The sequence below is a fragment of the Chloracidobacterium sp. genome (assembly GCA_025057975.1).
Classification (GTDB): Bacteria; Acidobacteriota; Blastocatellia; order Chloracidobacteriales; family Chloracidobacteriaceae; genus Chloracidobacterium.
The window spans coordinates 1-115343 of sequence record JANWUV010000010.1 but is presented as its reverse complement, the minus strand read 5'-3'; the positions used below and the strand labels follow the sequence as shown (position 1 = coordinate 115343).

Here is a 115343-nt window from a genome sequence, read left to right as displayed (position 1 = left end):
GACAACCAAGTTGTAGAGCACTTTGTCGCGGACGGACTCTCGGAATGTGTTGAGCGCCACGACGAAAATCTGTTTCATGGCCGTCCCCCACAGGTTGATCGCCCGTGGCCAAAGCGTTTACTTGCGCCAGATTATTCCTGCAACCGAAGCCACCGCAAGCTGATGCAGTCCGCCGCCATCGCCGCCTGTTCCCTTGCTGCACGTCAATCGTTTGTTTGGAAATGCGCCGGACATACGCTGGCGTTGGGCACTGCAACGCGCGTTATGGGCATTCTCAATGTGACGCCGGATTCATTTTCGGACGGTGGGCGGTACACAACGATTGAAGCCGCCGTCGCGCACGGAAGGCGCTTGGTTGAAGAAGGCGCCGACATTGTGGATGTCGGCGGCGAATCCACTCGTCCGGGCGCACAAACCGTGGAAGCGTCCGAAGAAATGGCGCGGGTGCTGCCGGTGATTGAAGCGCTGGCGGGGACGGTCAGCGTCCCAATTTCGATTGACACCTACAAAGCTTCCGTCGCCGAGGCAGCGCTCAAGGCCGGGGCGGCGATTGTCAATGACATTTCCGGCTTTCGGTTTGACGCCCGGATGCCGGAGGTGGTCGCGCGCTATGGCGCAGGCGTGGTGCTGATGCACAGTCGTGGCCGACCCGGAGCGCTCCACGGGCTTTCCCCAACGGCGGACATTCTGGCGGAGGTTGAAGCGAGCTTTCACCGCAGCCTCTTCGTGGCGCGAACCGCCGGCATTGACCCGGACTGTGTGGTGCTAGATCCGGGTCTCGGCTTCGGTAAAACTGTAGAGGACAACTTACTGCTGCTGGGCGTCCTGCCGCGCCTGGCCGCATTGGGCCGACCGCTGCTGGTTGGGCCGTCACGCAAGTCGTTCATCGGCATGGTGACCGGGAAACCAAATCCGGCCGACCGCCTGTTGGGTACAGCGGCAAGTGTGACCGTGGCGATCGTAGGCGGGGCGCACATTGTACGGGTTCACGATGTCGCGGCAATGCGGGAGTGCATTGCCATGGCGGACGCTGTTCGGCGGGCCGTATTGGAGCGTTTTTCTACACCATAAGCGCTTGAGTCCGCGCTCTGGGCTGTCGCACGTCCTGCTGAAAACGGCGTTAGTACCAAATCTGTGGAAAGCCTCTAGCTTTGCTGTGGACGGTTTCGCCTATGACGGCGACTTCTCCCCAGCCCGGATGGCTACCGGCAGATGGTTTTCTGGCGGCGGCAAGGGGCAACTGTACTCGCCGCCGTATGCGCAGTAGGGGTTAAACGCCTGGTTGAAGTCGAGGACGTACTCCGCGTCCGCGCCGCGTCGCTTGAGCTGCAAGTAGCGTCCAGCGGCGTAGGTTTCCCGTCCCGAAGTAGCGTCACGAAATGGAATAAACAAGTCGGTTGCCGCATCGGGAACACCGATGTCCGGCGTCAGCGCCAACAACGAACAGGCGACGCCGTCCACTGTGAACCGAAACACGCCCGCACAGCGGTAGCGGCGCGCGTCGTCCGCGCGCGTCGTCGCCGTCTCAATCACATCCGCTTTCGGACATGGCTCAAGCTTGACGACAAAACGATACCGGGCGTCGAAAGGGAAATAATTCAGCCCCTGAAAGGCGGCGCGGCGATTGGCCGGCAGCGGCGAGTCCTTGCCCACCTTGAAGGCCTGATCTTTGATTTGGCGCTGGGCTTGGACGGCGCGCTCTACGACCTCCACTGGAGCGCGTGGATCATCCAGCGGATTGGTCGGCGTACCACCTGCCCCGGCCTCCGCCGTGGCAGGCGGCGGTAACCTCGGCGGCATGGGACGCGGCGCATCCGGCGCGCAACCGGAAACAACCGCCAACATGCCGACGGCGCACAGACGCCCCACCCTGCTACCGGTTGTGTGCCGCCGCCCCGCCGTTGAGCCGAGCACACCCATACCTTTCTGTCTAGACCGTGCCGTAAGGCCGTTTCCATCCCACCGATGGGACAACCGTGACAACGTCGCCGTTCTCAAGGCGAGTGTTAATGTCCTCAAGGGTATTGATGTCACGGCTGTTGACATAAATGCTGACGGTCGGCTGCCGCAACCCGCGCCCGTTGTAAATCTCTTTGCTGAGCTTGGCGTACTTGTCAGTCAGCTTCCGTAACGCTTCGCCGACCGTGCTCGCTTCAACCGACACAGTGCGCGTGTTGTCCGTCAGGGGAAGATACACCGAAGAGAGTTCGATGGTGACAGCCATAGGTCGAAAGACTCCGCAGGCAACGCAAGTATTGAGGACGCAGCGCCCGCCGGAGTGAGGCCCGGCGTAATTCCTTCTTACGTCAAGGCTTGCCACGACTCAAGTCCGCGCTCGACCCTTTTCTTTCCACCGCCACGCCTTCCGCAAAGCGAGCGACTGAAAGCGAGCGACTGCAAGTTAGCAGGCGGCTTGCCTGTCGTCGCCGAAGGTTTTGTCTCGAAAGATACATTTTTACGCTTTGACTTGCGCCGCGTTGAAAGTAGGTTGGTACTAGGTGAGCTGAATCCCCCAGCCAAGGCGAGTGCATATGTCATCCCCAACCGTCCCATCTTTGTCCCTACTTGGCGCGATTCGATTGGGTCTGCTCAATGTGACGATCGGCATGAATGCCCTGCTCGTCTTCGGCGTGCTCAATCGCGTCATGATTAGCGAGTGGCAAATCAATGCGGCGTTGGTGGGTGTCTTTGTTTGCGCGCACTACGTTGTATGTCCGATGCGGACGCTGGCTGGCTACGCTTCAGACACCAAGCCGCTGTGGGGCTACCGGCGGACACCGTACATCATCGGCGGCATGCTGGTTGCCTTCGGGTCATTGCTCCTGATTCTTCACGCCGCGCAGTGGATGCGCACCCAGCCGGTATGGGGCGGCGTCGCCTGTGGTCTCGCCTTTGCGCTCTGGGGGTTGGGACTCAATACGGCGTCCGTGCCGTATCTGGCACTGATGAGCGACCTTTCGGGAACACAGCGGGCGCGGACGATTTCCGTCGCGTGGTTCATGATGGTGGCGTTTGGGATTGTGGCGACCGGCATCGTCATCGCCAAGTTTTTTGATCTGAATCTGTCGAAGCTCTCCACGGATGTCACCGCACTGGACGCCGCTGCGCTCGACCAAGTGCTCCGGCGGTTGTTCTACACCGTTGTTGGGCTGTCCGTGATCTTAGTAGCCGCCGCCGTCATCGGTATGGAGCCGCGCCATCAAGCCTCGGCGACGGAAGACGACAAGCCGCCGACGTTGCGCGAAACCATCGCCGTTATGACCGCCGACCGAGATTCAAAGATTTTCTTCGCCGTCATCGCGCTCGGCATCTTCGGCGTCAATGCGCAGGATGTGCTGCTGGAGCCGTACGGCGCACAGGTGCTTCAGATGTCGCTGGCCGACACAACACGCCTGCAACCGACGTGGGGCAGCGCGACGCTGATTTCGATGCTGTTTGCTGGCTTTGTCCTAGCCCGGCGGCTTTCGCGGAAACAGATGGCGCTGATGGGCGCGACTTTGAGTACGTTGGGATTGGGGCTGGTGATTGCAGCCGGCGACCTAGGGGCGGACACCCTGCGGATCGGCGTGTTTACGTTGGGCATGGGGAATGGGATTTTCGCCGTCGGGGCCTTGTCCATGATGATGGACATGACTCGTCCGGGACAAGCCGCCACCTACCTAGGCGTGTGGGGCATTGCCCAGGCGCTGGCGCAGGGCGTCGCCGGTTTGACGGCCGGGGTCGGACGCGCCGGGCTGGAGGTCGTCACGGGACGCCTCAGCCTCGCCTACCAAGGCGTGTTTGCGCTGGAAGCCTTGGCGTTGATCGCCACCGTCTGTTTGTTGCTGCTGATGGGGCGGACGACGCCGCAACCGGAGCAGCGGGACGAACGCCGAGGTGTCGAGCGACTAGCCGACGCCGTGAGCGCCGGCTCATAGCGTTGGCGCGGATTTGACAACGAGATGAAGTCCGTACCGTTGTGGCCGGCGTCACCGGTACGGCCAAGTTTGCAGGGAGGAGCGTGTCCTTGTTGAGTGGGGACGCAGCAAGCAGACGCTTCCTTCCCTGCAAATTGATTGACGGAAATAAGCCGCGCTTCGTGGGGAAGTGCGGCAAGGTTTGCAGGGAGGAGCGTGTCCTTGTTGAGTGGGGACGCAGCAAGCAGACGCTTCCTTCCCTGCAAATTGAATCTTTACTGGGGTGGGGGAAGCCGCGTGTCCTTGTTGAGCGGGGATGGTTGGAGCTACGTTGCGCTTTTTGGTGGGTTTTCTCTGTAGCGTTACACACGTTGCGCCAAAACGCGGCTTGGTTTTGCCGAAGAAAAAACGATGCTTGGCCTGCCCGGTCAACATCGGACCTGTCGTGTGGGAGGGTTGAAGTCTATGCGGGTAATTGTCTGCGGCGGCGGGCCGGGCGGGTCTACGGCGGCGGCTACACTGGCGCGTGCCGGTGTAGAAACGGTGCTCATTGAGAAAAGTTTTTCGCGCATCAAGCCCTGTGGCGGCGCAATTCCGCCGGTGCTGGTGCGGGATTTCGACATTCCCGAACGGCTGATTCAGCGCCGCGTCTCGGCGGTCGCTGTGTACGCGCCGTCGGGACGCGCCGTTACGATGACCATCCAGAACGGCTATGTTGGTATGGTGTGCCGCGAGGCATTCGACGCCTTTCTGCGCCAACGCGCCGGCGACCTTGGGGCGCTTGTCATTGAGGGGCGGGTCGAGGGCGTGGATGCCACCGAACGCGGCGCCACCGTCACCTACACCACCACGCACGGGGCGCGTCAAACGTTGGTCGCTGACGCCATCATCGGAGCCGACGGCGCTAATTCCCTTGTCGCCCGCACGTTCGGCTTACACAAAGGCGGTTTGGTCGCTGCGGCCATTCAGGAGCGATTTGCGCTCCATACCGAAACCGCGCGGCGACTCAATGAACGCTGCGCGATTTACTACGATGGACGCTACTCGCCTGACTTCTACGGGTGGGTTTTTCCCAAAGCCGACCATGTCGCGATTGGCACTGGGACGGCAATTCGCAACGCCAACCTCAAGGCCCATCTGGAGGCGTTCAAGCGCCACCTTGGTATTGAGGAGCGCCCAACCCTGCGCGAAGGTGCGCCTATTCCACTGCGTCCTTACGACCGATGGGTGGCGCATCGCGTCGCTTTGGTCGGCGACGCCGCCGGGCTGGTGGCGTCCAGTTCAGGGGAAGGCATCTTTTATGCGATGAAGAGCGGCGAAATGGCCGCGCAAGCGCTGCTGGAATGCCGTCATGACCTGCGCGCAGAAAAGCTCTATCGCGCCTATCAAAAGGCTTTTCTGAAAAAGTACGGCGCGACGTTCCGTTTCCTAGAGCTGATGCAAAACTTGTACTACAAGAATGACGCGCGGCGGGAAGCGTTCGTGGCGATTTGCCGCGACCGGGGGGTGCAGGACTTAACATTTCAGTCCTACATGTACAAAACCTTGGTCCGCATGCCGCTGCTCGATGGCGTTCGCATTATGAGTAAAAACTTTTACCACCTCACGCGAGCGCTGCTGGGGCTGTATCGTCCATCGCAACTTCACACCGCGCCCGTGTAGCCTATGTGCGACGTTGTGCCGCCTGAAGCGCCGTCAGCGCGATGGCGTCCACGATGTCATCCGCATCACAGCCGCGCGACAAGTCGTTTGCGGGTTTGGCCAATCCCTGCAAAATCGGCCCAATCGCCGTCGCGTTGCCTAGCCGCTCAACCAACTTGTAGCTAATGTTGGCGGCCTCCAAGCTCGGAAAGATTAAAACGTTTGCCTGACCAGCAACGGGGCTGCCCGGCGCTTTACGCGCGCCCACCACGGGCACCAGCGCAGCGTCCGCCTGCATCTCCCCATCCACTAGCAAGTCCGGCTGGCGCGCAGCGACCAGCCGGACCGCCTCCGCCACCTTGTCAACGAGCGGGTGGTCAGCGCTGCGCCGCGTGGAAAACGACAGCAGCGCCACCTTTGGCTCAACGCCTAGGAACGTCCGGCAGCTGTCGGCCGCCGCCAGCGCAATGTCGGCCAACTCGGTAGGCGATGGCTCAATCACAATCGCGCAATCCGCAAAGAGAAGGCTGCCGTCCGCGCCAAAGGTTCGGTCCTGAACCGTCACCAACATAAAGCTGGACACGATGTTGAAGCCCGCCGCCAACCCAATGACTTGGAGCGCGGCGCGGACGGTTTTGGCCGTAGAGTGTGTCGCGCCAGCTACAGAACCGTCAGCCTGTCCGGTGTGGACAAGCATGTTGCCAAAGTAGAGCGGATCGCGCATCGCTTCTCGCGCCTGCTCTAGCGTCAACCCCTTCGCTTTGCGTCGCTCATAGAAAGCCTGCGCAAACGCTTCATAGTCGGGATGGCGAGCAGGCTCGATAATGGGAAAGCGATCCGGGTCTATACCGAGTTCACGGGCGCGCGTACGAATGAGCGCAGCGTCCCCTAGCAACGTAACGCGGGCAATGCCCTGCTCCAGACACATTGCCGCCGCCCGCAGCGTTCGTGGGTCGTCGCCTTCCGGCAATACAATGTGTTTAGCGAGCTCCGCTGCTCGCCGACGAAGACTTTCCAGCAACGTCATAACCGCGACTCCTTGTGAGCAAGTTAGTCATCCAAGTGCAGCCGACGAGCAAGGATTTTTTCATCCGGGAACAACTGCAACCGGGTTGGTTCATCAAATCCAGCCGCTGCTTCGGCCGTTGGTATAAGACCGACCAGTTCCGCCCGCCCGACCTTAACCCCACAGCGTTCAGCGGCGGCGGCAATGGCGTAGAAAGCGTCTGCCGGACGTGTTTGACGGACATCGGTCAAATTCATCGAAACCTGCACCGTGCCGCGTGACGCCAAGCGCAGACCCAACGCCTTGACGCCCGGTAAGCCACCGTTGGCGGCGCGGAGGCAGCGTGCAATCGCCTGCGCTGTTTCGAGGGCGTCGGTTTCAAGTTCGACGTTGAAGGCGATGAGATAGTCGCGTGCGCCGACGGCGACTGCGCCGGCCGTCGGATGCGGCCGCGCCGGCCCAAAATCCGGCGTTGGAAAGGTTGTGGACGTGCGTAGCATCCGCCGGAGGGCAGCCAAATCACGATACGTTGCCTGGCGCGCCGCTTCGCCGTAACAAAACACGGGAACGCCGCACTGCGCCGCTGCACGTGCGCCGACGCGGTGCGCCAACGCCACGCAGTCTGCCATGGTCACACCGCGTACGGGGACAAACGGCACAACATCCGCCACACCAATGCGCGGATGGACGCCCTCGTGCGCCGAAAGGTCAAGACGCGCGACGGCCTCAGCGATACCTGCGACAGCGGCGGCTTCCACAGCTTCCGGGACGCCGGCGAAGGTAATGACGGCGCGGTGGTGGTCAACGTCGCAGTGGACATCGAGCACCGGGTGGCCAAGCGCCCGCTCCATCGCCTGCACAAGGGCCGCGACAACCTCCGGCCGCCGCCCTTCGCTGAAGTTGGGCACACACTCGACCAGCGGCGCTTCCGTCGCTGCAGCGTTTAGCGCTGGGCTTGCAAGTGGGCTTCGAGAAACCACAGCCGCTTATCAATCGCGCGGGAAATGCCAGTGTACAGGTCAGCCGTATCAGCATCGCCCAGTTCGTCCGTTTCGCTAATGGCGGCGCGGACATGCTTGGCGAAGGGGGCGTAGCGGTCAGCCAGCGCCCGAACGTGATCCAAACCGTCCTGAATGTCGGTTGGGTACTCCGGCAGTGTAGAGGTGGCAGCAGCGATCCGGGCTGTCCCTAGCGCCGTCCCGCCCAGCGCCGTCACCCGTTCGGCGAGTTCATCCACAAAGCCGTCAAGCTCGCCGGCCATCTCATCAAACAAGGCATGGAGCGCCGCAAATTGCGGTCCCTTGACATTCCAGTGGGCCTGTTTGACCTGTGTTTTGAGGTCGAGCGCCGTCGCCAGCGATTGATTCAACAACCGCACAACGGCGACCCGGATTTCTTCGGGAAGATCAATCCGCGTCGCGTGAAGTTGTTCACCCATAACGTTCCTCCTGTGGAAAAAGCTGTGAAAATGTGGAAGGTCTGTGTAGCCTCCACTGTGGAGCAGGCTTTGTGCGCGAGCGACGGCGCAGCGGTTTGTTTCATGGGGTGCCGGCGTAGTACCCGGCCCGGTGGCGCACCTTCCAGTCCGGCCGCCGTGGAATCTCGATGCGAATAGCCCGAAAGGACGCGGATTCGTTTGTCGGCGTGTAGGCCAGCACAAAACACTGCCGCAAATCCCTCTCGATTTGCTCAAAGGCCGTGAAGAACTCGCGGTCGAGACGCGGAAAGAAGGCTTGCCCGCCGGTTGATGTACACAGGCGTTCAAGTTCGGCGCGGTTGACCATCCGGTCAGCGTCGGCGGCCGTCAGATCGGGAGCGCTGATGCCAAGGGCGTAAATACTGACGCCTGCCCGCCAGGCGTGCTCAATCACCTCGCCGAGACGCGCGACCCCTTCGCTGTCGAAGCCGTCGCTGACGACTACGACAACGCGCCGCCGGTCATCGTCGCTCCCCTCCATCAGCAGCATGTCAATCGCGGCGTAAACAGCAGCATAGAGTGCCGTTCCGGGCGGGATAGCTTTTGACGGCTCGAAGGGAGGCGTTCGACCAAGCGGCGTCGGCAGTCGCTCATCGAGGTCGGCAAGGGCTTGTCGTAATGCCGCCGCGTCGCCGGTCAGAGGATGGGCTGGGAAAATATCTTGCTGGCAAGCAAGCAACGCCGCCCGATCTTGCGGCCCACGTAAAAGGCGATCAAGAAAATTGCCGGTTGCCCGCTTCGCCAACGCCAGACGACGCGCCATGCTTCCACTACAGTCAAGAACGATGACCACCGTTGTCGGTAGGGCGGAAGCCGGGCGAAGCGAGACAATTTCCTGTTCAACGCCGTCTTCAAAGAGCTTGACTTCCTCGGCGGTAAGGTCGGCGACCGGACGATTCAGGCGATCCGCTACCGTAAACGGCACAATGACCTGCTGGGCGCGCAGCGTCACCAGCGTATCGTCCGGTAGGGCTGGACGCTCCTGAGCGTCGGCGTGAAGCGGCCACAACACCGCTCCACACCAGAGCGCCACCCACAAGCCGTATGTCACTGTCCACCTGACCATCACAGCGCTACGGTTTGAGGTGTTCAGACGGCCCGCGCGGGCTGTGTCCATTCATTTTAGCCAGTTCATTGACGGCGGCGCGCAGTTCATACTTTTCCACCGCCGGAATCAACAGCCGCCGCAGGCGTTCAAGGCGCTCGCCTGTATCCGTCAGCTCCATCAGCACCATCTTTTGTTCGTCGCTCATTTGCAACAGCGAGGCTACGAGGAAGGACAGCGCTCGTGGATCTTCAGGCAGTTCGTCGGGGAAGTTGTCGTCTTCGCGGCTCATGGCGCGAATCGCTCTGATGGTGCGCCGGAACATGGAGCGTACGGCATCGGCGACCTCCGTGAGGTCCTCGTGTGCTGGCTGATCGTCAAAGAACGTCACGAGACCCTCCAGATACGGCTTATCTTGAAAGTACTCCAGCGCGTGGTAGCGCATCAGGCCAGTGGTCAGGATGTTCATCCGCCCTTCTTCAAGGGGAATGGTGGCGACGATGAAGGCGACGCAACCAACCCGGCCGACCGGTGGGGGAAAGCCTTCCCGCCCCATTACGAATGTCACGCCGAAAATTTTTTCTCCGGCTAGACAGTCGCGCACCATGGCCTTATACCGCTCCTCAAAGATGTGCAGCGGCAGCATCGTTCCGGGGAATAGCGCCACCGGAAGCGGGAAGATCGGAATCCGCTTCGTACCCTTAAGGATAGGGAATGGTTGATTCATAGGGGATTATCACCGTACGCAAATCATCCTGCGTATGATTTCACAACCGACGCCGCTTTGTCGAAGTTACGCGCCAGTTATGGGGCAGCATCGGTGGATCGCTTTCCAAAGAGGTTGGTGAGAAAGCCCTTGATTTGGCGTAGGCGGAACACCGCCGCACGCCAAACTGCTATGTGGCTCACGCCGGGTATCGTCCGCTTCACAGAAACTGCTCTAAAACCGCACTGTATAGCGGACGACCACGTTGCGCCCCGGTGCGTCTACGCCGGACGAAATCGTGCGGTAATTTTGGTCAAGGATGTTATCAAAAGCGATGAACAGCTCATGTCGCTCGCCGAGCTGATACCCGCCACGCAGGTTGAGCGTCACCCAACCCGGCAACGCCGGAAACATTGGCGCACTGGTCGCCGTCCCCAGTACGCGCGCCTGGATTTGCGCCAACGTTTCGCCGGTGAGGCGGAGACGGTCATCCGCCGTCCCAAAGCGCCCGTCGGGACCGGCTTCCACAAAACCCCGGACGGTCGCGCCGCGCCGGAAAAAGTTCTGAATTTGCGTCCGCGTCCGCGTCGCGCCAATCCGACGGTCATCGAGGTTGAGCGACGACAGGCGCGTTTGCCGATGTGCGGCGGCGACGACGCCTTCAACCCACCAGTTCCGGCGCGACGGCTGATAGCGCAGCCGAAGAAGCCCCTGCGGCGGCGGCGTCCCGCCCTCGACATTCGGCGGCTGGCCTGTGGCGCGGTCTTCAGCGTGCAGCCAAGTGAAGTTCCCACCTAGCGACCAGTTTTCCGTCAGCCTGACGCCCAGCGAGCTTTCAACGCCGTAAATCCGCGCGTTGGAGAAGTTCGCCCGCACCCGCACTGGACTCACCGCCGGCGCGACAAACACCGCCCCCGTCGGAAGCTGCGCAATGATGATTTCCGTACCAATGCGCGTCCCAACTGCGCCCGGCGGCAAGATGAGTGTTTGCGTTGTCAGCAGGTCATTGATGTTGGTCACAAAGCCGGTCGCGTCAGCATCCACCCAGCCATTTCGATAACGAAGGCTGACCTCGTAGCTCAGACTGCTTTCGGGGATGACCTGCTTGACGGGCAGCCCCGTTGAAACGGCTGTGGCGTCGGCCGTTGTGCCGATGAAGGCGTTGCGCCCGGCGACGGACGGCGCAGCGACTTCATACACGCCGTTACCCTGTAGGCCGAGCGAACCCAAATCCGTCATGTTTGGCGGACGAAAGCCGCGCGCCACATTCGCGGCCAGCGCGAAGCCGCGCCCAATCTGCCATGCTCCCCCAATGCGGAACGTCCATGCGGTGGTGCGTACGGCGTCGTCTTCTACGACAGCCCGCCCGCCGACCGGTGCGTTGTCGCGCGCCCGCGCTCGATAAGACGCCACACCATAGCGTGCGCTTGCCGACAGCCGTAGCCGGTTCGGTACGGCGTCCCACATGTCCTGCACGAAAAAGCCGTAGTTGTTGAAGTACGCCCCGTTGGGCACGCGCGGACGGGCGGCGGCAGCCGCGCCCGTCGTCGGGTTGGCGTCGAAGGCGCGGGCGCGCATGACATCACGGTAGAAATCTGCGCCGCTCAGCAGGGTATGTCCGCCCGGCAGCGCCTTTGAGCCGAAGAGCGACGCGCCGACCGCCCGCGTCCGCTCGTACTGCGCATTGATGAGCGTCGCCGGATTGCCCTGTCCGCCCTGATTGATGCGCTCCTCGCGCTGGACGTTGAAGCTGCCCGTGACCGTCAGGCTGTCAAACCAACCAAGACGTTGGGCGTCATAGCGCAGGTAGCCGAAGTCGAGCATCAAGTTGCCGAGCTTGGCGACGAGGTTGCCGTCGCCGCCCAGTAGTTGATCCGACCGCTTGCCGCCGTCCTGCTGGCCGCGCTGGTAGTGAAACACCAACTGCTGCCCCAACGCCGGCGTCACTACGGCTTTGAGGCTTCCGGCGTATTCGGTGAAAGCCGTGTCCGGCTGACGTTCGCCGTAGAAGCGGTTCGACGGCAGATCAAAGAAGCGTGCGACGGCCGCCCGCGAATCAATCCCGCCGCCCGCCCGCAGCGTATTGATGCGGCGTCCAGCTAAGTTGACGACCGCCCCGAATCGCGGCGTACCGAAAGCGAAGCGCGTCGCGCTCCCAAAACCGGCGACGGCGCTCGCCCCAAAGACGGCGCTTTCACCGTGAAACTCAAAACCGGACGCCGTCAGGGGTGCAGTCGCTGTAAGTAACTGGACGCTGCCGCCCAAGCTGTCACTCCCATACTGTGCGCCGTGCGGCCCGTGCAGCACTTCAACGCTGCGCAGGCCACTCGGTTCAAGTAGGTTGAAAAACGTGCTGATGCCGCCGCGCTGCGCGCCGGTTGTGTAGCGGACGCCATCCACAAAGACCGACACGCGGCTAGCGACGAGGCCGCGAATGAACACACCACCCAGCGTCGGACTGGTCTGCTGTACCGAAAGGCCGGCTTCCCCAGCGAAAGCCTCCGCCAGCCCACCGATGACGCGCTCGCGCAGGCGCGCTTGCGGAATGACCGTCACCGTTTGCCCAAGCTCGTCCTTGTCTTGGACAAGCCCAACTTCAGCCGTCACCGTTACGGTCTCAGCAATCGGCGACAGGGCGACCACAACATCGCGGGTAGCCTCGACCCCGGCGGCAAGCGACACCGCCAGCCGCGCCGTCAGCCCATCGGCGGCGGTGACTGAAAGTTCGTACGTGCCCGGCGCAACGTCGTCAAACCGATAGCCGCCGTCGGTTGCGCTGGTTGTCACAGCGGCGACTGTTTGCCGTGCTGTAAGTAGCGTTAGACGAGCGTCAGCGACTGGCGCACCTGACACACTCCGCACGCGACCAGTCAACACAGCTGATTCCGCCGCCGCGCCCGAACTTGTGGCGCACCACAAAAGAAGCAAGAAGACACCAAAGGATTTCCTCATGATGGTACGGTAAGACTCCTAAACAAGCGCACCAAAGGCAAGCGTACCAAAAGACCTAACCTTTGCTAGGACGGAGGTAGGAGCAGGTTTTGCCACAACACTAGGGGTTGTGCGCGAGCGATTGGATGACTTGCTCAAGAGCTGCTCGGCGGCTTCGCCGAACCCTCACCCACAAACAGTGGACACCATCAGCTAAGCCGACAAAAGCCTGCGGCGTTTCTTTCACTGGACGGGTAACCTTGGTTAGGCAACGACGCAAACTAGTACTGGCGGTTACTAGCGGAGTAACGTACGCGAACAGCCTTTTCAAGACGGTGGCTGGCAAATATGGGGGAGGGTCACCCCCGAAAGTGGCGGAGAAGGAGGGATTCGAACCCTCGGTACGCTTTCGCGTACACCGGTTTAGCAAACCAGCGCACTAGGCCACTATGCGACTTCTCCGCACAACCGTTGGGCTGGAGTAAGTATTGGGCGCTTGGTTGTTTCTGTCAAGAGATGATTTTGGGGACGCAGTCATTGCGGCCGTTTGTCCTAGGCGCGCTTTCCGCCGCGCCGGCTTAGCGCGCGCTTCAGCGCCAGATCCGAGCCGCCTCGCACGTGTAGAAGCCAGCAACACTAGGGACATTCCCACCCCCGTGGGGTGGGACGCCAAGCCGGACGCTGAAGTTTGCTCGCCCTTCCCCCGTCCGTGGAGGTGTAAAAAGGATGGGGAAGCCGCAGTCTGTCGGCGGACCAGGCTTTAGTGAGTAGCGCGTCTCGGTGGTACAGCGGCGGCGGCGCTCTGCTGCTTTTTCCTTGCTCTTTTCCCTTGCTCTTGTCGCCGCCGCCGGACACAGAAACTTAGCGGCGGGCGCTTTCGGCGCAGCACACCGCCCTACCAAAACGCCTACGCGGTTTTTTCGTGGGAGCAGCGCTGCGCCGAAGCGAAGAATAAGCGGTAAGTCCCAGCTAAGTTATGTAGACTAGTTGTCGTCACCGAACAGTCCGCTAATGCCCGTCCCAGACGTGGCGCGGGGCAGAGTTGCGCTAATCCGTCCCACAAGCCGACTGAAAGGCAGTGTTTGGAGTAGGACGTAGCCCGGTCCCGTCAGCGACGCCAGGAACAGCCCCTCGCCGCCGAACAAGGCGTTTTTGAAGCCGCCGACGAACTGAATGTCGAATTGTACTGACGGCTGAAAAGCGACAACGCAGCCGGTGTCCACCCGCAGCGTCTCGCCCGGCCGCAGGGTATGGGCAATGACAGCACCACCGGCGTGAATAAACGCCATGCCATCCCCCCGCAGTCGCTGAAGAATAAAGCCCTCGCCGCCGAAAAAGCCCGCGCCGAGCCGCTGTTGAAAACCAACGCTGATGTCCGTCCCACGGGCGGCGCAGAGAAATGAATCTTTCTGGCACAACACTTCGCCGCCGTATTTGGCCAGATCAATCGGGATGATTTTACCCGGATAGGGGGCGGCAAACGCGACATCCGCGCGGGTGTGACCGTAGTTGGTGAACGTTGTAATGAAAAAGCCCGCGCCGGAAAACACACGCCCGACGGCTTTGGCCAGATTGCCGAAGAAACCCTTCGAGCTATCCGTGGCCATCGTCGTCTGCATCTGAATGCCGTCGGTCATGTACAACATGACGCCGGCTTCGGCTAGAACCTGTTCATTGGGGTCAAGCGTGATGATGACGCCCTGCAAATCATCGCCGACGATGCGGTAATCAATAACATCCGACTGCGGCATTGGCATTTTCTCCAAAAGACTGAAGTGCGCCGTGAGGGGCTGTCAGTTCGTAGCACAGGCGAAGGCGAAAGCACAAAGGCCCATGCGCTCATGCGCGTCCTAACTCACGCAGCACTTGGGCGCGGAGCTTATACTTTTCAACCTTATTGGTGAGTGTGCGCGGCAGTTCAGCGACCAGCCGAATATACTGCGGCTGCATGAACTTCGGCAGATGTCGCTCCGCCCACGCCGCCACGGATGCTTCCGTCAGGTTCGTGTCAGGCTTAGGCACAATGAACGCCACAATGTCGTCTTCATCGCCTTCCGCCGCCGGAATAGGGAAAACGGCGCAGAGCGCAATGTCCGGGTGCTGATACAGAAGGTCTTCAACAACGTAACTGGAGAAGTTCTCGCCGCGCCGCCGCAGTCGGTCCCCCAATCGGTCAACAAAAAAGTAGTCACCGTTTTCGTCTACGTAGGCCGCGTCGCCTGTATGAAACCAGAGATGGCGGAATGCCTTGAGTGTGGCTTCCGGTTTGCCCAGGTAGCCGTCGAACAACAGTCCCGGAATCTTTGGCCGAAAGCAGAGTTCGCCGATCTCCCCTGGCTTACAGGGATAGCCCCGTTCGTTCAGAACGGCGACTTCGTGGAACGGCATTGGACGCCCCATCGCGCCTTTGGTCGTGACGGACTCACCGCGAACCACGGGAACCCCAAACTGCGCCGCCGTTTGGCGAATATGGTCGCGCGTCGCACCTTTCCAGAATTCGGGCGGCGTCCCCTCGCCGTCCGGCGTTTCCTCAATCACAAGACATAGTCCCAGACCGGATTCCGTTTGTCCGAAACCGGTCGTGACAATATCGAACCCGAAGCGGCGCGCGATTTCCTGATGGTTCAACGGCAGCGGCTGCAAATGCACCTTGGAAAGCGTGTTCCGACGATCCTGTTCACTCGGCGGAGCCTTCATCAACCACGGCGTCATTACGTCAAGTAAAATGGCGGTTGTCGCGCCGCGTTTGGCGATGCGCGCCCAGAAATCATGTGGGCTGAAGCGATTCCAAACAGCGACCTCACAGCCAACCCACGCCGCCCGCGCCACAAGCGCAAACGCACCGGCGATGTGATACATCGGCAAGTCGCAGTAGATGACGTCGTCGCGGGTCAGCAGTTTGCGCGCCAGGAAGCAGTATTGGTTCAGGCAGCGAAACGACAGAACGACGCCCTTTGACGGCCCGGTTGTGCCAGAGGTGTACACGATGCTTGCCGGATCGCTGAACGTCGCCGTGAAGTTGGGGCGCGGCGCCGGCGCAAGCAATTCCTGCCAGTCAAGCGGCCGAAAAGCGGCAAACGACGCTTCTTCTGATGCATCCACGGCCTCAGGCGCGTCTTCCGGCGCGTTATAAACAACGGCGCGCGGCACAGGCGTCAGGTCGCCGGCGATTTCCACCAAACGCGGGATCATTCGGCGCTCGGTCAACAGCAACGCCGGTTGCGTATCGTTGAGCGTATAAGCCAGCAACTTACCGGTGAACGTGTGGTTGATGGGACAAAATACGCCGCCCGCTTTCCAAATCCCGAACATCGCCAGCGCCGTGATGAACGAATTCTGCATCAACACGGAAACCCGCTGCCCGCGTTCAATCCCGAAGTGGGCCAGCCGGCCAGCGATCGTATCGGTCAACGCCGCCACATGCCCAAAGGTGAACGCCTGATCGCCTTCACCATCGTAGAGGTACACTGCCTCAGGCGACGCCTGCGCCCAAGCATCAAGGCGTTCAAAAACGATCTCCTCGCGTTCAAATTCAGTCAGTAAATCGTGCATGTTCCAAGCCATTGGTCGCCGACGCGGCCAGGCCCGATGCCTGCTCGTCCTAGTGTGAACTGGTCGCGTCAGCACAGCAGTGACGCGCCGGGCGATAGAGGCCAGCCGCAACCCATAGGGAAAGATTGAAAGCCGTTGTCCGGGTCAGTGTAGTCCCTAACGGTGAACTAGTCCAACCGTCATGCTTGTCCTTTTCGCTTACCCAAGGAAGGCTTGCGGCGCGGCTTTGTCAACCAGTGCGGACATCCAAAAGTCAGCTTTCAGTCCGGCGCGTCAGGCATCCGTCTCGTCAGGCGCGACCAACCGCAGAAACACTTCTTCTAGAAAGGTCGCGCCGGTTTGGCGGCGAAGTTCATCCAACGTACCGACAGCGACCAGTCGTCCCGCATGAATGACGCCGATGCGGTCGCACAGTCGTTCGGCTTCGCTCATAATGTGCGTCGAAAAAACCACCGTCCGCCCTTCGTCCCGACAGCGCCGGATGAACTTGACAATCGTACGCGAGGTCATCACGTCAAGGCCTGTCGTCGGCTCGTCGAAGATCATCACCGGCGGTTCGTGAATGATGGAGCGGGCAATTGAGGTGCGCTGCTTTTGCCCAGTCGAAAGGGTGTCGCAGCGCGCCTTGGCGAACCCGTGCATGTCGAGCGTCGTGAAGATGTCGTCAATGCGCGTCCGCAGCGTGGCTTCATCAAGACCGTGCAGCCGCCCGAAGTATTCCACCATTTCACGAACGGTCAGACGGCCATAAAGCGCGGTGGTTGTCGAGAGAAAGCCGATATTGGCGCGCACCTTTTCCGGCTCCAGCCGCACGTCAAAACCCGCCACGTACGCTGTGCCGTCGGTCGGTTGCAGCAGCGTCCCCAGCATTCGCAGCGTTGTGGTCTTGCCTGCGCCGTTTGCGCCGAGTAGTCCGAAGATTTCACCAGCGTGAACTGTGAAACTCACACCATCCACGGCGCGCACTTCGCCGCGCTTACGGTCGCGGTACACTTTGACAAGGTGCTCGGCGACAATCATCGGCGGCAGTGTGCCGAAATCAGTGTGGGCGGCCAAGCCGCCGGCGACGGTGACACCGCCGGGTTGCGCGCCGGCCGAACATCGCGTAAGGCATGGCGCAAACAACAAGGCTTTCTGCCATCGCTTCATGCCAAGGAGAAACCCATGACGCACTTTCGACGACGGTCGTCCTGCTGCGGCGGGCGGGCGGGCGTCCTATCACTCACCACCTGCCTGATTTCGCTGACGCTGACGCCGTTGGCGGCGCAACCGACGCCGCTGGCTCGCCAAACGGCCGCCAAGCGACTGACCTTGGAATTGCTCTTTGATCCGGTTCAGCGGGTGAACTTTACTGGGAACCTTCCGCGTCTTGTCTGGCTGCCCGACGGTAAGCGTTATCTGGCGTTTGAAACCAACGCGCAGACGCGCCGGTACGAGGTCACACAGGTTGATGTCCAAACCGGCAAGCGCACTCCTTTCCACGATCCGGTGCAAATACGGCAGGCGCTTGAAGCCGTCGGTCTGTCGCCCGACGCCAGCCAAGCGGCCGCCGACCTCCGTACCGCCGTCTTTGACGCGGCTTTTCGCTGCGCGCTCGTGAACGCCGACAACGACCTCTATCTTTACAACTTCGCCGCCAACCGCGCCCGGCGATTGACCACCTCGCCCGACAACGCCGAAGAGGAATATGACTTCAGCCCTGATGGAAAGCGCGTCAGTTTTGTTCGGAACAACGACCTGTTTCTGCTCGACCTTGAGACGGAGCCGCCAACTGAACGGCGTCTGACGCAGGACGGCTCAACGAGCATCTTCAACGGCATTCTTGACTGGGTTTACGAAGAAGAAGTTTACGGGCGTGGAAAGCGACGCGGCTACTGGTGGAATGCGTCGGGTACGTTGCTCGCCTACCTGCGGCTGGACGATACGGCAGTGCCGATTCACGTCCTCACCGACGACGTACCCTTCCGGCAGCGCGTCGAGCGGACGCACTACCCACAGGCCGGCGATCCAAACCCTCTGGCGTCGCTGCATGTCGTGACCTGCGACGGCGAGCGGGCGGAAGTGAGCCTGCAAGCGTATCCGCCCGACGACCGCATCATCGTCCGCGTCGGCTGGCATCCGCGCGACGCCAATCGGCTGTTGTTTGAGGTGCAGAATCGGCGGCAGACGCTGCTCGACCTCAATACGACGACGGTGCGCATGTTGGAAAGCTTGCCGCCTGTGCCGCGTCCCGACGCGCCAGAGCGCCTGTTGCGCGAGGAAAGCGCAACCGCCTGGGTGGAGATAGTGGAGCTGCCAACGTTTCTACCTGACGGTTCGTTCCTTTGGCAAAGTGACCGAACAGGCTTTCGGCACTTATATCACTACGCCGCCGACGGCAGGCTGCTTCGCGCCGTGACGCAGGGCGACTGGGATGTACGCGAGCTGTATGGCGTCGCCGACGGCATGGCGTACTTCGCTGCCGCCGCCCATTCACCCATCGCAAACCATATCTATCGCGTCAAGCTGGACGGAACAGGGTTGACCCGCCTGAGCCGAACGGAAGGAACACACGCGGCGGATTTCAACGCCGATTGCACGGCGTACTTTGACACGTCGAGTACGGCCGCCGTCCCGCCGCAGATCAGCCTGCATCGCGCGGATGGGACGTTGGTGCGCACCGTGGCGGACAATGCGGAGGCGCGCGCCTTAGCGGCTGAGTACGGCGTGGCGCCGCCGGCGTTCCAGCAGGTCAAAACTCGCGACGGCTTCGTGATGGAGGCGATGTTGTTGCGTCCGCCGGATTTCGACCCGCAGCGGAAGTACCCGGTGTGGTGTTACACGTACGGCGGCCCCGGCGCACAGTCGGTTGTGGATCGGTGGGGCGGGCAGCGTATGTTGTGGCACCAACTGCTGGCGCAGCAGGGCTATCTGGTGTGGGTGTGTGACAACCGTTCGGCGAGCGGCAAGGGGATGCGCTCGATGGCGCCGATTTACGGCAAGTTGGGCGAACTGGAGCTGCGCGACTTGGAGGACGGTGTGGCGTACCTAAAAACTCTGCCCTACGTGGACGGTGACCGGATTGGTCTGTGGGGCTGGAGCTACGGCGGCTACATGACGGCCTACGCGCTAACGCATAGTACAGTGTTCAAGTGCGGCATTGCGGGTGCACCGGTGACGGATTGGCGCAACTACGACTCCATCTACACGGAGCGGTACATGAAGCTGCCGCAAGACAATCCGGAGGGCTACGAGCGGAGTTCGGTTGTGGCGGCGGCGAAGCAGTTGCATGGGCCGCTCTTACTGATTCACGGTCTGATGGACGACAACGTGCACTTGCGCAACTCCGTGCAACTCATTGACGCCTTGCAGAAGGCGGATCGGCCGTTTGAGTTTCTGGCATATCCGCAGTCGCGGCACGGCGTGGTAACACCCTACCGCGTCAAGCACCTCTATGGGCGCATGCTGGCGTTTATCGAGCGGCACCTGTAAAACGCGCTGCAAAAGAGGCCTCCGTTGTTAGGCACGGCTTCGAACGTACAATGCACGCTGTGTACCATGGCCGATGTGAATCTAAGTGCGCGCTGCCTTCACCGGCCTTGCCGGCGCAGCCCAAAGCGCCGGTATGGGTTGCCATCACTTCCCAAGATCGCCCTAACTTACCAAGAAAGACAACATGACGAGCCGCAGGATCAGGCATTTTTGATTTGTGGAGACCTTACCTACACTCGTAAGGATATAGTTTCTCTGACGAGCTAGAGCGCCGTACACTGGTTACGGTCGGCGGCGACCACCTTCCGTCCATTCAAGCGGGTTGACAGTCAACGGCCCAGCACGAAGCCGGGTTTACCTTAGAACAACGCGCACACAGCCTGACTCAAAAGAGAACCTTAGTGGCAAGCGCCGGGAGGGCTGCTCGATGTCGGCTGAAGCACCTTCAGGGTACAACTCGCCTTACGCCGACTCAAGAACTGTGATCTGCCCGAATTGCGACGCTCGACTGTCTCCCCAGTGGAAGTTCTGCATCCGCTGCGGGCTACGCTACGACCCGGCGGCCTTTGCACGGCTAGCGGCGCTGGACGCCGAGCGACGAGCCATCCTGACACAGCTTCTGCCGTCTCATAAACGAAACGCCCTACCGCCGACGCCGAATCCAGCCCAGCCCACCGACATTGCGCCTGCCGCCGAACTGAAAACGGCCGACGCCAAACCGCCATCCGCACCACCACAGCCGCCTTTCCAACCTAATAGAGAAACCGCAGCCGACCTTAGGGTGTCCACTACTTGGTTGCTCAAAACCATGGTGTACAGCGGCGGACTGCTGATGGTCGTCGGCGCGCTGATTTATTTACGACAAGTCATTCTGGAACATCCCACGCTTCAGCTTGGATTGCTGACCGCCTTCACGGTCGGGGTGTCGGTTTTAGGCGTCCGGGGCGTCGGCCGCCGGCCGGATGATCTCGTCGCCCGTGGCGGACTGTGGGTAGGCGCATTGTTGCTGCCTGCGACACTGTGGCTCGGCGTCCACCACGGCCGACTTCCGGCAGGCGGCCGCTGGGTGTACGGCTTGACCTGCGGCTTAGCGTACTGGCTGGCGGCGGTTCGGCTGAACGACCCGCTGCTGCCACACATGGCTGTCCCTTCACTGTTGCTAGCCGCTATGTGGCTGGGGCTTGATCTCTTCTCAACGCCGGCAGTCGCCGTCTCATCGGTCGCAGCCGCCGCCGTCGGCTGCGCCTTTTGGTCGGCGTTGCATCCGGCGCATATCATAGCCATAGCAAGCTGGTGGTGGGGCGGGGCGGCCGTCACTCTGTGTGCGCTCTGCTCGCTGGTGTTGAGCCAAGCGTGGGTCGGCGGCGTAGTCGGCGTCGCTTGCTTCAGTTTGGGCTGTCTAGTCGTCGCGCCAGCGGCTGTCTGGGGGTGGTCTGTCGGCGGCCTCGGCTTGCTGACCCTCAGCTACAGCCGATGGCTCAACACACTCGAACTGCCGCCGGCATGGCAAGTGGTTGGTTGGTGCGGCTGGCTGTGGGCTGCCGCTGCTGGACGCGCAGTGGCCGTCCACCGAGAAACCTTGCGCCAACCACCTCGGCGAATACTGCCACCGTCCCTGTTCTTGAGTGGTCTGGAACAATTCACGGCCGGTGTAGTGGCGCTCTGGCTGACGGTGGTCATCCTACCGAAGGTCTGCTTTCCTACGACTACAGTGCGCTTATCGTCGGCGGAAACGGCGTCCTACTGGACGGGGCTTGCTTTGTTGGCGGCATGGAGCGTCCGGCGGTTGCAGGCAGGGTTGACTTGGTTTCCGCTTCTCACCCTAACGCTGGCCGTCCTTGCGATCAGCGGTACGCCGGCTCTCTTGGGTTCCTCTCACCCGTTAGTCATCTTGACGCCGCCGATGGTCGCTTGTGTGACGCGCTTGGGCGTAGAACTGCTCGGCGTCCGCTTTGGACAGGGTTATAGCACGGAAGTGGATACGAGCTTCGGTCTCGACTTCGGTCTCCCCAACCATCCAGCGATTGTCCCATCGCGCGTGGCGCTGGATGTCGTTATGTTGGGCTGCCTGCTGGGGCTTTTGGCGGCGGCAGCGCAGAATTGGCGGGTTGTGCAGACGCTTGGATTTGGCGTCGTGGTTGGATACGGCGGGTTGTGCTGGCTGACCACCGGCGTCCGCTGGATGCAGCAGGCGTACGCACTGGCGATGTGGACGGTGACGTACCTTGGCGTGCTGGCGACCGCCTGCGGTACCGGTCAGTCCGACCTGTTCACCGTTATGCCATGGATCGTCGTGTCGGCGGCGGCAGTGGTGGTCGGCGTCGCCCGGCCGGTCGCGGATGAGTGGATGCTGCGGTGGGCGCTCCGGCAGGTTTCACTGGGCGTCCTCGTTTTTGGCGCGTTAGTCGCGCTGACAGGCATCGTTGCGTCACGGGGACAGGCGGGCGGACACGGTTTGACATTGACAGCGGCGGCCGTCGCCGGTTGGGTGGTCGCGTGGCGGCGTCAGGAAGCGCCAGCCGCGCTGGCCGCTACGGTATGCGGCGGGTTGGCGGTTCTCCAAGCGGCGCGGCTCATAGGGTGTCCGACGGCGGCCCTCTCGATGCCGGGGGTGGCGTATGGCTACGGCGTGACGTGGTTGGGTTGGCGTTGGCGACGCGGCACGACGGAACGAGCGGCGCTCTGGTCGGCGCTGGCCATCGGCGGGCAGGGATGGCTTTGGTTGGCGGCCGGCGGCGGCTTGGCAGCTGCCCTGCTGGACAACAGCCTAGCGGCCGGCAGCGGCTTGGTTTGCTCCGCTGTCGCCTTGGCCGTCATGAGCCTGATAGCCGCCGACGCCGCAGCGCACGATGTGTATGCGGTGGGCGGCTTAGTCTGGGGCGGTGCAGCCTACGTGTGGTGGTTGCGTTACCTTGGCTGGCCGGCGTTCGCATGGATCGCCAGCGTCACGCTTCCCTATGGTCTGATCGTGGGCGCAACGGGGTGGCTCAAACAACGCTTCCAGCGGGGCAGTCCGACTTTGTCGGAGGCGCTGGTCTGGCTGGGAAGTCTGACGTTCTGTTTTCCAGTTGTCTTGCAGGCGCTCCATCGTCGTCTGACCGGCGACGTAGCTCTGTTTTACGACATCCTCGCAGATACAACGGCGCTGACGGCGCTGTTGGTCGGTCTGGCCGGACGTTTACGCGCGCCGTTGACGCTCGGCGGTACGGCGCTTGGTTTTCACCTCTTGGCGGTTGTCGTTTTAAGCGTCCCATGGGGCGACATTCCCTATGGCGTCTATTTGGCTGTGACCGGCCTTCTACTCTTTGTGACTGGAACTTGGCTGTGGCGGCGGCGGTCAGCGGTCGGTTGACGATTAGGGTCATCCCAGCGAACGGGGGCAAAAAGGGCGGCAGTGGTTGAATTGACACCATGAAAGAAACTTTGTTAGCCTGTTCGTACCTTCTCGAAGAGTCTCCTGAACGCTTTCAAAGTCGTTTTTCCTGTTTCTAGAAAGCCTTATGCCGCTTGTTGGCGATCTGACCGACCTCGCACTAGTGGACATCATTCAAATCAACTGTGTCGGCCGCAACACAGCGCGACTGACGGTTCACTACCCGATTGGCGATGGGGTCTTCTACTTTGCCGACGGCGAGGTGGTGGATGCGCGCCTTGGGAATCTGGTTGGAGTGGAAGCGGTATACAAAGCGTTGGAATACGACCAGGGAGCGTTTCGGATTGACACTGGGATTCCGGCGCCGACCCGAACCATTTTTGAGCCATGGGCCAACATCATCATGGAGGGTCTGCGCCTGCTGGATGAAGCGCGCGCGAAACGTGGTGAAGGTGGCGGCGAAGGCGTCCAAAGCGACGCTGCAACGCCGACAGCGGCTTCCACTACTCGAACGCCAACAACAACCAGCGGTGCGGCGCGCGTCATCAACATCTACCAGTCGTTGGTCAATGACCTGACCAAAGTCAAGGGCGTGGATTCAGCGCTGGCTGTATCGCGCGACGGCACAGTGCAGGCGGCCAGCAAGGTGAAATCGGCGGAAAAGCTGGGGATGATGGTGGCGCTGTTGGTGCACTTGGGCCGTCTCATCAGCGTACCGGCGCGCGTCGGAGCGTTGTCGCGCATGACAATCAGCGTCGGCCCTAAAAAGGTGATGGTTTTCGACCTTGAAAACTACTTGGCTCTGATTGAGTTCAGTGCCGCCGTTCGGTTTGAAACGATGAGTCCGCACATTGACCGCATCTTTCGGAAGATGCAGGCGCGCATCAACGGCGCAACGGATAGGGTTTCGACCGGCTTGCTGGGCGGTACTGGTGTGCTGACGCCGCCCGGCCCGTACCCCGGACCGCTGACGATGTAGCCCACCTCACGGCGTAGCTTGGGTTGGGACCGTACAGTTGACCATGATTGTTCCGCGTGGAAAGCCGGTTCACGAAAACCTCAGCACGTCCTACGTCAACGTCGCTGCCCTGCTGGCCGATTTGCAGGTCAATGAGTTTACGGGCTATGTCTGCGTCGAGTTTTGGGGCTACACCGGCTACGTCTTTCTGTCACGTGGGCAAATCATCAATGCCTACGAAGTAACCGATCACGCGGTTCAGCGCGAACACGAAGCGCTTGACGGCTTGCTGTCGCGCGCGCAGGCGCGCAACGGTAAGGTTGGTTTCTTTCAGCATCCCGAAGAGGTCATCCAAGCAATTACCGGCGTCATCACCGGCGAACCCGTTCACCGCGACCTATCCTCCGACTTTACCAACCTTGAAAAGTTGGTTGAGAGACTCATCAAAAGCGGCGGGGTTTGGTACATCGAGGTTCTCTTTGAACAGGAACGGGGCGGTGGCATTATTTACATCCTTGATAATCACGCTGAAGCAGTCGTTTCCACTGCTACGGCTGGCGCTGAGGTGTACGAAACAGCACTGGGCGTGGAAGGACTAAAGCTTATCTATGAACGTGTCCCTGGTGGGGCTGTCTTCAATGTCTACCGTGGGACGAGTGCGCCTCCGACGGCCCTTGCGCCGCTCAAATCTCCAACGACTGCACCGTCGCGTGTGGAGGCCGCTGCGGCTGGCGCCGGAGTCGTGCGGAACGGCCCGTCCCGCCTCACCACCGAGGAGCCGCCCCCGACCATTCGCGTCCCGCAGGCGCAAGGACCGCCGCTAGTTACGCCAGTGGTGGACACCGTCTTGGTGGGCGACACCGAAGATGACGATTCGCCGCTCGAACTCGACGACGAAAGCATCCGTCCACTGACCCGCGAGCAATATGCAGAGTTGGTCAGGCTGATGGGGGAAATTGTCCGCGCCGTTGAAGTCGGCGTCGCTGACGCCCTCCGTCGGACAGATTCTTTTTTGCCCTCTTTCCGCGAAGCCCTAATCAACATTGCGACCCGCTACCCTTTCCTAGACCCATTCGCTGCTGAGTTTGAGTATGCCGGCGGAGTAGCGACCTTCCGCGGCAAAGCGCGCCCGGCAGACTTTGTGTTCGGTCTGGCCCAAGCGTTGCGACTGACGGTAGCCGACTTGGATCGTCGCTCGCCTGAAACCTACGTCCGCCGCCACATCGAAGAGGCATTGCGGTCGCTGCAGCAGCGACGCCAAGCCGAGTTCGAGCGCTATGGATTGGAGATTGCAACAAATGAAATCTTAGCGCCCTCGGCCGGATAGACGGCGTTCTGGTTTCGGCAAGGCGTCAGTGTTCCAAGGAGCCGCCATGTCAAAAGCGCACGAAGTTTTTCTGCAAGACCTGATGCGCCTGCCGGGCGTCAAGAGTGCCCTGCTGGTCAATAATCGTGGTGAAGTGTTGTTGAGCGCTGGACAGTTTGCGCTCAACTCGCAGGCGACGGTGCAAATGGGCGTCCTGCTGGCGCAACTTTCCGCCGTCGCTGAACTGCAATACGACAAAGTCGAGGAAATCTCGATAGTGTTCGCTGATGGGCGCGTGACGACCTTCACGAACCTTGACTTGATGATTGAGACCACTTACGGTACGCAGGAAGTTTTTCTTATACTCGTCAGTGCGCCCACCGCAAACCTGCCCACCATGCGTATGGCTGTCAAGGTGGCAGCCGACAAGCTGAAGAAAGACCGTGCCGTGGCTGGCTTGCGGGTCAGCGTCAGCGTGTTGCGTCGTAATCTTCTCACGCGCGACCGACTCGATGCGACGAGTTGGGAACTGCTTGAAGCCATGAATCGCGCCCAGTAGCGTTGGGCTCGTGTGGTTGGCGGCGATGCTTTTGCGCGCCCCAAACCTCTTCGGCTCAGCCGGTGCGACCGACGGACACTTTCTTCGCCTTGGGGACGCACGCCATGTCAAATGCATTCAGTGGCAATCTGGCGCAACTCAAACTCATGGATGTCCTCCGTCTACTCCACGCCAGCAATCGAACCGGCGTCTTGGAGTTGGTTCATGACGACGGACGGCAGGGTGAAGTGTACTTCGACAACGGGCAAATCGTACACGCCGTCTACGAGGATGCCGTTGGAGAAGACGCCGTATACGGATTGTTCTCTTGGGGCAGCGGTAAGTTCAGCTTCACGGCGACGGACACGCCGACCGATGAGCGGACAACCTACCTCCAGACGGAAGAGATTTTGCTGGAGTGCGTCACCTATGCGACGGAATGGGAAAGCGTCCGCCGGGTCGTGCCATCCGCCCGCGCGGTATTTCGGCTTTCCTCCCGCTCGATGAAGGAATTTTCCTTGCGCGCGGAAGATTGGTCGGTCATCCAAAACCTCGACGGTGTTCGTACCGTCGGCGAAATCGGCGACATTACGCAGCTCAATGAACTAATGGCCTCGAAGGTCATTGTTCGCCTGTATGACTTGGGCTTGGTGGAGTACGTTGGCGAGCGTCAGGAGGAAGATACGGTGGTGGACGCCGTGTCGGAAGACATTCTCCACCAGACGGAACGAGAGCTGACGCGCGCCATCGGGCCGATGGCCCCGATTGTCCTTGAGGACTGCGCCGAGGCGCTTGGCTTCAAACTGCGGCAACTACCCAAGGATATGATGCCGTCGCTGGCCGAGCGCCTGGCTGAAGAAATTCCAGACAACGAACGGCGGGTCAAGTTTCAAGAGGCGATGCTGGAGATTATGCAACACCTATACGCCTGATTCGTGGTTCGGCGAAGCGGCGGCGCGTCGCAAATTCCTGCCACCTGACGCTGTCCTAACCCCATGAGCTTCGAATCGGCCAAGAAGCTCCGTTAGGATGGACACGAAGATGTACGTTGCGATTCATCAGACATCCTTTTGCTTTCCCCCATGAAACTTAACATTCGGAACAAGCTCGCCATTTTTGCGGCGCTGTTGATTTTTGCGCCATTGGCTTTGTCGGCGTTGGCGTTTGTCGTCATTGTCAGCGGCACGATTGACGGCAATGCGCGGCGCGACATTGAGAAAGACGCCCGTTTGGCCGACCGGATTCTTCGTTCACGGCAACAAGCTCTGCGTGAAGTGGCGCAGGCGACAGCGCAGACCGTCGCGGCAGAAAATTTGATTGACTCGGCGGCTCCGCCGACCGGCGCTTCTAGCGCCTCCGGCAATCCAACCCAAGTTGCGCAGCAGAGTCAGGCCGGCGGGCAGCAGAAGCTGCTTCAACTCATCCGGCAGCGCGTCGAGTCCTCCGGCGTGGACTTTATCGCCATCCTCAACACCAAGGGGCAAGTGCTGGTGCGCAATGCCGGCGGCGGCGAGGCTTCCTTCGGCGACAACCCCTTGTTCATCAAAGCCAAAAACGCCGCTGAAAGTAATCAGCCGGACGCCCTGCTACGCGCTCAGGTCGCCGGGGCTGTCAATGAGCCGCCCGACCTGCTCAAAAGCTTTGGGCTTGCGGAGCAATTCAATCGGAATCCGGCGTCGCCGGTTGGGTTGACAATTGAAGCCATGGCGCCGGTGGTCTCCGGCAACCGGGCGCTGGGCTATGTCGTCGTTGGACAACTCATCAACAATGCTCCGCAGGATGAGAATCGTCCGTTGACGGCATTGACGCGCGAAGTCAAGCAAACGCTCTACCGCGACTTACAAGACGTTGCTGTGGCGTTGGTTTTGGCGAAGGACAGAAAGGTGATTTCGTCCAGCGACCCACGCGCCTTGGGCGTCGCCCTCCAAAGCGAACTGGCCGCCGATAAACCCACAGCCGTCAACAACAATCTGCTGGGCGGCGCCTACAAAACGGCGTTTGCGCCAATCAAAGCGCCGGATGACGTGACCATCCTTGGGTACGTTGGGGTCGGCGTCCGCGAGAGCTACTTCAGTCAGGTTTTTAACACCACCCTGCTGATTATCGCTGTGGTCACTGGCATATCGCTGGTGTTGGGTATCGGCGTGGCGTTTGTTTTGTCGCAGCGTCTCACGCAGCCCATCTTGAAACTCACCGAAGCCGCCAACCGCATCAGCCTTGGCGAATTAGACGAACCCATCGCCGTCAACACAGGCGATGAAATCGGTGAGCTTGGCGAATCGCTTGAACGGATGCGCATCAGCTTGAAGCAGGCCATCGAACGGCTACGCAGCCGCCGGTAAGACGAAAACGATGAAAATCCATGAATATCAAGCCAAACGTTTATTAGCGAAGTTCGGCGTTCCAGTGCCGCGCCATCATGTCGCCCTCAACCCGATGGACGCCTGTATGGCGGCCGAGGCGCTGGGAACATTTCCGGTCGTTTTGAAAGCGCAGATTCATGCCGGCGGACGCGGCAAGGGCGGCGGTGTCAAGCTGGCGCATTCCCTTGAAGAAGTTGAGTCCATTGCTCTGCGTATGCTGGGCCACAAGCTGGTGACGCCTCAGACCGGCCCTGAAGGACGAACGGTTCACCGGCTCATCGTTGAAGAAGGTCTCCACATTGACCGCGAGCTATACCTCAGCTTGTTGATCGACCGCACCGCCGCTTCGCCCCTCATCATGGCGAGCCAAGCGGGCGGCATGGAAATTGAGGAAGTGGCGGCGGAAACACCGGAAAAAATTTTGCGCGAGGTGATTGATCCGGCGCTGGGCTTGCAGCCCTATCAGGCGCGCAAAATCGCTTTTGGGTTGGGCTTTACCGGTGCGCAGGCGGCCCGGGTGGTGAAGATTCTACTGGCGCTTTACCGAGCGTTTGTCGAAAGCGACGCTTCGCTGATCGAAATCAATCCGTTTCTGTTGACGAAGGAAGGGGACTTCTACGCGCTTGACGCCAAGGTGATACTGGATGACAACGCGCTGTATCGGCATCCCGACTATGTGGAACTGCGCGACACCCGCGAAGAAGACCCACTGGAGACTGAAGCGTCCAAGTATGACCTCAACTACGTCAAGTTGGACGGCACGATTGGCTGCATGGTCAACGGTGCGGGGTTGGCGATGGCGACTATGGACATCATCAAGCTGGCTGGTGGGAATCCGGCCAACTTTCTGGATGTCGGCGGCGGCGCGTCGCAGGAGCGGGTTGAGCAAGCGTTTCGCATCCTACTCTCTGATCCGAACGTACGAGCGGTGCTCATCAACATCTTTGGGGGCATTGTCCGGTGCGATATGGTGGCGGCGGGCGTGATCGCCGCCGCACGCAACCTTGGCGCCAAGTTGCCGATTGTGGTGCGTTTGGAAGGGACAAACGTTGAACAAGGACGCGCCCTGTTGGAAAGCTCCGGGTTGAACTTCACCACCGCCGACGGGATGAAGGATGCGGCGGAAAAGGTGGTCAAGCTTGCCGCGTAACCGTATCGCCTTTTGAGACACGAAAGCGGGGCTACGCTGCTGGCGTAGCTTTTCATGGATGGCTGCATGACCGCCCTCCACCCCAACGAACCGGTCAGTTTGGTGTTGACAGCTGGTGGGGCGCGCGGCGTCGCGCACGTCGGCGTCCTTGAAGCCTTGGTCAACCACGGTTTCCACATTCAGGAGATTGTCGGTTCGAGCGTCGGCGCGTTGATTGCAGCTTACTACGCTGGCGTCGGTTTATCGCTGGACGAGATGCGGACGCTAGGGCTAGGACTGTCGTCGCGGCATTTGTTGGCTTGGGCGGCGGCGCGGCGCGCGCCGCGCTTTGCACAAGCCTACTTCCGTCGCCGAGCCGGAATCGTCCCGGCATACCTTGAGCGCCTTGAGCGGACTTCCCCACGACAACTGCACCACGGTGTTGAACGAATCGGCTTGCTGGCCTTTGATGCGGCTTCGGGACGCGACATGCTGTTCCACAGCGAGATGCCTGATTTTCCCCTAGCCGACGCCATGCGCGGCGCTGTGGCGATTCCGTTAGTCTATCCGCCCCGGACGCTGCGCTACGGCGGGCGGACACTGCGACTTCGCGACGCCGGCGGTCGAAACCGGCTGCCGATTGAGTACCTATTTGAAGCGCCCTTTGCGCCGCGTCAGATCATTGTCAGCGACATCGCCAATCGCCTGACGCACCGCCGGGAAAACGCCGCCAAAGTCGCCGTCTTTCGCGCTCGGTATCCGCACATTCCAATCTACATTGTCACTCCCGACGCGCTTGGACGCGGAATGCTGCTGTATCGGCAATCCGACTTGGCGGCTCTCGTAGCTTCAGGCCGCGCCGTGACGGAGGCCCTGCTTCGGTCGGTCATGCCGGCGGGGGCGCAGGCTTGAGGCACGACGGCTTGACGCTCAGCACCGTCTCACTGAGCGGCGGCGCGTCAAGCGTCCAGCAGCCGGTGATGTCGCGCCAAGCGTTGACACCGGACAGTGCGCAGGCTGGCGTGCCCTGCCCCGGAAAGACCGTGTCGCCTACAAGCCAGAAGTTTGGTAGTCCTACATCACGCGCCCCGATGCCAAAAAGGTTGCTGTTCCAGAGCGTTGTCCGCAGACCGCCGACCATCCCGCGCGCGCGGCCCGTGTAGCGCGCAAACGTCACCGGCGTCCCTGGCAACACGCATTCAATACCGTCGCGGATGTTAGGAAAAACGCGCTCAACCGCCGTCAACAGACGTTCCGCAAGCGCCGTACGTCGGGCGGCGTAGGTTTCAGGGGCGGCGCTCCACCACTCGTCAACCTCGGTATGTGTTGAGACATTGAGCGTCCGGCGGCCTGGCGGCGCGCTCGCTCGGTCGTCGGGCTCGCTCAGGCTCAAGAACGCACTGTTGCCGTCCTTGAATGGCTCGTCGTAGCGCAAAAGCACTTGGTGATTGAGCGGCGCATCGTCGGGAATGACCTCCGCCCGCACCCCCAAGTAGAGGGTGAACGCGCCCCAGCCCGTTCCGGCTTTTGCCAGCGGACGCGCCAGCCGCGCCGACAGGTCCGCCGCAACTAATCCCGGCAGATTCCAGATTGGTAGGTTAGCAATAATGCGCGGCGCACAAACGGTTAGACCACGGTCAGTTTCAACAACATAGCCGCCCCTGCGCTGCGGCGTGATGCGCGTTACACGCTGGCGCAGTTTCAACACGCCGCCCAACGCTCGAAACGCTTCCACATGCGCCTTGATGAACGCCTTCATGCCGCCGCGCGCACGCCGAATACCGTGCCGGTAAATGTCCAGTCCAGCTGCGCCGTTGAGAAACGGCGCGCGGTCGGCGGTTTCCTGCGCGGTGATCAGCAGCAGTCCGTCTAGAAACGCCCGCAGCGGCGCGTTGTCCCACAACCGATACCGCTGCAAAACATCGCCGACGGTTGAAAAAAGATAGGGCGTGATGCCTAAAAAACCGGGGGAAACAAGGCGTAGGTTCGCCGCCAAGTCGCGCCAACTGCGCAACGGGAGCGCCGGCAACTTCGCCGTCGCCGTCCACATGGCGTCCGCCGTACGGTCAACCAGTTGCCAGAAAGCGCGCAACCGTTCGGCTTCGGCAGCGTCGCGGGCGAAACGTTCGACGCGCTCGCGCGTCCACGCCGTCTGATCGTGGTCAATGTTCACCGTCCGGTCGGGTAGGTGGACCGGGACGCGCCGAATCAGCGTGCTTTCAGGCGGGGATACGCCCAACCGCGCTAGCACCTGCGTATGCAAGCCGCCAGCATCCAACCCCATCAAGACGGTCGCTCCGGCGTCGAAAGTGTAACCTTTGTGGGAAAAATAACCGGCGCAGCCGCCCGCTTTGTCATGCGCTTCAAGCAGCAGCGTGCGGTAGCCGTCGCGTTGCAGCAGCGCGGCCGCCGTTAGACCCGCCACACCGGCGCCGACAACCACTACATCAAAGACCGATTCTGAAACGGCTTCCGCGACGTTTTGAGGACGCATACCGTGACTATACGAGGCGGTTTCATCACGCGGAAGGGGTGTGCGCCGGATTGGTCGCCGGACGCCGCAGCGCCGCAATGACCTGCGCCTGCACGGCGGGATCGCCGCCGAAACCGTAAAACCATTCAGCTGTTGGTTCGCGTCGCCACCATGAAAGCTGCCGTTTAGCGTAGCGCCGCGTGTCGATTTTCATTTGTTCAACAGCCGACTCATAGGAGCGTTCACCCCGCAAATATTCAATAAACCGCCGGTAGCCATGCGCTTGAAACGCCTCGGCGTCCGGTGGGACGCCCGCCGCCAGCAAGTCACGGATTTCATCAAGCAGTCCAGCGGCAACCATGGCTTCGACGCGCGCATTGATACGGGCGTAAAGCGCCGCGCGCGGTGGCGATAGGACAATAATCCGCATCCGCGCCGCAAAAGCCGGCGGCGGCGGCAGCGCGCGTTGACGTTCGGAGAGGGGTTGTTTGGATTGAAAGAACACTTCGAGCGCACGCATCGTCCGCGACCAGTCGTTGGGACGCAAGCGCGCAGCCGTCGCCGGATCAAGTCGCGTCAGCATCCGGTGCAGCCAAGGTGCGCCATGCCGGTCGCGGATGGCCTTGAGTCGTGCGCGCAGGCGTAAATCGGTCGGGGCGTCCTCGGTGAACAGGCGACCGCGCAAGGCGTCGAGATACAGTCCCGTCCCCCCGACGAAAACAGCCATCCGACCGCGCGCCTCAATCTCCAACAAACAGGCCGCCGCTTCACGGGCGTACCGGCCGGCGGTGTAGTGTTCGGTCGGCGACGCGACATCAATCAGGTGGTGTGGAACTTCGGCGCGGATGGACGGCGGAACCTTCGCCGTGGCGACGTTGAGGCCGCGGTACACCTGAATGGAGTCCAAGTTGATGATTTCACCGTCCAGCGCGCGGGCAATCGCTACGCCGAGATCACTTTTCCCAGAACAGGTCGGGCCGACAACAACTGGGATGACACGCTCCGTCATCCGCGCCAACGGCGCACGTCGCTGCGCCGAACCTCAGCAATTTCGTTGTCAAAGCTACGTCGGCGTTCGCCACGCTGCTCATCCACCTCACTGACTCCGGTTGCCCGCCGGAGCAACCGGACGGCGCGGTCACGGGTTTTCTTGATTTCCCGCCGACCGTCCTCCCATTGGATTTCAATCGCCCCCTCTGGGCCGGGCGTCACAATCCGCACGACTTCGCCATACTGCATCCCACGCCCGGCGGCAAAGGATACTTCGTCGCCAACCTGATATTCGAAATGACGTCGGTCACCCTGAGCCATGGTACAGTTCCTTTCAACAACCTTTGGAAACTCACTCACCCTGACGGCTTCCAAGCCAAACGTTCCACAGCCGATTGTAGCGCAACACCGACGATCCAACCTTGTCGGCGTACGGTCGGCGGGCTATAGTTTTTCAGTCCTTTGCGGAGGGTTGGCAGAACGGCTAATGCACCGGTCTTGAAAACCGGCGTCCGAAAGGACATGTGGGTTCGAATCCCATGCCCTCCGCCACTCTTTTCACCGCCAATGCAGCCGCCGCCAGATCCAGAAAATGATGCGGCTTTGCGTACGCGGATGCTAACAGCCGCCGGCTTGGCCCTAAGCCTGCCAATGACGCTGGTTGGGTCGTTTTTTGTGGGTTATTGGCTTGACCGGTGGCTGCAAACCGCGCCGCTATGGTTTACATTGCTCGGTTTAGCCGGGCTGATTAGCGGCGGGCGATTGCTCTATCGCCTGTGGTTACAGTTTCGCTAGCGCCTTCCGCGATATGAGACAAGCCGCTTTTGTAGAGCGGCGTCAAGCGTTTGGCGTGCAGCCGGGTTCCGCCGCTTTATGAAGCCATGACAGCGGGCGTTCCGCACAAAAAACGCCCTGAACTGCGCCGTGCAAACAAGGAGTTACCAGAGCAACGCATGAAACGTAGCGCAGCGTGATGGCGGCGCATACCGGCACTGCCTATCCTGTATCGCCCCCTTTGCGAAAAGGGCGGCACACTTCGTCCTGGTAGACGCAGCGAAGCGTCACCTAAACCATCGCCACAGCAGCCATAGCAAGGTGAGCAAGCTGACCAGCGCGACGGCGACTAGTATCGCGTCGAGCCACCGCTCCTGCCGCGCCGCACGCGCGCGCGCTTCTGCGTACGGAATCCGCGTAAACGACACCATCGTGTACAGCGGCAGAAAGCGGTCGCCCAACACACGGGAGAGCGCGTACTCTAACCGCCGCCGCAGCAAGAACCACGGGGACGCCACTTTAGCGCGCATCTCAAGGTAGTTTTCGTACGCCAACTCAGCCAGCGCGTCTGTGTTGATTTTGCGCCGCTGTTGATAGTCGAGAAACGCCGCCTGTGTATCGCCGTTGTGCCGCCGGAGACACTCATCGAGGATGAAGCAATCTTCAAATGAGGCGTTCATCCCCTGACCGTAAAATGGAACGACGGCATGCGCCGCGTCCCCCACCAAGACGACCCGCCCAGCGTACTGCCACGGAAAACACCGAATCGTCACCATCGAACCGGTCGGGTTGTGTTTGAAATCCTCCAGCAAGGTCGGCATCAGCGGCGTGACGTCAGGGAAATGCCGATCAAAGAACCGGCGAACGGCGTCATCGTCGGTCAGTTGCGCGAAGCTTTCCGCGCCTTCGTAAGCGAGAAACAACGTGCAGGTAAACGACCCATCCAGATTCGGCAGGGCAATGAGCATAAAGTCCTGCCGCGGCCAGATGTGGAGGTAGTTTTTGGCAAGCGCGTGCGAACCGTCAGGCAATGCCGGAATCGTCAATTCCTTGTAGCCGTGCGGTAAAAACGTCTGCGCGTAGTCGTAGCGTTCAGTACGCTGAAGCGCCTGACGCACAGCCGAGAACGCCCCGTCCGCGCCAATGACAGTTTGCGGACGAACTTGGCGTACGGTTCGTGTCTGTGCGTCTTCAATGTCTAGCGTCATAGTCGCCAAGTTCAGCCCGACGCAGCGCGTCGCAAAATGAATCTCTAGGTTCGGCCAAGCGGCTGTCGCGTCGAGCAAGGCGCAGGTTAGTCGGTGGCGGGAGATGGAAAAAATCGTTTCTTCAGGCGTACGCCCGTAGGGCTGGAAGGTCAATTCTCCCGTTGGGCTGTGGATCATCCGCCCACGCATAGGAATTGCCAGCGGGCGGATCACTGCGGCCAGTCCGACGGCCTCCAAGGCATGCAGACCGCGCGTGGAGAGCGCCAGATTGATGGAGCGTCCACGCGGCACAGGCGACGTACGCAGGTCAGGGTTCCGCTCATACAGAGTAACGCGGTACCCTTGTCGCGCTAGGTACAAAGCCGCCAGTGTCCCGGCTGGTCCCGCTCCGCAAACCGTAAAGCTCCGTGCAAGCATGAGGTCGTTTGGCATGGCGCGCTCCGGTTTCGATGCGGGCGTTTGACAACACCGGCATAGTTTTCCAACAATCCGTATGTTAGCTAAGCTGATGGCCCTTCAGCACGCCAACGGCGGTCTGGTCGAGCGGATGACGGCGCACCACAATGAAGCAATGTCCAGCCTGCGGGCGAGAATATGACGAGGATGTGACCTTTTGCCCGGTTGACGGCAACGGCCTCATACCGACGCTCATTGACGGCAAGTATCGCATTGAGAAAAAAATCGGCGAGGGCGGCATGGGGCAGGTCTACCGCGCCGTTCACGTCGAGATTGGGACGCCTTTTGCCGTCAAAGTCCTGCACGCTCAATTCGGCGAGGACGAAAAGGCCGTGGCGCGCTTCCGCCGCGAAGCGCAGGCGGCGGCCCAGATTCGCCATCCAAACGCCGTCAGCGTCACTGACTTCGGCGTGACGAAGGACTCCAACTTGGTGTACTTCGTCATGGAGTACCTCGAAGGGATGTCGCTAGGCGATTGGCTGCGGGAACACCGCCAGTTGCCGTATGAAGACATTCACTTCATTTACTCTGGTGTCTGCTCGGCGCTGCACGCTGCCCACAGCAAGGGCATCGTTCACCGGGATGTCAAGCCGGACAACATCTTTCTGTTGCTTGACGAAGAGAAAAACATCAAGGGTGTCAAGGTGCTTGACTTTGGCATCGCTAAGCTCAAACGCCAAGACAAGAACACCTTGACGGCTTCTGGGACAGTCGTTGGGACGCCTGACTACATGTCGCCGGAGCAGTGTCAGGGCCTTGAGCTTGATGCTCGGTCGGACATTTACAGCCTAGGCGTCATCCTTTACGAACTGTTCACCGGCAAAGTCCCGTTTCAAAACAGCAATTCCATGGCGACACTGCTCGCCCACGTTTCACAAGCGCCGCCGCCGCCAATTGAGGTCAATCCGGCGATACCGCTGTCCATTAATCACTTGATCTTGCGGACGCTGGCGAAAAACCCCAACGATCGGCCAGCAACAGCGCTGCATCTGCTAGAAGAGCTTGACCAAGCCCTGCGGGAAGCAGGAGTCCCATTGGCGACCAATCCCCTTCCCAACTGGTACAAAACACAGCGACGAGCGGAGCGCAGTGTCACCGGTGACGAGCAGCTGCCAACCACCAAGTCCCGCGAAGAACCCCTCCTAACCAACCGGACGTTGGCGTTGTCAACGACAGAGACACTGGCCGACCGACCCACGCAAGCGCGCCAGCATTCACTTGGAACGAGCCGCCATGGGAGAGCTGATTCTGGGGGCGAGACCAGAGCCTACGTGACGGTGGATAAAGCAGCTGCGCCGACGTCCAAGAATCGGCTGCCACTTGTTGCGGGGGTTGGGTTGGCCATCATCCTGATTACCGGTGGTGGGTGGTACATATCTCGGCGGGCGTTCCAGCGTGCAGCCGCTACGAAGACGCCGGCCACTGTGACCGTCCCCCAGACGCCAACGCCGCCGCCCGGCATGGTGTACATTCCCGGCGGCGTGTTCATTATGGGCAACAACGCCAGCCCGGATGACTTCGAGAAACCAGAGCATGAACGGCAGGTGGCGCCGTTCTTTATGGACAAGACGGAAGTCACCAATGAGCAGTACGCCAAATTTGTTCAGGAAACGGGGCATCCGCCGCCGCTGAACTGGAAGGGGCAAAAAACCTTTCCGCCGGGAACCGCCAAGCTGCCGGTGGCGGAAGTCAGCTGGGACGACGCGCAGGCGTTCGCCAAGTGGGCCGGTAAGCGGTTGCCAACCGAAGTCGAATGGGAGTATGCCGCGCGTGGAACTGATCGCCGCCTCTATCCGTGGGGCAACGAGTTCGACCCGTCGAAGCTCAACGCGGGGCGCGACATTAGCCGAATCAAGGACCAACGTCGCCAGGTCGGTAGCTTCAATGGCGAAAGCCCCTTTGGACTGCTGGATATGGCCGGGAATGTCTCGGAGTGGACCGACAGCGGTTATGACCTCTATCCCGGCAGCCAAGCGGTCATTAAACCGGAGTTCCAATCGCTCAAGATTATCCGCGGCGGCTGCTTCGCCGACGACGCGCGCCGAACCATGGTGACGCGCCGGCTGATGAACGAACGAACGTTCCGTGATCTTTCAACCGGCTTCCGCTGCGCTAAGGACGCGCCACCTGCGGCAACGCCGTCGCCGTAGCCGCCAACCGACGGCAGCGCCTTGGCTTACTCCGGCTTCCCGTTGCCCGCCGGAGCCGCGTCTGGGATGACTGCCTTAGCGTACGGCGCGAGGGGAATAATCTCCGCCCGCCGTCGGGCTGTTTCCAGCCACTGTTGTTGTTCACGCGCCGCCCGTTCCCGCGACAAGATTTCCACAATCAATGCCCGTTGTTCGTCGTTGGGCGTTTCCGGCGCAACTGTGCCTGCCGCCGCCAACGCGGGACGCACCTTGGTTGCGTAGTACGTCAGTACGTCATCGTCTGTGACCAGGACAAAAGTCTGGAATCGAAAGTTGATGTATTTCTCAACCTGCAGTCGTTCACGGATGATCCGGTCAAAGTTCTCCGCATCCAACCCGACGGATTCCAAACGCTCCCGAAAGACGGCTTCCGAGGCGAATTGCTTGATGAGACGTTGTTTGGCGGCGGCGACTTCATCCGCCGTCAGCGTCGCCGGAGGGAAGCGGGCTGCCTCCTGCGACAACAACAGCAGGTCTATTTTCGCCGTCAGCACGCGCCGCAGGTCCTGTTCCGAGATGGACGCGAGGTTGACGCCGGGATCAAACGCCAGCAACCAGATGAGATCGCTCTGGGTAATCACGTCGCCGTTGACCGTCGCCACAAGGCGGTCGGTGAGCGTTCCCCGTGCGGCGACGGTCGGCGGCGATTGCCCGAAGATATCCGGCGCGCATGCCCCCCAAAGCACCAAACTCAAGGCGAAGCCGACCAGCCCGTGCGTGACGATTCGCCGTCCACTTGGGCGCGACCGGCTCAAACGCCCGACTGTGGTTGCCACCGTCTGCTCATGGGGTTTCAACTGGCGTCTCAACAATGTCTGCGCCAATCGCCTGCAATTTGCCGATCAAGTCGGCGTAACCGCGTTGGACAAATTCCGTACCGTAGATTCGGCTTTCACCTGTCGCCATTAGCGCCGCCATCACATAAGCGAACCCGGCGCGCAGGTCTGGGATATGAAGCCGACCGCCGCGCAAGGGCGTCGGCCCGGCAATCAAGGCGCTGTGCAGGTGATTCTTATTCGTAAAGCGACATTCCCGGCTGCCGAGGCAGTCGTTGGTGAGTTGGATGTGCGCGCCCATTGAAACCAACGCCTCAACGTAGCCGAAACGACTTTCATAAACCGTTTCGTGAACGACCGAAATACCTTCGGACTGCGTTAGCAGCACTACGAACGGCGGCTGCCAGTCCGTCATAAAACCAGGATGGACATCAGTTTCCAGATTGACCGGGCGCAGGCGTCCCTGACGGTAAAACCGAATGCCGTTGGGATAAACGTCAAATTCGCCGCCTACTTTGCGCAGCCAGTCGAGAAACGTCACCATATCGCGCTGTACCGCGCCTTCAACAAAGACCTCTCCACCAGTGGCGACAGCGCAGGCAGCGAATGAGGCTGCCTCAATGCGGTCGTTCATGACCTCATATTCAACCGCACGGAACCGCGACGTGCCCTCAACGATCCACGTTCGGTTCACGTCCTGATAGACGACGGCGCCCATAGCCTGCAGCAGGCCGGCCAAGTTTAGAATTTCCGGCTCAATGGCGGCGTTGCGGATGACGGTTCGGCCGCGCGCGCCGACGGCTGCCATCAGCAGGTTTTCTGTCGCTCCAACGCTGGGGTATTCGAGCGTGATGATGTTGCCCTGAAGCTGGTCGGCGTAAAACCGATAGGCTGTCCGAGAGACTTCTTCTACGGTGACGCCTAACTGCCGCAAGCCGGCAATGTGGTAGTTGATCGGCCGCGGCCCAATCGAGCATCCCCCGATGGTCGTTAACTCCGCCCGGCCAAGGCGGTGCAGCAGCGGCGATACAAACAGAATCGGCGTTCGAGTTGAGCCACTGTACTTGAGTGGGATGACGGGATTGCTGACCCGCCGGGCATCAACGGCGACTGTCGTCTCATCGCGCCAGACATAGCTTGCGCCAAGTTCTTCGCACAGTTTGAGCGTGATTTCGACATCCGTAATGCGCGGCACGTTGTACAGCGTTGTCACACCCTCGGCAATAAGTGCCGCAACAATCATTTTGAGCGCGGCGTTTTTCGCGCCGGAGACGCGCACCGTGCCATGCAAGGGTCGGCCACCTACGATGTCGTAACGGGTCGGCATAAACGACTTCCGTTTTTGAGTGCTTTACGGCCTTTTCGAAAAGTGATGTACACCGGCCGCCAATGGTGGCGTAAATTGTCAATCAGACGCAACTGACTTGGTACAGGCGGCGGACGCCAGCGGCCTGTACGGTTCTTGTTCCTTGACGTGGTCTGGGCGATAATTAGGCGCATTCGCACGTCCGAAAAAATGGCTTTGAAAGCGCACCGAGGCCGCTTCAGAGCGGGGAGGTGGTCATGGTCAAAACCCAAGTCAGCGGCATTATGAACTACCACGACGCCGCGCTCGCTCTGGACGCTGGAGCGGATGCGTTGGCTTTCGATCTCAACCCACGTAGTGAGTATCACATTGCACCAGCGGCCGTACGTGAGATTGCCGACCGGCTGCCGCCCTTCGTTCCGATCATTGGCGTTTTTCACAATGAGTTCAATTTCGAGGCGTTGCGCTCGATGGTCGAGGCGGCCAAGGTTTCCGTCATTCAACTTGACGGCAACGAAAGCGCCGATTATTGCCGCCAACTTGGTGCGTGGCGTTTGGTCAAGAAGTTGCGCGTCGGCGAGGACTTTGACGTGACGCGGGTCAAAACCTACCCCGTCGCGGCTGTGCTTCTCGAGGGCGAATCAACGGAAGGACAGGGCGGGCGGCTTTTTGACTGGCGTTTGGCGGCGGCAGCCAAACAATATGCTCGGGTTATTTTGTCTGGCGGTTTGACGAGCGAAAACGTCGCTGCCGCCATCCGCACGGTCAAACCCTACGCTGTCAACGTGCGTGAAGGCGTTGAGTCCACGCCGGGCCGCAAAGACCGCATCAAGTTGCAGACCTTCATGCTCGAAGTCGAACGAGGCAAACAGGAGGCGGCCAAATCCACGACGGGACGCCTGCCGCGCCTTGTCTAGGCGATTTTTTGCAGGTTTCGAGCTGCTGCTTTGTCTCCCTGCTTAGGCGACTTGACAACAGCGCGGCTGATGACTATACGCATTAGTTGCTTCGCTGTAGCGCTTTGGGTGGGCGCTAGCGCACAATATGCGGATGTGGCGGAATTGGCAGACGCGCATGGCTCAGGACCATGTGGGCTTCGGCCCTTGAAGGTTCAAGTCCTTTCATCCGCACCACCATGCACCCGTAGCTCAGTTGGATAGAGCGTCTGACTACGAATCAGAAGGTCATAGGTTCGAATCCTGTCGGGTGCACCACCCACCTTCTTCCACCAAAGTTTCCATTCTAGGGCGGGGGCGGCAACGCCTCCGTTCCGTGTTTTTGTGCCTTCTCCGCGAAGTAGCAGCCCGTAGGCCTCCTCTTTGCGTTTGGTCGGCACGCATTGCATAGTGCGGCGTCTGATCTCCGAAAGTGAAAAAAATGGAAATCGGTTATGCACGTTGTCTTCATCTTGACGCTTTCGCCGGTGTCAGCGGCGACATGATCATCGGCGCACTGCTTGACGCCGGCGCGTCGTTTGAAACATTGTGCGCTGATCTGCACAAGCTCCGACTTGACGGATACAGGTTGGAGCTGCGGCGCGTCCGGCGGGCTGGGATTGACTGCGCCAAGTTTGACGTTCATCTCACGGACGCTGATCATCACCACCATCAGGCGCACGCGGCCGACGACCATCACCACCACGGGCGTGGTCTGGGCGAGATCACGGACATCATCGCGGCGGCTCCATTGAGTGAGCGCGTCAAAACACAGGCCGTCGCCGTCTTCCGGCGACTGGCCGAAGTTGAAGGGCGCGTCCACGGAATTGCCCCCGAAGCGGTTCACTTTCACGAAGTCGGCGCGGTGGACGCCATCATTGATGTCGTCGGCGCATGTCTGTGCCTTGAACAGCTCGGCGTCGAGCGCCTAACGTCATCCCCCCTGCGGGTCGGCTTTGGGCTGGTTGCGTGCGCGCACGGACGTTACCCGATTCCGGCACCCGGTACGGCGGAACTGCTCAAAGGCGTTCCCTTTTACGCAGGTGACATCGAGGGCGAATTCACGACGCCCACCGGCGCGGCGCTTGTCACCACGCTCTGCGAAGCCTATGCGCGCACGCCGGATTTCACCGTGACGCACACCGGCTATGGAGCGGGAACGCGCGACATTTTCGGTTTTCCCAATGCGCTGCGTGTGTTTCTCGGCACGGCGTCCAAGGCGGCTGCTTCGCCGAATGGGGGCGCGCTTGCCGATGAAACCATCGCCATCCTCGAAGCCAACTTAGACGACCAAGCGCCGCACCAGCTGGGCTACGTGATGGAACGGCTCTTGGCGGACGGCGCGCTCGATGTGTTCTTTACCCCGATCCAGATGAAAAAACAGCGCCCGGCTGTGACGCTGACTGTCCTCTGCCGCCCGGAAGATGAGTCGCGCTTGGCTACCCTCGTCTTTCGAGAAACCACGACACTCGGTGTTCGGCGGCGACTGTCCAACCGCTACACGTTGCCCCGGCGGGAAGTTCGCGTCACAACCAAGGACGGCATGGTGCGCCTCAAGGTCGCCGCGCTACCCGACGGGACGGAAACCGCAACGCCCGAATATGATGACTGCCGGGCGCTGGCGGCGACGACAAACAAACCTTTGCGGGTGGTTTACGCCGAAGCTCTGCAAGCGTACGAAAAGCAACGAAGCGGGAATGCAGAATAAGCACAACTCCGCGTGCAAGCCGCTGGTTCTGTGATGGGAGAAGTCTCGGCGTCCCGTGTGCTGGGCGGCGGGTTGATGCGCTTGGGGTGATGTTTCACGAAATGGGTACACGTACGCTATGGATCAAACTCTGGAAGCCGCTCTGTGGAAGATGATGCGGACGCTGTTTAAGGCGCATCCGTGGCATGGCGTCTCAATCGGCGAACACTCGCCCGTCCAAGTCACGGCCTACATCGAAATCGTGCCGACCGACGCCGTCAAGTACGAACTGGACAAGACGACCGGACATTTGAAAGTTGACCGCCCACAGAAGTATTCCAACCACTGCCCGACGCTGTACGGTTTGATTCCACAAACCTACTGCGGTGCGCGGGTAGGCGCGTTTTGTGCAGAACGGACGGGACGCGCGGCCCTAATCGGCGACGGAGATCCACTTGACATCTGCGTGCTGACAGAGAAGCCGATTCACCACAGCGACATTCTCGTGCAGGCTGTCCCAATTGGCGGTCTGCGGATGATTGACGGCAATGAAGCCGACGACAAAATCATCGCCGTCCTGCGCGGCGACGAGGTGTACGGCGCATGGCGCGACATCAGCGAATGTCCGCCAAACCTGGTCGAGCGCCTGCGGCACTACTTTTTGACCTACAAGGAAATTCCGGGAGCGACCGAGCGCCGGACGGAAATTACCCACGTCTATGACGCGGCGGAAGCCCACCATGTCATCCGGTTGAGTCGGGAAGACTATCTGGAGGCGTACGGCGAGTTTGAAACGCTGCTCAATCGGGCGCTGGGGACAGCGGCCGGCGCACAGGCTATGCACGCCTAACGTTCAGCCCAACGTGCACGGCCTCGGTCCTGGCTTGCCGATGTACTACTGAGTGGCGTAAGTCAGCATAATGTTGGTCCGTTTGGTTTCGCTGTTGGGGTTGATCGTCAGCGTCACCAGTTCACCAGACTTACGACGGGCGCTGATGGAGCGGGCTTCGCCCGAAGCGACGGTCGTCGGCGTGAAACCGTTATTCTTGAGCTGCTTTTCGTAGAACTGTACAACGGCGGCGGGCGCATCCCCCGTCGTCATTATGATCCGGCCGGCGACTTTGCCGTCGCGGTCAGCTTTTATGTTCGTTGTAACCTCTGCGCCAGCGTATAGCGCCACCCACGACGGCAAATCCTCCGGCTTGGCTTCCTTGACATTCGGCTGGAGCTTCTGAGGCTCTTTAGCGAGTTCTTTGGCACGCGCTTGCTCGCGTTCAGCTAATTGCTTGTAAAACGCTTCCATCGAGACGGTTTCGGTCTTGCCAGTTTTTTTGTCGCGGAAGGTGATGGTTTTCTTCTTCTTGTCGGTGGACAGGATTTGGAAGTCGGGATCATTGTCCGGCGCAGCCGCATCAGCTGGCGACGGCGTGGTGTTGGTGGTCGTCGTGGCTGGCGCAGCTGGCTGGTTGTCTGACTTGGGTGGTTCCTTGGTTTTGCATCCGGCAAGCATAAACGCCAGCACGCTGAAACCGGCCATCAGTAGGCTACGTCGCAGGTCGGATTGAAGCACAGAATGATGTAAAGCAGTCAAAAACAACACGATAGCTGGTCCTTTCTAAAAAAGGGTATAAGAGCATAAGATTTTTCAACCAAGGTCTCTGGCGTAAGGAAGCAACGCATGATAGGTCGGCGGAAAAGCGCCTCCTGACACGGCAGGCGACAGATACCCAAAGTTAGTTAGTACTATGACTCGTGCTTCCCAAGCCCAGACTTTTGTGGGGGCGAGTATGATGCAAATGTCGGGTTTGGGCAATGCCGCCGTTCACCCTTCTACATTGGACGTGTGCGCGATGGGCACGATGCTCCTGCGGCGCGTTGTTTTACCGCCGGCCGCACGACCGTACAGCGCCAGCGCCTTCGCCCGTTGACGGCTATGATCCACAATGGGTGCAGGGTAATCGTCTCCAATCACACACCGGAAGGCACGCTGTACGTCCGGCGGCATCCGAGACGGCTCGTGAATCCAGCGATCCGGCACGGTGCGGAGTTCGGGAACGTAGCGGCGGATGTACGCCCCAGTCGGATCGAATTTTTTCCCCTGCGCCGTCGGGTTGAAAATGCGAAAGTACGGCTGGGCGTCTGTCCCTGTCGAGGCGGCCCACTGCCACCCTCCGTTGTTGGCGGCTAGGTCCCCGTCCACCAGATGCTGCATAAAGTGGCACTCACCCCACCGCCAGTCAATGAGCAAATCTTTCGTCAGAAACGAGGCGACAATCATCCGTGCGCGGTTGTGCATCCAGCCTGTCGTCAGCAACTGCCGCATCGCGGCGTCCACAATTGGGAAGCCTGTGCGCCCAGTGCGCCAGCGGTCAAACCACTCCTCGTTGTTTTCCCAATCGAGTTCGCCATAGTCTCGCTTGAACGCGCCGGTCTCAACATAAGGAAAGTGGAAGAGAATCTGCCGGTAAAAATCGCGCCAGATGAGTTCGGCAATCCAAACCTCCGCACCGGCTGCGCCTTGAGGAAAAGCGTCGCGCGCCGCCCAGTAGGCGCGGCGCGGTGAAAGACAGCCAAAACGCAAATAAGGCGACAGCCCGGATGTACCGTTCGCCGCCAACTGGTCACGTTCTGCTGCGTAGCGGTGCAGGCTTGTATGGATGAACTCCCTCAACCGCGTTTGCGCCGCTCCTTCGCCGCCTGGCGGTAAGGTGACTGTAGTTGTAAAACCGAGTTCTACAAGCGTTGGGAGCGGCAATCCGCCGATGTCGGCCGGCGTCTTGAGGATGGCTGGAGCCGGGCGCGGACGCGGAATGGTTTGGTTCAGGACAGCGTTTTTGTACGGCGTAAACACGGTGTAGGGCGCTCCGGCCTTAGTTTTGATGGCGTTTGGCGCGGTCAAGCCACCGTCTTCAAAGCCTTCCACCGCGCACAGCCCTGCCAGTCGGGCCTTGACCCGCGCATCCCGCGCCAGTGCAAATGGTTCAACGTCTTGGTTGAAGTAAACGGCGACGGCCCCAGTTTCCACAACCAGCCGCGCCAGTTCGTCCTCCGGCCGACCGCGCCGGATAATCAGCCTCCCGCCGCGCGCACGCAGATCGGCGTCAAGCGCACGCAGGCTGTCCAGCAGGAACGCAACGCGGTTAGCCCCGGTGTCGGGACGACGCAGGATGGCGTCGTCAAAAATGAAAACGGGAACAACAGCGTCGGTTGCAGCGTAAGCGGCAAGCAAAGCCGTGTTATCGTCAAGACGCAGGTCGCGCCGAAACCAATGAATGATGCGTTTCGTCATGGCCCTCAGTTGAAAGGCCGTCACGTTGACGCAGATTGCCGATCCTGTGCCGTAACTTGCAAAACACTGGTTTTGAACCCCGCGGAGACACCTACAGGAGCGATTTATTTGGCATGGCTGATGTTGGCGCACCAAATGAAACGCCTTTCAGTGAGACCGCCGCGCCCGTAACTTCAACAGTTTGGCGACGCCTGACGGGAGTTTTTTTCTCACCCGGCATCGTGTTTGCGACGCTTCGTCACAAACCAGATTTCCTTGCGCCAATGCTGGCGCTGGCGATTTTGACAGCCGGTTTCTCGCTCTTTTTCAGCTTTTGGGTCAAAGCCGATCCCAGAGAAATTGCCCGGCGCGGGTTCGAGCGCCAACTCGAACTTCAAGGCAAGCGTTGGACCGATCTGTCTAACGCTGAACAGCGCCAATTTGAGCAAGGCATTGAGTTGGGTGCCGGCTTTCAGCGTTTTGCGCCGGCGCTAGGTGTCGTTTTCGGCGTTGTGTATACGCTGGCGCTGGCCGGGCTACACTATATCGGGGTACTGTTGATGCGTGGGCAGGCTGGTTTCAAACAGGTTCTGTCGGTGACGGCCTACGCTCTCTACGCTACAGAGGGCGTCAAATACGTCTTGAACATCGTGGTTGTTTTCCTGCGTCCGCCGGAGATTGAACAAATTCTCAGAGCGCGCGGGAGTTTTGTGATCAGCAACCCGGCTCCGCTGCTCCCGGAATCGCTGCCGGCGTGGGTGTTGGCAGCCGTCAGTTGGCTGGACGCCTTCTCCGTATGGTTTATCGCGTTGATGGCGATTGGGCTGGCGGCCGTCGCTTACAGGAAAACCCCAAAGCAAATGGTTGTGATTCCCATCAGTCTGTGGCTGCTTGGTGCTTTAGGATCGGTCGTTTTTGCGCTTGTGACCGGCACGAAGTAAACGGCTTGCCGCCAACCGTTGCGCCGGTTACGATTGCTTGCTCAAGCGTGGGACTTTAGCTCAACGGTTAGAGCAGCGGACTCATAATCCGTTGGTTGTAGGTTCGAATCCTACAAGTCCCACCATACTGCTTCATATGGCATCGCTCTGGGACAAAACGCTGCTAGGCGATACCGGTCTTCAGGTCAGCCGCATTGGTCTTGGGTCAAGTTATGGGATTGGCGCGCGTGAAGTTGAGGCCGCCTACGAACGCGGCATCAACTACCTCTACTGGGGTTCCATCCAGCGCCCGGATTTCGGCAAGGCCATTCGCCGGTTGGCGGCGCGCAACCGGGAACGGCTGGTGATTGTCGTCCAGACCTACACCCGCGTTGGCTTTTTGATGAAGCCAGCGTTGGAGTCCGCCCTGCGCGAGCTTGATACAGACTACACCGACATCCTGCTTCTGGGGTGGTGGAACGACATGCCCCCGCGCCGTATTCTTGACGCAGCAGTGCGCCTCAAGCAGACCGGGCGGGCGCGTTTCATCATGATTTCGTGCCACGAACGGAAAATGTTCAAGGCCTTCATCGGCGAGCCGGTCTTCGATGCGATTATGGTGCGCTACAACGCGGCGCATCCGGGGGCTGAAACGGAGGTTTTCCCTCACTTGCGCCACCGGCGCGTCGGCGTCGTCGCCTACACGGCGACGCGGTGGGGATCACTGCTCAATCCGCGCTTGACACCCAACGGTGAACGAACGCCAAGCGCCGCCGATTGCTATCGCTTTGTCCTTACCAATCCGCACGTAGATGTCTGTCTGGCCGGACCAAAAGACGCCGAGGAGCTTGAAGCCGCCTTCGCCGCCCTTGACCGCGGGCCGATGTCGGCCGACGAACTGGCTTGGATGAAGCGTGTCGGCGCAGCGGTGCGCGAACACCACCGGCAACCTTGGTTGGCGCGTCTCGTCGCCGACCTGCGTCCTTGAGAGACGGCAGTCGCCACTCTTCCCCCACGCTTCAGCCGGTTGCTTTACCGCGCTTTTTGCTTTCCCGGAAGCCACTGTTTGGAATGGCGCTTACAATCACCTTTCCAAACCGCGCGGATTGTCCGATCCGTGGGATTGTTCCAGTAAAGTACGCCCGCTGTCCGGGAACAAGAAACTCGCCGCCGGCCATTGTGCGACCGCTGCCGATAGGGACATTGTATTTGTCCACCACCATAAACAGCAGGGACGGATTGTAACGCCGTACGCCATCGTTGCCGGTGTGTACCACTTCACCGCTGATGTTGATGTCACCGTTTTCGGCGACTTCAGCCGTACAACTTTCAATCCGCAGCGGGTCATTGATGGGGTTTTCGATTTGAACGTTGATGGGAAAGGACATACACGCTTCGCCTACGGAACTGGAAAAGGTGGCGGGGACGCCGTTCGTCCGTGGAACGTAATTGTAACGTACATCGCCTCACAACCTGCTGATAAGGCCGAAAACACCTAGCGTTCGTTACGGCGCTCCCATCACAACCACCAGCGCCCACTGCGCCGGGTGGCGCGTCAGATGCGCCGACTGCGCCCGCTGCAGCGCGACCGCCGGGCTCAATCCCTCTCCCAGCGCCGCATAGAACGCGCAAACCAAATCCCGCATAAAACGATCCTCCACCCGTCCAAGCGTTGCTACAACGCTCGCTGCGCCCGCCGCCAAGAACGCTTGTCCCAGCCCCGTCAGACCTTCGCCGCGCAGCGGCGCGCCAAGAGCAGCGTCGCAGGCCGAGAGCGTCACGAGTCGGAGTTGAGGAAAATCCCGTGCATAAACCTCCGCCGCCGTCAGCCGTCCGTCGTCAGCATCGGTGGGCGTCAGGTGGAGCGTCGCCTGCAACGGTTCTTCACCGTTCGACGTGCCATGCACGGCGAGATGGGCGAGGCGTACGCCTTGCAGCGCCTCCAGAACCCGCGCCTTAGTCGCCTGTTCCCCAGCCAGCGTCAGCGACGGGCCGAGAAGCGACGAAAGGCAGGCGATCTCATCGCGTGCGCCGGTCAGCGGCGGCAGGTCTTCCGTTTCGGCGTCGGAGGTTGGGTTGGGATCGGCAACGATCAGTGCGGGGGCGCGACGTGGATGCTCGGTCTGCGCCTGCGACTTGAGCGCCTGCACCAAAGCCGCAACGCTCGGACAGACGGCGAACGGCGTTCGCTCCGCCAACCACCGGCCTCGCTCATCACACAGCGCCCCCCACGGCAGGCCGTGGAGCAATCCGTCAGGGACAATCGCTAAACGAGTCGCTTCATTGAGGACGACCCCCAGCGGCGACAATAGTTCAGCTTCCAACGCCTGTCCGGCTTGGCGCAATGGCGCGATTTGGTCGGTTGGGTCGGAAAGACACCGGAGGAGCGCCTCGGTCATCCGGGTGAGTCGCTCGCGTGTGATGGGAAGCGTCCGCCGGCGCAATGTCCGGCGGTCAAGGACGAAGCCTTCTACACCGTGATCGTCAACGGCATAGGCGACGACCACAAGGTTGTCCGGCAAACTCCGCTGCAGAGCGCGTACGGCGCACGCTGTCCCTTCCTGCGTTCGGCGGCGGTCGAGCAGCGTCCGGGCGCGCGCCCGTTCAAACCAGTCCAACGCTTCATACGTTCGCCCGCGCCGCAGGTGCAGGCGCGCCATCTGCTCATAGAGATCGGCATGCCGATGAAAGAAACGCTGCCGATCCGGTGTTTGCGCCAACTTTTGGCGCAGTCCTTCCAAGCGACGGATGCCTTCAGACAGAGCGGCTTCGGCGGCTTGGTCGTCACCGAGCGCCAAGTAGGCCGCGCCGCGCACCGAATCCACCAGCGGCCGGTAGGCGTCGTGCCGACCGATGCGAAGGCTCTTTGCGGCGGCGGCGCACAGGCGCAATGCAGCAGTCGGCTCACCCAGTTCCATCCGGCACCAGGCCGCCGTCGGGAGAAAATCAAGCGCCAGCACCGCCCGGAGGCGCGGGTCGGTAACACCAGCGAAGATGGCTTCAGCGCGCGCCAGCGCCGCCGCCGCTTCCGTCCGCCGTCCCAGCCGCACGCCCAAAACCGCCAACAGGGTTTCAGCGTCGAGTTGAAAGGCCGGAAAGGCCTGCCCTTCCGCCATCACCCGCGCTTCTTCGGCAAACACAAGACCCAGTTCAAAAGCGCCGGCGGCGGCGCAGGTTCGCGCTGCAAAAGCACAGGCTTGCGAACGTCGGCGCAGGTTCGTCCCATGCTGCAAGCCGGTCTGGAGCAGATCGCGCAACGCCGCCAAAGCCGCCGCTGACCGTCCCTGACGCTCATAGGCGTCGCTTAGAATCAGCAGCGTTCGCTGGTACTCCTCCCAGTCGGCGAGTGTCTGGAATCGCGCCAGCGCTGCCCGGCACTGGGCAACAGCCGACGGCGCATCGGCTTGGCGCAGCGCTAGCTGCGCTCGTACGCGCAACACCTGCCCCTCCAGCCGAACGTAGCGTCGCGCCTGCGCCGCCGCCAACAGCCTGCTGCTGCGGCGATCAAGCAGCTCAATGTCAGGCATCTGGACGGCGCAATAAACCAGTCCCAGTTCAGCTTCCGCCGCGCTCGCCGAATCCCCCAACGCCAGAAACGTCCGGTGAGCTTGTGCGTACAGCGGTTCGGCCGCCGTCGGCTTTCCTTCAATCGGATAGAGCCGGCGGGCTTGCAGCAACACGTGGTAAGCCGTCAGCCATTCCGTCGCACGACCGTTCAACCGAATCGCCGTCAGTGATTCGACGAGATCGCCAACCCAATGTTCCTCGCCGCGCCGCCGCGCCGCATCCGCAACCTGTCGCAGCCGCGCCAAGTGTTGTTCGTCGCCGGAAACCAAGAAGTTTTGGGCGGCTTCGCTTAGCCCATCGCCGATGAGGCGACCGAGGTGATCGGCGAGAAACCGCTCCATTTCAGCCGATTCGGAGCGTGCGGCAAGCCTGTCGAATGTCGTCCAGAGCGCGACGGCATCCGGCGGCTGCCGCGACAGATCAGCCAGATGGCGTTGCGCCGTCGCCGCCCAAGCGTCCGTCGGCGCATCCGCAAGGTAACGTCTCCACTCGGTTTCAGCGCGGGCGGACAAGCCAAGACGCTGAAACAAAAGCGCTCGGTTGAAGCGCGCCGTGTCGGACAGCGCGGCGTCGCGCAGCGCTTCACCAAACGACCGGAGCGCCGCTTCAAAGCTTTCCGGTCGCCCGGAATGCAGCGCCCACTCCGCGTAAGCCGCCGCCCGGTCATTCACCCAAGCCGAGTCGGCGTTGGGAACGGCGGTGAGGAGACGCCGGCGGGCGGAGCGGATGTCGCCCGCCGCCAAGTCGCGCCAGAGACAAGCATGATCGCGCTGCGCCGGATCAAGCGCCGTTGCAGTGACAACAGCGGCGGCTTCCGCAGCTTTGGCTGCATCCAGGGTTGTAGCGCCGGCGTCCGGCGGCGTCTGAACCCCGGACAACCGAAAGCCGTGGGGCGTTGTCACCGGCCACTGCCGCAAGCGCCGCCAGACTTCTAAGACGCCGGAAGGGGTCTGCGACGGCCGACAAGCCGTGACAGTCGCCATCAGCAAGAACACTGCCGCCAACCAACGACTCGCCATATGGAAGTCCGCTGTACGGTCTTGCCGACGAGCCGCCGCGCGTGCCAATACATACCAGCCAACTTGAACGAATCCCATGACTTTGACTGTGTTCTCAAGCGATGAAACGCTTTCTGAATCGGCTTCTTCCGACGCAAAAACAAACCACTGTAGGTGTCCGGGTCTGCTGCGGCGCCGTATGGGTGGCGTCGGCGCTGACGTGTGCCTGCGCCACGTCGTCGCCGGTACCGGCTCCACCGCCGCCACCGCCGACCACACCGGCGGCGTCCTTCAACACAACCCCGGCGAAACGATTGGTAGCGACGCTGGAGACCTCCAAAGGGCGAATTCAGTTTGAACTCCTGCCGCAGGACGCCCCCAAAACATGTGAGAACTTTCGCCTGCTGGCGGAACGCAAATACTACAACGGCCTGACGTTTCACCGCGTGATCAAGGGCTTCATGATCCAAACTGGCGATCCACGGGGCGACGGTACCGGCGGTGAATCGGCCTTCGGCGGTGAGTTTGCGGACGAAATTGACCCAAAGTCGCCGTTGTATCTAGCCGGCTACAAGGCCGGCATCGTAGCGATGGCCAATCGCGGACCAAACACCAACGGCAGTCAGTTCTTCATTATGCACCGCGATTACCAACTCCCGCCGAACTACACCATTTTTGGGCGCGTCATTGCAGGGCAGGAGGTCGTGGACGCCATCGCCGAGACCCCGACTGGCCCCAACGACCGACCGCTTACCCCAGTGCGGATCATCTCGGCGACGGTCAGTGAACTATGAAGTAAATCGTGATCAGCAAGCGCAGTGACGATCCAGCGCGTCTGGGCTATGCTTGCGCGACTTTATCTTGAAAAGGATACCCAGCATGGCCGCCAAGCTCATCGCTACCTTGGTCACAAACTTCGGCGAGATTCGGTTTGAGCTCCTGCCTGAAGACGCCCCAAAAACCGTTGAAAACTTTACCCTGCTGGCCAATTGCGGCTACTACACAAACGTCACATTTCATCGCGTCATTCGCGGCTTTATGATTCAGGGCGGCGATCCGACGGGGACGGGTGCCGGCGGCGAGTCCGCCTTTGGAGGCGAATTCGCCGATGAAATCAATCCCAACTCGCCGCTGTACCAGACGGGTTATGTGCCGGGCGTCGTTGCGATGGCGAATCGAGGGCCAAACACGAACGGCAGCCAGTTCTTCATCATCCACAAAAAGTGCGCCCTGCCGCCGAACTACACCATTTTTGGGCGCGTCGTGTCTGGGCAGGAGGTGGTGGACGCCATTGCTGAGACGCCGACCAACGCCCAAGATCAGCCGCTCAAACCAGTAGTGATTCAATCAGCCCGTGTAGAGGAAGTCGCCGCGCCGTGAAGTTTCCCCACCTTGCTTTTTTTTGGGAAACACGCTACGTTCGTCTCCCGCTTTAGCTGGTTGCATCCTTAGCTCAGTTGGATAGAGCGTTGGCCTCCGGAGCCAAAGGTCGCTGGTTCGAATCCAGCAGGATGCACCACTTCCTTTAGGCTGCTTCTCATGCGGAGCAGGTTATTCCCCTGCGTCCTCTTGCGTCATGGACCATCACCCGCCGGCTATTGAAATGCGCGGCGTCACTAAGCGTTTCGGCGCGCTGGTCGCCAACGACGCTGTGACGCTTAGGATTGCGCCGCGCAGCATTCACGCCGTCATTGGTGAAAACGGGGCCGGTAAATCCACGGCGATGAACATCCTCTACGGCCTCTATACACCGGACGCCGGGGAAATCGTCCTGCACGGGCGGACAGTGCGTTTTGCCTCCCCACGCGACGCCATCGCCGCCGGCCTGGGCATGGTACACCAGCACTTCATGCTCGTGCCGACGCTAACCGTTCTGGAAAACGTCATCCTCGGTGCAGAGCCGTGCGCCGGACTCACGGTGGACTACACTGGCGCACGACAAAAGCTGCTTGATTTGTGTGCGCGGTACAAACTGCGCGCTGACCCGGACGCGCTCATCAGTGAACTCTCCGTCGGCGAACAGCAGCGGGTTGAGATTCTCAAGACGCTATACCGTGGCGCGGAAGTGCTGATCCTCGATGAACCGACAGCTGTTCTGACGCCGCCGGAAGTTGAAGAACTCTTCACCGTCCTTCGCGCCCTCCGCGCCCAAGGTAAAACCATCATCATCATCACCCACAAGCTCAATGAGGTGCTGGCGCTATCCGACCGCGTCACCGTCATGCGCGACGGCAGGGTCGTCGGCGAGGTGGAAACCCACCGGACTTCGGCTGAGGAGCTTGCGCGTCTCATGGTCGGGCGGGACGTACTCCTTCGGGTTGAGAAAACGCCGGCCCGCCCGAAAGACGTGTTGCTTGAGGTTGACCGATTGACGCTGACCAAACCGAATGGCGCACGGGCGCTTCAAGGGGTGTCCTTTCAAGTCCGGGCCGGTGAAGTTGTTGGTGTCGCCGGCGTCGAGGGTAACGGTCAGTCGGAGCTTATTGAGTGTCTGGCCGGGCTTCTAAAGCCAACGGCGGGCGACGCCCGGCTGCTCGGCAGGTCCATCGTTGGGCTGTCACCGCGCGCCATCCGAGCGTTGGGCGTGGCGCACGTCCCTGAAGATCGTCACAAACGTGCGCTTCTGCTGGATTTCAATCTCTCGGACAACGTCATCCTCGGCGATCATTATCATCCGCCGGCGGCGCGATTTGGCGTCCTCGACCGTCCCTACATCCACCGGCGCACGGAGGCGCTGCTACGGGACTTTGATGTCCGCCCCCCGAATCCACTAGCGTTGTCGCGGTCGCTGTCGGGCGGCAACCAACAAAAGTTGGTCGTTGGGCGGGAGTTTGAACTGCCGCCGAAACTGTTGCTGGTCGCTCAGCCGACCCGTGGTGTGGACATTGGAGCCATTGAGTTCATTCACCGTAAACTGCTGGCGTTGCGCGACACCGGGGTCGGTGTCCTACTGGTGTCAGCTGAGTTGGAAGAGGTTCTGTCGCTTAGTGACCGGTTGCTGGTTATGTATGATGGCCGCATCGTCGGTGAGGTTGATCCGGCTCACACATCTCAAGCTGCGCTCGGTTTGCTGATGACCGGCGCAGCTGATCCTGTCTCCGCTGGCGGCGCTTAGTGCTTTATGCCGTACTACTGCCCGAACTGTGGCGCGCTCAATGAAGATACCGTAACGGCTTGCTTCAACTGTGGGGCGCCAAATCCGACTATGCCGCCGTTGGGCTCGGCCGACAGCGGCACGGACATTGGCACGACGACTCCATTCGAAGCGCCGACGCAACTGCAATCGCCTTATCAAGCGCCGTTGTATCCGCCGCCGACACCTAGTACCTACACCTCGCCACCCTATCCCTACCCCACACCGCCGGCGACTTACACGCCTCCAGCCTACGGGCAAGTTGGGTATCCACCGCCAGCTTTCTTCCCAGAGGTCGGACGCCTACAATCGCAGGCACGGAATTCGTTGATTCTTGGTCTTCTGGGGTTGTTGTGCTGCGGTCTTTTAGGGCCGATTGCTCTAGGCATTGGTATTCAGGCGAAAAATGGCCTGCAGCGCCTTGGCGTCAACGACGGACAGGGCATAGCGCTTGCTGGCGCTATTCTTGGTGGTGTGGCGACCGCCGCTTGGGTGCTGTGGCTGGTTGTGAGCTTGATTTCAAAGTAAGTTCGTCACAACCCATGCCGTCTGCTGTCTGGGGGAATCGTATGCGTATCGCTCAGTCGCTAGACCCAGCACTGCTCCACGGCTCTCTATGGGCAGCTTTCACAGCCCCTTCACTAAGCTGTCGCACCGACCACCCTTGTTGAGGGCGTGATGGACTTGCCGAGAAGCGACGAAGAGTTTGCGGCAACGTATGTGCAGAGCTGCTGGGGCAGCTCGTTGTGAGGCGGCGTGTTGGAACAAGGCGCACACTTTCAGCCCACCAAATCACCCCGCCATGATGTTGTATGGCTTGAAGGACGCGCCTTCCTTGGGTTGACGCTAGGCGCATTGTCGGCGCTGGCGGGTTGGCTGTGTACCATCCCCATTGGCGTCATCGCGCTCTTTCTAGCGATTCAGACGCAGGCTGGCATCCTTCGCCTTGAAGAAGACGCTGAACTGCCATCTGACTTGCGCCGCCGACTACCCGCTCTCCAGCGGCGCGCCCGCTGGGCGCTGGCACTGGGCGGCATCGGAACGGTGTCATTTCTGGTAAGCTTGATTCGTTTCCTGTGGCTTTACTTCTCATCCTCGTAACAAATGACGACGAAGGTTGAGGCGCGAGGTGGGTGAGCCTGATGAAAGGGCGTTGGACAGCGTGGCTTGCCGGGGTGGTTTTCCTCATCCTGTCCATTTTGGGTGAGTGGCGCCAGGCCGCCGCGCATCCAGAACCAGCCTTTCGACGGCTCAACCAAGCTCACGGTCTGTCAAACAATGGTGTTCTTGCTTTGCTTCAAGATCGGCAGGGGTTCATCTGGATTGCTACCGAAGACGGGCTGAACCGCTATGACGGCGTTGAGTTCAAAATCTTTCGCATCCAGGAGGATGGGCGAACCCCAACCTTTACGGTATGCAGCTTGTACGAGTCGCGCGACGGCGTATTGTGGGTGGGGACGAATGCACGCGGTCTCGCCCGTTTCGACCGCTGGACGGAAACTTTCTCCTTCATCACTGAAGGGCTGCCGGTTGACCACCAAGGGCGCTATCCGCGCATCGAGGCCATCTTGGAAGACAACGAAGGCGTGCTCTGGATTGGCTCATGGGCGGGCATTGGGCGGCTCACGCCAGACCGCAGACGGATTTTACCGTACACCTTGGGAAGCGAAACGCGGTATCCGCGCGTCACCGCCATCGCCCAAGATACACGGGGACGGTTGTGGTTTGGCGGGATGGCGGGCTTATGGCGGCTATCGCCGCCCTCTATGCTCCCTGTTTTGCGGCACACTTTCCCCAATAATGTACAGGAGCAAGGCGTTCGCAGTCTGTGTTTGGTGGATGACATGCTCTACGTCGGCGGCTGGCAAGGGCTGTATGTCGTGGACACCGCCACTGAGCGCTTACTGGAGGACATTCCTGGACGAAGGGCGCTGGCTGGGGCGCATATCAACGTCATTCGAGCCAGCCTTGACAAGCAATGGCTCTGGTTAGGAACGGGCGACGGATTGCTGCGGTACCATCGGCAAACCGGAGAGGTTGTGAAAATTCAATCGGATCCACGCTACGCAACCAGTCTAGGCGGCAACGATGTCCGGTCGCTATTGGTGGATCGAACCGGCGCACTGTGGGTCGGCGACGGCGGCTATGGGATCAGCCTCTACGCTCCCTCCACCCAGCGGTTTCACTGGCTACATCATGATCCATTTGAGCCGAACTCACTCAGCGGCAACTTTATTCGTGGTTTGGCGGAAGCGCCGGACGGAACGGTGTGGGTCGCCACCCAGTACGACGGCGTCAACCAAGTTGATCTGAAAACCGGGCGTGTTGTGCGGTATGAGCCGCGCGCCGACAACACCAGCGCGCTGCCCGCCGTAGGATGGGTTTGGGCCGTCTGTGTGGATCATCGAGGCGAAGTGTGGCTTGGAACCAAAACCGGCGTGTATCGCCTTGATGCACGATGGCGGCGGTTTGTCCCCGTACCGAATATGCCCCGCGCCAGCGTTCACGCCATCTTTGAGGATCGCCGCCGCAACTTGTGGTTTGGCTTCGGATCAGATGGACTCTACTGCCTAGCGGACGACCGAAGAACACTCCAAGTATTCCAACCGGCGGCTATTCAAATGCCGCCCGATGTGTCGGATGGCATTCAGTGCCTGTATGAAGACCGCGCTGGACGGATTTGGGTTGGTTATGAAAACGCCGTTTCACGGCTAGATCCGGTCACGCAGGAGGTCCGGGTGTATACGCACCGGGAACTGGGCGGACGGCGGGCCGATGGCTTCTATGTTGTGCATGTCAACGAGGATCAGTCCGGCAACCTATGGGTGTCCACCAAGGGACTCGGTGTACACCGCTACGACGCGCAAACTGACGCTTTTGTGGAGCACCTAACGACGGCTAACGGACTGCCGCACGACAACGCTTATGGGGTGCTGCCCGATGACGACAGCCGACTCTGGATCTCAACCGACCGGGGGCTGGTTTGCTACAACCCTGTGACGAAACACATTGAGATATTCGGGTTGGGGAGCGGCTTGCAGGGACTGGAATTCAACCGCGCCGCCGTACTCAAGCTATCCTCTGGAGCGCTGCTCTTTGGTGGACCAAACGGCCTCAACTGGTTCTTTCCACGTGACATCAAACGCAGCTCGGACGGACCGCCGGTGGCGATCACCGAAGCGCGCACCCTAGACCGTGCTTTACCGATTACGCCGCAGGGACTGACCCTGCAGCCTGACGATCGCGCTCTGACGCTGAAGTTTGTCGCGTTGGATTTCAGCGCGCCGGAGGAGAACCGCTACGCCTATCGGCTGATCGGCTTTGACCGGGACTGGCGGCTGGCAGCGGGCGCGCTGCAAGCGACCTACACGAACTTGCCGCCCGGCGAGTATGTCTTTCGAGTCAAAGCCGCCAATCCGGACGGCGTATGGAATGAAACTGGGGTAAGTGTGCTGATCCGGGTGCAAGCCCCGTGGTGGCGGACGTGGTGGGCGTCCATCCTATACACTTGCGCCGGCGGGGTTGCGCTGATACTAGCGTTCCGCTTTCAGGCACACCGCCTAGGCCTAGCGGCTGCTCTGCGTGAAGCCGAACTCAGGGCAACCCTGCTCGCACGTGAAAACCGGCAGCGCGCTGAGTCGGAGGCGCTGCTCAGGAGCAAGAATGAAGCCCTAGCGCTGGCAAACGCGCAACTGGAAGCGTCCAAGCAAACGATTGAAGCCGCCAACGCCCAACTGCGTGAGGCGAACGAGCGCCTGCAGGAACTGGATCGCATCAAGCAGGGTTTTACTGCCATGCTGGTGCATGACCTCAAATCGCCGCTGGCGGTCGTATTGGCCACACTGGAGTTTCTTGAAATGCAAAATGAAGGCGACGCCGATGCGCTTGAACTGATCCAAGCCGCCAAAACCAATGTCGCCAACATGACGGCGCTCATCACCGAACTGCTGGAGGTCTTTCGCGCCGAAGCGCAGGACATTCAACTTTCGCCTCATGAGCTTGACGTGACCACTCTGCTTCATCAGTGCATCGCCGCCGCGCAAATTATGGCGCGGGAGAAAAACATCGAAGTGCAACCCGCCATACCATCCAACCTCCCGCTCATCCGCGCCGACGGCAAGAAATTAGAGCGTGTTTTTATGAACTTGCTCTCTAATGCGATTAAGTTCACGCCAGCGCAGGGCATGGTCACGGTTGAAGCCGCAGTGTTTGAAGGCGTCGGCGTTGAGGTCGGCAAACGCTACATCCAGGTTTCCATCACCGACACCGGGCCAGGGATTCCTGCCGAAGAACTGCCATACATTTTTGATCCCTATCGACAGTCGAACACACAACAGCGCTCGCTGGGTGTCGGCTTAGGCTTGTCCATTGTGCGGCGCATTATGGCCGCCCATGGCGGTACGGTTTCTGTACGCAGTCAGGTCGGCGTCGGAAGCACCTTTACCGTGATAATACCCGTCGCGGAGACCAGCGGCGCGTTTGCATTATCAGCGATGACAGGGCAAGTTGCGCGCCGGACGCCTACGGGAATCTGTAGCCACACCCCGAACAAAAACGAGCCCCCACCTGATTGACGAGGCCGCACTGGGGGCAAGTCGGCAGCGTACTTGCGACCCCGGCAGGGTACGGCACGACAGAAGCTCGCGCCCCACAGCGGGAACAGAAGACGGCGGTGGGCGGCATTGGGGCGCGGCAGGCAATGCAAAGTTGCTCGTCACTCTGACGTGGCGGCGGCGTAGGACTGCGGTAAGACGGTTCCGGCGGTGCCGCTGGCGGCTGCCACCGGTCAGTGACTTGTTGAGCAAAGTAGGCGTCCAAATGCGCCCACAGATCCTCGACCAGTTTGAGTTGATTGAACGCGCCAACAATTGGGAGGACGACAAGCGGCCCTAACAAAACATAGCCGACAACACCCAGCGCGGCTTTTTCCAACCACTTGCTTGTCCCAACCTCAACTAGCAGACGGTCCCCTATTGGTTGCAGTCGCACTGTCAGGGCCGAGGACTGGCCAAGCAGCGTCGTCAGGGTTGAATCGCGCACCGCTTGGATGATGATTGTTTCGCCCACCGGCACAACTTGGACGCGGTGGTCGCGCATCAGGAAAAAATGGCGAATGTCGTTGGCCAAAGTGGCAAGATGAAATCCGCATGGGAGACGGTAGGTGCGATCCTGCATGACGACTCCAGACTTGGATGTGGCATACATTCGGCATAGTTTATGCGCCACCGCCGGACTTGCTTGTCAAGCGTCGCCTGAGTGACGCAATGTTGTTGAGGTGAAAGAAAGCGTCATGAGATACGAAGTTAGGTTTCGGTTGGTCCTGGCCGCGGCCGTCATTCTGGTTGGTCTTGGTGGTCTGCCGATGACCGGTTTCGGTAGGTTGGGGCAGCCGCCTAGCCCGGAGTGCCCAGGTAGCCCAAGTTATGACTGTAGCGGCATCCCGCCGGTGGTTTGCCGAGCCGTTTGCAACCAGTTTCAGTCCGCCGTTGTGCGCGACCGCTGCGCCTACCGGCAGCGGCTAGTGGTTGAGCGTTATGAGAAACCGCGTCGCAACGGCGATCCACCGGGACGCCGCCGCCAGAACCGTGAAACAGAAGTCATTGTTGAACCGGCGACGCGCCCGGATGAAACTGGCCAGTATCCAGTGCTGACACGGATTGTCAGTGACACCGACGACAACGGCCGCCCCAAGAGCCGAGTTGATCCGAAGGCATTAACCATCCTTTCGGCGCAGGGTTTTTTTGATTTGATTTTCTTTCCACTGACGCCGGAGCGCGTTGTGTACTACGAGTTCGAACCGACGACCTCGCCCCGCGAGGGTGAGTTGGCCTTTCGGTTTCGACCGCGCACCCGGTCGCGCGCCGTTCCGTTGGCGTCCGGCGTGATTTATCTAAACGAGCAGGGCGAAATGCTGACGCTGACAATAGACAGGATGTACAACTTGGAGGTGCTGGACAAGAACCTCAAGAACATCCGCTCCATTTCGGCGACGGTAGACTATTCACAGTTCAACGACCGCTTTCGGATGCCAACGCTGGCTCGTGGTGAAGGTATCTCCGACGTTTCACGGTTTGACGGCTACTTCAAGTTCAGCTTTGAGGAAGGCAACTACCGTCCCGTGCTCAATCTGCCGCCTTGGGCGACAAGCGGACGGACTTTGCGTGACTAAGGCCCTAAAGGCGGCCCTGTGGCAAGTCATTGTTTTGCCTATGGAAGGGTTTGCCACAGGGCGGAACAAGCTTACAGGAGACGGCGCGGCGGCGGCTTCTAGCGGCCGGCGAGCTTCCCGACGAGTGTAAAGAGCGGTAGATACATTGCAATGACGATGCTCCCGATGGTCACGCCCAGAAAAGCAATCATGATCGGCTCAATCAACGTCAGCAGGTTGGCGATCGCCGCATCCACTTCGAGTTCATAGAAGTCAGCGATCTTGGTCAGCATGGCGTCAAGCGCACCGGTCTGCTCGCCGACGCCGATCATCTGGCAAACCATCGAGGGGAAAACGCCGCTGGCTTTGAGCGGCTCGACAATCGTTTGCCCCTGTTCAATCGAGTCGCGGACGCGGTTGATGGCGTTGGCGACGATGACGTTGCCGGCGGTGCGCGCCGTAATGTCAAGCGACTCAAGAATCGGGACGCCGCTCGACAGCAACGTCGCCAGCGTTCTTGAGAAACGCGCAACGGCGATTTTGAGCAGGATGTCCCCGATCACGGGAATCTTCAGCAGGAGGCGGTCAATCTGATATCGTCCGCCGGGTGTTTTGTAGTAGGAGCGAATCGTCCAAGCGATGAGGCCGAGAATAATCAAAATGAGCCACCAGTAGCTGGCCATGAAGCTGCTGATGGCAATCACAATTTCCGTCGGGAGCGGGAGGCGTTCACCCGGCCCGAGCAAGCCTTCAAAGATGGTTCGGAACGCCGGGATGACCACCACCATGATGACGGCGATGACAACCACCGCCAGCACAATCACTGCCGACGGATAAATCAGCGCCGAAATCACATCGGAGCGGAGCTTGACGATTTTTTCAATGAAGGTCGCCAGACGCTGCAAAATGGTGTCAAGGATACCGCCGGTTTCACCCGCCGCCACCATGTTCGTGTACAGATTGTCGAACACCTTGGGATGCTTGGCCATGGCATCCGAGAGAGTTGAGCCGCTTTCGACATCGGTGCGCACCTGCGTCAGCACCTGTTTGAAGTACTTGTTCTTCTCCTGCTGAGACGCCAGGATTTCAAGGCACTGCACCAGCGGCAAACCGGCGTCAATCATCACCGAGAACTGGCGGGTGAAGACCGCCAACTCCTTGGCGCTGACGCTGCCGCCCACAAGCTTCGGGAGCGCGATGTCGCGTCCCTTTTCCTGAACGCTGACGACCGTGATCTGTTCACGGCGGAGCATTGCTTCAAGTTCTTCCCGATTGGCGGCGTCGCGCTGTTGGCGCACCGGCTGGTTAGTGCGCTGGTTGCGTCCTACGACAACGTACGTCGGCATAACCGAGTCCTCTCCTTGCCCAGATGCCTTCGCGACCTTCAGTGGCGTCGGCGGGGCCGTCTTGGTACAGGCGACTCCACCAACGCTTCCTCTGGTGCGCATACCGGCGGATGGCATGGCGCGCCACGGCGGTTGGGTTCAACACTTGAGCGACCGCGCCATGGTCTACCGGTGCTTTTTTCCCTTGACGTAAAGTTTGCGGGTATTCTTGGCCAATCGTCACAGAATGCGCAAGTCACGGAGGTAAAACTCCGTGACTTTGCACAGTTCGTCCAACAATTTTCGCCCGACTAACGCCGAATCGGCGGCGGCGTACCGGGACGCATGGGCGCACCTGGCGGCATCGGACGACCAGCCGGGGGCACAGGGCCTCCGGGTCCGCCAACGCCGCTCGTGGCGCGATTAATCAAGTCCTGAAGCTCATCGGGGTTGTGCGACCGCGCCATCGCCACTTCCAACGTGATCTGGCGACTGAGATACAGCCCTAGCAGCGATTGGTTGAAGGTTTGCATCCCGAACTTGTCTTGCCCAGTTTGCATCATCCCGTAAATCTGATGGATTTTGTCCTCGCGGATGAGGTTTCGAATCGCTGAGTTCGGCACAAGGATTTCAAGCGCCATACATCTTCCCTGCCCGTTGGCTTTTGGTAGTAGCGCCTGACACAGCACACCCTCTAAAACAAGGCTCAATTGCGTCCGAATCTGTGCCTGCTGGTGCGCCGGGAAGATGTCAATGATCCGGTTAATGGTCGAGTAGGCGGAGTTGGTGTGCAACGTTGCAAAGGTCAGGTGACCAGTTTCGGCGATGCGCAGGGCAGTCTCAACGGTTTCAAGGTCGCGCATTTCGCCAATAAGCACCACGTCTGGGTCTTGGCGCAAAGCAGCGCGTAGCGCATTGGCGAAGCTGTGGGTGTCGGCGTGAACTTCGCGCTGGTTGACGATGCAGTTCTTATGCGGGTGTAGAAACTCAATCGGGTCCTCGATCGTGATGATGTGCTCGTGACGGTCTTCATTGATCTTGTTGATCATCGCCGCGAGCGTCGTGGACTTACCAGAACCGGTCGGCCCGGTCACCAGAATCAGGCCGCGCGGTTTCTCGCACAGTTTTTTGACAACCGGCGGCAAGCCCAACTCCTCGAACGTACGAATCTCGTAGGGAATCGCCCGAAAGACGGCGCCGACCGCGCCGCGCTGATTGAAGAGGTTGGCTCGGAAGCGCGACATCCCCTTAATGCCAAAGGAGAAGTCCAGTTCGAGCGTTTCCTCAAAGCGGTGCTTCTGCGCGTCCGTCAGGACCGAATACGCTAGTTGCTTCGTATCCGCCGGCGTTAGCTCTGGGTAATCCAGCGGCTGAAGACGGCCGTGCACCCGCACCTGCGGTGGGGAATTTGTCGTGATATGCAAGTCTGAGCCGCCCAGCTCGATCATTTTCCGAAGCAGGTCGCTCAGTACAAGGTTTGAGGACATAACAAGTACCTCCTTGCGCGGCCTGAGCCGTCGTCATTGAAGTCCCTCAGAGTGGGTGCGCAAGTAAAGACAGCACGCTTTGACCATTGCTAAACTGCATCCTGATGGGAACGGCGCTAGAGGACGGTTTCACGCACAACCTCTTCAATTGTCGTAATACCATCCATAATTTTCCGCAGTCCGCTCCGCCGTAGCGTAATCATCCCGTGCTCAATCGCCTTCTTGCGCAACTCTAGCGCCGACGCGCCAATCAGAATCAGCTCACGCAGCTCATCATTCATTTCCATCACTTCGTAGAGGCCAACGCGCCCCTTGTAACCAGAGCCTTTACAATTCGGACACTCGCGGCCGTCTTTGGTCTTTCCTGTTCCCTCATAGATGACGACCTTGGACGCCTCTTCTGGGGTAAAGCCAAGCTCGATGAGGGTTTGGGCAGGCGGCTGAATTCTGGCGGGCGCTTTGCACTCCGTACAAATACGTCGGACGAGTCGTTGCGCCTGAATGAGGTTAACCGAGGTGGCGACCAGAAACGGCTCAATACCCATGTTCATCAGGCGGCTGATAGTAGAAGGCGCATCGTTGGTATGGAGCGTTGAAAGGACGAGGTGACCCGTCAGCGACGCCTTGACCGCAATTTCCGCCGTCTCGAAATCGCGGATTTCCCCGACCAGAATAATATTTGGGTCTTGCCGCAGGAAGGAACGAAGGGCGGCGGCGAAGTTCAGCCCAATTTGTTCCTTCATCTGCACTTGGTTGATACCGGTCAGATTGAACTCCACTGGGTCTTCGGCCGTCATAATGTTGGTGTCCGGCGTGTTGAGGCTGGCCAACGCCGAGTACAGCGTGTTGGTCTTGCCTGATCCTGTCGGTCCTGTCACCAACACCATGCCGTAAGGCTTAGCAATCTGGCGTTTGAACTTCTCCAAACTTTCCGGTTCAAACCCCAGCTTCGTCATATCGAGCATCAGCTTCTCTTTATCGAGCAGCCGAAGCACGATTTTTTCACCCCAGAGGGTCGGCAAGGTTGAAACACGAAAGTCAAGATCGCGGACGCCAGTTTCGCGTTTGAGTTTGATTTTGATGCGACCGTCTTGAGGCAGACGGGTTTCAGCGATGTCCAGCTTGGCCATGATTTTGATGCGCGAAGTTAGCCCAGCCCGCATTTTTAGGGGCGGACGCATGACTTCCCGCAGCAGGCCGTCCACACGGAAGCGAACGCGAAATTCCTTCTCATAAGGCTCGATATGAATGTCGCTCGCCCCATACTCCAGCGAGCTCACCAGAATCATGTTGACCAGTTTGACAACCGGGGCTTCATCAGCGGACGGAGCGCTGAGGTCAAGCACCTCTTCAGTCGGCACTTCCGTGACTTCGAGGTCCCCTTCGCCCAGCGCCTCACTGATTTCGCTCATCGCCTCTTCCAGATTAATCGGCGCAGCGGCCGGCGCAGCAGCGAGGTTGCTGAAATTGCCCAAGTTGAACTGATCATTGAGTCCGGCTGAAAATTCGTTCATTTTTTCAGCCAGTACGAGGCCCTTCTCCGGCGCGTAGTAACGCGCCAGCGCGCGCTCCAGCGACACCTCTGAAACGACGACCTGTTCAATATTCAGGCCCGTCATGAACTTGATGTCGTCCACGGCGAAGACATTCGCCGGGTCCACCATCGCGAGCGTTAGGGTTGAGCCGTTGCGCGCCAGCGGCAGGACCATGTACTTGCGAGCCGTCTCCTCCGGCAGCAGCCGCACGGCATTTGGGTCTACATCGAAGAGGTCAAGATTGACGGCGGGCACCCCATACTGGCGGCTCAGCACAGAGGTAATGACCTCGTCCTGCACCATGCCAAGGGTGACAAGGATCGAGCCGAGCCGACCGCCATTTGCCCGCTGATAGTCGAGCGCATCCTTCAACTGCTGAGGCGTAATCAACCCTTCCTTGAGAAGGATCTCACCAAGCTTTGCTGACATGTGCGAGTACCCTGCGATGAACGGCCGATCTGACCAAGGCTGATGACAAGTGCCGGAACCGTTGCGTAAGCCGTACGGGATGACTTTTTGGATCGCTTTGGTTGGAAACTAAGGGAATGATTGCAACTGTGTCAAGCAACGACTTCCCACGGAAGCCTAACCAACTCATCCGTCTGCCGCTCTTTTTGGCGTCACTTTGGCTGGCGGCAGGTATTGCGGTGGAACGCCTCCTGTCGTCTACGCCGCCTCTCCTATGGGGGCTAGGGTTTGCCGGACTGTGGACGCTCTGGGCCGTTCAACGACGCCGAACCACCTTTCAGCCGATGACCGGCTTACGCTTGGCGGCGGCCTGCTTGGTGGTAGGCGGCGCATGGGCGGCGTCCATTGAGCGGCAAGCAGGGGCGGCGGACGACCGGATTCGGGTTCGACTGCGTGGCATCGAACCGGAGACGCCGCTGCGTTTGACCGGCTGGCTCACCGACTGGCCGGAACCAGCAGTTGGGCGTATTACCCTCGACCTTGACGTAGTGACGCTGGCCCTACCGGCATCGGCACTGGCGCAACCTGTCCGGGGACGTGTTCGTCTGTTCCTACCGCTGACGCAGCCTGAGCATGTCCTTGAATGGGAACGGTTGGCGTTGACGCCCGGCGATCTGCTCACGGTGACGGCGACGCTGAGCCGTCAGGGGCGTTACGCCAACCCCGGCGACTATGACGTTGGCGCGTATCTTGATTGGCGCGGCTATGACGCGCAGGGATACGTGATTGCGGTGGCGCGAGTGCAGGCGGCTTCGTCGCTTACCCTGTGGAGATGGCTGCGGAAGCTTCGTTTGTGGGCAATCCACTATCTACAACGGGACTTTGACGCTCGGACAAGCGGCCTGCTGGCCGGCGTCGTTTTTGGCAGCGACCGCTTTTTGGATGCGACGTGGGCTGAGCAGTTCCGGCGCAGTGGAACATTTCACTTGCTGGTGATTTCCGGTTCACATTTTGCGCTGTTAGCTGGCGGCGCAGCTTGGCTGCTGACGTTGGCGACGCACAACCGCTGGACGACAGCCACTGTCGTCCTAACAGCCGTCTGGAGCTACGCGCTACTCGTGGGATTAGAGCCACCGGTTTGGCGCGCCGCCATCGCCGTCTCTGTCTGGCAGGCGACGCGCCTGTTTTACCGTGAATCGCACTGGTTGAATGTGCTTGGGGCGTGCGCTTGTGTCTTACTCATCGCACAGCCATCGAACCTGTTTGCGCCAAGTTTTCAGTTGACATTCGGAGCGGCGCTTGCGTTGGTGGGCGTCGCCGCCCCGCTCTACGCACGTCTGCGGGCTATCGGCGCGTGGCGACCCACCCGTGCCACGCCCTACCCGCCGGCCGCGCCGCTGTTTGTACGGCGTTTCGCCGAGACGCTGTTCTGGCGTGAGAGGCGGTTTCGTCAGCAAATGCGCCGCGAGCCAGTCAGGTATCGTTTGGACAAGTCTCCATGGGCCGGGCGGCTTGAACGGATCGGTTACGGAGACTGGAACCTCCAAACCTTGCTGCGATGGACGTTCGGCGCACTGTTGGCCGGCGTCTGCGTTCAGGTTGTCCTGTCGCCGCTTAACATCGCCTATTTCAACCGTCTAACGCCGGGCGGTGGCGTGACGACGCTGGTCGCTGAACTGGTGATGACGGGCGTGCTGCTGAGTACGCTGGGGTATTTCCTCGTGCTGGGGCTATTGCCGCCGGCGGCTGTGTTGTTCAAGTGGTTGACTACGAGTGGCGTTTGGGGGCTGGCGGCGGTGGCCGATCTGGGCGGTTGGTGTGGGAACTGGCGCATTGCCCACTGGGAAGGCTGGGGTCTTGTCGTCTATGGCGGTTTTGCGGTTGGTTGCTGGTTGTTGGGCACAGCGCTCCACGCATGGCGTCCGCTTGACCCGCCGACGCCCCGGCCGCTGCGATACGCGACGCCGGCGCTGGGCTTCATGTTGTGTAGCCTCTTCGGCTGGTTGGTTGTCGCCCCACCGCGCGCTTGGCGTACGCCCTCGGACGACCGGTTGCGTGTCACCTTCCTTGATGTTGGGCAGGGCGACTGCATCCTGGTGGAATGTCCGACCGGTGAAACGCTGCTCGTGGACGCCGGCGGACGACCTGCCGACATTCGTTCCGCGCCGGATGATTTTCGTGAAGACATTGGCGACATCGGCGAGCGCGTCATCGCACGGTGCTTATGGGCGCGCGGGATTGACCGGCTCAATGCCGTCGTCGCCACTCATCCCGACGCCGACCACGTCGGCGGCTTCACGACGCTGGCGGGCAACATCCCGATTGGGCAGGTCTGGCACGGCCCAGCGTGCGCCGACGATGCCGTCTTTCAGCGATTAGTGCAGGCGCTTGGCCGTTATGGCGTCCCGCGTCGATTCGTGCATGCTGGACTACAAACGCATGTCGGCAATGTCAAACTGACATTTCTGTGGCCTCCCGCCGACACTGCGCCGACCGGTACAAACGACGACTCGGTGGTGGTACGCATTGACTATGGGCGGCGGTCGTTCTTACTGACAGGCGACATCGAGGGCAAAAGCGAGCAGGCGCTGATTGCAGCCAGCGCGCCGTTGGCGTGTGATGTCGTCAAAGCGCCGCACCACGGCAGCCGAAGTTCCAGTTCCGCCGAATTTGTCAAGGCGACTCAGGCCGCTCATGTCGTCTTCAGTGCGCCGCGCCAGTCGCCCTTTGGACATCCTCATCCTGACATTGTGAATCGTTACGCTGACCTGCTCCCGCGCGCCGGGCAGTGGCATACCGGACGGGATGGGGCGGTAACGTTTGAAACCGACGGTGAGACGCTGCGTGTCTACGGCTATGCGTCGCAGAGGGCATCATGGTGAACAACTCGCATCCGCGTTGGTGGTTGGCGCAGACCGCCACCGTGTTTAGCCTGCTGGTGTGGATAGGATGGCCGGCTTGGCCGATGGCGGCGCTGACTCCGGCGCAGAGCGGCCGCCAGCGGGAGCGCCCGGACGACAGGCCCCGTACCGGCTTTGAGTTGGTTTCCGAAGAGGGCGGTTTCCGCGTCCGTTTGCCACGCGGGTTTGAGCAGCCCAAGCGTCAGGATAGCTCCAACGGGGCAGTGCTGGTTTTCACAAGCGCATCGGCGAATGAAACCGTATGTCAGGTGGCGGTACGAACGTTTATGCGCCCCGAGTTGGGCAATACCACACCCGACCAAGTAATGGATGCTGCACGGGACGCGCTACTACGTCCCTACAAGGGGGTGATTGAGCAGGAGGATCGCTATATCGTACAGGGCTGTCCAGCCCGCGCTGTCTTCTTCGGCGGGACGCGCGGCGACAAGGCCGTTTTTGGGCGCGTGGACTTCATCTTTGCGTCGCCACGCCTCTACCAGTTAGTCGTTGTGACGACCTTTCCCATCGAGCTTGACCGGGATGACGTTCAGCGTTTTTTCGAGTCGTTTACATTGCTCAAACCACCGCCGCCTGCGCCTTCAGGTCAAGCGGCGAAGTCGTTCAGCGCCGAATAGCCTCACGGTGGAAGGTCGGGCGCACAGTCCGAAAAAGACTCAAAGGTAGCGTCGCGTCACCCGCGCCGTCAGAGACGTGGTGGCTTCCAACGCGATCGTGTCCATCACGGCGGCGTATTCTTCCGCTGAAATGACGGCTTCTCCCTGTGCGCCGATGAATGTCGCCACATCACCTAGCGTCGCTTCCGGTATGTCGGTGACATCCAGCATTGTGACATCCATGCTGACCCGCCCCACAATAGGCGCTTTCCGCCCGTGAACCAGCGCGCAGCCCCGGTTGGACTGCGTTCGGTGCAGGCCGTCACCGTAACCAAGTGGGACGGTGGCGACGCGGGTCGGACGGCGCGTAACAAAAGTGCAGCCGTAGCCCAGCGGCGTCCCAGCCGGGACGGTTTTTAGGCCCAGAATCCGTGCATGCAGCGACAGCACCGGACGAGTCGGCGGCGGTGGAAACGCCGGTGAAAGCGCGTCACCAGCGATGCCATACAGCAGCCCACCAATCCGAACCATGTTCCCGGCCGCCGCCGGTAGAAAGGCATGGAGTCCGGCGCTGTTGGCGAAATGGACGTAGCGGGGCGTCCAGCCAGAGGCCCGCACCAACTCTAACGCTGCCTGATGGCGTTTAATCTGCTCGCGGGTGAAGTCGGCATACTCTGGCGCGTCGGCGGCGGCAAAGTGCGTCATCAGCCCTTCCAGTCGGATGTGGCGGCAGCTTCTGAGCGCCTTCAGAACAGCGTCAAGCTGATCCGGCACCAGTCCCAGCCGACCAATCCCAGTGTCCACTTCGAGATGGACGGCGGCGACACGGCCGCGGGAAGCCGCTGCACGTTCCAGAGCCGGGACGTAACTTGGATCGGGCAGCGTCGTCGCCAAATCATAGTGAACAACATCGTGTTCTTGCCCGAACCAAAAACCGCCCAGCACCAAGATTGGACGTGTAATCCCGGCGCGACGCAGCGCCGCCCCTTCTTCAGGCGTCGCCACGCCGAACCAATCCGCCCCGACGGCGTTTTGCAGGTAGGTCGCCACCGGCACGAGGCCATGTCCATAGGCGTTGGCTTTGACCATCGCCATGACGGGGACGCCGGCCTGCCGCCGCAACCACTCGTAGTTGTGCTTGAGATGGAGAAGATTGATGTCGGCCCAAACGGAAAGACGGGCGGCTGACTCTGGAATCAACCGCCCACCGTCGTCGCCGTGTGGCGCGTCACTGCAACTCGACACGATCCCCAATGACGGCTTCGCGGGTCGTACGGGTCAGCACCCCGACCGCCGTATTGGCCTCCGTGCGAATGATGACGATTTCCCCAACCAGCGTGCGCGGCAGTTCGTTTCGGGGCGTTCGTTCGGCCACTTGGGGATAGCTTTTCTGGGAAGAGGTAATGGAGGCGTTGTCGCGTGTTCGGAAGCGGTCGCTGGGAAAGCCATTGCTGCGTCGCTGTCCAACCCTGTCGTCGCGGAAGCGTGAGATGGTATCCGTGGCGAGCGGGCGATACACAGTCATGTAATCGCCCACCTTGATGCCGTTGTCAGCCCCGACGTTGATGTACACGATGTCATTGCGCACAAGCTGCTCGCGAGACATCTGGGAAGCTAAAATTTGTCCCGTCGCCCGCCCAGTGGGCGCCCCGACGATAGAAAGCGGGCGGTAGGGACGAACCGTTGGAATCGGACGCCGCTCGTAAGGCACTAACACATCGCCTAAGTTGACCGTCCCGGTACAAATCAGCGTGATTTCCCCAGTGGCGGAGGTATCGCGCACTTCTGTAATGCGCAACACACCGAGTTCTTTCACCAGCGTTCCCAACACTCGCCCCCGGTCAGCTAAATCACGCACGGGACCGATGTTGCGGACAATCTGATACTCCGCGCCGGTTTGCAGGTTGGCGTCGCGGCCACGGTTGATGTAAACCAAATCGCCCTGTGAAAACTCGCGAACGTAGGCTTCCTTGTCACTGCCGACAATCTGGAGGTCTTCGGGCGCCGCCGGCCCGATGTAGCCGGCACAGACGCGCATGGCTTCCGAAATCACCGAACGCGGTACAAGAGCTTCCGCCGGATTTTGCGCACGGACGAACCCGCTGACGGTGACGGCGGCAGTGAGTGTCAATCCCGTTACCGAACGAACCAAAACCGGTCGAAGGGCAGTAGGCAGCATGTTGTCACCTTTTTGGAAATCTCGGCCCGGCTGCGGCCGTATCGCCAGCGGCGAAGCGAACCGAGGGAACTCGACCTGGAAAACGCTTTATAATGTGCAACGTACGTACGAGTTACCAGAAACCAGCCCGGCGCGTCAACCGCCGGCTTTGTCCTTTCACCGCTGAGTCGGACGGCGCGTACAGTGTTCGTCCGGTTTAGGCAAGGTTTGTGGCCGGCGCTTCCGCCGGCCGCAACAATACCTTCAAAGCGCCCGGCGTCATCGCGTGTCGAAACGCTTCAAGACCGTCGGCTAGGTTGTAAACGGCTTCGATCAGAGTCGTTGGTTGAACGGCCTTCGCCGCCAAGAGCGCGAGCGCCTTGGTCATATCACCGCACCGTGAGCCGACAATCGTCACTTCTGGGATGACCACTGACGCGGGATGGAGTGGGCAGTCCCTGTGGAAGGTGGACTTTAGAACGACTGTTCCACGCGGGCGCACCAACCGCAGCGCGTCAGCAAACCCCGCTGGCCGGCCAGTCGCTTCAACGACGATGTCGAACACGCGGGCGGCGGCGTTGAGGTCGTTGGCGGAGCATACAGGTAGGCCAAGCCGCGCGGCTGTCTGCAACTTACGGGGATGACGACCGACGAGCGTCACCGACAGCCGGTGCGCATGGAAAACCTGCGCGATCAGTTGACCAAGTTTCCCGTCGCCGAGGACACCGATGGTCGCCGCCGGCGGTACCGTCACCTGCTCCAGAATGCGACAGGCGGCGGCCAGGGGCTCGGCGAAAACGGCTTCAAGTGGAGAAACGGTGTTGGGCACGGCGTACAGGTTAGCCAGTGGAAGCGCCACATACTCGGCGAAAGCGCCGTCGCGCCCACGAATGCCAAGGACGGTACGCTGCGCACAGTGGCGCGCGTCGCCGGCGGTGCAGTCGGGACAGCGGCCGCATCCTACGTTGATGTCGGCGACGACCCGCCGCCCGATCCAACTTGGATCGGGCGACGCCTCGACGACGCCAACAAATTCATGGCCAAGCGTCCCGGAAAAGCTAGCGTAACCTTCCCGAACAATGGCGGCGTCGGTGGCGCAAATGCCGGCATACTCAACGCGAACCAGCGCCTCCCCCTTAGCGGCCGGACGTGGAATGTCAACAATCTGGAGTTGATTGCTGACCAACCGCAGCGCCTGCACGCCATCACCTCCGTGAGTGGACACCATTCCAACGGTCTGGCTAAGATACACGATTTCGCGCGGAATACGCTTTCAACAGCGCACCTTAGTTTGTGGGGGCAACCGTAAGCTAATGTCGGACGCTGCGCATCAGTTCGTTGAGTTTTTACGCCGTCATGATGATCAGGCTTGGGCCGAGATTGTCGCCAACTTACTGCCCGACGTTCACGAAGTTGACCGGAATGCACTGCGCGTGTGGTTTGCTTTTTACCCGGTCAAATTGTTCCGAATGTTGGTGGAGGATGAAGCGCGCGCGCGGAGAGATTGCCTGCTCAAGGGGCGCTATCGGCTGAGCGAACACGTTCACACGTCGCATCGGTTTTTTTATGGGCATCGCTTCTGGCCTAGGGTGCAGAAAGCGGTGCTGACTGACCTTAAAACGCCGCCGCGCACATCGCTTGAAAGTCACGTCCGTCAGGCGGCGCGGCGTACTGGTGTGGACCCAACGTTAGCGCTGGGCATTACGGCTGTTGCCTACGCCACGCTTCAGCAGGTTGGGGTAGAAGCCTTTCGAACGCCGCCGCCGCCAATCACCGTCCCACCGCAGGAGCCGGGGGCGGTGGTCGCCGAGCGTCGCCGTTCTGAGCCACGCTCCGTGTGGGACATGCTGCTGCGGAGTGACATCAACCAGACCTACACGATTTGTTTTGATGAAAACGACCCGGCGGCGACCTTCAAGGCCATTCGCGGTCAAACGTTGACGATGGCGGCGGCGCAGATGCCGAACGCGGCGTCGTTCAGGGAAAAAGACTCGCGTTGCGTGAGCGGGCCGATTCCAGTTGAGTGCCAGACTGGCGCGTGCGGTACGTGCTGGATTGGGATTTTAGGCGGGGCTGAAAACCTCAACGCGATTACGCCTTTTGAAGTTACACGGCTGGCGAAGATCGGCTATCCGTACGATGGGACAACGCATCCGGTCATTCGCCTTGGTTGCAAGTCCATCTGCGAAGGGCGGGTCTCGTTGGTTATCCCACCTTGGAACGGTGTGTTGGCGAGCTGGGAGAAACCGCCGTTTCGCGGGCAGGCGCGTAGCGACGACGTAGTAGCGACGATGACCGCCAAGTATAGGAATGGTCAGCCACACTGAAGCGGGCCTACCCAGGGCTTGAGCCGGCCGCCAGTCCCCGAAGCACCCCAGCCAGCGGCGGGACGACGCCGTGAGTTATGGGGTTGCCAACAGTTGGTTTGTCCGAGTAAGGTCGCAAATCGCTTTTCATCCCATGCGCGTGATCGCCGGTATTCACAAAGGCAAGCGGTTGCGGATCAACCTAGGCCTGCGTGTCCGGCCAACCTCTGACCGGCTGCGTGAAACGTTGTTCAACATCTTAGCTCCGTTTATTGACGGCGCGGACTTTCTAGACCTATGCGCCGGCTCCGGTGCGGTCGGTATTGAAGCGCTCAGCCGGGGAGCGGCGCGGGCGACCTTTGTCGAACACTCACGCCGAGCGCTAACGGCGTTGGTTGAGAACCTGGCGCGGTGCGGCATCGGCGATGAAGCCGAACTCGTCCAGCGGGACGCCGTTAGCGCCGTCAAACAGTTTATCCAGACCGGACGCCGCTTTGATCTGATCTTTTGCGACCCGCCGTACGCTTCGCCAATCTATACGCCGCTGCTTGAATTGCTGGGGACTCAGCCTGTGCTGAAAGACGACGGCCAGCTCATTGTTGAGCACCACGTCAAGTATCCAATCGCGGAAGTGGTTGGTCATTTACGCCGCTTTCGAGCGGTTCGGCAAGGCGAATCGACGCTAAGTTTTTTCAGCCGTCTGTGAACTTGGCGCAGCCTTGCGCAGGCGGACGCGGCGGATGGCCCGTCCGTCGCTCTCCAGCACTTCGACCTCTAGCCCACGGACGACAAAGTGTTCGCCCGTCGCCGGCACACGTTCGAGTTCAGAAACGATAAAGCCATTGACGGTTTGGAAGTCATCGCCGGATAGTTCCTGTTCAGTGACTAACTCGACCTTACGAATCTCAGTACTGCCGCGCACCAGCCAGGCACCATCGGTTTCCGGCAAGACGTCTTCATCCTCTCCCGATTGATCCTCGTCTTCAATTTCGCCGACGATTTCCTCCAGAATGTCCTCGACGGTGACCAGACCCGCCACATCGCCGTACTCATCAATGACCAGCGCAATTTGCATCGCCGACTTGCGCATGTCCTCTAGTAAATCAGCGATACCCTTGTTTTCGGGAACAAAGTACGCCGGTCGAACAATCTCACGGACGGGCGTGTGTTCACGGCCGTTGAGCAAGCAGTCCAAGACGTCGCGGATAAACACAATGCCTACAATATCGTCAGAGTCTTGCTCAAAGACCGGCAGCCGGGAGTGCCGTTCGCGCGTCATGGTTTCACTGGCTTCCCGGACGGTGGCCGACGCCCGTACGGAGACAATGTCAGGGCGCGGCGTCATGATCTCGCGCACGGCGGTGTCACTAAACTCGATGACCGACTGAATGAGTTCCCCTTCCTCTTCTTCGATGATGCCGGCTTCTTCACCGACGTCAATAAGCGCCTGAATGCTTTCGCCTTCGGTTGGCGGGAGTGAATCAGGGATCAGACTGCGTTCCGGCTCGACACGGAAGCGGCTGATGAAACGGCGCATTGGACGTACAATCGGTTGAACGGCGTTGAAATACAGCCGAAACCAAGGCAGCAAACGTAGCAGATAGGCTTCCGGTTGGTTTTGGACAAGAATGCGCGGCAAGATTTGTCGCGCCGGAACCACCAGAAACAACGCCGCGCCAAGCGCCAGCGGCATCGCCAGCGGCGATGAAAAACGCTGCGCCAGCCAAACGGCGACGGCTGTAATCACAAGCGTGCCAGTTTGCAGCCCCAACGATAGGCTTAGCCAGAATTCCAACCGATGGCTAAGCAAATGACGCAAGAAGACGCGCTGCGGGGCTTTATCTGGCATCTCGGCGGCCAGCGACCGCAGCGTAACTTCGGAAATCGAGCCGTGGGCGCTTTCAACCAGAGCCAGAAAGAACACCCCACTGGCGGTCACGAGCGCGAGGGCTAGCGCATATTCCATAGACCAACGCGCATTGCTCGAACAGCGACCCAAGAATCCGACAAGCTCAACCAACCTCTTGCCAAGCAACTACCACGCCAGCGGCGACGCCAACAGTTGGCGCTGCAGCCGACGTTCAAGGCGCGCCATCTGCCCCGCGTCCGTTTCATGGTCGTAACCACACAAGTGGATGATGCCGTGGATGACGAGTCTTTGGATTTCCTGTGCGAATGTCAAGGCATGGCGTTCAGCATAGCGCCGTGCAGTCGGTGCGGCAATGACCACTTCACCTAGGAGCGGCCGTTCACCCGCTAGGGCTGTTGTTGGTCGGCTGAAAAACCATGCTTCACGCTGAGCCGGGGTGTAGTCATAAGGCGACGGGAGCGCCAAGTGGACAAAGGACAACACGTCGGTTGGAGCGTCGCTGTTCCGGTATGTCCGATTGAGCCGACGCATTGGCTCATCGCCGACGAAAACCACGTTGGCGTCCATGGCGGCGGCAAGCCGTGGAGGCAACACCGCCTCCAACGTCGCCTGCGCCAGTTGCGCAACAGCGGCGCGGTTGATGCGTTCATGACGCTGGCGGTTGATGACGTAAATCATGGTGGCTGCGCGGCGGATGAACTGGTCAGCCGGACGTTTGCCCCACTCGGTCCACCAGTGCGCTTCTCGAGACAACAAACTTGTTAGCCCGCTCTTTGGAGTGCAGGGTCAAGTCGTCGCGCCCAACCATATGACACGTTCACGTGGGACACTGCTTACGGCGCCGCTCCCAGAACATTCCCCGTGCAACAAGGCGGACGAAAAGGCTTTTGGTACGCCGCCGATAATCACGCCTCCCGTAGATTGAAACCTCGCGTTGCCCGCCACGGGTCGCAGCCGTCGCGTGCGCGTAGGCAGCGCCGGATGTCTTCTGCGTTAGAATATTCCACAAAGAACTTGAGGGGATATTCCCAGAAGGCATGGGCAAGCAATGGCCATCCACCGGGCGCATAAGCGTTGAAGTAGTCAAAATGCACATCTACGGCGGTCTCGTCGTCAAAGTTGAAGTGCAATGCCGCCGTCGCCGTGTCGTTTTCTGAGAAGTTATAGCGCTCAGGATGCAAACGGCTGTTGAAACGGCCGCGGCAGGTTCGGCGCAGGTCGGTGAACGTCGCGTCGGCACGCAAATCGCTTAGGAGGGCGTCTGTTCCGTAGCGTGGATAGAACCGCAGGCCGTTGAAGCCGACCTCAAGGTTGGGCTGCTTGAACGTCACGTGCCGCCACAACTGTTTACGCTGTAACGCTTGGTAAAAGTTGAGTAAGTCACCACGTCGCCGCCCGAACCAAGCAAAATCCGTCGGCATCACGCCGGCGTTGACAAAGGCCACACGGACGGACGGAAGCAGGTCGTCCCACGCCGGAAGCTCGCTTTCATCAATCGGCGTGCGCATTTTCGCCAGCCACACGCTCAACCGCCGAAGCGCCATCTACGCGGGTTCGTCTCTGGGAACAAGACCGATGCAGTGGTAACCGCCGTCCACGTGAATGACTTCGCCGGTCACACCGCGTCCCATGTGCGAGATGAGAAACAGCGCGGTGTCGGCGACCTCCGCCACTTCCGTCGGCCGGCGGAGCGGCGCTGTGGCGGCGTGATGCTTGAGCATTTTGGTGAAGCCCTGAATGCCGCGTGCGGCAAGCGTATTAATTGGACCGGCCGAGATGGCGTTGACGCGGATGCCGTATGGACCCAGCTCGGCCGCTAAATACCGGACGCTTGCCTCCAGCGCCGCCTTAGCGACACCCATGACGTTGTATCCGACGACCGCCCGCTCGCTCCCCAAGTAGGTCAGCGTCACGATACTGCCGCCGTGATCTTTCATCATCGGAAGCGCGGCCCGTGCCGTCGCCGTCAGTGAGTAGGCGCTGACGTCATGCGCGATGCGAAACCCCTCCCGCGATGTGTCCACAAACTGACCTTCTAAATCTTCGCGCGGCGCATACGCAATGGCGTGCACAAGGAAGTCGAGCGTACCGAACCGCGCCTGAACCTGCTCAAAAAAAGCCGCAATATCAGCGTCGCTGGTTACGTCGCAGGGCGCAACAAGCGGGTTGTCGAGTGTGGCGGCTAGTTCCCGGACGTTGGCTTCGAGGCGTTCATTTTGATAGTTCAAAGCCAGCGTCGCGCCCGCCCGGGCCGCCGCCTGAGCAATTCCCCAAGCAATGCTGCGTTTGTTGGCGACGCCGAGAATCACGCCTTTCTTCCCAGCCAACATACCGTTACGAGCCTCCTTCTTCCGTGGACAACAGGCCGCCGCACTGAAGGCCAGCTTACCTTCAATGAAAAAAGCTTCGGTCGGCCGCCGAAGCTTTCCTCGCAGATCGCCAAAAGCTCACGCTAGGCTAGGCAAGAACTACCCCCCACCTTTCTTGAGTTCCACCAGCACCTGCTTAGCGACCGCTTTGAGGGTGTCAAACACGCCAGTCCCTTTGTAGGCGACCGCCTCAAAGACCGGCTCCCCTTTCCGCATCAACTCCCTCTTTAGTTCTTCAACCGGCAGGGCGCTTGGCAGATCGCGTTTGTTAAGCTGGAGAACGTAGGGAATCTTCATCAAGTCATAGCCGTGCGCCTTGAGATTTTGTTCAAGGTTCCAGAGTGACTCGATGTTGGCGTCCATACGCTCTTCCTGAGAGTCGGCGACAAACACCACGCCGTCCACCCCTTTGAGGATCAGCTTACGGCTGGCGTCATAGAAAACCTGCCCTGGTACCGTGTAAAGGTGGAAACGAGTCTTGAAACCGCGTACGGTACCAAGCTCTAGTGGTAAGAAGTCAAAAAACAGCGTACGGTCAGTCTCCGTCGCAAGGCTGATCAACTTGCCCTTCGCCTGCGGCGACGTGGTGTCATAAATGTACTGCAGGTTCGTCGTTTTCCCGCCAAGACCAGGGCCGTAATAAACGAGCTTGCAGTTGATTTCACGGGCAGCGTAGTTGATGAACGTCAAGGCCGGCTACTCCTCGGACTACTGGAAGGAACAGAACCTGTACCAAAGCGCCTGGTGTGGGCGTTGCTTCAGTTACACCTTCTCAATCGGCGAACAAGTTGTCAATATCGTCTTCGGTGATTTCAGCAAAGGGAGATTCAACATTCACGCCGCGCGCTTTCTCTTCTTCGACTTTGCGCGCGATGGCTTCAAGAACTTCCGCCATATCCGTCGCGGCGCGCTTCACCCGCAAGCGAACCAAACCCAAGCTTGATCGCTCGTCAAAGATCACAACTAGAATGACACGCTGAGCGACAATGGAGATGTGAATGTTATCACGCTCGCCTTCGTGGGAAAGAACCGGGAACTCCTTTTCACCGACTAGGCGCGCTAACGCATCCGTGGCGGCGACATTGCCCGCCGTCAAGGACGCCAGGCTTGTCGTGTCAATTGCGCCAACGTCCCCATAATCGGCGATCTTCTGACCGTTTTTATCGATCAGGAAGACCATGCGGGCATTGGCGTCTTCACACAAGCGGGCGATGATGTTCTTGATTCGCTGGTACTCCTCGTTGTAGAGCACCAGCGCGGTGTTCGACATGCCTTACCGTCCTCACCGAGAAAGGTAGCGCACACTGCCCCGTTTGGCTATACCCAAATCCCGCGAGCAGCTATCGTTCCCGCCCCAAGCTGTGGCCGATGCTTTTGCCTCAGTCACCCACACGTCGGTTGCTCCAAAGAACCTGAGCTGGCGTCGCCAAGCCCGACCCATTCCCCGACGCGCCGCGCGTGCAAATCGCGTCGGAGAAGCTGATCTGAAGCAAGCGGCTTCATAGCATAGGCGAAAAAAGGCTTTCAAGGGCATTTATCGGCTCCAAGCGTTGCGTCTTACGCCGCTAACAACAGTGGTACAATGTCACCGGCTTTGCCCCGCAGCGAGAGCGTCATGTGCGGCGTCAGGTCAGTCGCTTCGGGATTGACTTCAATGACGGCCGCGCCGGCGTCACGGGCTGCCAATGGAATCAGCGCCGCCGGATAAACAACGCCCGACGTACCGATGACCAGACACACGTCGCAGCGCGCCGCCGCCGCTTCCGCTGCTTCAAACGCGCCAGCTGGCAGCATCTCGCCAAATAGGACAACATCCGGGCGGATGGGTTCGTCGTCGTCACCGTATGGCGGCAGCGCTGGCAACGGCGCTTCAGGCAGTTCATACCGTTTGCCCGTTCGCAGCCCGCGTCCGCGCCAGATGTTGCCGTGCAGCTCAATAACGCGCGTACTGCCGGCTTTCTGGTGCAGTCCGTCCACGTTCTGTGTCACCACAAGGAACTCCGCAAAGCGCGTCTCCGCCTGTGCAACGGCAATGTGCGCCGCATTAGGCATAACGGACTTCAGCAATGTCCGCCGATAATCAAACCATTCCCACGCCGTTGTGAGGTCTTGCTCCAACAGGCCGATGGAGGACGCTACCGCCGCTGGCATCCCTTTCCACGTGGCATTGTTCCCGCGAAAGGTCGGCACGCCCGATTCGGCGGAAATCCCTGCGCCGGTAAACACGACTACTCGTTTCGCCTGCGCTAAGTAGCGCCGCGCCTGCCGCTGTTGCTCTTCAGTCATCACTACCACCCAAACTAGTTAAGGGTTTCCGCCGTCTCCGCCGAAGCCACCGCCGCCTTGCGGCGGAAAAGGCTAGCCAGCTTGCCGGCCAGCCCCTGACCAACGTAGAGGATCGCCAAGGTCAACAGCGTCCACTCAGAGTAGTTATACACAAGAAAAATGAGCAGCCCTAGTGACAACAGCGCTACCTGTGGGTGGCGCGTGTAAGGGCCCAAATCCTTGAAGCTGTTGAAGCGCAGCGTACTGACCATAAGGAGCGCCAATGTCACCGCCAATGCAAACAAGGCAATTGCCCACCCAACCGGCGTCATGACGAATTCCCAACCAAACACTTGGTAGTAGGTCTCCTGATAGACCACCGGCAGTGGTGTAAAGTGGACAATCGCCGCTAGCAAGCCAGCCGCCGCCGGTGTCGGCAACCCAACGAAAAAACGCTTGGGGGCTTTAGAGCCGGCGTCACCTGGAAGTGGTTTCATCGCCTGAACGTTGAATCGTGCCAGCCGCAACGCACAGCAGATGAGATGAATAAACGCCGCTCCCCAAGCCAGCTTCTGGAAGGCCGGAACGCCTGAAAAACCCCACGTGTAGAGCAAGACGGCTGGGGCGACGCCAAAACTGAGTACGTCAGCCAAGCTGTCAAGCTGGACGCCGAACTCGCTGGTTGCATTCACAAGTCGCGCGATCCGGCCGTCTAGAAAGTCACACAACACCGACCAACCAATGCACAGCGCCGCAAGGTCAAAATGGCGGGCGGCGGTTTCTGGTTCGTTGAGCGCGATGGACTTGTACCCCTTCAGGCTCTCAACGATGGCGTAAAAGCCCATGTAGATGTTGATGCAGGTAATGAAGCTCGGCAGGACATACACGCCCTTGCGCAGGCGGCGACGCGCAAGACGGTGCTTGGCTTCGGCTTCACGGTTCATACGTAGGCTTCATCTGAACGCAGGACCTTTATGCATTCAGCCGGCGGTCGAATGCGGCCGACAATGGTCGTCCCACCAACCACGCGCTCACCCTGCCGAACGCACAGAGCGACTTCCGGCGGCACAATCAAGTCCGTCCGCGAACTGAACTTGATGAGGCCGATTCGCTCGCCGCGCGCCACGCGGTCACCGGCTCGTTTCCACAGGACGCACCGGCGGGCGATGAAACCGGCGATCTGCTTGAGCGTCACCGTAATGCGCTCGCCTTCCAGCGTCAGAATCAACTGCTCGTTAACGAGCGATGCATCTTCCCGCAGGGCGCTTTTGAAGCTTCCCGGACGGTGTAGCGTTTCCCGGATGACGCCGGCGATCGGGGCACGATTGATATGGACATCCAGCGGCGACAGGAAAATGCTCACCAACCACGGCGACGCCGGGTCTTCTGGGTTCACCGGGGCCAGCCGCGTAATCAACCCGTCAGCCGGCGCAACCACAACATCCTCCTCCGCCGGAATGACGCGCTCCGGGTCGCGGAAAAAGTACGCGATGAACGCCGCCGCCACGCCGACCAACCCAACCAGCCACCATAGCGGTGGAAACCATCCAGCCGTGTACGCCAACAAGGCGGCGGCGGCGGCGCACCACACTAAGTATGGATAGGCTTCCTTAGCCATAGGCTGCCGGAACGTCAGCGGCCGCCACGCGCCGTTCGGGAGGCGGTTGTTTTCGGCGGCTCGAATTTCACATTGTAGAATGCGCCGACGCCCGGATAGAAAGCGTTTGCCCCAAGTTGCTCTTCAATCCGCAGCAAACGGTTGTACTTCGCCATGCGGTCGCTGCGGCTGGCCGAACCAGTCTTGATTTGTCCCGTGTTGAGCGCTACGGCCAAGTCGGCGATGAAGGCGTCTTCGGTTTCGCCCGACCGGTGCGAAATAATCGCCGTGTAGCCGCGCGTCCGGGCAAGTTCAACGGTATCCATCGTTTCGGTCAGCGTTCCAATCTGGTTGACCTTGACGAGAATTGAGTTGGCGACCTGCTGCTCAATGCCCTTGCGCAGGTAGGCGACGTTTGTCACAAACAAGTCATCGCCGACCAATTGAACCTTGTCGCCAAGGGCTTTCGTTAGGAGCGCCCAGCCTGTCCAGTCGTTTTCCGCCAGACCGTCTTCAATCGAGATGATGGGGTACTTGTCAACCCACCCGGCCCAGTATTCAACCATCGCCTCCGGCGTATATTTCGACTGGTCGGATTTTTTGAAAACGTAATAGCCGTTCTCAAAAAGCTCGCTGGCCGCCGGATCAAGCGCGACGGCCACCTGCACGCCGGGCTTGTAGCCGGCTTGCGTAATGGCTTCCAATACGAGTTCGATTGCTTCCTCATTCGAACGCAGGTTGGGTGCAAAACCGCCCTCATCGCCGACGGCAGTGTTGTAGTTGCGTTTGCGCAGCACACCCTTGAGCGTATGGAAAATCTCCGCGCCCCAACGGAGCGCCTCGGCGAAGGTCGCTGCGCCGCAGGGCGCAATCATAAACTCCTGAAAATCCACGTTGTTGTCGGCATGTGCTCCGCCGTTGAGGATGTTCATCAATGGCACGGGCAGCGTCCGGGCGTGCGTTCCGCCAAGGTAGCGATAGAGCGGCAACCCGACAGCTTGGGCAGCGGCGCGCGCCGTCGCCAGTGAGACAGCTAGCAGGGCGTTCGCGCCCAACTTCCGCTTATTGGGCGTACCGTCTAAGGCGAGCATCTCACGGTCTATGCCCTGTTGGTCGAGGGGGTCGCGTCCTACGAGCCGCTTAGCGATGATCGTATTGACGTTGGTGACAGCCTTTTGGACGCCCTTGCCGAGATACCGCCGCTTGTCGCCGTCACGCAGCTCAAGCGCCTCGTTTTCACCGGTTGACGCCCCCGACGGCACGGCCGCCGTCCCGACGACGCCGTTCGACAACACAACATCGGCTTCAACCGTAGGATTGCCGCGTGAGTCAAGGATTTCACGGGCATGGATGCGTTCAATGGTGAGCGCCATGGCAAAAGCCCTCGCTGCGCTGCCTAGGGAAGAAATGGCCGGCGGGCGTCGCACGGCGACAGCGCGCAAAACGAAGCCAGGCTTTCGAGCTTCCCCGCACACTCCGCAAACTCACTACCGTTGCTGTATTTCTACCCTGGCGGGGTTCATGAGCCCTTGGACGCGCGGGACCCGAAAGCCTGATCAGCGCTTGCCGTGTGACAAGCCCAACGACTATAGGCAGCTAAAACACGGATGTCAATCAGCTGCTGAAGAAAGAAATGGCACGAGTACGCCGTCCCTGCGTTACACCTTTCGGCGGACAGGCCGACGCGGGCTTTCCAAGCCATGAGTTTTGATTACAATGCCTCGCTTATGCTCGACGCCGTGAACTAACTTTGTTCTGTCCCACGTCCATGCGCCCACCAAGTTATTGCCTTACGTTTTTCCTGTTCTTTTCCCTGCTTGCTGGTTCGACCTTTGCTCAGTGCAACATGCGCGTGATGGACGTGCGTGAACTGACCTTGAGCGCGGATTTGATTGCGCGCGTCCGAGTTCGTTCCACCAAAAGCATCCGCAACCCGATGTACGGCCAGCTTGCGGTGCTTGAAATCCTTGAAGTCATCTACGGCGACCCACGCTGGCGGGAAGTGCGCGTCTGGGCGATGAGTACGACCTACTGCGCCCGCGATGTCTACACGCCCCAGCAGGAAATGCTGGTCTTTCTGGCGCGCGACCAAACCTTGTTTCACACCGTCAATTGGCAGTACGGCCAGTTCCTGATGACCAACGATACAGTTGAGGACTGGCGCGGCCGCACCGGCGACCCTGGGACACCTCCTGCGGCCGCTGAGCCGCGTCGCCCTGACGCGCCGCTAGGGCGGCCACGGCCATTCGCCGAAGTCAAGCAGGAAATCCTCACGTTGCTTGAGGAAGCCCGGCGCAACGGCAAGGCGCGGCGGCCCTGAGCGCCCACGGGCTTGAACAACAGCTTCGGACATCAGTGGTCACTTCCCATTGACGCGCGCGTAAAGCCGCCGCGCTTGATTGCGTGCAATGAGTGACAGCCGTAGGTCGTTGGCGAGGCTCGCCAAAAGGTCGGATAGCGCCGCCGGTTCAGCGAGGCGTTGTGCGTTGAGGTCGGCTTCTAAGGCGCTCAACAACTTTGGCATGTCAAGCGGTTGATACCGCCGCGCCGTTTCAATCTGACTAACCCGCTGGTGCTGTGTAACCAGTCCGCGAAAAAAGCGACCCAATTCGAGGACGGCCGGTTGCCGGGTGTAGGTAAAGGTCACGGAAACCGGCTTGCCGTCAACGACCAGTGTCAACTTACTCAAACCAAGGTTGGCGTGTTTTTCCGACGGTGGCTCTGGGCGCAGCGCCGCAACCTTGACGGCAAGTTGTTGCAGCCGCGCTAGCGACTCCGGGCGCAAGGCGACTGGCGCGCGCGTTGGTTCCAGCGCGTCCTTCTCGACGTACTCCAGCGTCCCGCGCCCCGCCGCATCCAGCACAACTGTCATGCGCGTGACGAGAAAGTTCGGTTGCTCAAACTCATAACGGAAAGACTCCCCTTGCGGCGCGCCGGCCGCGCTGAGCCGCAGGCTACATCCAAACAGCAGACTCAAAACCAGCCCAACAAGCTGTCTATACCGTCGCAGGTTCACAGTTTGCCTTCGGCGTACATTTGACGCAGCGCCTTCTTGTCAAACTTGCCGACGGAAGTTTTAGGAATGCTCTCGATGAAGCGGAATTCGTCAGGAATCCAGAACTTCGCACAGTGCGCCGCGACCAAGTCGCGCAGTTCCTCCGGCGTCGGACGGTCGTCAGAGTTGCGCGGGACAACCAGCGCCAGCGGGCGTTCGCTCCACTTTTCATTCGGCACGGCGATGACCGCCGCCTCCAACACCTTCGGATGCGCCATGATGAGGTTTTCAAGCATAACACTCGAAATCCACTCGCCGCCGCTCTTGATGAGGTCTTTCGTGCGGTCCGTGATGGTCAGCAGACCCTTGGGATCAATCGTCCCCACATCGCCGGTGCGAAACCAGCCGTCGGGGGTAAACTGTGTGGCGGCGGAATCGTCTTTGTAGTACGCGCCAATGACCCACGGCCCACGCACCTGAATTTCGCCAACCGACTGGCCGTCCCAAGGCATTTCACGACCGTCGTCACCGACAATGCGCATTTCGACGCCGGGCGGCGCATAGCCCTGATGTGTTTTGATGGCGATGCGTTCGTCAAGCGAGAGATCTTTCCGTGCCACAAGCGTGCCGGTCGAGGTTCCCATCGGGGACATTTCAGTCATCCCCCAAGCGTGGACAACCGGAATACCGAATTCTTTCTCATAGGCTTCAATCCAGTTTTTAGGAAACGCCGCGCCGCCGACAATTAACGCCCGCAAGCTCGAAACATCAAACCCGTGTGCCTTGATGGCCTGGTACATCCCAATCCAGAGCGTTGGGACGCCGGCCGCCACGGTCACTTTCTCGTCCTGAATCAGCTGCGCCAGCATCTCCGGCTTGAGGTGCGGCCCCGGCAGAACCAGCTTGAAACCGAGCGAAGCGCTCAAGTACGGCAATGCCCAAGCGTTGGCGTGGAACATCGGCACGACGGCGATGACCGTATCGGTGCTGGAAAGCGACAGCGCATCGCCAGCGCCGGCGGCAATCGTATGGATGAACTGCGACCGATGGCTGTAAAGCACGCCCTTGGGATTGCCGGTCGTCCCGCTGGTGTAGCACAACCCCGCCGCCGCGCGTTCGTCAAGCCGCGGAAAGGTGAACGTCTCCGGCTCATCCCGCAGGAGGTCTTCGTAGTGCAGGACGTTCGGCAGCGCCGTCTGAAAATTCGATGGCGCGTTGATGATGATGTAGCGCTCAACACTCTTCAGCTGCGACTGGATGGCTTCCAGCAGCGGCGTTAGACTGGCGTCAACAAAAATGAAGCGGTCTTCGGCGTGGTTGATGACATAAGCCAACTGTTCCGCCGACAGCCGCAGGTTGAGCGTGTGCATAACCGCGCCGTAGCAGGGTACGGCAAAGTACAGCTCCAAGTGTTGGTAGTGGTTCCACGCCAGCGAACCAATGCGGTCGCCCGGCTGTACGCCCAGCTTGGTCAGCGCGTTCGCCAGCCGACAAATACGCCGGTAGGCGTCGCCGTAGGTGTATCGGTGCAGCGAGCCGTCCGGTTGTTTGGTGACGATTTCAACGTCATGGTGGTACCGCCGCGCGCGTTCAAGAAAGTGCGTCATCGTCAGCGGATAATCCATCATCAGACCGTGTAGCATAGCGGCGTTCCTCTCCTTGCGTGACAAAGTTAGTGCAGTACAATTGCATCCGCTCCGGCGCAGCGCGTCGGCGAACGGACAGGCAGCGGCGTTGAGTTATGACTCATCACAAAGGTCAGCGCCGTAACCTTTGTGACGCCCCTAAGCAGGTTTGGGGCAGGGACATCTGACTTGGCGTAGGTTGGGTCAAGTCATCCGAAGGGTAATCATACGCATGGAGCAAAGCGATTTGAAGCTGAAGCACGCAAGTCTGGAGCGCGCATCATGCGCCGGGCGCTCCCGGATGACGCGCATCATAGCGGGCATCATGGCGGGTTTGATAGCCGCCCTCCTAGCGACTGGTCCGGTCGCCCCGCCGGTCTGGGGCAACGACCGCACACGCCCGTCAGGGCCAAACCCCTACGATAAGTTTCGCCGGCTAGATGATCGCGCGCGCTCGCGCGGCGCACTGCCGCTGGAAGAGGAGCTCGCCTTCGTCGAGCTAGCACACCGCGAAATCGCCAAGCAATACCGCTTCGTCAGTGACCCGGTGATTGTGGAGTACGTCAATCGGGTTGGCCGGCGCGTGGCCGAAGTCTCCGGCCGTCCCAACCTGCCGTACCAGTTCTATGTCGTCGAAAACGACCAGATCAACGCCTTTACGCCCGGCGGCGGACGCATCTACATTCACACGGGGTTGCTCAAGCGGGCGACCACAGAGGGGCAAGTCGCCGCCGTCCTCGCGCATGAAGTCGGCCACAACGTCGGTTATCACCTGAGCGCAACCCTGCGCCGGGCGCAGACGACTGGACTGTTGATTGGCATTGCTGGAGCGATCTTGGGCAACGGGACGGCCGGATCGCTCGCCCAACTGGGAGTTGCTCTGGTCGCCAACGGGATGATGTTCAAACGGTCGCGCGATCAGGAACGGGAAGCCGATTTTCTAGGCCTCTATGAACTGTACGACGCCGGTTACAACACCGACGAAATGAGCAACATGTTCCGCCTGCTGGGATCGCTGATGCAGCGCAATCCCGGCGTCTTCGATAAAATCTTCGCTTCGCACCCGCCGCCGGCCGAGCGACTGCAGAACACGCAGCGGGAGATTCTTCAGCACCTGCCCGGTTCTGACCGCCGTGGGACGCGCACAACGCAGGAGTTCGTCAACATTCAGCGCCGGCTGGGGGTGACGGGTCGGGCGTTGCCGCCGACGGCGGATGACGAAACCGCCAACCTGCCGGACGATACAGCGACCGACCCGACGGCGCCGCGCGGTACCGAGGTGACTTATGACGACGCTGAGGAAATCTTCGCCCGCGCCCGATTGGACAACGCAACGCCGTTGCGCGCCATACGCGGTGACCTGCTGGGCGGGACGGCTGGCAACGATACGGTGATTGTTTATGAGCAGAACGGGCGCGTCGGCGCAGTGGCGGACATCAGCGGTCGCGTCTACCAACTTCAGTTTGAAGACCGTGGACGTTTGACGCCGGTGTTGCCGCTGCGCCCAGACGATGTGTCGGCGGTCGGCATTATCCCGGTTGCGCGCGGGCGGCGGGCGCAAGCAGTGGTGGTCAGTCGCCACCATGACCAGTATGTTTGGGAATGGACTGGGCGCGGCTTCCGCTATCTTGGCGTGCAGTAGCAGCTTGTAGCGACGACGCGCCCTCTTGGGTTCTGGGGTATCTTCGGAGGGAAGCAGGTCTTGAGATATGCCGGAGCATTACCGGACATTGGCGACGTTGCCCCCGGCGTCGGAAGGGCCGTCGCCGCCTGACGCTTTTCGTGAAGAGTTTGAGGTCTTCCACCGTCACCTAGCCAAGCACCGTCTCAAGCGGACGGCCCAGCGGGACCTGATTCTGCGCACCTTTCTTGAAACCGAGGCGCACCTCAGCGTTGAAGAACTTTACGACTTGGTCAAAAAGCGCGATAAAACCGTAGGGTTCACGACGGTCTACCGTACGCTGCGCCTGCTGGTCGAAGCCAAGCTCGCTCGGGAAGTCAACTTCAACGATGGGCGTGCGCGGTATGAACACGAGTACAAGCACGACCATCACGATCATCTCATTTGCACCGAATGCGACGCGCTCATTGAGTTTTTCAGCCCGGAAATTGAGCGTCTTCAAGAGGAAATCGCCAAACAGTATGGTTTTGTGATTTCCGATCACAGTCACCGAGTGTTTGGGATGTGCCGGGCCTACTACACCAACAGCGACGACTATCCCCCCTATTGCCGTAAGCGCCCCGGCGCGATTTCTGAAGGAGAACCAGGCCGGCCGTAGCGTTAGGCTGCGGCGGTGGATTGGCGCGCGGCATGTTTGTTTCCTACGCACCAGGCTACTTTGTGGACATCGGCGACGCGCATGTGTTCCCGATGCGCAAGTTTCCACTTGTATATGAGCGACTGATCGGCGACCGTGTTCTTGCGCCGGAAGACGTAGTGGTGCCGACGCCAGCGCGCGACGAGGACATTTTGCTGGCGCACACCCGTGATTACTGGACGCGCCTCGTCACCGGACGCCTGACGCCGCGCGAACTCCGGCGGCTAGGCTTGCCCTGGTCGGAAGCGTTGGTACTGCGGTCGCGGCTAGCAACGCAAGGTACGCTCAACGCTGCGCGCCATGCTTTGGCGGATGGCGTCGCCGGCAACCTTGCGGGCGGTACGCATCACGCCTTTCCCGACCACGGCGAGGGTTTTTGCGTCCTCAACGACATCGCCGTGGCGGTACGGGTTCTGCAGCGGGACGGTGATGTTGGGCGCGTGGCGCTGATTGACTGCGATGTTCATCAGGGAAACGCCAACGCGGTCATTTTCGCCGGCGAGTCGGATGTGTTTACGTTTTCAATGCACGGCAAAAACAACTATCCGCTGCGCAAGCCGCCGAGTTCGCTCGACCTTGAACTTCCCGACGGCATGACCGACGGCCCGTACCTCGACCTGCTGCGTGAGTACGTCCCTCGCGTGCTGAAAGAGTTTCGCCCAGACCTCGTGTTTTATCTGGCAGGGGTTGACCCGTACGTTCACGACCGCTTTGGGCGCTTGGCGCTTTCATTAGAAGGGCTGATGCGGCGGGATGAGTTTGTCTTACGCGCCTGCCGTCAGGCCGGTATTCCTGTCACCATTACGCTTTCCGGCGGCTATGCGCGCGATCGCGAGGATACGGTTATGGCGCACTGCAACACCTACCGCGCTGCGCGGGAAGTATTCGGTTGACGGCGCGCGGTCTAGGTAGCGTCGGTGTTTCTAAAAGTTTGCCCTTGCCTGCACCATAAGATGAAAAAACCTTCATACTCAAAACCCCTTGCATCTTAGCGCCCCATACAATAAACCCCGCACTAGCTTGCTCCGGGCAAACGTTTTCAGACGTGGAAGCAGCCTGTCTGGAGCGTGGTTTTAGTCAACGGTGATTGCTGCCCCCGCACAACAAGGTTCGGTGGGCATCTGTTTGTCCCCCTTATCAAGGACGGTTTTTGTTCACATTTGGAGGATGTAATGAAGGAACGCGACCTGACTAACAAATACCTTGAAGTTGGTGAACTGATTCAACGAGGTCGCCGCGCAGCCCTCAGAGCCGGCGTGGTTGGCTTGAGCGTGAGCGCCTTCACAATGTTGGGCGGCCCGCTGCTAACGCCTTCCGCAGCTTTTGGCGCCGACAAGGCCGGCGACATTAAGATCGCCAACGTTGCCCTCAACCTCGAACATCAAGCTATTGCTGCTTACGGCGTTGGCGCTAGCACTGGCTTGTTGGATGGCACAGCACTAGCTGCAGCCAAGCTGTTCCTCAGTCATCATGAACAGCACCGCGACTCTCTCATCAGCGTTATCAAGAAGTTTGGCGGTACGCCTGTCGAGCCGAAGAAGGACCCGAAAGAATATGAGGCTATTGCCAAGGCCTTGCCGAATATCAAGTCGGCGACCGACATTCTTGAGTTTGCGCTGACGCTAGAGGAGCAGGCGGCCGGTGCTTATATTGGCGTTTTGACCTCCTTCTCGGAAAAAGACCTCATTCCGGTACTAGCGGGCATTGGCGCGGCGGAAGCTCAGCATGCGGCTCTGTTGCGCTTCGTCCTCAAGAAGGACCCACTACTTCAAGGTCCGGTTGTCAAGTAAAGTCTTGTTGGTGTTGAACTTCAGCCCCTGTCCTCACTGCGAGCGGCAGGGGTTTTTCCTCATTAGGAGCGCACCGCCATGGTCAAACGCATCGTACTCACTGCTACGCTTGTCGGCGCGCTGGCCGCAAGTTGGGTTGCGCCGGCTGCCCAAAAAGGCAAAACCGTCGGTGACGCCGCCAAAGGTAGGGAACTGTTCGCCCAGACCTGCGCCCCCTGTCACAGCGCTACAAGCAAAGCTGAAAACATCGGCCCCGGTTTGAAAGGTCTCTTTAGAGAGAAGAAAATGCCTGCCACCGGCCGACCGGTTTCCGTTGCTGTCGTTCGGTCGCAGATTCAGAAAGGCGGCGGCGGTATGCCGGGGTTCGGGAGCAAATACACTACTCAGGAACTCAATGATTTGATTGCCTACCTGCGTACGCTGTGACGCTGTATGCCCGCTAAAAAAGCTAATGAACCGCCCAGCTATGAAGCCGCGCTCGCAGAGCTTGAACAGATTGTCCAACAGATGGAAGACGGCCAACTTCCACTGGAGACCTCGCTTGATCTCTTCGAGCGCGGTATGATGCTGGCCCGATTATGTCGAGAGCGTCTGACCGCCGCCGAGCAGCGGATTGAAACCATCCTCAAATCAGCGGACGGCGACTTTGTCATCGCCCCTTTCACACCCGCCGCCGATGACGCCGACGACAAATGAACCGCCCGTTCCCGCTCCGGAAACCGCTTCCGCCACACTAACGGTGACGCATCTCCACGGCGCGTTGGCTGGACGGCGACAGCTTATCCACCGCTTCCCTGCCCTTATCGGGCGCTCCCACCGGTGTGAGGTTCAACTAGACCCCAACGATACAAAGGCCTCAGGTCGCCACGCCCAACTGGTATTTGACGGGCAAACTTTCTGGATTGAAGACTTAGGCAGCACCAACGGCACGCGCCTCAACGGCCGTCCCATCACGCGGGCGGCACTCACCAGCGGCGACGACATCGAGTTTGGGCCTGGCGGCCCGCGCCTGCGCGTGACTTTTGACCTCCCTACTGAGCGATGGATCGGCAATGTTGGGGGCGAGACATACTATCTAGGCGTTTGTGAGTTTCCACTGCGTTCAGCGTGGCGTTTTCCGGCTTACGCAGCTGGCGGCCTATGCCTACTCCTACCTCTGTGGTTGGACAGCGTGGTCGCCGCTGTCCTGCTGATCCCAGTTGGGCTGCTGGCGCTCCTACTTGGTTGGGGACTGACGCGCGTTAATATCACCATCACGCCGCTTCACTTGGAATATCAAGGTTTGTGGCGGCAAGTGACGTTACCGTGGTCGGAGGTAACGCACCTATATGTCAACTTACAGGGCGCGGATGGTCGCCGCGCCGACTACACCGTGGTTGGACGGCGACAGACTGTCACCTTCAGGCCAACCAGCTACGTCGGCGGCATTGAGCTGGCGCGGCTCATCGTCCGCCGGACGGGCAAGCGGTGGACGCCGCCACCCGGCAAAAACTGAACTTCTGTTCACATTCTTGATTGCATCGCTGCCGCACCAAGCGCTAAAACTGCACTGATAAAATCAACGGCGTCGGGCTTACGCGGCAAGTGCCGCCGCGCCATTGCGACGCCAGGTTTGACTGTTTCTTCAACCCGATGGATTGAGGACGCTCTGCCATGATCGCCCAACTTGAAGCTCCGCGTGCAGCGCGCACTCTGCCGGGCGCGAACATCTATCGCTTTCGGACCGACGCCCTCCGCCTGCTGCAAGGGATGTACCGTCGCTATGGCGATGTCGTTCAGTTTCACCTCGGCAGCGAGCGGGTGTTTATGGTGAGCAACCCCGACTACATTCGGGAAATTCTGGTCACCAATCACAAGAACTTCATCAAGGGACGCGGCTTACAGCGGGCGCGCAAGTTTCTCGGTAACGGCCTGCTCACCAGCGAGGGTGAGTTCCATAAACGGCAGCGCCGGTTGTCGCAACCGGCTTTTCACCGCGAACGCATCGCCACGTACGCGCGCGTCATGGCGCAGTACGCCGCTGAAATGCGCGATGAGTGGCATCCTGGCGAACAGCATGACATCGCCAAGGAAATGATGCGCCTGACGCTGCGGGTCGTCGCCAAAACGCTCTTCGACGCCGAAGTGAAAAGCGAAACGGATGAAATCGGCGCAGCGCTGACGACGACCATTGAGTTGTTTTCCGCTGTAATGACATTGCCGTTCTTTGAGCTGATTGAGAAGCTGCCGCTGCCGTTCAACTATCGCTTCCGTGCGGCGCGGGCGCGGCTGGATGAAACGGTTTACCGCATCATCGCCGAGCGCCGCCGCTCAAACGAGGATCGCGGCGACTTACTTTCGATGCTACTCATTGCACAGGATGAAGAAGGCGACGGCACGGGGATGACGGATGAGCAACTTCGGGATGAAGTAATGACCATCTTTCTGGCCGGCCACGAAACCACCGCCAACGCCCTGACCTGGACATGGTACTTGCTGTCGCAGCACCCGGAAGCCGAAGCTAAAATGCACGCGGAGGTTGACGCCGTACTCGGCGACCGGCTGCCGACCGCAGCCGACTACGGCAAGCTCAAGTACACGGAAATGGTTTTCGCTGAAAGTATGCGCCTGTACCCACCGGCGTGGGTCTTCGGACGGCGCGCGCTGGAGGCGTTCTCGATCGGTAACTACCGGCTGCCGGCGCGGGCGTTGGTGTTGATGAGTCCGTATGTCGTCCACCGGCGCTCAGATTTTTATCCTGCGCCGGAGCGATTCATCCCCGAACGCTGGACGCCAGAGGAAAAGGAAAAACGGCCGAAGTTCGCCTACTTCCCGTTTGGCGGCGGCCCGCGTGCCTGTATTGGCGAGGGTTTTGCATGGATGGAAGGCGTTCTGATTTTGGCGACAATAGCGCAGAAGTGGCGGTTGCGGCTGGTACCGGGCGCGCGTGTCGTACCCGAGCCGCTCATTACGCTGCGGCCCAAGTACGGAATGCCGATGCTTGTTGAAGCCCGCGCATGACGGCTGTGGCGATTGTTCCGGCCGGCGGCGTCGGGACGCGCTTTAGGGCTGACCGGCCGAAACAGTTTCTTGAACTCGCCGGCTGCCCCATCATTATTCACACCTTGCGTCAGTTGGCGGCATGTCCCGACATTAGCGACATCGTGGTCGCGTTGCCCGGTGCAGCGCGCGCCGATTTTGACGCGCTTCTGATGCAATTCCCCGTCGAAAAGCCAATCACTGCGGTGACGGGCGGCGCGGAGCGGCAAGATTCGGTTCGGCTGGCGCTGGCTGCTGTATCAACTACTGCTACGGTTGTTGTTGTCCACGACGCGGTGCGCCCCTTTGCGACGACCGCTTTAGTAACGGCGACCATTGCCGCCGCCCGCGCCGACCGAGCCGCCGTTGTCGGATATCCGGCGACTGATACCATCAAAATCGTTCGGGATGGGCTGGCTTATGAAACTCCACCGCGCCTGACGCTCTACGCTGTCCAGACGCCGCAGGCGTTCGAGGCAGAACTGTTGCGGGAAGCCCATGCGCGCGCCGCAGCAGAGGGATTTCAAGCGACCGATGACGCGATGCTGGTTGAGCGGCTGGGCGTACCAGTGCGGATTGTGCCAGGACCACGCTGGAACTTGAAAATTACGCACCCGGACGACCTGCCGCTGGCCGACTTCCTTTGGCGGCAGCGGCGGCAAGCTTGAGGTTGACGCAGCCGCCAACAAAAACGGTGTGGGCATTGCGCAGACTTAACAGCTCCGCTGTCAGTTCTGTGGGGATTTACGTTTTGGAAGCCGGATTATATGCCTCCGTTCAGGACGCCGGACGCCCCGGCTTACGTCGTTTGGGTGTCGCGCCGGGCGGCGTTCTGGATTACCCGGCGGCGGCCATCGCCAACCTTCTGGTGGGCAACGCACCGGAGTCGCCAGTGCTGGAAATCCATTTCCCTGCTCCGCGTCTGCGGTTCGCACAAGAGACGTTCATTGCCCTCGGCGGCGCGGATTTCAGCCCGACGCTGGATGGACGCCCACTGGCCAACTGGCGACGGCATCGTGTGCGGTCAGGGCAACAACTCAGCTTCGGTAAACCACGCTATGGTCGTTGGGCGTATCTGGCCTTTGCGGGCGGTGGGTTGGCGACGCCACGCTGGTTCGGCAGCGCCGCTATGACGCCCTTTGCCGGGCTGGACGGCCTGCTTGGCCGTCCGCTTCGGGCCGGCGATGTGCTGCCGCTGCCGCCTTGCCTCCCGGCGCTGACCGACGATGCAGCGTTGGCTCCAACGGCGTTGCCAGCGTACGCGCGGGGCGTTGTGCGTCCGATTCGCGTCGTACCGGGGCCGGAATTCAACCGTCTTGCGCCGGACGACCGAGCGCGTTTTTTCACGGAAGCATTCACGGTCGGCGCAGCTTCCAACCGCATGGCGACTCGACTGGAAGGCGCGCGGCTGCGCTTAGCTGAACCGCTGGAACTTGTCTCGTCGGCTGTCGCCTGCGGCGTCATTCAGCTTCCGCCCGACGGTCGCCCGACAGTGCTGTTGGCGGACGCGCACACTGTCGGCGGCTATCCGCGCGCAGCCTTTGTCATCGCCGCTGACCTACCGGATTTTGTGCAGCGTCCGCTTGGCGCGACGGTTCACTTTCAACCGACAACCATCGCGGAGGCCGAGCGTGCCGCAACGGCGCTCCGGCGAGGACTCGCAAAACTAACCGCTGCCGTAGCTCTTACTAAGACAACACAAAGAGACTGAAAACGACGATGTGCGCCGCCCACAGTACGGCCGCCAATCGCCACTGTAAACGAATGACGGCGTAGTTGTCGGCAAGGCCGTACAGCCCGACCGGGAGCAAGTTAAAGTTGGCCGCCATTGGGGTGCAGAGCGTTCCGCAACTCCCAGCCGTCAGTCCCAACATGGCGACAAATGCGGGATCAAGCCCAAAGGGCGCAATAACCAGCGGGACGCCGACGCCGGTCGTGATGACGGAAAAGGCGGCGAAGGAATTGCCGACGAGCGCCGTAAACAGCGTCATGCTGAGGAAGTACGCGGCGGCGGCGCCCAGCGCGCTACCGCGTGGGACAACGCCTCCGACAACGTCCGCAAGCAGGTTGCCCACGCCTGCGGCCGTAAACAGCAGACCCAGCGACGCCAGCAGTTGGGGCAACAGGTGCAGCGGGCCGATGTCCTCGGTCAGGCGGCGACCGGCGTCAAGGGCGGTTTGTCCTGAAAAGTCGCCCGCCGCCAGCGCCACGCCGGCCGCCACAACGCCGCCGACCGCCAGCCCGACGACGGCGCCGCGTCCGACATCACCGCCGGAGAGCGCCGCAAGACCGGCGACGGCGAAGGTGACGGCCGGAATGGTCAGCACAGGCCACAGAGCACGGAAGCCCGGCGCGGCCGGGTCGCCGGACGGCGTGGGCGTCGCCTGCATGCGGACGCCGCCCGCCGCTTCAATCCCAACCAACGCCACGACGCACAATCCGGCAAGCCAGTGGGGCAGCCAAGCGCCGAAGCCGAACAGCAGACCGAGCAAAAACCAGTACATTGCTGCCAACCAACGCCTTGCACGCCGCCGGTCACGGACGACCTGAACGGCGTACCCCCACAGCAACGCGCTAATCAACACAAAGGCGACTTCCAGCGTCGCCGGATGGGCGACGACGCGGGCGACGAGCGACGCCCCCTCAGCCATGGCGTACATCTCCGGCCTGCTGCTCGGTCGGCCGGGCGCTTGCGCGCCGGAGTCGGTGTTCGAGCCGGATGAACTGTACGGCCGCCAGCCCAAGCGACACCATCACGATGGGGATGGCGCAGAGCGACAGCTTCACGACATCCACCGGATAGCCTGCGCCTTTCATGACGCCTGCGACAAGCAGGCAGCCGGCGGAAGCCGGGAACAGGTTCTGGCCGAAAAAGTTGCCATAGTTTTCAGCCGCCGCGACTGCAGCCTTGGCGTCGGCTTCGTGCGCCGGGGATGGTTGCGGCAGCGCCGCCGCCGCCATCGGCGCGACAATTGGCCGACCAAAGGCAACGTGGCCTTGCAACCGCAGACCCAACGCGCCCATGGCGACGCGCGTTGCTTGGAAGCCGACCAAAATCCACGACAGCGAAACGCCGGTCAGCCGTCCCATCATCCGCGCCATGACGGTGTGCAGCCCCATCCGTTCGGCGAGACCAATGGCGGGCAAGGTGAGCAGGTAGAGCGTAATGACGCGGTTTTCAACGAAGGCTTTGCCGAGCGTGTCGAGGATGCCGGGCCGCGCACCGCCGCCGACCAGCGGCAGACCTGCGAGTCCAGCCGTGACGAGTCCGGCGACGAGGACGACGGGGCCGGTCGGTCGGCGTTGCGCCAGACCGACCCCCAAGACGACGACACCCAACAGTTTCCAAGCAGGCCAATCCCACCATGCGCCCATGGGGTCGCTTACCTCACCGTCAAGCGAATTTGCTTCTCCGCATTGCCGCGCCTTGACGCTGGAAGCGTCACGGATACAGCCGCGTCAGCGTTATCCCCGTGTAGAAATGCTTCAGAATGCGTTCGTGCGTGTAGCCCTCGACCGCCAGCCCGTACGCCCCGACCTGACACATGCCGACGCCATGCCCCCAGCCGCGCCCAATGAATCTGACGCCGACCAACCGGCCGGCGGCGTCCCATTCGCGGATGACGACGAACAGGTTTTCACGCAGTCCCAGCGCCGACCGAATCTTCAGCCCCGTCAACTCACTCGTCCCGCGCGTTCCCACAACGCGCAGTCGCGCCACGCGCCCCGAATCCCCGCGCGCAAGCGCCGTCAGCTCCCGAACTTCGCCGACATTGACGCCGGCTTTGGCCAACTGCGTCTGTAACTCCGCCGCCGTCAGCCGTACATCCCACCACGAAAACTGCGACGAGCGGTCGCTGGTCGCGCCGTTCATCACCGGCGTCACTTCGAGATACCGCACACGATTGTCCGCGTCGGCGTACAACCGCACCTGTTCGCCGCCGATGATTTCCAACCGTTCAACCGGCAGACACTCGCCGCCGAAATTCCGAAACAAAAACACGTCCGGCGCGACCGTCCAGCTTTGATCGTCCTTGCCGTTTCCCATCCGCAACGTCAGCGTCTTCCCATCGTAGGGACGCGCTCTCCCGCTCTGCAACGGCGGCAATCCGCGTCCCGCCAGCGCGCGCGCCAGCCAGCCGAGCGCTGCGCCGCGCGTCAACGGACGATCGCCCGCTAACAACAGCGTCGGACGCAACGCCTGCTCCCGAACGAAATACGCCAGCGCCGGTCGTTCTTCAGGTCGAAACCGCTCCGCTTCAGTCCCCAGCCAGTAGCGCGCGTCTTCCGGCGTCACTAGGCGCGTCGGCGATTCCGCGCCGTAGAGCGCCGCCGCCAACGCCTGCGCAAAACCGCCGAGCCGCAAAACATCGCCGGTCGCCCGCTCTCCCGCGCCGGTCTGCGCCAGCCGCGCCGCCGTATTGAGCCAAAGTGTAACTTCACGGACGGTCGCCGGAGCTTCGCAGTACGCCGCCGTCAGACGCTCCGGCAGCGGAAATCCGGCGACGGTCAGCAGCGCCCAGTCCCGCGCCGGAAGCCGCGGTTCCAAGTTGCGCCGCCCCTCCCACGACCGGGTTGACGTTACCCAGCGCGACGCCCGCGTTTGCGGCGCGACAAGGACGCTTTTGAGGTACGGCTGCGGCGAGCCGAAGACGTACTCCGAGCTTTCCGTCCGCCCGCCGGAAGTCGAGGTGTAGAGCGCGTCAATCGGCTCGCCGTGGTACGTGGCGACGACGCCGCGCGTCTCCAGTACGGCGCGGTCGGAGAGCGGATGCTCCGACCCTTGCCCGCGATACACCTGCGAGGCCGCCGTCGGCAACAAGTCGTAGCCTTCCGCCGCGTACTTGCCGCGATTCTTCAGCGCGTAGGTGCGCGCCGCAATCGCCTGCGCCTTGAGCGCCTCCAGATTGGAAAACACCGTCGGCGACAGCTCATTCGGCACGACGCCCCGCAGGTAGGCTTCCACCGGTACGACGTTGACGACCGTCAGGCGACCGCGCCGGTTGAGAAAAACCTCAATCCGTCCCCGGTAGGACTGTCCGCCGAACTTGAGCGGCGCGCGATCTTCATCGAGCGCGACGAAGGTGCAGGATTGCGCGCCGCGCAGCAGTGATTCCCCGCCGTCGGCCGTCACGCCAAGGCGCGGCGTCGGCGAGCCGGCCGGAGATGAGGGCGCGTCCCGCGTCACGACCGGACGACGAAAACCGGCGTTGACGACGCTCACCATCAGCGCTTCGGCGTCTTCCGGCGCGGCGCAGTCACCGACGACTACGACGTAGCTCTTCTCGCGTGCGTCGTAGCGCGTCACGACGGGGCCGGGGACGCGCTCACGTAACCGCGCCATCGCTTCCTCCGCCGCTGTACGGGTTTTGAACGCGGCGACTTCCACCCGGTAGCGTTCAGCGCCTTTGGGCGGCGCAAATTCAAGCTGAACGGTCGCCTTCCGTGCGTTGATGGGCAGAGGCTCACTTGTTGCGGCGTCCAGAACGGACATCGTGCCGTCGCACGTCACCGTAGCGAAGTCGGCGTTGGTCGCCAGAGCGATCCGAATTTCCGGCTCGGTTTCCAGCTTCGGCGGCGTGTTTTTTGTCACAGGCGACGGCGGCGCAGCCGACGCCGGTTCGGCGACCCGTCGTGGGCGCGTCACCTGCGCCGCCGCCGATAGGCTTGAGCTAATCAGGCACAACACCAACCAGCACGCCAATATCCGGCGCCTGCCAGAGAAGCAAGCAAAGCGGCGGGCAAACGTACCACTCATCGTGCGGGAGCGTCGCATCTTTGGAATAAGAGCAGCGCAAAGCCGTCTTTTCCTCAGGCGGAGATTAATCAAAGCTAAACCCTACACAAGAAACATCTTAGCTTCCGAGAACGGCCGTGATTGCTTCAATCACTTCGGAAACGGTTACACGGCGAATGCATTCGGGTTCGGGAAAAGCATGGCAGACCGGCCCGGCGCAGGGGACGCACGGCAGTTGGTGGCGAACAACGCGATGTGGCGCATGAGTCCAAGGCGACCAAACTCTGTCATTGGACGAGCCGAAAATCACCACGAGTGGACGTCCAAAGGCCGCCGCAATGTGCGCTGGCCCGCTATCATTGCCAATGAAAAATGCGCTTCCGGCAATCACGGCCATGGTTTCCGCCAACGGCAAATCGGTGAAAAACACTGCTTTGTGAGGGTCGGCAAGCGATCGTCTGACGGCTTCAGCGACAGCTTCCTCGCCGGGCCCAACGACAACAACCGGCTGCAAGCCGCGCCGCGCCAAGTCAACAATGACCTCGGCGAAATGCGCCGCCGCCCACTGCTTACTCGGAAAGGCCGCCGCCGGGTGTACCACGGCGTACGGCCCCCGAACACCCGCCCGTCGCAACTTCGCCGTCACGACAGCGCGCGCTTTGGGGTCGCAATAAAGTTTCGTACGCGGCGGCGGCGACGGCACAGGAACGCCGACCGCTTTTAGCAACCCAAGCTGCTGCTCGACACAGTGAATCGTCGGCTTGCGCCACAGCTCGGTCGGCGGCGGCGCAACGTGCGTCAGCAACCGGCGTGTGTTCGGTAGAGGGTAGCCGATTCGCTGCGGTATACCCGCCAGCCGCATCAGCCATGCAGCGGTTGTTCCACCATGGACGTTGAACGCCATGTCGAAGTTTCCAGCGCGCAACCGATGGACTGCACGCAGACGCTCCGTGAAACCGGCTACGCCTCGCCGGGCGCGCGGGATGACAATCAGTTCGTCCACAAGTGGATGCGGTTCGAGAATCGGCGCGGCGAGCGGCTCCAATACCACAGCCACCGGCAGGTTAGGACGCCAGGCCTTCAACGCACTCAGCAACGGCGTCATCAACACTGTGTCGCCAATCGAACGCAGCCGGAACAGTACAGGGCGATCAAACGACAGCGACTTCACGGTTGGCGTCCTTTCGTCGTTGCGTGTAGGGTTTAGGTCTTTTCCAACACACGCTTGGCGTCAGACACGATGATGGAAGGCAGCCTGAACAGTATGCACCGTTTTTCCCGCCGGCTTCTAATGCGCTTGGTGTGCGCCGTTGGGGTGGTCGGCGTCCTATTGATCCCAACCTACGCCCAACGGACGACCGCCGCTGTCACCCCCCGCCCGCAAGACGCCGTTACTGAACAAGTTGTCGCGGGCGTTAAAACGCTCGTCAAGCGGCGACGCGGTAGTCAGACCGTCGCCGTCGGTCTCTTTTTCGCCGGTGGGGCCGGCAACGCCAATCCCGCGCAAGCTGGTATTGAAGCCCTGACGCTGGCGACGGCGACCGAAGCCAGCCGTCGCTTCCCGCGCGAGGCGCTACGCCGAGAAACAGCGCGTTTGGGTGCAAATCTAAGTTACATCGTGACATATGACTACTCGGCCCTGACGCTAGCGACCACGCGCCAAACATTCGAGCGGGGATGGACGCTCTTCGCTGATGTCGTGCGGCAGCCCCGCTTTGAGGCGGAGGATGTCGCCCTCGTCCGCGAGCGACTCATCGCCGCCCTGCGCGATGATGAGGATGACCCGGAAACCGTCCTGCAGCAAATGCAGGCCAAGGTAGTGTACGGCGGGCATCCCTATGCAGCCGCGCCCAAGGGGACGCCGGAGACCCTAGCGCGGTTAGAGGCCGCCGACCTACGCAAGCATTACGCACAACTTCTGACCACAAAACGGCTGCTGCTCGTCGTCGTCGGAGATCTTGACGCGGGCCTTGTCGCCAAACGGGCGGCGGCGCTCTTTGCTGGGCTACCAATGGGCGCCCCGCCGCCGCCTGTTCCGTCGCTGTTTTGGACGGCTTCGGATGTCACTCTGACGGCGCGTCCGCTGCCGACGGACTATGTGCAGGGCATCTATGCAGCGCCTGCTCTGACTTCCCCCGACTTCCCTGCGCTGCGGCTGGCGGCGGCTGTCCTGCGCGACCGTGTGTTCGAAGAGGTGCGTGTCAAGCGCAATCTGTCCTATGCGCCGATGGCGTTTCTGACGGCGCAGGGCGCAAATGTCGGTGGGATTTACGTCTCGTCGGTGGATGCCCACCAAGCTGTAGCGGTCATGCTGGACGAAATCGAACGACTGCGCACCGAACTGGTCGAACCGGCGGAGTTGCGCGCCACAGTCGCTCAGTTTTTGACAACCTACTACTTGGCTGAAGAAACCAACAGCAGCCAGATGGCGACCCTAGCGCTTTACGAGCTCGTAGGCGGCGGCTGGCGAGAGGCCTTTGTTGCGCTTGACCGACTGCAAACCGTCACGCCGGAGCAAGTGCGGGCCGCAGCACGGAAATACATGGTCAACTTACGTTTCGCTATTGTGGGCGATGAGAAGCGCGTGCGTCCCTTGGTAAGCCGGCTTACCAACGGCACGCCGCGTGATTGACGTATCTCGCTAATCCGTCTGGCGCGCCTTCCAAGAGTCGGAGCATTGTAGCGCCAGCGGCTCTGGCGGCTTGTGTTGGTAGTCCAGCGTAATACAACGGCTGTTCGATTTCAGGCGCACACTTATTGCAAAGACGCGCCGCCGCTTAGGTAGGAAGCGACCTCCCTACATTGCCTCGGAAACTGCTCAGTATACTTCCGATGTAGCCGCCGCCGGCAGGTTCCTAGCGTTTCATGGTTGACTCGACAGGCCCCCTATGCCCGGTTTTCTCGCTGACGTTGATCTGACGCCAAATCAGCTTGAACGTGCGCGTCAACGCGCCGCCGCCTACATTGATTTGACGAGCAGCAACCCGACCCACCATGGACTTCTGTTCCCTGCCGACATCCTCCGCGAAGCGGCGGCGGCTTACTGGGACAGCCGACGCTATGAACCTGACCCGCGCGGACAGCTTGCTGCGCGCCGCGCTATTGCCGCCGACTACGCTCGCCGGACGCCAGCCCTTGAGGTGTCACCGGACGACATTTTCATCACTGCAAGTACCAGTGAGGCGTACAGTTTGCTGTTCACGCTTCTAACCGAGCCGGGCGATAATGTCCTTGGGCCAAACATTACCTACCCGCTCTTTGAACACTTGGCAGCGGCTCATCACATCCATATGCGGAAGTATGAGTTGGCGGCGTCGCCGGAGGGCTGGCGCATCAACGAAGCATCGCTTGTCGCCGCCGCCAATGACCGCACGCGCGCTGTCTTGATAATCTCGCCGCACAATCCAACGGGGATGATCATCCAGCGCCCAATACCGGCGCTGCGCCGACTTGGCTTGCCGATCATCTGCGACGAGGTTTTCGCTGCGTTCACTTACCGCGTGCCGGCGACGCCGCCGCTGGGAACGCTCCACCCAGAACTGCCGGTTTTTCATCTAAACGGCATTTCCAAACGTTTTGCCTTACCCGATCTCAAACTAGGCTGGATTGCTTTGAACAAGCCAGCGGCGGAAGCCTTTGGCGCACGCCTGGAAATCCTCAATGACGCCTTTCTTAGCGCCAACGCCCTCACACAGTTTATGCTACCGACCTTGTTCGAGCGAGGGCAGGCGTTTGTCGCTGCCATGCAGCGGCGTTTTAGGGCGTCATTGACCATGGCGATTGACTTGCTTGAACGCGCCCCGAACGTCACGGTACAGCCGCCAGACGGCGGCTATTATCTCTTCCCGCAGGTCACCGGCTGGGATGATGAGGAGGCGTTGGCGCTGTACTTACTGGAACAAGGCGTTCTTGTACATCCGGGCTATTTTTACGGCGGCGAACTGGGCGTCGCTCGCATTATGCTTTCTTGCCTGATTGAGCCAAGCCAACTCCGTACCGGCTTGGAAACGCTCACGCGGGCGATTTGCCGGTAGCGTTCGCAACAACTGACCAAAGACTTTTGGTTATGCAGCGACGCTTCGCACCAAAGGCGCGGCTGAACGCCCTGTTCCACCGACACCAGCTTCGACTTCAGGCGCGGCGTCATCCGTGCGCACGTTACATTGTTGAAAAACTTTGGTAACGCCCGCTGCACTAACATGGCGCAGCTTGATTGCTTGAGGTGCGCCGATGTCGCTCCATACCGCGTTGGTCATTGGTCTGACGCTGGTTGCGGCGCTTGCGCCCTACTGCGCCCCGGCCGGCCGCGGCTACCCCGTCATTCGGGTGGACGGTTCGAGTACGGTGTACCCGCTGGCGGAAGCCGTCGCCGAGGAGTTCCAACTTCGTCATCCGGGCGTGCGCGTCACCATCGGCGTTTCCGGGACAGGCGGTGGAATGAAAAAGTTCTGTCGCGGCGAAACTGACATCGCCACGGCGTCGCGCCCCATCGCTGCCTCCGAGCGTGAGGCATGCCGCAAGGCGGGGCTGTCCTACTACGAGTTGCCCATCGCCATGGACGCCATCGTAGTCGTCACGCACCCGCGCAATACGCAGGTTACCGCCATGACGCTTGACGAGTTACGGCGTATGTGGTCGCCGGAAGCACAGGGCGTTGTCCGCCGCTGGTCACAGGTCAATCCGGCGTGGGGCGACCGCCCGCTTAACCTGTACGGCGCAGGAACTGACTCCGGGACGTTCGACTACTTCACCGAGGTCGTCAACGGAAAAGCGCGCGCCAGCCGGGGCGACTATATGGCGTCGGAGGATGACAACATCCTCGTACAGGGCATCGCCGGCGACCCAAACGCGCTGGGCTACTTCGGTTTTGACATTTACTACGAAAACCGTGACAAGCTGCGCGCCATTCCGATTGCCCGCGCGGCCGACCGTCCGGCGGTGACGCCGACGGTGGCGACGATTCTTTCCGGCGAGTATGCGCCGCTGGCGCGTCCGTTGTTGATTTACGTCAACGCGCAGGCGCTGACGCGCCCGGAAGTACGCGACTTTGTTCACTTTTGGCTGGAGCGAGGCGGAAGCCTCGCCGATGAAGTGCATTGCGTGCCGCTTCCGCCGGACGCCTACGCCGCCATTCGGCGGCATCTGGATGGTGGGCGCGTTGGAAGCATTTTCAACGGCCGCTCGGCCGTCGCCGTTTCTCTGCACGACTTGTTGACCTTGCCGGCCGCGCTGTAGGCGGCGACCGGCGCGGAGTGCTCACGTGGCAACCACGACTAAAACACGGCGTCGGGCGCGTTGGTGGGAAACCGTGATTGAGTGGGCGCTGGCGGGAGCGGCGCTGGTCGCCGTCCTGACGACGCTCGGCATTGCAGCGGTGTTGATTGGCGAGTCGCTGCCCTTTTTCAAGTCGGTGTCCGTGTGGCGCTTCCTGACGGATAACCAGTGGACGCCGCTGTTCGCCGAGCCGCGCTTTGGTATCGGCGTGTTGCTGGCGGGTACGGTGACGAGTTCCCTAGTGGCCCTAGTTGTCGCCGTCCCCTGCGGCACGATTCTGGCGCTTTACCTGTCGGAATTCGCCGCCGGCCGCCTACGCGAAAGCGTCAAGCCGGTTTTGGAACTGCTCGCCGGCGTACCGACGGTTGTCTTCGGGTACTTTGCGCTCTACACCGTGACGCCGTTGCTTCAGAAGGTGTGGCCGGCGTTGCCCGGCTTCAACCTGCTTTCGGCGGGTCTGGTGATGGGCGTGATGATCATTCCCTACGTCGCATCGTTGAGTGAAGACGCGCTGCGTGCCGTCCCGATGAGTTTGCGCGAGGGAGCGTATGCGCTGGGCGCGACCCGCTTGCAGACGGCTTGGCAGGTGGTGTTTCCGGCGGCGTTTTCGGGGGTGGCGGCGTCGTACGTGCTGGGCGTCTCCCGCGCCGTCGGCGAAACGATGATTGTCGCCGTCGCCGCCGGGCAGCAGCCGCGTTTGACTTTCAATCCCTTTGAGCCGGCGGCGACGGTCACGACCTACATTGTGCAAGTGGCGAAGGGCGACGTGCCGCATGGCAGTCTGAGCTACCGGACGATTTTCGCGGCGGCGCTGGTGCTGTTCCTGCTCACGCTGGTTTTCAATTTGGCGGCCGACTGGATTCGCCGTCGCCAACGATTGCGGGGGCGCATGGCATGACAAACCGTGAGCGACTTGCGGCGCGGATTCAGCGCGCCAAACAGTATGAGCGCGCCTTTCTGCTGGTCGCTTGGCTGTTGTTGGGCGCACTGGCGGTGGTCTTTGTCGGCCTTTTCGCCGGAACGCTGCAAACCGGCTGGGAGCGGTTGCAGCCGGATTTCTTTCTGACGTTTGCCTCACGGCGGGCTGAACGAGCGGGCATTCTGGCGGCTTGGGTGGGGACGTTTGTGGTGATGGTCGTCACGGCCGCCGTCGCCGTCCCACTGGGCGTGGCGGCTGGGGTGTATCTTGAAGAGTACGCGCGTCCCAACCGTCTGACCGCCTTGATTGAGACCAACATTGTCAACTTGGCGGGCGTGCCTTCGATTGTTTATGGGCTGCTAGCGTTGGGGCTGTTTGTTCGCCTGTTGGGTTTTGGGGCGAGCGTCCTGACCGCCGGACTGACGCTGGGACTGCTGATTTTGCCGATTGTCGTCGTGGCGACGCGGGAAGCTATTCGGACGGTGCCCAACGCAATTCGAGAAGCTTCGTACGCGGTTGGGGCGACGCGCTGGCAAACCATTTGGCGTCATGTGTTGCCGGCGGCGCTGCCGGGCGTCCTCACCGGGGTCATTATCGGCTTGTCGCGGGCGATCGGGGAAACCGCTCCATTGGTGACGATTGGAGCGGTGACGTTTATTGCTTTTCTACCGCCGTCGCCGGTTTCGTCCGAAGCGCCTTTTTTGTCCTTCGACTGGCTGTGGTCGCCGTTTACGGCGCTGCCGATTGTGACGTTTGACTGGACTTCGCGCCCCAGAGCCGACTTTCGCGCCAACGCGGCGGCGGCGGCGTTGACGCTGACGTTTTTGACCGTTGTGATGAACGCCGTCGCCATCGGGCTGCGCTATCGGCTGCGGCGGCGGCTTCAGTGGTAGGAGCGATGACCAAGACTATGGCCGCCGGTTCCAACGGGCGTCAGCCAGATGGCGTCACCGACCAGTTGGCGCTCAAGGCGGAAGCGCGCGGTTTGAGTTTTTTCTACGGTGAGAAGGCGGCGCTGCATGAGGTTAACCTGCCGGTTTACGCCTATCGTGCGACGGCGCTCATCGGGCCTTCCGGGTGCGGCAAGAGTACGTTGCTGCGCTGCTTCAATCGCATGCATGACCTGTACCCCAACCATCGGTATGCGGGCGAAATTCGACTTTATCCCGACGACATCAACCTGCTGGCCCCTGAGACCGACCCGATTGAGGTACGGATGCGGATTGGGATGGTTTTTCAGAAGCCGAATCCATTCCCGAAGTCGGTCTTTGAGAACGTCGCCTACGGGCTTCGTTTGCGCGGCGTCCGCAGCAGGAGCGAGCTGGAGGGACGGGTGGAACGCGCACTTCGGGACGCTGCGCTATGGGATGAGGTCAAGGATCGGCTGGACGATTCGGCCTATGCGCTGTCGGGCGGGCAGCAGCAGCGTTTGTGTATTGCGCGGGCGCTGGCGACGGAGCCGGAGTTGTTGCTGTTTGACGAACCGACTTCGGCGCTTGATCCGCTGGCGACGGCGAGTATTGAGGCGCTGCTGGGGCGTCTCAAGTCGCAGGTGACGGCGCTGATCGTGACGCACAACTTGCAGCAGGCGGCGCGCGTAGCGGAGTTCACGGCGTTTATGTACTTGGGTGAACTGGTCGAGTTTGGGCCGACGGAAGTGTTGTTCAATGCGCCGTCCCAGAAACGGACGGAGGACTACCTCGCCGGCCGATTTGGTTAGTCCGCTTCCGTATCCGTAAAGGCGTGGCGTCGGCTAAGGTTTAGATCGCGGCGAAAGGCGACTCTCCAAAGGCGCGCTGACTAGAACAGCTTCCGAGTAAGTGTAGCAATGCCCCGGTCGAATCGTGTCAGCAGTTTGGAGTGCGGCGGCGCTCCGCCGCTTTCCTGCCTTGCGGCTTGACGCCACGCGCCGCAAGGCGTGGCAGTTCCTCGTAACAGGGCAATGTAAAAGGCAATTTGGAAGTGTCCGGCGCGGAACGCTGCCGCGCGTCAAATCGCGGGCTGCCGCTACACTGGCCCAGAAAGCTAAATAAAGTCAGTCGAGCCGGAAAGCCCACACCCAAATTATCAGTTTCGCTGCCCTGTACCTCTCAGGGTGGGAAGATTTCAGCCGAGCCATAGGAACCCGGCGTAGAACAGCGACACGTCGTTCGCTCACGCTGTGTTGCTCACTACGCTGGTTGTCACCGTTTCTAAAGCCGAAGCGCCGTAAAGACGGCAAAGTTTTGGCAAAGCACTGTCAAGCTCTTTGAAACAACCAGCCTCACACCAAAGCTCCCAATTACCGACGACGTAAATGACTTCCTTTGCGCGGGTAACAGCCACATTCAGCAAGTTTGGACGGTTGCCGGCCCAATCACGAGCGCCCTTTTGATCTTGGAGAGGCGCACCCAAAACGAGAATCACCGCTCCCGCTTCACGACCTTGCGCTGTGTGTACGGTACCAACTCGTTTGTTGATCCAATTGTCATTAATCCAGCCTTCGAGAACCTTGCTTTTACGTATCATTTGGCGAAGTTTTTCTGCAACGATGACAAACGGCGTAATGATATAGAGGTCGTGGCTTGCCTCAGCTTGGGCTAGCTCCTCAAGCAAGCGCAGCACCTCGTCGCCTTCTGCTGGGCACCACTTGTCTTCGCCGCTGCCTTCGACGTGAATCCACTTAGAATCACCAAGTACATTTTTGATTGAAGAAGGACTTGGCGATTTCGCAAACACCATCTGGTTGGCGTAGGCTATTTTATTGGCGATTGTGAACATTGGATTGGAACATCGCCGATGCACCAGCAACGGCACGCCAACCTGCCGACTGCCGTATTTACCTTCGAACGTGCCGGTGTATTCAGAGGCAGCGTCAGCAAGCGTCTGTACCGAAGCCCGTGGAGGGGCATAGCGGTCAGGGTCTACATCAAAACGATGACATATGGTGTTTGTCAACGTGTCAGGCAACACAACCACCGGCTCAATCTGCATCGGGTCGCCGACGATGACGGCGCGGCGAGTTCGCAGGAGCGCACCCACGGCGGCCTGCGGTAACGACTGTCCGGCTTCGTCTACAATCAGCCAGCCAAGGCTTTCAAGAGGCAGCTTGCCCAACATTCGGTTGAAGGAGGCAAAAGTTGTCGATACCAACGGTACCACGAGAAAAAGCGAAGCCCACAGGTCGGGCAGCAACTTTTGTTTCTCGGCACCCAGTAATGTCTGCGTCATGAAGACATCCATCAAGGCGCCGAGGTTGTGACGCAAGGGCCTGGCGGCCGCATCAATGAAGGCGCGGTGCACCGCCATTGCAGCGATAAAAACCTCGTCACGCAGGCGCTGGGCTTCTCGAGGAAACCACGGCGTCTTTTTATGGCGCGCGTCGTGAGCATCTTTGAAGAAATCGTCATCGGCAAGGATAACCTCGCGGTGTTCAGCCTCAGTAAGTCGTTGCTGCACTCGCTGATGCCGTATGCGGGCGTCTTCCAAGTCCTTTTCGGCATTCTGCTGCTGAAGCCTTGCCCATTGAAGCTCATTTTCAACGCGCCGGCGCTCCGCCTCTGTTTCTCTGTGCCGGGACTCCGCCCGATGGTGAGCGGCACGGAGAGCAGCCAACTGATTCGACCATTCTCGCGCGATGCGGGTTCTGAATAACCGCGCCCAAAGTCCCGGCTTTTTCAAGCGATGGGCCTCAAGCTCCTGTTCGGCGTAGCGAAGCCGACGTAGCGATTCATACTCTTTTCCCCGCGCTGTCGCCAAGTCTTCCTCAAGGGTTTGAACTGCTTTCTCGGCGTCGTCACGCCTAGCTTGAGCGGCAGCCTCCGCTTGAGCCAGTTTCGGCAGCGTCAACAGGTCAGCACGCACACTCTCCAACCACGTATGCCAACAGTGACTCTTCTTCACTGCTTCGCGGAACTGCTCTCGCGCCTTATTCCATCGAGAAAGGGCTTCAGCGTGAGAACGTGGCGGGTTTTCGCTTGCAACAATGGCTGGTCGCTGTTTCTTGACTTGTCCTGTTTGAGGGTCAGTTGTTTCCACTTCTTGTACCGAGCGTACGGCGGCCTGTAGGTATATTCGCAGCCCCTCGTCTTCATCCCACCAAAAAGTTTCCTTGAATTGGCTGCGATTCTGCGTATTGCCAAGTACGGCGGCAATCATCCCCCATGTTTCGGGTTGATACAACTTGTCGGACAACTTTTTGAAGTAGCGCAGGTTCAATGCATCTTTCGCGATAGCGCCAAGCGAAGGAAGCTCCGCACTCACATTTTCGACGGCTTTGTTGTTTGATGATGCAACGACCATCTCAAAGCCGCGCAGAGATTGGTTCAATCGGTAAAGATCGATCCAACTGCCGCCTACCAGCAGCTTTTGACCAGAGCACTTAAATGCATCTTCTGGGTTATCGAACTGCATCATTGCTTCCGCCCTCGCCGTGACAATCCCGGCGACAATATCCCGAAGTAATGTTGTCTTTCCGGTTCCAGGCGGCCCATTGACGCTCAACAATCCACCAATCCTTGTTGCATGGAATGCACAGTTCACCGCCGCCTGCTGAAGTAAGACAAGCGGGTGGCGTTCCGGCCCCGGCCAGCGAGCCAACGGAGTCCATCCGGGACTCACCGCCTCTTCCAGCGCGTCTTTGTCGTTTAGCAAGTCTTTTCTTTGCTGCGGCTGCTCGACGCCAAGATAGCGCAGAAGATTCTTCGGTGCCTTCCCAAAGGAGAAAAGCGACCGAGCAAACACAAGATCCTCAAGGAAAAAACTATTGCACAAGAGTGGCTCAGGTGGGTTTGGGTCTTTTTGATTGACATATGAACGGATCGCAAACTTTGGTGGTTCGACTAGATATTCCGGCAGTTTAAGTTCACGGACGAGCACCTCATAAGCGGCCAGCAGCGCCTTTCCAGTTAGCGAGAGAGTTCCAGGTTTCTCTTGGTTTTTATCTTTTGTCGCCATGCCGAGGAGCGTATCTTTGACTCGTTTCACTAACTCTGGTTCGACAGCTGGCCAATTTGCAAGTTCTTCTAGATTGCCTTCCAGTGCGGTCATCAAGCCCCAACCAAAACTGGAGATGACAACCGCTGATGGTCCGGCAAGTTGTCCCTCATCATCAACCACAACGATGGCAAGCGCCGCCTCGCCACGCACGCTTGGCTCCTCTGGACGAGTGTCGCTGTACTTGCTAGTAAGGCGCTTCACTGCTTTTTCCATGCAGATTGAGCCAAGGATGATTTGATAATAAAGGCGGTATCCTTTGCGAAGGGATTCATTTTTTTCCCAAGGGAGTTTCTCATGCCCAGTTACTCGTTCAGAGTCATCCTTAGCTAAGTCTTGCAGATTTACCTCGGCCACTCGTTCAGGGATACCATTAGCTAAGTCTTCTGGGCATCTATAAGTGAGTGGCGAAAGAACTTCCAATGCTATCCAAGCTGAAAGAATATCCTCTGGTTTATTTCCGAATTCCTTCTGATCCATAAATCTAAACCGTCGTCTAGGGTGGATGTTAGGAGAACCTGCTAAGCTGGCGGATTACACCGTGTCTAGTATAGGTGGAGGAAGCCGAAGCATAGTGCGGGTATTGGCTCGATGCTACTTCAGGGTATGGCGAAGCATAGTCGGCTGAGTTTAGGCTTATTGCCTTGCTCAGCCAACTTGCCTCAATCCTTAGCTCGATAAGAATATCGTCAAGTGATCCAATCGGCTCAGAGACGGCAGAAGCTTATCTTTCTCTCAAAATTCAAATATCATCTAAACCCTCTAGTACCTCTTGAACAAATTCCTCCTGTCTTTCTCAACGACTTGTGGATAAATACTCATGATCATTCATAGGCTTCCTTTCGGTGGAAAATACGGTACATGATAATCTCGTCGTCCATGATCTCAAAAATTGCTCGCCAGTCACCGTCTCTCATCTTGTACTCTGGTCAGTGATTTCGTAAGGTGTTTGACATCGCCACTGAGTTTATCTTCAAGCTGGTACAACGCTCTACGACTTGCTGCCGACCAATAAACGACATTGCCCTAAGTCCTTCTCTGTACCCTGCTAGGCCTTGCTCGCAGTGGCTTGATGCCCATCATCAGCAGTGAGCACCTGTCTAGTGCTCAAAAAACTCCTGTAAGTGAGCCTGCTGCGTGCTTTTGTCAGGGAGCGCACTGGCTATGGAGCGTTTCAGCAGAAACTTCGTAAAAGTTTGGTTGCCCTGATTCACGACCTCGTCGCTCACCCCAACCAGTTCCCACCCGTCAGCGCCGAGCTTGTTGAGGGCGGCGACGCTACTCATGTCACTGTCTATGGTTTCATCTTTCCCGCCAAGGTAGATGTTCACCTTCCAGCCGTACGGTGTGGGGTAAGGGGGACTCATGAGACAGTATTCCCACCTCTGAACCTTCTTACTTTCTTGCTTGTCAACCGATGTCAGCCGAAAGAGACTTTGACAGCCGAGTAAAGCGCCGGTCAGGAGGATGAGAACAAGCAGGGCGAGAGTTGAGGCCGCAGGACTTTGGATGCGCATCGTCGCTAAACTCCTTTCCAAGGTATTGAGCGTAACATCCCAACAGTTGTTAAGTGTCAAAATCTTCAACCTGCCAAGCCCCCTGATGAGCGCCTCCTCACAGGTCTGTTCCAGCATCGCCCACGGCGCGAGCCACCGCCAACGTTGTCCATGGCTTGTAGCGGCGTGACTGTTGCACTCAAAGACGCGAACTCGCTACGCCGGGTGAAAGCGCATGCTAGGCGCATTCCAAATCAAGACGACGTAGCTCATCTGTGCTTCAGCAACTCTTCCATAGGGAGACCAAGGTCTTTGGCTATCTGCCGTAGCAAAATCGGTGAAATATCGCGCCCTCTGTGAAAAGGGACGGTTGTCGTCCGACCATCTGGATGACGATACTGTTTGTGTGAGCCTCTCTGGCGCACTTCAACAAAACCAAGTCTTTCCAAGATCACTACGACTTCCTGTGGCTTGAGGACCGGATACTTACCCATCGTCAGGCAATCACCACCATTTGTGTACCGATAAACTCAGTTTCAAGTGATGGCTCGCCATCCTCAAGCAACATCTCAATAACTTCGTGAAGATTTTTCTGTAGCTCATCAAGCGTTTCGGCTTGCGTGTGAGCGCCGGGGAAACCCGGTACGTAGCCGACATACAAACCCGTGTCATGACATTTCTCAATCACCGCCGGAAAAATCCTCATGATTCACCTCCCAAACAATTTCTAAGCCGCGACACGCTTTGCTTGCGCCGACGACGGTTAGGTTTGAACCGGCGCTCAAGTCCGATAGTACTCATCAATAGAAACAGTTTCCGTGCCGCGCGCCGCAAGGCGGCTCAACTGAAAACCGGCGTTTTCCAAACGTCGCCTGACCATCGCGCCCGACAATGCGCGCTTGCCGCTCTACGCCTAAACGATTACGGTCTGTCCCGGCGTATCGCCGCGCGAGCGCCCGGAAACGCCTATGTCGTACGCTCGTTATCTTTCCCTGCTGTTTTTACTCTTCCTTTTACTTGCTGTCCCGTCGCCCGGTCAAACCCGCCGCCGGACGCCCCCGCCCGCACCGCCCGTCACGCCGCCCAAAGCCGCGCCCATCCGTGGATTGGCGGAACAAACGCAGCGCGGCGAACTCACCGTCACCCGCTTCAGCAACGGCCTGCGGCTCATTTGCGGCGAACGGCACAGCGCCGAACTGACGGCCGTTGCCGTCCGGCTCGGCTTCGGCGCAGCGGACGAACCGCTGGACGCGCCCGGCGTCGCATGGGTCGTCGCCTACGGACTCCTTTCCGAAGCCGAACGCGCCGAACTGGCTGCAACCGGCGCTACGCTGGATACGCTGATTGACGCCCACGCAACGACCTTGACCGTCGTTGCTCCGACGGCGCAGACGGCCGGCGTCGCCGGTCTGTTGTTGCGCGCCGTCGCGCGTACCGGCTTTGACGAAGAGCGCCTGCGCGGCGGCGTTGCGCAGGCGACACGCGCATGGAGCCGCTGCCAGTCACACGCCGAGGACGTAAGCCGTACGGCTTGGTCGGCGCTGGCAGCCGGCCGCCGGCGCGCGTCGCTCTCCGAGGAAAATTTCAAAGCTGTGACCTTGGACGCCGCCCGCGCTTTCCACACCGCCCACCTGACGCCGCGCCGGACGGTCGTCGCTGTCACCGGCGATGTCAACCTCGTCGAAACGCTGCGAACCGTCGCCGAAGCGACCGGCGACTGGAAACCGGAGGCAAAGGATGCGGCGACGCCTGCGGCGACCGGCGACCGCTACCAAGCCGAACGCGGCCCGCAGGGACAAACATGGGTGCACATTGGCTACGCGCTGCCCGCCCTGCGCGACGAAGAGCGCGTCGCTCTTGAAATCATCTGCGCCGCCCTTGCTTCCGGCCGCCGCGCGCGCCTTTCGGAAGCGTTGGTTGAAAACCGCCGCATTGCATCTGAAGCAGCGGCGCGCGTTGACGCCGACGCGCAAAAAACCACCCTGTGCATCAGCCTGAGCGTGCATCCCGAACGCCTCGACCGCGCGGAAGCTTTGACCATCGAAGCCGTTGAGCGCCTGCGCCGTGAACGACTCTCCGAAGGCGAACTCCAACGCGCCAAAGCTCAACTCGAACTGGATCGTCTAACTGCCGGCGACCGTGTGGATGCATGGGCGCGACAGTTGGCGGCGGCCGAGTTCGGTCCCGGCGTCCTCAAATGGCTCGATGATTTTGACCGGCTGGAGAACCTGACCGCCGAACAAGTGCGCGCCGTCGCGGCCAAGCATCTGACGGCGACGCGCTTGGTGGTGTTTGAGTACGAAGCGGCGACGGCGCCGCTGCGCACCTTCACGCCCGAAAAGTTCTTTGAAACAGTCGGCTTGCTCGTCCCGCAGACGCTCGTCGCCGACATCGCCCCAAACGAGACGGCGGACGCACCGGAAACGGTCGTTGTTCCCACGAAACCGCGCCCCAAAGCCGCCAAAGACGGCGGGTTGGTCGTCCTGCCGCCGGCCGAACCGGTACGCGAGTATGCCACGCTGCGCGGCCCGCGCGTACTGGTTCGTCCCGATCCGGCGCGTCCGCTGACAGCGATTGGTCTGTACTTCCAAGGCGGACGCTTCATCGAAGACGAAACAAACGCCGGCATCACGGAACTCATGCTGTGTGTCATGCTGCGCAGTTCGGTGAAGTATGCGCCCGACGGACTGCTCGATGAGGTGGAGCGTCTCGGTGGACGGCTGTACATCGTCAATGAACGCGATTTCTTCGGCTTTGAGCTGTGCGTCGTAGCGCGTCATGCCGAACCTGCCCTGCGTCGTCTTGTCACGCTGGTCGAGCGACCGAACTTTGACGCAAGCGTGGTGTCGGCTGAACGTGAACGCTTGCTGGCGGAGCAAAAGGCGCGTGCGACAAACCCAGTGGAACTGGCCTCTTGGCTGGCGCGACGCAGCCTGTTTCCTTCGCATCCGTATGGTTTTCCACCGCTTGGCGTCGCCGGAACCGTCGGCAAGCTGGATGAAACCGCCGTCCAGCGGTGGTACGCCGCCACGATTCAGCGGCAGTTGCCAATTGTCGTCATCGTCGGCGGGACGCAGGGTTCGACGCTTGTGACGCGCGACATCACGGAAGGCTTTGTCCGGCGCGAAACCGATACGTCCCTTAAGGCGAGGGTGGCGCAACCGGCGGCGTCGCCGCTGGTTCAAGAGAGCACAACTGGGACGCGCGACGTGGTGGCTTTCGCCTTCGCCACGCCCGGCGGACGTGACGCCGACCACCGCTGGGCCGTGTTGGCAACCTGCTTGGCGCGGCGGCTGGAAGCGGAAGCCTTGCACTTTACGGTGCAGTTTGCGCCGGCTTTGCAACGCGGCGAGTTGTTGGTCGTGGGTGAAGGTCGGCCGGATGACGCGCCACGCTTGGTTGAAGCCGTAGAGCGTGCCGTTCGTGAGTTGGAGAAGCGGCCGCCATCCGCTGATGAATGGCGAGCCGCCGGGCGGCGGGCGGCGACCGAGGCTGTACGGGCGAACGACGCCGTACAAAGCCGGAGTCGCGGCTACGCCACGGCAGTGTACTTGGGTGTGGCTCCGTCCGAGGTGGATACGGCGGCGATGAGTATTCGGCAAACGACCGCGCCTTCGGCTGACTTTTGGGAAGAAATCAGCATTGGAGCGGCCGGGCGCGGCGTCGTACGCGGCGCACGCCTCGCTCGAACAAAGAGGATGCCGTGAAAAGCCGCTCACTTGACGCACCGCGTTATTAGAAACCTAACGCGCCCTTGAATCCAGTGCAATTTCCAGATTCTAGGACACGTAGCGAGTCAACTCCTCTTTTGGCGTGCGGCGGCGTTCCGCCATGCGCCACGCCAAAGGCGCGGCAGTTTCTTGCCACAAACGCCAGCTTGACAGCCGTTCGGCATGCAACGCTGCCGCACGCCAAACTGTTGGCATGATTCAGTTGGGGCATCGCTCTGCTCTACGAAAACCGCTCCAGCGCTTCCGGTCGGCGGCACTGTCCATTCCCTTACTAGCCGTGTGCTGTGCCGCCGCGAAAAGTGCGCTACACTCCGGCTGCGCTGCTCCGCCGCCCGCATGCCCCACCGCCAATCCCATCTCGTACACGGGAGCAACCCAATGACGACGCCCGCCCCACAACCAACTCACCCGC

Annotated in this window: 97 protein-coding genes, 6 tRNA genes and 1 other RNA gene (1 of these 104 running past the window's edge); 53 read left to right on the top strand and 51 right to left on the bottom strand. The window is 60.4% G+C overall.

The window, feature by feature from the left end:
• Positions 1-78 carry the beginning of an ABC transporter permease gene (locus NZ585_10400; GenBank protein ID MCS7080441.1) on the bottom strand. Its footprint begins 717 nt before the window's first position, so 78 of the gene's 795 nt are visible here — the first part of the coding sequence; it begins with the start codon at positions 76-78; its stop codon lies off the left edge, out of view.
• Between the two features lie 84 nt (positions 79-162).
• Between NZ585_10400 and folP the strand changes: the two genes are divergently transcribed.
• Positions 163-1071 carry a dihydropteroate synthase gene (folP, locus tag NZ585_10395; GenBank protein MCS7080440.1) on the top strand — a complete coding sequence of 303 codons (909 nt, stop codon included), beginning with the start codon at positions 163-165 and terminating at the stop codon, positions 1069-1071.
• A 99-nt stretch (positions 1072-1170) separates the two neighbouring features.
• Here folP and NZ585_10390 read toward each other — a convergent pair whose 3' ends face one another.
• Positions 1171-1920 (bottom strand): DUF1684 domain-containing protein, encoded by a 750-nt coding sequence (locus NZ585_10390; protein ID MCS7080439.1) that lies wholly within the window; start codon positions 1918-1920, stop codon positions 1171-1173.
• 10 nt (positions 1921-1930) lie between these two features.
• Entirely contained in the window at positions 1931-2224 is a 294-nt protein-coding gene (locus NZ585_10385) for a MoaD/ThiS family protein (protein ID MCS7080438.1), read from the bottom strand.
• Between the two features lie 307 nt (positions 2225-2531).
• Here NZ585_10385 and NZ585_10380 point away from each other — a divergent pair, with 307 nt between their 5' ends.
• Both NZ585_10380 and NZ585_10375 read left to right on the top strand, forming a co-directional pair.
• Entirely contained in the window at positions 2532-3917 is a 1386-nt protein-coding gene (locus NZ585_10380) for a BCD family MFS transporter (protein ID MCS7080437.1), read from the top strand.
• A gap of 444 nt (positions 3918-4361) precedes the next feature.
• Positions 4362-5558 carry a geranylgeranyl diphosphate reductase gene (locus tag NZ585_10375; protein ID MCS7080436.1) on the top strand — a complete coding sequence of 399 codons (1197 nt, stop codon included), beginning with the start codon at positions 4362-4364 and terminating at the stop codon, positions 5556-5558.
• A 1-nt stretch (position 5559) separates the two neighbouring features.
• Here the strand turns inward: NZ585_10375 and pta are convergent, their stop codons facing one another.
• The 10 genes from pta to NZ585_10325 all read right to left on the bottom strand — a co-directional run bounded on the left by pta (position 5560) and on the right by NZ585_10325 (position 17274).
• Positions 5560-6564, bottom strand: coding sequence for a phosphate acetyltransferase (gene pta / locus NZ585_10370; protein ID MCS7080435.1), 1005 nt, complete (start codon positions 6562-6564; stop codon positions 5560-5562).
• Between the two features lie 23 nt (positions 6565-6587).
• Positions 6588-7451 carry a glutamate formimidoyltransferase gene (gene ftcD / locus NZ585_10365; GenBank protein MCS7080434.1) on the bottom strand — a complete coding sequence of 288 codons (864 nt, stop codon included), beginning with the start codon at positions 7449-7451 and terminating at the stop codon, positions 6588-6590.
• A gap of 35 nt (positions 7452-7486) precedes the next feature.
• Positions 7487-7981: a DNA starvation/stationary phase protection protein Dps gene (gene dps / locus NZ585_10360; GenBank protein MCS7080433.1), complete on the bottom strand. Its 495-nt coding sequence runs from the start codon at positions 7979-7981 to the stop codon at positions 7487-7489.
• Between the two features lie 100 nt (positions 7982-8081).
• Positions 8082-9086: a VWA domain-containing protein gene (locus NZ585_10355; GenBank protein MCS7080432.1), complete on the bottom strand. Its 1005-nt coding sequence runs from the start codon at positions 9084-9086 to the stop codon at positions 8082-8084.
• 7 nt (positions 9087-9093) lie between these two features.
• Complete coding sequence (locus NZ585_10350) at positions 9094-9792, bottom strand: LON peptidase substrate-binding domain-containing protein (protein MCS7080431.1); 699 nt, start codon at positions 9790-9792, stop codon at positions 9094-9096.
• Between the two features lie 213 nt (positions 9793-10005).
• On the bottom strand, positions 10006-12723 hold the full coding sequence (locus NZ585_10345; GenBank protein ID MCS7080430.1) for a TonB-dependent receptor: 2718 nt from the start codon (positions 12721-12723) through the stop codon (positions 10006-10008).
• A gap of 351 nt (positions 12724-13074) precedes the next feature.
• Positions 13075-13164, bottom strand: a tRNA-Ser gene (locus NZ585_10340).
• 521 nt (positions 13165-13685) lie between these two features.
• Positions 13686-14453, bottom strand: coding sequence for a TIGR00266 family protein (locus NZ585_10335; protein ID MCS7080429.1), 768 nt, complete (start codon positions 14451-14453; stop codon positions 13686-13688).
• Between the two features lie 88 nt (positions 14454-14541).
• Positions 14542-16254 carry an AMP-binding protein gene (locus NZ585_10330; protein ID MCS7080428.1) on the bottom strand — a complete coding sequence of 571 codons (1713 nt, stop codon included), beginning with the start codon at positions 16252-16254 and terminating at the stop codon, positions 14542-14544.
• 273 nt (positions 16255-16527) lie between these two features.
• Positions 16528-17274, bottom strand: coding sequence for an ATP-binding cassette domain-containing protein (locus NZ585_10325; GenBank protein ID MCS7080427.1), 747 nt, complete (start codon positions 17272-17274; stop codon positions 16528-16530).
• A 144-nt stretch (positions 17275-17418) separates the two neighbouring features.
• Here NZ585_10325 and NZ585_10320 point away from each other — a divergent pair, with 144 nt between their 5' ends.
• The 9 genes from NZ585_10320 to NZ585_10280 all read left to right on the top strand — a co-directional run bounded on the left by NZ585_10320 (position 17419) and on the right by NZ585_10280 (position 30304).
• The gene (locus NZ585_10320) at positions 17419-19725 is read left to right on the top strand and encodes a S9 family peptidase (protein MCS7080426.1); all 2307 of its coding nucleotides are present in this window, start codon (positions 17419-17421) and stop codon (positions 19723-19725) included.
• 427 nt (positions 19726-20152) lie between these two features.
• A complete protein-coding gene (locus NZ585_10315; GenBank protein ID MCS7080425.1) occupies positions 20153-23077 on the top strand; it encodes a zinc ribbon domain-containing protein in 2925 nt (974 codons plus the stop codon).
• Between the two features lie 148 nt (positions 23078-23225).
• A complete protein-coding gene (locus NZ585_10310) occupies positions 23226-24077 on the top strand; it encodes a DUF4388 domain-containing protein (GenBank protein ID MCS7080424.1) in 852 nt (283 codons plus the stop codon).
• Between the two features lie 43 nt (positions 24078-24120).
• Positions 24121-25383 (top strand): hypothetical protein, encoded by a 1263-nt coding sequence (locus NZ585_10305; GenBank protein ID MCS7080423.1) that lies wholly within the window; start codon positions 24121-24123, stop codon positions 25381-25383.
• Between the two features lie 46 nt (positions 25384-25429).
• Positions 25430-25921, top strand: a complete 492-nt coding sequence (locus NZ585_10300) for a hypothetical protein (protein MCS7080422.1) — start codon at positions 25430-25432, stop codon at positions 25919-25921.
• Between the two features lie 104 nt (positions 25922-26025).
• Positions 26026-26832: a DUF4388 domain-containing protein gene (locus NZ585_10295; GenBank protein ID MCS7080421.1), complete on the top strand. Its 807-nt coding sequence runs from the start codon at positions 26026-26028 to the stop codon at positions 26830-26832.
• Between the two features lie 150 nt (positions 26833-26982).
• The gene (locus NZ585_10290; GenBank protein MCS7080420.1) at positions 26983-28242 is read left to right on the top strand and encodes a HAMP domain-containing protein; all 1260 of its coding nucleotides are present in this window, start codon (positions 26983-26985) and stop codon (positions 28240-28242) included.
• 10 nt (positions 28243-28252) lie between these two features.
• Entirely contained in the window at positions 28253-29413 is a 1161-nt protein-coding gene (gene sucC / locus NZ585_10285) for an ADP-forming succinate--CoA ligase subunit beta (protein MCS7080419.1), read from the top strand.
• Positions 29414-29479: 66 nt separating this feature from the next.
• Positions 29480-30304, top strand: coding sequence for a patatin-like phospholipase family protein (locus NZ585_10280; protein ID MCS7080418.1), 825 nt, complete (start codon positions 29480-29482; stop codon positions 30302-30304).
• Here NZ585_10280 and NZ585_10275 read toward each other — a convergent pair.
• Genes NZ585_10275 through NZ585_10265 form a run of 3 tightly spaced genes read right to left on the bottom strand, consistent with a single transcriptional unit; the run spans position 30279 to position 33176 of the window.
• Positions 30279-31886 carry an NAD(P)/FAD-dependent oxidoreductase gene (locus tag NZ585_10275; GenBank protein MCS7080417.1) on the bottom strand — a complete coding sequence of 536 codons (1608 nt, stop codon included), beginning with the start codon at positions 31884-31886 and terminating at the stop codon, positions 30279-30281. The genes NZ585_10280 and NZ585_10275 overlap by 26 nt on opposite strands.
• A gap of 25 nt (positions 31887-31911) precedes the next feature.
• The gene (gene miaA / locus NZ585_10270; protein MCS7080416.1) at positions 31912-32874 is read right to left on the bottom strand and encodes a tRNA (adenosine(37)-N6)-dimethylallyltransferase MiaA; all 963 of its coding nucleotides are present in this window, start codon (positions 32872-32874) and stop codon (positions 31912-31914) included.
• Complete coding sequence (locus NZ585_10265; protein MCS7080415.1) at positions 32871-33176, bottom strand: hypothetical protein; 306 nt, start codon at positions 33174-33176, stop codon at positions 32871-32873. Before NZ585_10265 ends, miaA begins: the two co-directional genes overlap by 4 nt.
• Positions 33177-33321: 145 nt before the next feature.
• Between NZ585_10265 and NZ585_10260 the strand changes: the two genes are divergently transcribed.
• Both NZ585_10260 and NZ585_10255 read left to right on the top strand, forming a co-directional pair.
• Positions 33322-33407, top strand: a tRNA-Ser gene (locus NZ585_10260).
• A gap of 15 nt (positions 33408-33422) precedes the next feature.
• Positions 33423-33650, top strand: a complete 228-nt coding sequence (locus NZ585_10255; GenBank protein MCS7080414.1) for an AtpZ/AtpI family protein — start codon at positions 33423-33425, stop codon at positions 33648-33650.
• Between the two features lie 266 nt (positions 33651-33916).
• On the opposite strand, the gene NZ585_10250 is transcribed toward NZ585_10255, so the two are convergent.
• Positions 33917-35269: an FAD-dependent monooxygenase gene (locus tag NZ585_10250; protein MCS7080413.1), complete on the bottom strand. Its 1353-nt coding sequence runs from the start codon at positions 35267-35269 to the stop codon at positions 33917-33919.
• Between the two features lie 131 nt (positions 35270-35400).
• Here NZ585_10250 and NZ585_10245 point away from each other — a divergent pair, with 131 nt between their 5' ends.
• Complete coding sequence (locus tag NZ585_10245; GenBank protein MCS7080412.1) at positions 35401-37443, top strand: bifunctional serine/threonine-protein kinase/formylglycine-generating enzyme family protein; 2043 nt, start codon at positions 35401-35403, stop codon at positions 37441-37443.
• Between the two features lie 26 nt (positions 37444-37469).
• Here the strand turns inward: NZ585_10245 and NZ585_10240 are convergent, their stop codons facing one another.
• Both NZ585_10240 and murA read right to left on the bottom strand, forming a co-directional pair.
• Positions 37470-38258, bottom strand: coding sequence for a SurA N-terminal domain-containing protein (locus NZ585_10240; protein MCS7080411.1), 789 nt, complete (start codon positions 38256-38258; stop codon positions 37470-37472).
• Between the two features lie 7 nt (positions 38259-38265).
• On the bottom strand, positions 38266-39585 hold the full coding sequence (gene murA, locus NZ585_10235; GenBank protein MCS7080410.1) for a UDP-N-acetylglucosamine 1-carboxyvinyltransferase: 1320 nt from the start codon (positions 39583-39585) through the stop codon (positions 38266-38268).
• Between the two features lie 236 nt (positions 39586-39821).
• On the opposite strand from murA, the gene NZ585_10230 reads away from it, so the two are divergent.
• The 5 genes from NZ585_10230 to NZ585_10210 all read left to right on the top strand — a co-directional run bounded on the left by NZ585_10230 (position 39822) and on the right by NZ585_10210 (position 43036).
• A complete protein-coding gene (locus NZ585_10230) occupies positions 39822-40481 on the top strand; it encodes a phosphoribosylanthranilate isomerase (protein ID MCS7080409.1) in 660 nt (219 codons plus the stop codon).
• A 129-nt stretch (positions 40482-40610) separates the two neighbouring features.
• Positions 40611-40697: transfer RNA gene (locus tag NZ585_10225), tRNA-Leu, on the top strand.
• Between the two features lie 4 nt (positions 40698-40701).
• Positions 40702-40778: transfer RNA gene (locus NZ585_10220), tRNA-Arg, on the top strand.
• 163 nt (positions 40779-40941) lie between these two features.
• Positions 40942-42207 (top strand): nickel pincer cofactor biosynthesis protein LarC, encoded by a 1266-nt coding sequence (gene larC, locus NZ585_10215; protein MCS7080408.1) that lies wholly within the window; start codon positions 40942-40944, stop codon positions 42205-42207.
• Positions 42208-42325: 118 nt separating this feature from the next.
• A complete protein-coding gene (locus NZ585_10210; GenBank protein MCS7080407.1) occupies positions 42326-43036 on the top strand; it encodes an inorganic pyrophosphatase in 711 nt (236 codons plus the stop codon).
• A 45-nt stretch (positions 43037-43081) separates the two neighbouring features.
• On the opposite strand, the gene NZ585_10205 is transcribed toward NZ585_10210, so the two are convergent.
• Together NZ585_10205 and NZ585_10200 are read right to left on the bottom strand one after the other, a co-directional pair.
• The gene (locus tag NZ585_10205) at positions 43082-43756 is read right to left on the bottom strand and encodes a hypothetical protein (protein ID MCS7080406.1); all 675 of its coding nucleotides are present in this window, start codon (positions 43754-43756) and stop codon (positions 43082-43084) included.
• A 252-nt stretch (positions 43757-44008) separates the two neighbouring features.
• On the bottom strand, positions 44009-45475 hold the full coding sequence (locus NZ585_10200) for a DNA photolyase family protein (protein ID MCS7080405.1): 1467 nt from the start codon (positions 45473-45475) through the stop codon (positions 44009-44011).
• 113 nt (positions 45476-45588) lie between these two features.
• Between NZ585_10200 and NZ585_10195 the strand changes: the two genes are divergently transcribed.
• From NZ585_10195 to NZ585_10185, 3 genes are all read left to right on the top strand, one after another.
• Positions 45589-46395 carry a YIP1 family protein gene (locus tag NZ585_10195; protein ID MCS7080404.1) on the top strand — a complete coding sequence of 269 codons (807 nt, stop codon included), beginning with the start codon at positions 45589-45591 and terminating at the stop codon, positions 46393-46395.
• A gap of 49 nt (positions 46396-46444) precedes the next feature.
• Positions 46445-46520: transfer RNA gene (locus NZ585_10190), tRNA-Ile, on the top strand.
• Between the two features lie 11 nt (positions 46521-46531).
• A complete protein-coding gene (locus NZ585_10185) occupies positions 46532-47362 on the top strand; it encodes an aldo/keto reductase (GenBank protein ID MCS7080403.1) in 831 nt (276 codons plus the stop codon).
• A 31-nt stretch (positions 47363-47393) separates the two neighbouring features.
• Here NZ585_10185 and NZ585_10180 read toward each other — a convergent pair whose 3' ends face one another.
• Entirely contained in the window at positions 47394-47762 is a 369-nt protein-coding gene (locus tag NZ585_10180; GenBank protein ID MCS7080402.1) for a hypothetical protein, read from the bottom strand.
• Between the two features lie 117 nt (positions 47763-47879).
• The gene (locus tag NZ585_10175; GenBank protein ID MCS7080401.1) at positions 47880-50960 is read right to left on the bottom strand and encodes a CHAT domain-containing protein; all 3081 of its coding nucleotides are present in this window, start codon (positions 50958-50960) and stop codon (positions 47880-47882) included.
• A 101-nt stretch (positions 50961-51061) separates the two neighbouring features.
• Between NZ585_10175 and NZ585_10170 the strand changes: the two genes are divergently transcribed.
• The 7 genes from NZ585_10170 to NZ585_10140 all read left to right on the top strand — a co-directional run bounded on the left by NZ585_10170 (position 51062) and on the right by NZ585_10140 (position 58646).
• Positions 51062-51733 carry a peptidylprolyl isomerase gene (locus tag NZ585_10170; GenBank protein MCS7080400.1) on the top strand — a complete coding sequence of 224 codons (672 nt, stop codon included), beginning with the start codon at positions 51062-51064 and terminating at the stop codon, positions 51731-51733.
• A gap of 85 nt (positions 51734-51818) precedes the next feature.
• Positions 51819-52319 (top strand): peptidylprolyl isomerase, encoded by a 501-nt coding sequence (locus tag NZ585_10165; GenBank protein MCS7080399.1) that lies wholly within the window; start codon positions 51819-51821, stop codon positions 52317-52319.
• A 62-nt stretch (positions 52320-52381) separates the two neighbouring features.
• Positions 52382-52458 (top strand) — tRNA-Arg (locus tag NZ585_10160).
• Between the two features lie 57 nt (positions 52459-52515).
• Positions 52516-54054, top strand: coding sequence for an ABC transporter ATP-binding protein (locus tag NZ585_10155; protein ID MCS7080398.1), 1539 nt, complete (start codon positions 52516-52518; stop codon positions 54052-54054).
• Positions 54055-54060: 6 nt separating this feature from the next.
• A complete protein-coding gene (locus NZ585_10150; protein MCS7080397.1) occupies positions 54061-54600 on the top strand; it encodes a zinc ribbon domain-containing protein in 540 nt (179 codons plus the stop codon).
• Positions 54601-54828: 228 nt separating this feature from the next.
• A complete protein-coding gene (locus NZ585_10145; GenBank protein ID MCS7080396.1) occupies positions 54829-55173 on the top strand; it encodes a hypothetical protein in 345 nt (114 codons plus the stop codon).
• A 41-nt stretch (positions 55174-55214) separates the two neighbouring features.
• Positions 55215-58646, top strand: a complete 3432-nt coding sequence (locus tag NZ585_10140) for an ATP-binding protein (protein MCS7080395.1) — start codon at positions 55215-55217, stop codon at positions 58644-58646.
• On the opposite strand, the gene NZ585_10135 is transcribed toward NZ585_10140, so the two are convergent.
• Entirely contained in the window at positions 58594-59247 is a 654-nt protein-coding gene (locus NZ585_10135) for a zinc ribbon domain-containing protein (GenBank protein MCS7080394.1), read from the bottom strand. The two genes, NZ585_10140 and NZ585_10135, sit on opposite strands and share 53 nt — an antisense overlap.
• A gap of 115 nt (positions 59248-59362) precedes the next feature.
• Between NZ585_10135 and NZ585_10130 the strand changes: the two genes are divergently transcribed.
• Positions 59363-60241: a hypothetical protein gene (locus NZ585_10130; protein ID MCS7080393.1), complete on the top strand. Its 879-nt coding sequence runs from the start codon at positions 59363-59365 to the stop codon at positions 60239-60241.
• 98 nt (positions 60242-60339) lie between these two features.
• Here NZ585_10130 and NZ585_10125 read toward each other — a convergent pair whose 3' ends face one another.
• The 3 genes from NZ585_10125 to pilB all read right to left on the bottom strand — a co-directional run bounded on the left by NZ585_10125 (position 60340) and on the right by pilB (position 64996).
• Complete coding sequence (locus tag NZ585_10125; GenBank protein ID MCS7080392.1) at positions 60340-61566, bottom strand: type II secretion system F family protein; 1227 nt, start codon at positions 61564-61566, stop codon at positions 60340-60342.
• Between the two features lie 290 nt (positions 61567-61856).
• Positions 61857-63032 (bottom strand): type IV pilus twitching motility protein PilT, encoded by a 1176-nt coding sequence (locus NZ585_10120; GenBank protein ID MCS7080391.1) that lies wholly within the window; start codon positions 63030-63032, stop codon positions 61857-61859.
• A 116-nt stretch (positions 63033-63148) separates the two neighbouring features.
• Entirely contained in the window at positions 63149-64996 is a 1848-nt protein-coding gene (pilB, locus tag NZ585_10115; GenBank protein ID MCS7080390.1) for a type IV-A pilus assembly ATPase PilB, read from the bottom strand.
• Positions 64997-65112: 116 nt separating this feature from the next.
• Here pilB and NZ585_10110 point away from each other — a divergent pair, with 116 nt between their 5' ends.
• Together NZ585_10110 and NZ585_10105 are read left to right on the top strand one after the other, a co-directional pair.
• A complete protein-coding gene (locus NZ585_10110) occupies positions 65113-67857 on the top strand; it encodes a ComEC/Rec2 family competence protein (GenBank protein ID MCS7080389.1) in 2745 nt (914 codons plus the stop codon).
• On the top strand, positions 67851-68510 hold the full coding sequence (locus tag NZ585_10105) for a hypothetical protein (protein MCS7080388.1): 660 nt from the start codon (positions 67851-67853) through the stop codon (positions 68508-68510). The genes NZ585_10110 and NZ585_10105 overlap by 7 nt, the downstream gene beginning before the upstream one ends.
• A gap of 39 nt (positions 68511-68549) precedes the next feature.
• On the opposite strand, the gene alr is transcribed toward NZ585_10105, so the two are convergent.
• The 3 genes from alr to NZ585_10090 form a co-directional block, all read right to left on the bottom strand.
• On the bottom strand, positions 68550-69734 hold the full coding sequence (gene alr, locus NZ585_10100; protein ID MCS7080387.1) for an alanine racemase: 1185 nt from the start codon (positions 69732-69734) through the stop codon (positions 68550-68552).
• Positions 69718-70668, bottom strand: a complete 951-nt coding sequence (locus NZ585_10095; protein MCS7080386.1) for a hypothetical protein — start codon at positions 70666-70668, stop codon at positions 69718-69720. Before NZ585_10095 ends, alr begins: the two co-directional genes overlap by 17 nt.
• Before the next feature lie 196 nt (positions 70669-70864).
• Positions 70865-71848, bottom strand: a complete 984-nt coding sequence (locus tag NZ585_10090; protein ID MCS7080385.1) for an alcohol dehydrogenase catalytic domain-containing protein — start codon at positions 71846-71848, stop codon at positions 70865-70867.
• Positions 71849-71960: 112 nt separating this feature from the next.
• Between NZ585_10090 and NZ585_10085 the strand changes: the two genes are divergently transcribed.
• Together NZ585_10085 and rsmD are read left to right on the top strand one after the other, a co-directional pair.
• A complete protein-coding gene (locus NZ585_10085; protein ID MCS7080384.1) occupies positions 71961-72974 on the top strand; it encodes a hypothetical protein in 1014 nt (337 codons plus the stop codon).
• A gap of 70 nt (positions 72975-73044) precedes the next feature.
• Entirely contained in the window at positions 73045-73659 is a 615-nt protein-coding gene (gene rsmD, locus NZ585_10080) for a 16S rRNA (guanine(966)-N(2))-methyltransferase RsmD (GenBank protein ID MCS7080383.1), read from the top strand.
• On the opposite strand, the gene NZ585_10075 is transcribed toward rsmD, so the two are convergent.
• The 11 genes from NZ585_10075 to ffs form a co-directional block, all read right to left on the bottom strand.
• On the bottom strand, positions 73636-74919 hold the full coding sequence (locus NZ585_10075; protein MCS7080382.1) for a hemolysin family protein: 1284 nt from the start codon (positions 74917-74919) through the stop codon (positions 73636-73638). The two genes, rsmD and NZ585_10075, sit on opposite strands and share 24 nt — an antisense overlap.
• 69 nt (positions 74920-74988) lie before the next feature.
• On the bottom strand, positions 74989-75579 hold the full coding sequence (gene ybeY, locus NZ585_10070) for an rRNA maturation RNase YbeY (protein ID MCS7080381.1): 591 nt from the start codon (positions 75577-75579) through the stop codon (positions 74989-74991).
• Between the two features lie 149 nt (positions 75580-75728).
• Complete coding sequence (locus NZ585_10065; protein ID MCS7080380.1) at positions 75729-76367, bottom strand: hypothetical protein; 639 nt, start codon at positions 76365-76367, stop codon at positions 75729-75731.
• On the bottom strand, positions 76368-77153 hold the full coding sequence (locus NZ585_10060) for an enoyl-ACP reductase (protein ID MCS7080379.1): 786 nt from the start codon (positions 77151-77153) through the stop codon (positions 76368-76370).
• A 138-nt stretch (positions 77154-77291) separates the two neighbouring features.
• A complete protein-coding gene (locus tag NZ585_10055) occupies positions 77292-77882 on the bottom strand; it encodes a GTPase domain-containing protein (protein MCS7080378.1) in 591 nt (196 codons plus the stop codon).
• A gap of 82 nt (positions 77883-77964) precedes the next feature.
• Positions 77965-78462: a roadblock/LC7 domain-containing protein gene (locus tag NZ585_10050; protein ID MCS7080377.1), complete on the bottom strand. Its 498-nt coding sequence runs from the start codon at positions 78460-78462 to the stop codon at positions 77965-77967.
• A gap of 287 nt (positions 78463-78749) precedes the next feature.
• The gene (locus NZ585_10045) at positions 78750-79478 is read right to left on the bottom strand and encodes an NAD-dependent protein deacylase (protein MCS7080376.1); all 729 of its coding nucleotides are present in this window, start codon (positions 79476-79478) and stop codon (positions 78750-78752) included.
• Between the two features lie 14 nt (positions 79479-79492).
• A complete protein-coding gene (locus NZ585_10040; protein ID MCS7080375.1) occupies positions 79493-80401 on the bottom strand; it encodes a phosphatidylcholine/phosphatidylserine synthase in 909 nt (302 codons plus the stop codon).
• A complete protein-coding gene (locus NZ585_10035) occupies positions 80398-81075 on the bottom strand; it encodes a phosphatidylserine decarboxylase (protein MCS7080374.1) in 678 nt (225 codons plus the stop codon). The genes NZ585_10040 and NZ585_10035 overlap by 4 nt, the downstream gene beginning before the upstream one ends.
• Positions 81076-81089: 14 nt before the next feature.
• Positions 81090-82427 (bottom strand): phosphopyruvate hydratase, encoded by a 1338-nt coding sequence (gene eno / locus NZ585_10030; GenBank protein ID MCS7080373.1) that lies wholly within the window; start codon positions 82425-82427, stop codon positions 81090-81092.
• 79 nt (positions 82428-82506) lie between these two features.
• Positions 82507-82604, bottom strand: an RNA gene (gene ffs / locus NZ585_10025) — signal recognition particle sRNA small type.
• A 218-nt stretch (positions 82605-82822) separates the two neighbouring features.
• Between ffs and NZ585_10020 the strand changes: the two genes are divergently transcribed.
• Complete coding sequence (locus NZ585_10020) at positions 82823-83374, top strand: hypothetical protein (GenBank protein ID MCS7080372.1); 552 nt, start codon at positions 82823-82825, stop codon at positions 83372-83374.
• Positions 83375-83413: 39 nt separating this feature from the next.
• Here NZ585_10020 and NZ585_10015 read toward each other — a convergent pair whose 3' ends face one another.
• On the bottom strand, positions 83414-84070 hold the full coding sequence (locus NZ585_10015) for a hypothetical protein (protein ID MCS7080371.1): 657 nt from the start codon (positions 84068-84070) through the stop codon (positions 83414-83416).
• Complete coding sequence (locus NZ585_10010) at positions 84067-85692, bottom strand: long-chain fatty acid--CoA ligase (GenBank protein ID MCS7080370.1); 1626 nt, start codon at positions 85690-85692, stop codon at positions 84067-84069. Before NZ585_10010 ends, NZ585_10015 begins: the two co-directional genes overlap by 4 nt.
• 283 nt (positions 85693-85975) lie before the next feature.
• On the opposite strand from NZ585_10010, the gene NZ585_10005 reads away from it, so the two are divergent.
• From NZ585_10005 to NZ585_09960, 10 genes are all read left to right on the top strand, one after another.
• The gene (locus NZ585_10005) at positions 85976-87316 is read left to right on the top strand and encodes a M48 family metallopeptidase (GenBank protein MCS7080369.1); all 1341 of its coding nucleotides are present in this window, start codon (positions 85976-85978) and stop codon (positions 87314-87316) included.
• A 67-nt stretch (positions 87317-87383) separates the two neighbouring features.
• Positions 87384-87953, top strand: a complete 570-nt coding sequence (locus NZ585_10000; protein ID MCS7080368.1) for a transcriptional repressor — start codon at positions 87384-87386, stop codon at positions 87951-87953.
• Positions 87954-87985: 32 nt separating this feature from the next.
• Entirely contained in the window at positions 87986-88885 is a 900-nt protein-coding gene (locus NZ585_09995; protein MCS7080367.1) for a histone deacetylase, read from the top strand.
• Positions 88886-89278: 393 nt separating this feature from the next.
• Positions 89279-89782, top strand: a complete 504-nt coding sequence (locus NZ585_09990; protein MCS7080366.1) for a ferritin-like domain-containing protein — start codon at positions 89279-89281, stop codon at positions 89780-89782.
• Between the two features lie 78 nt (positions 89783-89860).
• The gene (locus NZ585_09985) at positions 89861-90208 is read left to right on the top strand and encodes a cytochrome c (protein MCS7080365.1); all 348 of its coding nucleotides are present in this window, start codon (positions 89861-89863) and stop codon (positions 90206-90208) included.
• Positions 90209-90214: 6 nt separating this feature from the next.
• Positions 90215-90478: an exodeoxyribonuclease VII small subunit gene (xseB, locus tag NZ585_09980; protein ID MCS7080364.1), complete on the top strand. Its 264-nt coding sequence runs from the start codon at positions 90215-90217 to the stop codon at positions 90476-90478.
• Positions 90459-91277 (top strand): FHA domain-containing protein, encoded by an 819-nt coding sequence (locus NZ585_09975; GenBank protein ID MCS7080363.1) that lies wholly within the window; start codon positions 90459-90461, stop codon positions 91275-91277. Before xseB ends, NZ585_09975 begins: the two co-directional genes overlap by 20 nt.
• A 158-nt stretch (positions 91278-91435) precedes the next feature.
• Entirely contained in the window at positions 91436-92782 is a 1347-nt protein-coding gene (locus NZ585_09970) for a cytochrome P450 (protein MCS7080362.1), read from the top strand.
• The gene (gene ispD / locus NZ585_09965; GenBank protein MCS7080361.1) at positions 92779-93468 is read left to right on the top strand and encodes a 2-C-methyl-D-erythritol 4-phosphate cytidylyltransferase; all 690 of its coding nucleotides are present in this window, start codon (positions 92779-92781) and stop codon (positions 93466-93468) included. The genes NZ585_09970 and ispD overlap by 4 nt, the downstream gene beginning before the upstream one ends.
• A gap of 68 nt (positions 93469-93536) precedes the next feature.
• The gene (locus tag NZ585_09960; protein ID MCS7080360.1) at positions 93537-94511 is read left to right on the top strand and encodes a biotin-dependent carboxyltransferase family protein; all 975 of its coding nucleotides are present in this window, start codon (positions 93537-93539) and stop codon (positions 94509-94511) included.
• Here NZ585_09960 and NZ585_09955 read toward each other — a convergent pair.
• From NZ585_09955 to NZ585_09940, 4 genes are all read right to left on the bottom strand, one after another.
• A complete protein-coding gene (locus NZ585_09955) occupies positions 94489-95451 on the bottom strand; it encodes a DUF979 domain-containing protein (GenBank protein ID MCS7080359.1) in 963 nt (320 codons plus the stop codon). The genes NZ585_09960 and NZ585_09955 overlap by 23 nt on opposite strands.
• Complete coding sequence (locus NZ585_09950) at positions 95444-96175, bottom strand: DUF969 domain-containing protein (GenBank protein ID MCS7080358.1); 732 nt, start codon at positions 96173-96175, stop codon at positions 95444-95446. Before NZ585_09950 ends, NZ585_09955 begins: the two co-directional genes overlap by 8 nt.
• A 67-nt stretch (positions 96176-96242) precedes the next feature.
• Positions 96243-98504, bottom strand: coding sequence for a SpoIID/LytB domain-containing protein (locus NZ585_09945; protein MCS7080357.1), 2262 nt, complete (start codon positions 98502-98504; stop codon positions 96243-96245).
• 151 nt (positions 98505-98655) lie between these two features.
• On the bottom strand, positions 98656-99708 hold the full coding sequence (locus NZ585_09940) for a glycosyltransferase family 9 protein (protein ID MCS7080356.1): 1053 nt from the start codon (positions 99706-99708) through the stop codon (positions 98656-98658).
• A gap of 93 nt (positions 99709-99801) precedes the next feature.
• On the opposite strand from NZ585_09940, the gene NZ585_09935 reads away from it, so the two are divergent.
• From NZ585_09935 to pstB, 6 genes are all read left to right on the top strand, one after another.
• The gene (locus tag NZ585_09935; GenBank protein MCS7080355.1) at positions 99802-101169 is read left to right on the top strand and encodes an insulinase family protein; all 1368 of its coding nucleotides are present in this window, start codon (positions 99802-99804) and stop codon (positions 101167-101169) included.
• A 256-nt stretch (positions 101170-101425) separates the two neighbouring features.
• Positions 101426-102571, top strand: coding sequence for a pyridoxal phosphate-dependent aminotransferase (locus NZ585_09930; protein MCS7080354.1), 1146 nt, complete (start codon positions 101426-101428; stop codon positions 102569-102571).
• Positions 102572-102767: 196 nt separating this feature from the next.
• Positions 102768-103772, top strand: a complete 1005-nt coding sequence (locus tag NZ585_09925) for a PstS family phosphate ABC transporter substrate-binding protein (GenBank protein MCS7080353.1) — start codon at positions 102768-102770, stop codon at positions 103770-103772.
• Between the two features lie 25 nt (positions 103773-103797).
• Positions 103798-104709 carry a phosphate ABC transporter permease subunit PstC gene (pstC, locus tag NZ585_09920; GenBank protein ID MCS7080352.1) on the top strand — a complete coding sequence of 304 codons (912 nt, stop codon included), beginning with the start codon at positions 103798-103800 and terminating at the stop codon, positions 104707-104709.
• Entirely contained in the window at positions 104706-105623 is a 918-nt protein-coding gene (gene pstA / locus NZ585_09915; protein MCS7080351.1) for a phosphate ABC transporter permease PstA, read from the top strand. The genes pstC and pstA overlap by 4 nt, the downstream gene beginning before the upstream one ends.
• 17 nt (positions 105624-105640) lie before the next feature.
• Entirely contained in the window at positions 105641-106450 is an 810-nt protein-coding gene (gene pstB / locus NZ585_09910; GenBank protein ID MCS7080350.1) for a phosphate ABC transporter ATP-binding protein PstB, read from the top strand.
• A gap of 434 nt (positions 106451-106884) precedes the next feature.
• Here pstB and NZ585_09905 read toward each other — a convergent pair whose 3' ends face one another.
• The 4 genes from NZ585_09905 to NZ585_09890 all read right to left on the bottom strand — a co-directional run bounded on the left by NZ585_09905 (position 106885) and on the right by NZ585_09890 (position 111906).
• Complete coding sequence (locus NZ585_09905; protein ID MCS7080349.1) at positions 106885-110184, bottom strand: AAA domain-containing protein; 3300 nt, start codon at positions 110182-110184, stop codon at positions 106885-106887.
• Between the two features lie 620 nt (positions 110185-110804).
• Complete coding sequence (locus NZ585_09900) at positions 110805-111071, bottom strand: hypothetical protein (GenBank protein ID MCS7080348.1); 267 nt, start codon at positions 111069-111071, stop codon at positions 110805-110807.
• A gap of 398 nt (positions 111072-111469) precedes the next feature.
• Positions 111470-111694 carry a type II toxin-antitoxin system HicA family toxin gene (locus tag NZ585_09895; protein MCS7080347.1) on the bottom strand — a complete coding sequence of 75 codons (225 nt, stop codon included), beginning with the start codon at positions 111692-111694 and terminating at the stop codon, positions 111470-111472.
• 2 nt (positions 111695-111696) lie between these two features.
• Positions 111697-111906, bottom strand: a complete 210-nt coding sequence (locus NZ585_09890; protein ID MCS7080346.1) for a type II toxin-antitoxin system HicB family antitoxin — start codon at positions 111904-111906, stop codon at positions 111697-111699.
• A gap of 262 nt (positions 111907-112168) precedes the next feature.
• On the opposite strand from NZ585_09890, the gene NZ585_09885 reads away from it, so the two are divergent.
• Positions 112169-114907, top strand: coding sequence for an insulinase family protein (locus NZ585_09885; GenBank protein MCS7080345.1), 2739 nt, complete (start codon positions 112169-112171; stop codon positions 114905-114907).
• Positions 114908-115343: the final 436 nt, after the last annotated feature.

Coding starts and splice junctions, on each gene's coding strand:
- folP (MCS7080440.1), top strand. CDS start 163: ATGCAGTCCGCCGCCATCGCCGCCTGTTCCCTTGCTGCACGTCAATCG.
- NZ585_10390 (MCS7080439.1), bottom strand. CDS start 1,920: ATGGGTGTGCTCGGCTCAACGGCGGGGCGGCGGCACACAACCGGTAGC.
- NZ585_10385 (MCS7080438.1), bottom strand. CDS start 2,224: ATGGCTGTCACCATCGAACTCTCTTCGGTGTATCTTCCCCTGACGGAC.
- NZ585_10380 (MCS7080437.1), top strand. CDS start 2,532: ATGTCATCCCCAACCGTCCCATCTTTGTCCCTACTTGGCGCGATTCGA.
- NZ585_10375 (MCS7080436.1), top strand. CDS start 4,362: ATGCGGGTAATTGTCTGCGGCGGCGGGCCGGGCGGGTCTACGGCGGCG.
- pta (MCS7080435.1), bottom strand. CDS start 6,564: ATGACGTTGCTGGAAAGTCTTCGTCGGCGAGCAGCGGAGCTCGCTAAA.
- dps (MCS7080433.1), bottom strand. CDS start 7,981: ATGGGTGAACAACTTCACGCGACGCGGATTGATCTTCCCGAAGAAATC.
- NZ585_10355 (MCS7080432.1), bottom strand. CDS start 9,086: ATGGTCAGGTGGACAGTGACATACGGCTTGTGGGTGGCGCTCTGGTGT.
- NZ585_10350 (MCS7080431.1), bottom strand. CDS start 9,792: ATGAATCAACCATTCCCTATCCTTAAGGGTACGAAGCGGATTCCGATC.
- NZ585_10345 (MCS7080430.1), bottom strand. CDS start 12,723: ATGAGGAAATCCTTTGGTGTCTTCTTGCTTCTTTTGTGGTGCGCCACA.
- NZ585_10335 (MCS7080429.1), bottom strand. CDS start 14,453: ATGCCGCAGTCGGATGTTATTGATTACCGCATCGTCGGCGATGATTTG.
- NZ585_10330 (MCS7080428.1), bottom strand. CDS start 16,254: ATGCACGATTTACTGACTGAATTTGAACGCGAGGAGATCGTTTTTGAA.
- NZ585_10325 (MCS7080427.1), bottom strand. CDS start 17,274: ATGATTGTCGCCGAGCACCTTGTCAAAGTGTACCGCGACCGTAAGCGC.
- NZ585_10320 (MCS7080426.1), top strand. CDS start 17,419: ATGACGCACTTTCGACGACGGTCGTCCTGCTGCGGCGGGCGGGCGGGC.
- NZ585_10315 (MCS7080425.1), top strand. CDS start 20,153: ATGTCGGCTGAAGCACCTTCAGGGTACAACTCGCCTTACGCCGACTCA.
- NZ585_10310 (MCS7080424.1), top strand. CDS start 23,226: ATGCCGCTTGTTGGCGATCTGACCGACCTCGCACTAGTGGACATCATT.
- NZ585_10305 (MCS7080423.1), top strand. CDS start 24,121: ATGATTGTTCCGCGTGGAAAGCCGGTTCACGAAAACCTCAGCACGTCC.
- NZ585_10300 (MCS7080422.1), top strand. CDS start 25,430: ATGTCAAAAGCGCACGAAGTTTTTCTGCAAGACCTGATGCGCCTGCCG.
- NZ585_10295 (MCS7080421.1), top strand. CDS start 26,026: ATGTCAAATGCATTCAGTGGCAATCTGGCGCAACTCAAACTCATGGAT.
- NZ585_10290 (MCS7080420.1), top strand. CDS start 26,983: ATGAAACTTAACATTCGGAACAAGCTCGCCATTTTTGCGGCGCTGTTG.
- sucC (MCS7080419.1), top strand. CDS start 28,253: ATGAAAATCCATGAATATCAAGCCAAACGTTTATTAGCGAAGTTCGGC.
- NZ585_10280 (MCS7080418.1), top strand. CDS start 29,480: ATGACCGCCCTCCACCCCAACGAACCGGTCAGTTTGGTGTTGACAGCT.
- NZ585_10275 (MCS7080417.1), bottom strand. CDS start 31,886: ATGCGTCCTCAAAACGTCGCGGAAGCCGTTTCAGAATCGGTCTTTGAT.
- miaA (MCS7080416.1), bottom strand. CDS start 32,874: ATGACGGAGCGTGTCATCCCAGTTGTTGTCGGCCCGACCTGTTCTGGG.
- NZ585_10265 (MCS7080415.1), bottom strand. CDS start 33,176: ATGGCTCAGGGTGACCGACGTCATTTCGAATATCAGGTTGGCGACGAA.
- NZ585_10255 (MCS7080414.1), top strand. CDS start 33,423: ATGCAGCCGCCGCCAGATCCAGAAAATGATGCGGCTTTGCGTACGCGG.
- NZ585_10250 (MCS7080413.1), bottom strand. CDS start 35,269: ATGCCAAACGACCTCATGCTTGCACGGAGCTTTACGGTTTGCGGAGCG.
- NZ585_10245 (MCS7080412.1), top strand. CDS start 35,401: ATGAAGCAATGTCCAGCCTGCGGGCGAGAATATGACGAGGATGTGACC.
- murA (MCS7080410.1), bottom strand. CDS start 39,585: ATGCCGACCCGTTACGACATCGTAGGTGGCCGACCCTTGCATGGCACG.
- NZ585_10230 (MCS7080409.1), top strand. CDS start 39,822: ATGGTCAAAACCCAAGTCAGCGGCATTATGAACTACCACGACGCCGCG.
- larC (MCS7080408.1), top strand. CDS start 40,942: ATGGAAATCGGTTATGCACGTTGTCTTCATCTTGACGCTTTCGCCGGT.
- NZ585_10210 (MCS7080407.1), top strand. CDS start 42,326: ATGGATCAAACTCTGGAAGCCGCTCTGTGGAAGATGATGCGGACGCTG.
- NZ585_10200 (MCS7080405.1), bottom strand. CDS start 45,475: ATGACGAAACGCATCATTCATTGGTTTCGGCGCGACCTGCGTCTTGAC.
- NZ585_10195 (MCS7080404.1), top strand. CDS start 45,589: ATGGCTGATGTTGGCGCACCAAATGAAACGCCTTTCAGTGAGACCGCC.
- NZ585_10185 (MCS7080403.1), top strand. CDS start 46,532: ATGGCATCGCTCTGGGACAAAACGCTGCTAGGCGATACCGGTCTTCAG.
- NZ585_10180 (MCS7080402.1), bottom strand. CDS start 47,762: ATGTCCTTTCCCATCAACGTTCAAATCGAAAACCCCATCAATGACCCG.
- NZ585_10175 (MCS7080401.1), bottom strand. CDS start 50,960: ATGGCGAGTCGTTGGTTGGCGGCAGTGTTCTTGCTGATGGCGACTGTC.
- NZ585_10170 (MCS7080400.1), top strand. CDS start 51,062: ATGAAACGCTTTCTGAATCGGCTTCTTCCGACGCAAAAACAAACCACT.
- NZ585_10165 (MCS7080399.1), top strand. CDS start 51,819: ATGGCCGCCAAGCTCATCGCTACCTTGGTCACAAACTTCGGCGAGATT.
- NZ585_10155 (MCS7080398.1), top strand. CDS start 52,516: ATGGACCATCACCCGCCGGCTATTGAAATGCGCGGCGTCACTAAGCGT.
- NZ585_10150 (MCS7080397.1), top strand. CDS start 54,061: ATGCCGTACTACTGCCCGAACTGTGGCGCGCTCAATGAAGATACCGTA.
- NZ585_10140 (MCS7080395.1), top strand. CDS start 55,215: ATGAAAGGGCGTTGGACAGCGTGGCTTGCCGGGGTGGTTTTCCTCATC.
- NZ585_10135 (MCS7080394.1), bottom strand. CDS start 59,247: ATGCAGGATCGCACCTACCGTCTCCCATGCGGATTTCATCTTGCCACT.
- NZ585_10130 (MCS7080393.1), top strand. CDS start 59,363: ATGAGATACGAAGTTAGGTTTCGGTTGGTCCTGGCCGCGGCCGTCATT.
- NZ585_10125 (MCS7080392.1), bottom strand. CDS start 61,566: ATGCCGACGTACGTTGTCGTAGGACGCAACCAGCGCACTAACCAGCCG.
- NZ585_10120 (MCS7080391.1), bottom strand. CDS start 63,032: ATGTCCTCAAACCTTGTACTGAGCGACCTGCTTCGGAAAATGATCGAG.
- pilB (MCS7080390.1), bottom strand. CDS start 64,996: ATGTCAGCAAAGCTTGGTGAGATCCTTCTCAAGGAAGGGTTGATTACG.
- NZ585_10110 (MCS7080389.1), top strand. CDS start 65,113: ATGATTGCAACTGTGTCAAGCAACGACTTCCCACGGAAGCCTAACCAA.
- NZ585_10105 (MCS7080388.1), top strand. CDS start 67,851: ATGGTGAACAACTCGCATCCGCGTTGGTGGTTGGCGCAGACCGCCACC.
- NZ585_10095 (MCS7080386.1), bottom strand. CDS start 70,668: ATGCTGCCTACTGCCCTTCGACCGGTTTTGGTTCGTTCGGTAACGGGA.
- NZ585_10085 (MCS7080384.1), top strand. CDS start 71,961: ATGTCGGACGCTGCGCATCAGTTCGTTGAGTTTTTACGCCGTCATGAT.
- NZ585_10075 (MCS7080382.1), bottom strand. CDS start 74,919: ATGGAATATGCGCTAGCCCTCGCGCTCGTGACCGCCAGTGGGGTGTTC.
- NZ585_10065 (MCS7080380.1), bottom strand. CDS start 76,367: ATGGCGCTTCGGCGGTTGAGCGTGTGGCTGGCGAAAATGCGCACGCCG.
- NZ585_10060 (MCS7080379.1), bottom strand. CDS start 77,153: ATGTTGGCTGGGAAGAAAGGCGTGATTCTCGGCGTCGCCAACAAACGC.
- NZ585_10050 (MCS7080377.1), bottom strand. CDS start 78,462: ATGTCGAACACCGCGCTGGTGCTCTACAACGAGGAGTACCAGCGAATC.
- NZ585_10045 (MCS7080376.1), bottom strand. CDS start 79,478: ATGACTGAAGAGCAACAGCGGCAGGCGCGGCGCTACTTAGCGCAGGCG.
- NZ585_10040 (MCS7080375.1), bottom strand. CDS start 80,401: ATGAACCGTGAAGCCGAAGCCAAGCACCGTCTTGCGCGTCGCCGCCTG.
- NZ585_10035 (MCS7080374.1), bottom strand. CDS start 81,075: ATGGCTAAGGAAGCCTATCCATACTTAGTGTGGTGCGCCGCCGCCGCC.
- eno (MCS7080373.1), bottom strand. CDS start 82,427: ATGGCGCTCACCATTGAACGCATCCATGCCCGTGAAATCCTTGACTCA.
- NZ585_10020 (MCS7080372.1), top strand. CDS start 82,823: ATGCGCCCACCAAGTTATTGCCTTACGTTTTTCCTGTTCTTTTCCCTG.
- NZ585_10010 (MCS7080370.1), bottom strand. CDS start 85,692: ATGCTACACGGTCTGATGATGGATTATCCGCTGACGATGACGCACTTT.
- NZ585_10005 (MCS7080369.1), top strand. CDS start 85,976: ATGACGCGCATCATAGCGGGCATCATGGCGGGTTTGATAGCCGCCCTC.
- NZ585_10000 (MCS7080368.1), top strand. CDS start 87,384: ATGCCGGAGCATTACCGGACATTGGCGACGTTGCCCCCGGCGTCGGAA.
- NZ585_09995 (MCS7080367.1), top strand. CDS start 87,986: ATGTTTGTTTCCTACGCACCAGGCTACTTTGTGGACATCGGCGACGCG.
- NZ585_09990 (MCS7080366.1), top strand. CDS start 89,279: ATGTTGGGCGGCCCGCTGCTAACGCCTTCCGCAGCTTTTGGCGCCGAC.
- NZ585_09985 (MCS7080365.1), top strand. CDS start 89,861: ATGGTCAAACGCATCGTACTCACTGCTACGCTTGTCGGCGCGCTGGCC.
- xseB (MCS7080364.1), top strand. CDS start 90,215: ATGCCCGCTAAAAAAGCTAATGAACCGCCCAGCTATGAAGCCGCGCTC.
- NZ585_09975 (MCS7080363.1), top strand. CDS start 90,459: ATGACGCCGACGACAAATGAACCGCCCGTTCCCGCTCCGGAAACCGCT.
- NZ585_09970 (MCS7080362.1), top strand. CDS start 91,436: ATGATCGCCCAACTTGAAGCTCCGCGTGCAGCGCGCACTCTGCCGGGC.
- ispD (MCS7080361.1), top strand. CDS start 92,779: ATGACGGCTGTGGCGATTGTTCCGGCCGGCGGCGTCGGGACGCGCTTT.
- NZ585_09955 (MCS7080359.1), bottom strand. CDS start 95,451: ATGGCTGAGGGGGCGTCGCTCGTCGCCCGCGTCGTCGCCCATCCGGCG.
- NZ585_09950 (MCS7080358.1), bottom strand. CDS start 96,175: ATGGGCGCATGGTGGGATTGGCCTGCTTGGAAACTGTTGGGTGTCGTC.
- NZ585_09935 (MCS7080355.1), top strand. CDS start 99,802: ATGCACCGTTTTTCCCGCCGGCTTCTAATGCGCTTGGTGTGCGCCGTT.
- NZ585_09930 (MCS7080354.1), top strand. CDS start 101,426: ATGCCCGGTTTTCTCGCTGACGTTGATCTGACGCCAAATCAGCTTGAA.
- NZ585_09925 (MCS7080353.1), top strand. CDS start 102,768: ATGTCGCTCCATACCGCGTTGGTCATTGGTCTGACGCTGGTTGCGGCG.
- pstA (MCS7080351.1), top strand. CDS start 104,706: ATGACAAACCGTGAGCGACTTGCGGCGCGGATTCAGCGCGCCAAACAG.
- pstB (MCS7080350.1), top strand. CDS start 105,641: ATGGCCGCCGGTTCCAACGGGCGTCAGCCAGATGGCGTCACCGACCAG.
- NZ585_09905 (MCS7080349.1), bottom strand. CDS start 110,184: ATGGATCAGAAGGAATTCGGAAATAAACCAGAGGATATTCTTTCAGCT.
- NZ585_09900 (MCS7080348.1), bottom strand. CDS start 111,071: ATGAGTCCCCCTTACCCCACACCGTACGGCTGGAAGGTGAACATCTAC.
- NZ585_09895 (MCS7080347.1), bottom strand. CDS start 111,694: ATGGGTAAGTATCCGGTCCTCAAGCCACAGGAAGTCGTAGTGATCTTG.
- NZ585_09890 (MCS7080346.1), bottom strand. CDS start 111,906: ATGAGGATTTTTCCGGCGGTGATTGAGAAATGTCATGACACGGGTTTG.
- NZ585_09885 (MCS7080345.1), top strand. CDS start 112,169: ATGTCGTACGCTCGTTATCTTTCCCTGCTGTTTTTACTCTTCCTTTTA.